The organism is Micromonospora sp. HM5-17 (genome assembly GCF_003762835.1).
Lineage (GTDB): Bacteria > Actinomycetota > Actinomycetes > Mycobacteriales > Micromonosporaceae > Plantactinospora.
Genome location: NZ_RJWA01000004.1, coordinates 287,625 through 402,967, shown reverse-complemented (window position 1 = coordinate 402,967; position 115,343 = coordinate 287,625). Strand labels below are relative to the sequence as shown.

Annotated in this window: 83 protein-coding genes and 1 pseudogene (2 of these 84 cut by a window edge); 37 read left to right on the top strand and 47 right to left on the bottom strand. The window is 72.7% G+C overall.

Going from position 1 to position 115,343, the window contains the following annotated elements; genetic code table 11:
• The 3 genes from EF879_RS15170 to EF879_RS15160 all read right to left on the bottom strand — a co-directional run.
• A protein-coding gene (locus EF879_RS15170; RefSeq protein WP_123559045.1) for a PLP-dependent cysteine synthase family protein crosses the window boundary here: on the bottom strand, positions 1–723 show its 5' portion. The gene continues 243 nt to the left of window position 1, outside the view; 723 of the gene's 966 nt are visible here — the first part of the coding sequence; it begins with the start codon at positions 721–723; its stop codon lies beyond the left edge, outside the window.
• Between the two features lie 10 nt (positions 724–733).
• Positions 734–1,078 (bottom strand): MoaD family protein, encoded by a 345-nt coding sequence (locus tag EF879_RS15165; protein ID WP_123559043.1) that lies wholly within the window; start codon positions 1,076–1,078, stop codon positions 734–736.
• 85 nt (positions 1,079–1,163) lie between these two features.
• Positions 1,164–1,652: a Mov34/MPN/PAD-1 family protein gene (locus EF879_RS15160; protein WP_123559041.1), complete on the bottom strand. Its 489-nt coding sequence runs from the start codon at positions 1,650–1,652 to the stop codon at positions 1,164–1,166.
• A gap of 224 nt (positions 1,653–1,876) precedes the next feature.
• Between EF879_RS15160 and EF879_RS15155 the strand changes: the two genes are divergently transcribed.
• The gene (locus EF879_RS15155) at positions 1,877–2,743 is read left to right on the top strand and encodes an aldo/keto reductase (RefSeq protein WP_123559039.1); all 867 of its coding nucleotides are present in this window, start codon (positions 1,877–1,879) and stop codon (positions 2,741–2,743) included.
• 66 nt (positions 2,744–2,809) lie between these two features.
• Here EF879_RS15155 and EF879_RS15150 read toward each other — a convergent pair whose 3' ends face one another.
• The 3 genes from EF879_RS15150 to EF879_RS15140 form a co-directional block, all read right to left on the bottom strand.
• A complete protein-coding gene (locus EF879_RS15150) occupies positions 2,810–3,340 on the bottom strand; it encodes a DUF2017 domain-containing protein (RefSeq protein ID WP_199736450.1) in 531 nt (176 codons plus the stop codon).
• Positions 3,316–3,606, bottom strand: a complete 291-nt coding sequence (clpS, locus tag EF879_RS15145; RefSeq protein ID WP_123559034.1) for an ATP-dependent Clp protease adapter ClpS — start codon at positions 3,604–3,606, stop codon at positions 3,316–3,318. Before clpS ends, EF879_RS15150 begins: the two co-directional genes overlap by 25 nt.
• Before the next feature lie 99 nt (positions 3,607–3,705).
• Entirely contained in the window at positions 3,706–5,181 is a 1,476-nt protein-coding gene (locus tag EF879_RS15140; protein WP_123559032.1) for a hypothetical protein, read from the bottom strand.
• Between the two features lie 196 nt (positions 5,182–5,377).
• Here EF879_RS15140 and EF879_RS15135 point away from each other — a divergent pair, with 196 nt between their 5' ends.
• From EF879_RS15135 to EF879_RS15095, 9 genes are all read left to right on the top strand, one after another.
• The gene (locus EF879_RS15135; RefSeq protein ID WP_123559030.1) at positions 5,378–6,790 is read left to right on the top strand and encodes a LuxR C-terminal-related transcriptional regulator; all 1,413 of its coding nucleotides are present in this window, start codon (positions 5,378–5,380) and stop codon (positions 6,788–6,790) included.
• Between the two features lie 204 nt (positions 6,791–6,994).
• Complete coding sequence (locus EF879_RS15130; protein WP_123559028.1) at positions 6,995–8,275, top strand: nicotinate phosphoribosyltransferase; 1,281 nt, start codon at positions 6,995–6,997, stop codon at positions 8,273–8,275.
• A gap of 64 nt (positions 8,276–8,339) precedes the next feature.
• Complete coding sequence (locus EF879_RS15125; RefSeq protein ID WP_123559026.1) at positions 8,340–8,927, top strand: isochorismatase family protein; 588 nt, start codon at positions 8,340–8,342, stop codon at positions 8,925–8,927.
• A 61-nt stretch (positions 8,928–8,988) separates the two neighbouring features.
• The gene (locus tag EF879_RS15120) at positions 8,989–10,233 is read left to right on the top strand and encodes an MFS transporter (RefSeq protein WP_123559024.1); all 1,245 of its coding nucleotides are present in this window, start codon (positions 8,989–8,991) and stop codon (positions 10,231–10,233) included.
• Positions 10,234–10,622: 389 nt separating this feature from the next.
• A complete protein-coding gene (locus EF879_RS15115) occupies positions 10,623–11,486 on the top strand; it encodes a DUF4132 domain-containing protein (RefSeq protein WP_123559022.1) in 864 nt (287 codons plus the stop codon).
• Positions 11,483–16,372, top strand: coding sequence for a hypothetical protein (locus EF879_RS15110; RefSeq protein ID WP_233604476.1), 4,890 nt, complete (start codon positions 11,483–11,485; stop codon positions 16,370–16,372). The genes EF879_RS15115 and EF879_RS15110 overlap by 4 nt, the downstream gene beginning before the upstream one ends.
• 314 nt (positions 16,373–16,686) lie before the next feature.
• Positions 16,687–17,895 carry an AAA family ATPase gene (locus EF879_RS15105; RefSeq protein ID WP_233604475.1) on the top strand — a complete coding sequence of 403 codons (1,209 nt, stop codon included), beginning with the start codon at positions 16,687–16,689 and terminating at the stop codon, positions 17,893–17,895.
• Positions 17,895–21,728: a DUF5682 family protein gene (locus tag EF879_RS15100; RefSeq protein WP_123559018.1), complete on the top strand. Its 3,834-nt coding sequence runs from the start codon at positions 17,895–17,897 to the stop codon at positions 21,726–21,728. The genes EF879_RS15105 and EF879_RS15100 overlap by 1 nt, the downstream gene beginning before the upstream one ends.
• Positions 21,729–21,814: 86 nt before the next feature.
• Complete coding sequence (locus EF879_RS15095; RefSeq protein WP_199736433.1) at positions 21,815–23,728, top strand: hypothetical protein; 1,914 nt, start codon at positions 21,815–21,817, stop codon at positions 23,726–23,728.
• Between the two features lie 156 nt (positions 23,729–23,884).
• Here EF879_RS15095 and ctaD read toward each other — a convergent pair whose 3' ends face one another.
• The 3 genes from ctaD to eda form a co-directional block, all read right to left on the bottom strand.
• Positions 23,885–25,645: a cytochrome c oxidase subunit I gene (gene ctaD / locus EF879_RS15090; RefSeq protein WP_123559014.1), complete on the bottom strand. Its 1,761-nt coding sequence runs from the start codon at positions 25,643–25,645 to the stop codon at positions 23,885–23,887.
• A gap of 601 nt (positions 25,646–26,246) precedes the next feature.
• Entirely contained in the window at positions 26,247–27,344 is a 1,098-nt protein-coding gene (locus tag EF879_RS15085; protein ID WP_233604474.1) for a sugar kinase, read from the bottom strand.
• Between the two features lie 11 nt (positions 27,345–27,355).
• Positions 27,356–28,000 (bottom strand): bifunctional 4-hydroxy-2-oxoglutarate aldolase/2-dehydro-3-deoxy-phosphogluconate aldolase, encoded by a 645-nt coding sequence (eda, locus tag EF879_RS15080; RefSeq protein WP_123559010.1) that lies wholly within the window; start codon positions 27,998–28,000, stop codon positions 27,356–27,358.
• Positions 28,001–28,080: 80 nt separating this feature from the next.
• Here eda and EF879_RS15075 point away from each other — a divergent pair, with 80 nt between their 5' ends.
• Both EF879_RS15075 and EF879_RS15070 read left to right on the top strand, forming a co-directional pair.
• Positions 28,081–28,950 (top strand): IclR family transcriptional regulator, encoded by an 870-nt coding sequence (locus EF879_RS15075; RefSeq protein ID WP_123559008.1) that lies wholly within the window; start codon positions 28,081–28,083, stop codon positions 28,948–28,950.
• A gap of 322 nt (positions 28,951–29,272) precedes the next feature.
• A complete protein-coding gene (locus EF879_RS15070) occupies positions 29,273–30,400 on the top strand; it encodes a cellulose binding domain-containing protein (RefSeq protein ID WP_123559006.1) in 1,128 nt (375 codons plus the stop codon).
• Positions 30,401–30,588: 188 nt separating this feature from the next.
• Here the strand turns inward: EF879_RS15070 and EF879_RS15065 are convergent, their stop codons facing one another.
• The 3 genes from EF879_RS15065 to EF879_RS27005 form a co-directional block, all read right to left on the bottom strand.
• Positions 30,589–31,599: a hypothetical protein gene (locus tag EF879_RS15065; protein WP_148086448.1), complete on the bottom strand. Its 1,011-nt coding sequence runs from the start codon at positions 31,597–31,599 to the stop codon at positions 30,589–30,591.
• A 191-nt stretch (positions 31,600–31,790) separates the two neighbouring features.
• Entirely contained in the window at positions 31,791–32,081 is a 291-nt protein-coding gene (locus EF879_RS15060) for a hypothetical protein (protein ID WP_123559002.1), read from the bottom strand.
• A gap of 339 nt (positions 32,082–32,420) precedes the next feature.
• Complete coding sequence (locus EF879_RS27005; protein WP_148086447.1) at positions 32,421–32,645, bottom strand: hypothetical protein; 225 nt, start codon at positions 32,643–32,645, stop codon at positions 32,421–32,423.
• 259 nt (positions 32,646–32,904) lie between these two features.
• Between EF879_RS27005 and EF879_RS15050 the strand changes: the two genes are divergently transcribed.
• The 3 genes from EF879_RS15050 to EF879_RS15040 all read left to right on the top strand — a co-directional run bounded on the left by EF879_RS15050 (position 32,905) and on the right by EF879_RS15040 (position 36,631).
• On the top strand, positions 32,905–33,603 hold the full coding sequence (locus EF879_RS15050; RefSeq protein ID WP_123558998.1) for an XRE family transcriptional regulator: 699 nt from the start codon (positions 32,905–32,907) through the stop codon (positions 33,601–33,603).
• Between the two features lie 324 nt (positions 33,604–33,927).
• Positions 33,928–35,130: a threonine synthase gene (locus EF879_RS15045; RefSeq protein WP_123558997.1), complete on the top strand. Its 1,203-nt coding sequence runs from the start codon at positions 33,928–33,930 to the stop codon at positions 35,128–35,130.
• 160 nt (positions 35,131–35,290) lie between these two features.
• A complete protein-coding gene (locus tag EF879_RS15040; protein ID WP_123559260.1) occupies positions 35,291–36,631 on the top strand; it encodes a hypothetical protein in 1,341 nt (446 codons plus the stop codon).
• Between the two features lie 93 nt (positions 36,632–36,724).
• On the opposite strand, the gene EF879_RS15035 is transcribed toward EF879_RS15040, so the two are convergent.
• The 4 genes from EF879_RS15035 to EF879_RS15020 form a co-directional block, all read right to left on the bottom strand.
• Positions 36,725–38,584: a glycoside hydrolase family 15 protein gene (locus EF879_RS15035; protein WP_123558995.1), complete on the bottom strand. Its 1,860-nt coding sequence runs from the start codon at positions 38,582–38,584 to the stop codon at positions 36,725–36,727.
• A 28-nt stretch (positions 38,585–38,612) separates the two neighbouring features.
• Positions 38,613–39,005: a cupin domain-containing protein gene (locus tag EF879_RS15030; protein WP_123558993.1), complete on the bottom strand. Its 393-nt coding sequence runs from the start codon at positions 39,003–39,005 to the stop codon at positions 38,613–38,615.
• A gap of 417 nt (positions 39,006–39,422) precedes the next feature.
• A complete protein-coding gene (locus EF879_RS15025; protein WP_158624180.1) occupies positions 39,423–40,478 on the bottom strand; it encodes a phosphatidylserine/phosphatidylglycerophosphate/cardiolipin synthase family protein in 1,056 nt (351 codons plus the stop codon).
• Positions 40,479–40,772: 294 nt separating this feature from the next.
• The gene (locus tag EF879_RS15020; RefSeq protein WP_123558989.1) at positions 40,773–41,045 is read right to left on the bottom strand and encodes a hypothetical protein; all 273 of its coding nucleotides are present in this window, start codon (positions 41,043–41,045) and stop codon (positions 40,773–40,775) included.
• A 467-nt stretch (positions 41,046–41,512) separates the two neighbouring features.
• Between EF879_RS15020 and EF879_RS15015 the strand changes: the two genes are divergently transcribed.
• The gene (locus EF879_RS15015; protein WP_199736432.1) at positions 41,513–42,382 is read left to right on the top strand and encodes an NAD-dependent protein deacetylase; all 870 of its coding nucleotides are present in this window, start codon (positions 41,513–41,515) and stop codon (positions 42,380–42,382) included.
• Between the two features lie 51 nt (positions 42,383–42,433).
• Here the strand turns inward: EF879_RS15015 and EF879_RS15010 are convergent, their stop codons facing one another.
• The 3 genes from EF879_RS15010 to EF879_RS15000 form a co-directional block, all read right to left on the bottom strand.
• On the bottom strand, positions 42,434–43,393 hold the full coding sequence (locus tag EF879_RS15010; protein ID WP_123558987.1) for a DMT family transporter: 960 nt from the start codon (positions 43,391–43,393) through the stop codon (positions 42,434–42,436).
• 381 nt (positions 43,394–43,774) lie between these two features.
• Positions 43,775–44,065, bottom strand: coding sequence for an adhesin (locus tag EF879_RS15005; protein WP_123558985.1), 291 nt, complete (start codon positions 44,063–44,065; stop codon positions 43,775–43,777).
• Between the two features lie 287 nt (positions 44,066–44,352).
• Positions 44,353–45,435, bottom strand: a complete 1,083-nt coding sequence (locus EF879_RS15000; RefSeq protein WP_123558983.1) for an NAD(P)-binding domain-containing protein — start codon at positions 45,433–45,435, stop codon at positions 44,353–44,355.
• A gap of 146 nt (positions 45,436–45,581) precedes the next feature.
• Between EF879_RS15000 and EF879_RS14995 the strand changes: the two genes are divergently transcribed.
• Complete coding sequence (locus tag EF879_RS14995) at positions 45,582–46,889, top strand: phospholipase D-like domain-containing protein (protein WP_123558981.1); 1,308 nt, start codon at positions 45,582–45,584, stop codon at positions 46,887–46,889.
• A 98-nt stretch (positions 46,890–46,987) separates the two neighbouring features.
• Here EF879_RS14995 and EF879_RS14990 read toward each other — a convergent pair whose 3' ends face one another.
• The gene (locus tag EF879_RS14990) at positions 46,988–48,259 is read right to left on the bottom strand and encodes an APC family permease (protein WP_123559256.1); all 1,272 of its coding nucleotides are present in this window, start codon (positions 48,257–48,259) and stop codon (positions 46,988–46,990) included.
• An 83-nt stretch (positions 48,260–48,342) separates the two neighbouring features.
• Here EF879_RS14990 and EF879_RS14985 point away from each other — a divergent pair, with 83 nt between their 5' ends.
• From EF879_RS14985 to EF879_RS14965, 5 genes are all read left to right on the top strand, one after another.
• Positions 48,343–49,311 carry a helix-turn-helix domain-containing protein gene (locus EF879_RS14985; protein ID WP_123558979.1) on the top strand — a complete coding sequence of 323 codons (969 nt, stop codon included), beginning with the start codon at positions 48,343–48,345 and terminating at the stop codon, positions 49,309–49,311.
• A 118-nt stretch (positions 49,312–49,429) separates the two neighbouring features.
• Positions 49,430–51,001, top strand: coding sequence for a malate synthase A (gene aceB / locus EF879_RS14980; protein WP_123558977.1), 1,572 nt, complete (start codon positions 49,430–49,432; stop codon positions 50,999–51,001).
• 81 nt (positions 51,002–51,082) lie between these two features.
• Positions 51,083–52,549, top strand: a complete 1,467-nt coding sequence (locus EF879_RS14975; RefSeq protein WP_123558975.1) for an FAD-linked oxidase C-terminal domain-containing protein — start codon at positions 51,083–51,085, stop codon at positions 52,547–52,549.
• A gap of 2 nt (positions 52,550–52,551) precedes the next feature.
• Complete coding sequence (locus EF879_RS14970; RefSeq protein ID WP_233604472.1) at positions 52,552–53,841, top strand: FAD-binding oxidoreductase; 1,290 nt, start codon at positions 52,552–52,554, stop codon at positions 53,839–53,841.
• On the top strand, positions 53,841–55,304 hold the full coding sequence (locus tag EF879_RS14965; RefSeq protein WP_123558973.1) for a (Fe-S)-binding protein: 1,464 nt from the start codon (positions 53,841–53,843) through the stop codon (positions 55,302–55,304). The genes EF879_RS14970 and EF879_RS14965 overlap by 1 nt, the downstream gene beginning before the upstream one ends.
• A 71-nt stretch (positions 55,305–55,375) precedes the next feature.
• Here EF879_RS14965 and EF879_RS14960 read toward each other — a convergent pair whose 3' ends face one another.
• Positions 55,376–56,293, bottom strand: coding sequence for an NADP-dependent oxidoreductase (locus EF879_RS14960; RefSeq protein WP_123558971.1), 918 nt, complete (start codon positions 56,291–56,293; stop codon positions 55,376–55,378).
• A gap of 123 nt (positions 56,294–56,416) precedes the next feature.
• Here EF879_RS14960 and EF879_RS14955 point away from each other — a divergent pair, with 123 nt between their 5' ends.
• Positions 56,417–56,860: a helix-turn-helix domain-containing protein gene (locus EF879_RS14955; RefSeq protein ID WP_123558969.1), complete on the top strand. Its 444-nt coding sequence runs from the start codon at positions 56,417–56,419 to the stop codon at positions 56,858–56,860.
• A 116-nt stretch (positions 56,861–56,976) separates the two neighbouring features.
• Here EF879_RS14955 and EF879_RS14950 read toward each other — a convergent pair whose 3' ends face one another.
• Positions 56,977–57,627, bottom strand: a complete 651-nt coding sequence (locus tag EF879_RS14950; protein ID WP_123558967.1) for a pyridoxamine 5'-phosphate oxidase family protein — start codon at positions 57,625–57,627, stop codon at positions 56,977–56,979.
• Between the two features lie 157 nt (positions 57,628–57,784).
• Positions 57,785–59,293: an Nramp family divalent metal transporter gene (locus EF879_RS14945; protein WP_123558965.1), complete on the bottom strand. Its 1,509-nt coding sequence runs from the start codon at positions 59,291–59,293 to the stop codon at positions 57,785–57,787.
• Between the two features lie 172 nt (positions 59,294–59,465).
• Between EF879_RS14945 and EF879_RS14940 the strand changes: the two genes are divergently transcribed.
• Together EF879_RS14940 and EF879_RS14935 are read left to right on the top strand one after the other, a co-directional pair.
• Positions 59,466–60,197, top strand: a complete 732-nt coding sequence (locus EF879_RS14940; protein ID WP_123558964.1) for an SDR family oxidoreductase — start codon at positions 59,466–59,468, stop codon at positions 60,195–60,197.
• Positions 60,198–60,458: 261 nt separating this feature from the next.
• Entirely contained in the window at positions 60,459–62,876 is a 2,418-nt protein-coding gene (locus tag EF879_RS14935) for a hypothetical protein (protein ID WP_123558962.1), read from the top strand.
• Between the two features lie 241 nt (positions 62,877–63,117).
• On the opposite strand, the gene EF879_RS14930 is transcribed toward EF879_RS14935, so the two are convergent.
• The 12 genes from EF879_RS14930 to EF879_RS14875 form a co-directional block, all read right to left on the bottom strand.
• Positions 63,118–64,614 (bottom strand): serine/threonine-protein kinase, encoded by a 1,497-nt coding sequence (locus EF879_RS14930; protein WP_148086446.1) that lies wholly within the window; start codon positions 64,612–64,614, stop codon positions 63,118–63,120.
• 34 nt (positions 64,615–64,648) lie between these two features.
• Positions 64,649–66,670, bottom strand: coding sequence for an N-6 DNA methylase (locus tag EF879_RS14925; protein WP_199736431.1), 2,022 nt, complete (start codon positions 66,668–66,670; stop codon positions 64,649–64,651).
• 10 nt (positions 66,671–66,680) lie between these two features.
• On the bottom strand, positions 66,681–67,454 hold the full coding sequence (drmC, locus tag EF879_RS14920; RefSeq protein WP_123558956.1) for a DISARM system phospholipase D-like protein DrmC: 774 nt from the start codon (positions 67,452–67,454) through the stop codon (positions 66,681–66,683).
• Positions 67,451–69,328, bottom strand: a complete 1,878-nt coding sequence (gene drmB / locus EF879_RS14915; RefSeq protein WP_123558954.1) for a DUF1998 domain-containing protein — start codon at positions 69,326–69,328, stop codon at positions 67,451–67,453. The genes drmC and drmB overlap by 4 nt, the downstream gene beginning before the upstream one ends.
• A complete protein-coding gene (gene drmA, locus EF879_RS14910; RefSeq protein ID WP_123558952.1) occupies positions 69,328–73,173 on the bottom strand; it encodes a DISARM system helicase DrmA in 3,846 nt (1,281 codons plus the stop codon). Before drmA ends, drmB begins: the two co-directional genes overlap by 1 nt.
• Complete coding sequence (locus EF879_RS14905) at positions 73,170–73,358, bottom strand: hypothetical protein (RefSeq protein ID WP_199736430.1); 189 nt, start codon at positions 73,356–73,358, stop codon at positions 73,170–73,172. Before EF879_RS14905 ends, drmA begins: the two co-directional genes overlap by 4 nt.
• Before the next feature lie 54 nt (positions 73,359–73,412).
• Positions 73,413–74,663, bottom strand: coding sequence for a type II toxin-antitoxin system HipA family toxin (locus EF879_RS14900; RefSeq protein WP_123558950.1), 1,251 nt, complete (start codon positions 74,661–74,663; stop codon positions 73,413–73,415).
• Positions 74,650–76,311, bottom strand: coding sequence for a DUF262 domain-containing protein (locus EF879_RS14895; RefSeq protein WP_123559252.1), 1,662 nt, complete (start codon positions 76,309–76,311; stop codon positions 74,650–74,652). The genes EF879_RS14900 and EF879_RS14895 overlap by 14 nt, the downstream gene beginning before the upstream one ends.
• 132 nt (positions 76,312–76,443) lie before the next feature.
• On the bottom strand, positions 76,444–78,063 hold the full coding sequence (locus EF879_RS14890; RefSeq protein ID WP_123558948.1) for a PolC-type DNA polymerase III: 1,620 nt from the start codon (positions 78,061–78,063) through the stop codon (positions 76,444–76,446).
• A 37-nt stretch (positions 78,064–78,100) separates the two neighbouring features.
• Positions 78,101–82,174, bottom strand: a complete 4,074-nt coding sequence (locus tag EF879_RS14885) for a DNA methyltransferase (RefSeq protein WP_123558946.1) — start codon at positions 82,172–82,174, stop codon at positions 78,101–78,103.
• The gene (drmD, locus tag EF879_RS14880; protein WP_123558944.1) at positions 82,171–85,299 is read right to left on the bottom strand and encodes a DISARM system SNF2-like helicase DrmD; all 3,129 of its coding nucleotides are present in this window, start codon (positions 85,297–85,299) and stop codon (positions 82,171–82,173) included. The genes EF879_RS14885 and drmD overlap by 4 nt, the downstream gene beginning before the upstream one ends.
• Before the next feature lie 282 nt (positions 85,300–85,581).
• Complete coding sequence (locus EF879_RS14875) at positions 85,582–86,091, bottom strand: hypothetical protein (RefSeq protein WP_123558942.1); 510 nt, start codon at positions 86,089–86,091, stop codon at positions 85,582–85,584.
• A 227-nt stretch (positions 86,092–86,318) separates the two neighbouring features.
• Between EF879_RS14875 and EF879_RS14870 the strand changes: the two genes are divergently transcribed.
• The 3 genes from EF879_RS14870 (at position 86,319) to EF879_RS14860 (ending at position 90,927) form a co-directional block, all read left to right on the top strand.
• Positions 86,319–86,546: a hypothetical protein gene (locus tag EF879_RS14870; protein ID WP_123558940.1), complete on the top strand. Its 228-nt coding sequence runs from the start codon at positions 86,319–86,321 to the stop codon at positions 86,544–86,546.
• Positions 86,547–86,600: 54 nt separating this feature from the next.
• A complete protein-coding gene (locus tag EF879_RS14865) occupies positions 86,601–87,449 on the top strand; it encodes a ribonuclease HI (protein ID WP_123558939.1) in 849 nt (282 codons plus the stop codon).
• A 412-nt stretch (positions 87,450–87,861) separates the two neighbouring features.
• Positions 87,862–90,927 (top strand): tetratricopeptide repeat protein, encoded by a 3,066-nt coding sequence (locus EF879_RS14860; RefSeq protein ID WP_123558938.1) that lies wholly within the window; start codon positions 87,862–87,864, stop codon positions 90,925–90,927.
• An 88-nt stretch (positions 90,928–91,015) separates the two neighbouring features.
• On the opposite strand, the gene EF879_RS14855 is transcribed toward EF879_RS14860, so the two are convergent.
• On the bottom strand, positions 91,016–91,750 hold the full coding sequence (locus tag EF879_RS14855; RefSeq protein WP_370375508.1) for a response regulator: 735 nt from the start codon (positions 91,748–91,750) through the stop codon (positions 91,016–91,018).
• Positions 91,729–93,222: a sensor histidine kinase gene (locus tag EF879_RS28155; RefSeq protein ID WP_123558937.1), complete on the bottom strand. Its 1,494-nt coding sequence runs from the start codon at positions 93,220–93,222 to the stop codon at positions 91,729–91,731. The genes EF879_RS14855 and EF879_RS28155 overlap by 22 nt, the downstream gene beginning before the upstream one ends.
• A 153-nt stretch (positions 93,223–93,375) precedes the next feature.
• Here EF879_RS28155 and EF879_RS14845 point away from each other — a divergent pair, with 153 nt between their 5' ends.
• The 4 genes from EF879_RS14845 (at position 93,376) to EF879_RS14830 (ending at position 97,273) form a co-directional block, all read left to right on the top strand.
• Complete coding sequence (locus EF879_RS14845) at positions 93,376–94,275, top strand: ABC transporter ATP-binding protein (RefSeq protein ID WP_123558936.1); 900 nt, start codon at positions 93,376–93,378, stop codon at positions 94,273–94,275.
• A gap of 92 nt (positions 94,276–94,367) precedes the next feature.
• Complete coding sequence (locus EF879_RS14840) at positions 94,368–95,105, top strand: ABC transporter permease (protein WP_233604494.1); 738 nt, start codon at positions 94,368–94,370, stop codon at positions 95,103–95,105.
• A gap of 1 nt (position 95,106) precedes the next feature.
• Positions 95,107–95,820, top strand: a complete 714-nt coding sequence (locus EF879_RS14835; RefSeq protein WP_233604471.1) for a hypothetical protein — start codon at positions 95,107–95,109, stop codon at positions 95,818–95,820.
• Positions 95,821–96,040: 220 nt separating this feature from the next.
• On the top strand, positions 96,041–97,273 hold the full coding sequence (locus EF879_RS14830; protein ID WP_123558934.1) for a serine hydrolase: 1,233 nt from the start codon (positions 96,041–96,043) through the stop codon (positions 97,271–97,273).
• Positions 97,274–97,340: 67 nt separating this feature from the next.
• On the opposite strand, the gene EF879_RS14825 is transcribed toward EF879_RS14830, so the two are convergent.
• A complete protein-coding gene (locus EF879_RS14825; protein ID WP_123558933.1) occupies positions 97,341–98,504 on the bottom strand; it encodes a hypothetical protein in 1,164 nt (387 codons plus the stop codon).
• Between the two features lie 176 nt (positions 98,505–98,680).
• Positions 98,681–99,802: an NAD(P)/FAD-dependent oxidoreductase gene (locus EF879_RS14820; protein WP_123558932.1), complete on the bottom strand. Its 1,122-nt coding sequence runs from the start codon at positions 99,800–99,802 to the stop codon at positions 98,681–98,683.
• A gap of 149 nt (positions 99,803–99,951) precedes the next feature.
• On the opposite strand from EF879_RS14820, the gene EF879_RS14815 reads away from it, so the two are divergent.
• Positions 99,952–100,803 carry a helix-turn-helix domain-containing protein gene (locus tag EF879_RS14815; RefSeq protein ID WP_123558931.1) on the top strand — a complete coding sequence of 284 codons (852 nt, stop codon included), beginning with the start codon at positions 99,952–99,954 and terminating at the stop codon, positions 100,801–100,803.
• Between the two features lie 131 nt (positions 100,804–100,934).
• Here EF879_RS14815 and EF879_RS28150 read toward each other — a convergent pair whose 3' ends face one another.
• Both EF879_RS28150 and EF879_RS28145 read right to left on the bottom strand, forming a co-directional pair.
• A complete protein-coding gene (locus EF879_RS28150; RefSeq protein ID WP_123558930.1) occupies positions 100,935–101,147 on the bottom strand; it encodes a hypothetical protein in 213 nt (70 codons plus the stop codon).
• 45 nt (positions 101,148–101,192) lie between these two features.
• Positions 101,193–101,663, bottom strand: coding sequence for a MazG-like family protein (locus tag EF879_RS28145; RefSeq protein ID WP_233604470.1), 471 nt, complete (start codon positions 101,661–101,663; stop codon positions 101,193–101,195).
• Positions 101,664–102,261: 598 nt separating this feature from the next.
• On the opposite strand from EF879_RS28145, the gene EF879_RS14800 reads away from it, so the two are divergent.
• Entirely contained in the window at positions 102,262–102,780 is a 519-nt protein-coding gene (locus EF879_RS14800) for a roadblock/LC7 domain-containing protein (protein ID WP_123558928.1), read from the top strand.
• A 192-nt stretch (positions 102,781–102,972) separates the two neighbouring features.
• On the opposite strand, the gene groEL is transcribed toward EF879_RS14800, so the two are convergent.
• The 3 genes from groEL to EF879_RS14785 all read right to left on the bottom strand — a co-directional run bounded on the left by groEL (position 102,973) and on the right by EF879_RS14785 (position 109,110).
• Positions 102,973–105,336 carry a chaperonin GroEL gene (gene groEL, locus EF879_RS14795; protein WP_123558926.1) on the bottom strand — a complete coding sequence of 788 codons (2,364 nt, stop codon included), beginning with the start codon at positions 105,334–105,336 and terminating at the stop codon, positions 102,973–102,975.
• The gene (locus tag EF879_RS14790) at positions 105,326–105,769 is read right to left on the bottom strand and encodes a hypothetical protein (protein ID WP_123558924.1); all 444 of its coding nucleotides are present in this window, start codon (positions 105,767–105,769) and stop codon (positions 105,326–105,328) included. Before EF879_RS14790 ends, groEL begins: the two co-directional genes overlap by 11 nt.
• A 212-nt stretch (positions 105,770–105,981) precedes the next feature.
• A complete protein-coding gene (locus EF879_RS14785) occupies positions 105,982–109,110 on the bottom strand; it encodes a S8 family serine peptidase (RefSeq protein ID WP_233604469.1) in 3,129 nt (1,042 codons plus the stop codon).
• A gap of 581 nt (positions 109,111–109,691) precedes the next feature.
• Here EF879_RS14785 and EF879_RS14780 point away from each other — a divergent pair.
• Positions 109,692–110,852 (top strand): AAA family ATPase, encoded by a 1,161-nt coding sequence (locus tag EF879_RS14780; protein ID WP_123558920.1) that lies wholly within the window; start codon positions 109,692–109,694, stop codon positions 110,850–110,852.
• A 60-nt stretch (positions 110,853–110,912) separates the two neighbouring features.
• Here the strand turns inward: EF879_RS14780 and EF879_RS14775 are convergent, their stop codons facing one another.
• Complete coding sequence (locus EF879_RS14775) at positions 110,913–111,116, bottom strand: hypothetical protein (protein WP_148086445.1); 204 nt, start codon at positions 111,114–111,116, stop codon at positions 110,913–110,915.
• 161 nt (positions 111,117–111,277) lie between these two features.
• On the opposite strand from EF879_RS14775, the pseudogene EF879_RS28140 reads away from it, so the two are divergent.
• Positions 111,278–111,391: pseudogene (locus EF879_RS28140) on the top strand (AraC family transcriptional regulator); the annotation flags it as partial.
• Between the two features lie 142 nt (positions 111,392–111,533).
• Here the strand turns inward: EF879_RS28140 and EF879_RS14765 are convergent.
• Positions 111,534–112,970 carry an MFS transporter gene (locus EF879_RS14765; RefSeq protein ID WP_199736429.1) on the bottom strand — a complete coding sequence of 479 codons (1,437 nt, stop codon included), beginning with the start codon at positions 112,968–112,970 and terminating at the stop codon, positions 111,534–111,536.
• A 53-nt stretch (positions 112,971–113,023) separates the two neighbouring features.
• Here EF879_RS14765 and EF879_RS14760 point away from each other — a divergent pair, with 53 nt between their 5' ends.
• Positions 113,024–114,121 (top strand): GlxA family transcriptional regulator, encoded by a 1,098-nt coding sequence (locus EF879_RS14760; RefSeq protein WP_370375500.1) that lies wholly within the window; start codon positions 113,024–113,026, stop codon positions 114,119–114,121.
• Positions 114,122–114,167: 46 nt separating this feature from the next.
• Here the strand turns inward: EF879_RS14760 and EF879_RS14755 are convergent, their stop codons facing one another.
• Positions 114,168–115,343 carry the 3' portion of a PQQ-dependent sugar dehydrogenase gene (locus EF879_RS14755; protein ID WP_158624178.1) on the bottom strand. Its footprint extends 459 nt past the window's final position, so the window shows 1,176 of its 1,635 coding nt (coding positions 460–1,635); its start codon lies off the right edge, out of view; the stop codon is at positions 114,168–114,170.

Sequence of the window (115,343 nt, the reverse complement as noted above, 5' to 3'; positions counted from 1 at the left end):
CCCGACCGAGAAGCGCCGGGTCAGCACGGTGCCGTCGTACAGCTCGGGGACGTAGCCCTCGTCGATGTTGCGCAGGCCGTAGACCAGTTCGCCGTACCGGGGCTCGGCGGCGACGATCTCGATGTCCTCGACCTTCTCCCGCAGGTAGCGACCGGTCCCCATCAGGGTGCCCGTGGTGCCGAGCCCAGCCACGAAGTGCGTGATGGTGGGCAGGTCGCGCAGCAGCTCCGGGCCGGTCGTCTCGTAGTGCGCCCGCACGTTGGCCTGGTTGCCGTACTGGTAGAGCATCACCCAGTCGGGATGCTCGGCGGCGATCTGCTTCGCGGTCGCCACCGCCTGGTTCGAGCCGCCAGCGGCCGGCGAGAAGATGATCTCCGCGCCGTACATCCGGAGCAGTTGCACCCGCTCGGCCGAGACGTTCTCCGGCATGACGCAGACCAGCCGGTAGCCGCGCAGCTTCGCCACCATGGCCAGCGAGATGCCGGTGTTGCCGCTGGTCGGCTCCAGGATGGTGTCGCCCTGGCGGAGCCGCCCGGTCCGCTCGGCCTCGCGGACCATGAACAGCGCCGCCCGGTCCTTGACGCTGCCGGTGGGGTTCCGGTCCTCCAGCTTCGCCCAGAGCCGCACCGGCGGTGCCCCCTCGGGCACCGCCGGCGACAGGCGGGGCAGCCCCACCAGCGGAGTACCGCCGCACGCGTCGAGCAGGCTCTCGTACCGCGTCATGGCGGTCCGCTCAGCGCGCCGGGGCAGAGCCGGCGGTGCCGTGGTGACCGAGGATCGCGGCGGCCGCGGCGAAGCCGAACGCGCCCCCGGCGACGGCCGGCAGGATGGTGACGGTGTCCCCGTCGGAGAGCTTCGCGTCCAGCGAGCCGAGGAACCGGACGTCCTCGTCGTTCACGTAGACGTTGACGAACCGGTGCAGCGCGCCCTCGTCGGTGACCAGCCGGGCGCGCAGTCCGGAATAGCGGGCGTCGAGGTCGGACAGGAGGTCGTTGAGCGACTCACCGGATCCCTCGACGACCTTCGCGCCGCCGGTGTAGCTGCGCAGGATGGTGGGGATACGAACTTCGATGGCCATGATGGCGTGCTCCTTGTGACGAACGGAGTCTGGTGACGACGGAGGTCGGGAAAGACGGACTACGGACGCGGCAGGCTCGGAGGAGTCAGCGGCCGGAACACTCGTAGTCGACCGTCGTCGGGCTCTGCCCGAACATGTACGACTGGACCGCGTTCGGGTCCACCGTGGCATCGACGACCCGGACCGGCTCCTCGGTCACCACCCCGTCCACGATCCGGAACGACCGGATCTCCTCGGTCTCCGGATCGCGCGTGGAGACGAGCAGGTAGTGAGCCCCCGGCTCACCCGCGAAGGAGATGTCGGTGCGCGAGGGGTACGCCTCGGTCGCGGTGTGGGAGTGGTAGATGACCACCGGCTCCTCGCCGCGATCGTCCATCTCCCGCCACACCCGCAGCTGCTCCATCGAGTCGAACTCGTAGAACGTCATCGACCGCGCGGCGTTGGTCATCGGAATGTGCCGGGTCGGGGTGTCGGAGCCCACCGGACCGGCGACCACGCCGCACGCCTCGTCCGGGTGGTCCCGGCGGGCGTGCGCGACGATCGCGTCGATGATCGACCGGTCGATGCTCAGCACGTGACCCAGCCTACCGTCTGTCGGTGCCCCCGTGACCGGCCCGTCTCGGCTCCCGGGAGTGGCCGACCTCACCCGACGCCTCCCGGCGAACCGTGCCCGGCTGTGGCAGAAAGGGGAACAGTGGCGTCCGGACCCCGACCGCCGGCCCCGTGTCGCGGCCGGGGTGCCGACGCCGGGGCGAGGGAGCCCGAGGCGGTCAGGCCCGAGGCGAAGGAGGCTACGCGATGAGACAACGCCGCATCGGTACCACGGAGGTGAGCGCGATCGGGCTCGGCGCGATGCCGATGTCGATCGAGGGACGGCCGGACGAGGAGCGATCGATCCGCACCATCCACGCGGCGCTCGACGCCGGGGTCACCCTGATCGACACCGCGGACGCCTACCACCTGTACGCGGACGAGGTGGGACACAACGAGTCGCTGATCGCCCGGGCCCTGGCCAGCTACGGCGGGGACACCTCGGCGGTGCTGGTCGCCACCAAGGGCGGGCACCTGCGTCCGGGCGACGGAAGCTGGACGATCAACGGCTCACCGGAGCACATCAAGGCCGCCTGCGAGGCGTCGCTGAAGCGGCTCGGGGTGGAGGCGATCGGGCTGTACCAGCACCACCGGCCCGACCCGACGGTGCCGTACGCCGACTCGATCGGCGCGATCCGGGACCTGGTCGACGCCGGCAAGGTACGGATGGCCGGGATCTCCAACGCCAACCCGGACCAGATCCGCGAGGCCCGGGAGATCCTCGGTGACCGGCTGGTCTCGGTGCAGAACCAGTTCTCCCCCGCGTTCCGCTCCTCCGAGCCGGAGCTGGCGCTCTGCGACGAACTGGGACTGGCCTTCCTGCCCTGGTCGCCGTTGGGCGGCATCGGCCGGGCCGGCGAGTTGGGCAGCCGCTTCGCCCCGTTCGCCGAGGTCGCCGCCGCCCGGGGCGTCAGCCCGCAGCAGGTCTGCCTGGCCTGGATGCTGGCCAAGTCTCCGGTGGTGATCCCCATCCCCGGGTCGAGCCGGCCGGAGACCATCCGCGACTCGGTGGCCGCCGTCGACCTGACCCTGACCGAGGCCGAGCTGGCCCGGCTGGACCAGACCGGCGCCTGACCGCGGGACACCGCGGCCGGCCGGCCCTTCCCACCGACCGTCGGGGAAGGGCCGGTCGGGCCGGGGTCAGTGCGCGTCCCCGATCAGCGCACGGAGCAGGGACTCCTGGAGATAGCCGAGGTAGGCGTAGACGGAGAGCTGGAAGACCCGGGGCGAGGTCGGGTCGTGCAGCACCGCGTCGTCGAGTTCGGCACCGAGGTCGGTGTCGGCGGAGATGTTCAGGCGTACGCCCATCGCCAGCCGGGCGTCGTTGATCGCCCGCAGCCACGCCTCGGCCGCCTCGCTGTCGAGCCGCACCTCCCCGCCGCTGGCCGGCGGGAGCGCCGCCAGCACGGCGCCCGCCTGGTCGATCTTGCTGGTCTTCAGGTCACCCTCGGTGTAGCGGCGGAACTCGGCCGAGTCCTCCGGGCTCTCCGGATAGGTGTCCGGGAAGAGCCGCGCGACCACGGGATCGGAGTGGTCGAAGCCGTCGGTGAGGAGCCCCACCACCTCAGACGCGACCTTGCGGAGCACCCGTACCTCGTCCGCCGCGAAGGTGGCGACGCAGTGCTCGCCCTGCCGCCGAAACGTACTCACGCCCGGTCCACCGTCGCCCAGAGGCCGTACGCGTGCAGCCGGGACGCGTCGTGCTCCATCCGCTCCCGGGCGCCGCTGGAGACCACCGCCTTGCCCTTGTGGTGCACATCGAGCATCAGCTTCTCGGCCTTCTCGTGGCTGTAACCGAAGAGCTTCTGGAACACCCAGGTCACGTATGACATCAGATTGACGGGGTCGTCCCAGACGATCGTCACCCATGCCCCGTCCGCGACCGGCACCTCGTCGGTGTCCGGTGTCTCAACCGGTGCAACCTGTGGAGCCGCCATGCCCCCATCGTGCCACCATCCGGGCGGAACCGGAGAATCGCCGGCCGGCCGGACGGGACGCGTGGGCGCGGCGGCGGGCGTACCGCCCCGGTCACCCGCTCAACCGCGGAGCCGACCGTGCTGGATCGCGTCGGCGAGCACGCTGCTCAGCGCGCGTCCGACCGCCGCCATGCGCCGTGACACCTCGCGGGAGAGCTCCAGCTCGATCTCCCGCAGGGCCCGCTGGAGCCAGGAGCGGGCCGATCCGGGATCGGCGTGCTCCGGCGACCGCCAGTGGGCGAAGCACCCGGCGTCCAGCGCGACCCCGAGCGGCGGCAGGATCGTGGTGGCGGTGGCCCAGGGATAGCTCGGGAGGGAGGCGACCGCCGCCGGCCCGTCGAGCGGGACGACCTCGCCGGTCCGGCGTAGCAGCAGCGCCCGGTGGAGCGGACCGGCGCCGGGGTGACCGGCGGCGGCGACCGCGGCGGCGACCCGCAGCCGTACGCCGTCGTCCGGCGCCTCGCCGAAGACCAGGCCGAGCGACTCGTCGAGGATCCGGTCCAGCTCGGCGTCGCAGGCGGCCGTCACGTCCAGCGACAGCGCCTCGGCCTCGCGGTCCAGGAAGCTCGGCAGCCCACGACTGCCGGCGCCCGAGACGATCTCCTGCACGCCGCGCAGGTGGATGGCCGCCGTCTCCAGGGCGATCTCCCGCCGGAGCTGGTGGGCGCAGTCGCGGACCTGACGGTCCAGCCGCTCCGCCCAGCCGCTGGTGGCCGCCGCCGGCGCCACCGGGACGGTACCGCCGAACCCCGGGACGACCGGCGGGGTGCGACTCGCCCGGCGCAGTCCTTCCGTACTGGCCCAGTCGATCAGGGCCCGCCGCAGGTAGGCGGTGTCGGCGGCGGCCGGGTCCAGGTCGAGCCAGGGCAGCCCGGCGAGCGCCGGTACCTGATCGACCAGCGCGCCCCGCCGGGCCTCGGCCGCAGGCGGCCAGGTGCCGTCCGCGCCGGGTACACCGACCAGGAAGACCGCGGCCTCGCCCGCCAACTCGGCCAGAAGCGTGACCTCGGCGGCGGTGACCGGACGGTCGGCGGGGAGGACGAAGACCCGTGCCCCGCCGCGCCGCACGGCGTCCCGGACCACCCGGACCCCGGCGACCCCGAGGGTGCCGGTGTCGGGCGTGTCGACGAGAAGGAAGTGGCGCAGCAGCGGCTCGGGTCCGCTCAGCTCGACCCGCCGGGGCGGCCGGAACGTCCCGGTCCGGTCGGGTGGTCGGGCCGCGACGCCGGCTCGGGCCGCCGCGCCCCCGGTACGTCCGGGCACGTGGACGGCAACGCCGGCGGTTGCGGCGGGCCGGAGCACCAGGAAGCTCTCCGGCGGCACCCGCAGGTACGCCGGGGCCACCCCGAGCAGACCGGCGAGCAGCGCCCGACGGTCGGTACCGGACGGGCCGGCGACGACCACCGCGAGCGGCTCGTCGGAGGCCGGGTGGGCGGCCGGGTACCCCCGCAGCGCCGCCCGACCGGCGGGTCGTGCACGCAACGCTCCCGGCACTCCGGCGAATCGCCCCAGGTCGACGGCGGGCAGCGGCTCCATCGGCGCCCTCACCTCCCGAACGCCCGTACCGACCGGGGCCGGACGGACGGCGCAACTTCCATCGGTTGCCGGAACGCTATGTGTCGATGTCCGCGGGTGGCGAGGAGCGGCGTTACTCATGCGCGGTCGAGCAACTACTCAACTTCCCTCGGCCACGACACAGGCATGAATGGCATTCGGTCTATATGCTGCCCCGATGGGGCGGTGGAAGTTCGTGGGCAGGACGGATGAGCTCAGCCGGCTGGTGAACGCCGCCACCAGCCCGGACGGCCGCGGGCTCTTTCTCAGCGGCACCGCCGGGGTCGGCAAGAGCCGACTGCTCGCCCAGAGTCTGGCGCAGCTCCCCGCGCTGGACTGCGCGGTCTGGTCTGCCTCGGCCAACATCGCCACTGCCGGCATTCCCTTCGGCGGGCTGGCGCAGGTGCTCCCGGCCGACCAGCCGGCCGGGCTGACCCCAGCCGGGATCATGCGCTGGGCCGTCGAGGCGCTGCACCAGCAGGCGGCGGGGCGGCGGATCGTCATCGGCATCGACGACGCCCACCTGCTCGACCCCTCCTCGGCCGCACTGGTCTACCTGCTCGCCCGTTCGGAGAACACCACCGTGCTCGGCACACTGCGCAGCGGCGAGCCGGTGCCGCTGCCGATCCGGGCGCTCTGGGCCGACGACCTGGTCGACCACGCCGAACTCGGCCCGATGACCCCGGCGGAGACCGGCGAACTGCTGACCGCGATGCTCGGCGGCCCGGTCGACGCGCCGTCGGCCGATCGGTTGCACCGGCTCTCGGCCGACAACGCGCTGCTGCTGCGGGAGCTGGTCATCGCCGCGCATGCCAGCAACGAGCTGAGCCAGGCGTACGGGGTGTGGCGCTGGACCGGGCGCGGTCACCTGCCGCCCAGCCTCGACGACCTGGTGGACGCCCGAATCGGCCAGCTCGACCAGGGGGTACGGGCGGTGGTCGAGCTGGTGGCGATGGGCGAGCCGATCGGGCTGACCCTGCTCAACCGGGCCACCGACACCACCGCGGTGGAGGTCGCCGAGGAGCGCGGGCTGATCCGGGTCGTCACCCACGACCGCCGCTCCGACGTCCGCCTGGCGCACCCGCGGCAGAGCGTCGCCCAGCGACTGAGCGAGCTGGGCGAGAGCGTCGACGGTCCACTGCCGGCGCTGATGGCCCGCCACGCCCGGGCCGAGTACGCCCACTCCGGCGACCAGTTGCTCGCCGTCGCGAACGACTTCGCCGAGCTGGAGCTCACCGTCTTCGCCGCCGAGGCGACGAGCCGGGCCATCTCCCGGCTGCGCGCGGCCCGGTCGTCCCGGTCACACGAGGCGAATCTCCGGCTCGCCGCGCTGCTTCGCCGCTGCGACGTGCTGCGGACCCCCGCGCTGACCATCCGGCAGCCGGCGCTGACCGACCGGGAACGGCAGATCGCCCGGCTGGCCGCCCGCGGCCTGGCCAGCCGCAACATCGCCGAACAGCTCTACATCTCGACCCGGACCGTGGAGAACCACCTGCAACGGGTCTACAACAAGCTCGGGGTCGCCGACCGCAGCGAGCTGTGGCCGGCACTGCGCGCCATGTCCGACCCGGAGGCCGAGCCCGAGGGGTGAGCACGACGCCCCCGCGTCGCCCGGCTCCGCGAAGCCGGACGTGACCGTCACCCGGGGCACCCCGGGTGCGCCCGGTCCGAGCCGAACGGTGGACGCCGCCCCGCCCCACCGGGGCGAGCGGGTCCGCGCCGACGGGTAACCGTCACCCGGGCCCCGGGAGTGCGGGCCGTCCAGCCCGGGAGCCAACGGGCTTAGGCTGATCTCGTGCACGAGTTCCGCCCCGCCTTGCTGACCGATCACTACGAGCTGACCATGGTCAGCGCCGCCCTCCGGGACGGCACCGCCGACCGGCGGTGCGTCTTCGAGGTCTTCACCCGCCGGCTGCCGGCCGGCCGGCGGTACGGCGTCGTCGCCGGCACCGCCCGCCTGGTCGAGCTGCTGCGCGACTTCCGGTTCGACGAGGCGGAGGTGGCGTACCTGCGCGAGACCGGTGTGATCGACGAGCCGACCGCGCGGTGGCTGCGCAACTACCGCTTCACCGGCGACATCGACGGGTACGCCGAGGGGGAGCTGTTCTTCCCCAACTCGCCGATCCTGACCGTCTCCGGCACCTTCGCCGAGTGCGTACTCCTGGAGACCCTGACCCTCTCGGTGCTCAACCACGACTCGGCGGTCGCCGCGGCGGCGGCCCGGATGGTGACCGCGGCCCGCGGCCGTACCCTGATCGAGATGGGCTCCCGGCGGGCCCAGGAGTCGGCCGCGGTGGCCGCGGCCCGCGCCGCCTACCTGGCCGGCTTCGCCTACACCTCCAACCTCGCCGCCGGCCGGCGGTACGGGATCCCGACCGCCGGCACCGCCGCGCACGCCTTCACCCTGCTGCACGACGACGAGCCGGCCGCCTTCGCCTCCCAGGTCGCCGCACTCGGCCCGGACACCACCCTGCTGGTCGACACGTACGACATCGCGCAGGGAATCCGGAACGCCATCGCGGTCGCCGGCCCCAAGCTGCGGGCGATCCGGATCGACTCCGGCGACCTGTCGGTGCTGGCGCAGCACTGCCGGGAGCTGCTCGACTCGCTCGGGGCGACCGAGACAAAGATCATCGTCTCGGGCGACCTGGACGAGTACGCCATCGCCGCGCTCGCCGCCGAGCCGGTCGACATGTACGGCGCCGGTACGGCGGTGGTGACCGGCTCCGGCGCCCCGACCGCCGGGCTCATCTACAAGCTGGTCGAGGTGGAGGGGCGCCCGGTGGTCAAGCGTTCCGAGCACAAGGCCACGGTCGGCGGGCGCAAGACCGCGGTACGCAGGCACAGGCCGAGCGGAACCGCCACCGAGGAGATCGTCGTCCCACAGGGCGTCCCCGAGCGCCGGCCGCACGACCGCCCGCTCCAGCGCCCGTACGTCCGCAACGGCGAGCCGGTCGACCTCCCGAGTTTGGCCGAGTCCCGCGAGCACCTGCGGCAGTGCCTGATCTCGATCCCGTGGGAGGGGCTCAAACTCTCCGCCGGCGACCCCACCATCCCGGTCATCGTACAAGCGTAAGGAAGGGCCCCTTCTTAGCGCTTTTGGTAGATGAAGGGCCCCTTCCTAACAGAAAAGAGGAGACGTGAGCCGGGCACTGATCATCGTTGACGTGCAGAACGACTTTTGCGAGGGCGGCTCGCTCGCCGTCCCCGGAGGCGCCGCGGTGGCGGCCGGGATCTCCCGACTGCTCGCCACGGAACCGGAGCGGTGGGACCACGTGGTGGCGACCAAGGACCACCACATCGACCCCGGTACGCACTTCAGTGACCAGCCGGACTTCATCGACTCCTGGCCCCGGCACTGTGTCGTCGGCACCGAAGGCGCGCAGTTCCACCCGAACCTGCCGACCGACCGGATCGAGGCGGTCTTTCACAAGGGCGAGTGGCGGGCCGCGTACTCGGGCTTCGAGGGGGCGGCGGAGGGGGGCGAGAAGCTCGCCGACTGGCTGCGCCGGCACGGGGTGACGAGTGTCGAGCTGGTCGGCATCGCCACCGACCACTGCGTCCGGGCCACCGCCCTGGACGCGGCCCGGGAGGGCTTCGCCACCACCGTGCTGCTCGACCTGACCGCCGGGGTGAGCCGCGACACCACCCAGGTCGCCCTCGACACGATGCGCGAGGCCGGGGTTACCCTGCGCGGTACGCCCGTCATCGGCGCTCCAGGGGCGTAATCCGGTTGCGAGTCCGCCCTTGTCGAGGGGCAGGATGACCAGCCGGAGGTAAGCCAGTCTGATGAACTTAGCCCCTTACCGAGCGGCCCTGGCGCTCCCGGGAGTCCGGTCCCTGGTGCTGGTCGCCCTGGTGGCCCGCATCCCGGCCACGATGACCACCATCACACTCACCCTGTACGTCGTCCTCGGCCTCGACCGGGGGTACGGCGCGGCCGGGCTGGCCGCCGCCGTGATGACGATCGGGTCCGCGCTCGGGGCCCCGCTGCTCGGCCGGCTCGTCGACCGGCGCGGGCTGCGGACGGTGCTCGTCCTCGCCACGGTCGGCACCGGCCTGTTCTGGGCGAGCGCGCCGGCGCTGCCGTACCCGGTGCTGCTCGGCACCGCCCTGCTGGGCGGGTTGGTCTCCCTACCGGTGTTCGGGGTGGTCCGGCAGTCGCTGGCGGCGCTCGTGCCGGAGCAGCATCGCCGGCCGGCGTACGCGCTCGACTCGATGGCGGTCGAGCTGTCGTACATGGCGGGGCCGGCGCTGGCGGTGCTGCTCGCCACCTCCGGATCGCCTCGGCTCGCGCTGCTCGCCGTCGGCGCCGGCCTGGTTCTCTCCGGGGTCGCCCTTTTCCTGCTCAACCCGCCGGTCCGGGCCGAGAACGAACCGACCCCCGCGGAGCGCCCGGTGGCGCGCCGGGAGTGGCTGACCCCCCACCTGTTCGGGCTGCTGGCGATCACCGCCGCCACCACGCTGGTGCTCGGCGGCACGGACGTCGCGGTGGTGGCGGTGCTCCGCGCGGCCGACCAGGTCGCCTGGACCGGCCTGGTGGTGGCCCTGTGGGGCGCCTACTCCCTGCTCGGCGGGTTCGCGTACGGCGCGGTGCGGCGGCCACCGCCGCCGGTCCTGCTGGTGCTGCTGCTCGGCCTCTGCACCATCCCGGTGGGGCTCGGCGGCGGCCAGTGGTGGTGGCTCGCCCTGGCCCTGGTGCCGGCCGGGCTGCTCTGCGCCCCGTCCCTCACCTCCACCGTCGACGCGGTCAGCCGGCTCGTCCCCAGCACGGTTCGGGGTGAGGCGATGGGTCTGCACAATTCCGCGCTGACCACGGGGCTCGCGCTCGGGTCCCCGCTGGCCGGCGCGGTCATCGACGCCACCGGGCCCGGCTGGGGTCTCGCCGCGACCGGACTGGCCGGCGCCCTGGTCGCGCTGGCGCTGCTCCCGGCCCTGCGGGGCCACCAGGAGGCCGTCGGCGACACCACGACGCCCGAGCCGGTCGAGGTCGCTCCGGCCGGTGGGGTGGACGGCGGCCGGACGGCGGGATAGCCGTCAGCCCTGCCCCGGCCCTTCCGCCCGACCCCGGGCCGGCTCCCCTGCCCCGACCCCGGGCCGCGGCGCTGCACCTCGGCTGACCGTCGGTCGTGTCCGGGCTCGCCGCCACCGGCTACCTCGGTGTCTCGTACCCTGCCCGGGGCGGGGGCGCGAAATCCTGTCGGTGCCGCCGGTTAGCGTTCCGCGTGTTCCCGGTCGCGCCGGAGATCCCGCGCGATCCCGCAGATTCCGCACGGCCCGGAATCATCCGGGACGGCGGACCCGCCGTGCCGGAGCGTTCGCCCCGCCAGCCTGAGCCCGGGGCCGGACCCGGCCGGCGGCGCGGCGCCAGGCGGGGACGGGCCGGCGCGGGGCGTTCCTCGGTAGCGGAGAAGGGTGAAGGCGTGGGCTGGCTGTCGGCCGGTGAGGCGTACGAGGTCTCTCTGATGGACGGCAAGGTGGTCGCCCGGTCGGTCGGCCGACGGGGGTCTGGCCGTCCACTCAAGACACTGCCGAAGACAGTACGGGACCATCCCGAGGTGGACCGGCTGCGTCAGCTCGTCGAGTGGCTCGACCGGCACGCCGCCGCCTGCCTGGCCCAGGTCACCGCCTGGATGGTCTCGTCCCTCCCGGTGTCCACCACGCTGCTCGCCCGGGTCTGGCCGGACCCGGCCTGGCGGGACCTGCTCCGCCACCTGGTCGTGGTCGGCGACGACCCGGCCGTGCCACTGTTCCTCGGCGAGGTGACCGACACCGGCGAGCTGCGGGTCTTCGACCTCGACGGGGAGACCCGCCGGCTCCCCGCCGGGACGGTGACCCTGCCGCACCCGGTCCTGCTGCCCGCCCGGGACGACCTCCGGGAGTTCGCCACCGAGCTGGGCATCACCCAGCGGGTCGAACAGCTCCACCGCTCCACCTGGGCGAAGCCAGCGCGGCTCAGCGAACACGCCACCGAGGTCACCGACTTCGACGGGGCGACGCTCGCCAACCACGCCGCCGTCGTCGCCCGGGCCACCGCGCTGGGCTGCCGCGTCTCCGGGTCGACGGTCACCTGCCGCGTGCACGAGGCTGGCCGGATCGTCGAGGCGGTTGCGTGGCTCAACGGCGACTACTGGTCACGCTGGACGATGGGCGCTCTCTCCTGGCGGCTGCGGGACGGCCGGCACCTACGGCTGGCGGAGGTGGGGCCGGTGGCCTGGTCGGAAGGGATGCGGATGGCGGCGGCACTGGCCGGTGGCCGGCCCGACGCGCCAGGGAAGGACGCGTGAGGACGATGACGAGCGAGGCCGAGGAGCTGCTGGCGGCCGGCGCGATCCTGCCGCTGGAGACCGACGGGGCGGCCGAGCACGCCGTACCGCTGACCGCCCGGACCTATCGGCACCCGGTGTTGGACGACCGGCCGGTGGTCCGGCTGGTCGCCGCCGAGCTGGGCGCCGCGGAGGACGCGACGGCGGGCTTCCTCGGGCTGACCCGGGTCGACGAACCGGTCCCGGTCGGGCTGGGCCAGCGCCAGGTGCTGGGCTTCCCCGAGTGGGTGCTGGTGCACCACCCCGAGGACGGCCGACACGCCCTGGCGGTCCTCCCGGAGCTGCGGCGGATCGCCGAGCAGGCCCGGTCCAAGGCCAGGCTCGCCGTCGAGGCGTACCACGCTCTCGCCGGGCGGCTGGCCCGCTCGGTGCCGCACTTCCTGCCGACCTTCTACGAGCAGGCCGGCCGGGTCTTCCTCGCCCTGGAGGAGCAGGCGTACGCGGGGCAGATGTTCACCCGGGCCCGCCGGGCCGAGGCCGAACACGGCCTGCCCGTCGATCCGGACCGCCTCGACGCGGTCTACCTGGAGTTCGCCCTGGCCGGGGCGCTCTCGGCGGCCACGCTCGCCGGATACGCCAAGGACCTGGCCGCCCGGCTCCCCGCCGCCGAGGCGCTGGACCGGTTCTGCCGGCTCGGCGTCCGCAGCGTCGCGGCCGGGCTGGTGCCGTCGGCGCAGACCGCGACCGCGGTACGCCGGCTGGTCCGGGCCGCGAAGAAGGCCGGCGACCCGGCCGGGGCGGAGGCACGCGAGCGCGCGTACCTGGCGGAGCTGATCCGCCTGCCGGCGACGACCAACGCCATGGCCTGGTGGCGGGCGCACCTGCCGGAGCTGGTCGGGTTGGCCGCGGCGGATCGCACGGTCCGGGGCGTCCTGCTGGACCTGATGCCCCGAGACGACCACGACGGCACGGTGCTGCCACAGTGGCTGGAGGTGCTGACCCGCACCGGCGCCGTCGAGGGGCTGGTCGACGGCACGCTCCCCGCCGCGGAGCGCCCGGCCGACGGGTCGGTGGGCTGGCTGCGGCGCCTTCTCGACTCCCGGCACCGGGGCCGCCGGCGACCGCCCCGGCTGCCCGAGCTGTACGCGCTCGTCAGCCGGATGGCCGACCAACTCCGGCGGGAACTCGCCGAGACGGGCGACACGATCGAGTTCGTCCCCGATCTCGATCTGGTCGACCTGCTGCTCTCGCTGGGCCTGCCCGTGGACGATCCGGGTGACCGGCCGCTCCACCTGGACGTCTGGGCCAGCGGCGACGGGCAGCGCGACCTGTCGGGGATCGCCGCCGACCCCCGGTACCGGGCGGCGCTGCGCCGGACGATCGCCGACCCGCGCGACGCCGGCGACTCGGTGATCCGGCTGCTGGCCCGGCTCGCCGGCGGGCGTACCGTGCTCGCCGAGCAGGTCCGCGCGTGGGCTCGGGAGTGCGACACGGCGGCGCTGCCGGGGCTGTACGACGCCACCGAACGCCTGGCCGCACTGCCTCGCGAGGCGCTGGCGCTGGCTCCGGACGAGGTCTCCGCCGCGAGCCGCACCGATCTGGCCGAGACGGTCGCCCGTACCCTCCGGGGCGGGATCGTCGCCGAGCTGGGCTGGCCGGCCTGGGAGGAGGCGCTCGCCGAGGTGGTCGGCGCCGACCCGTACAAGCGGCGGATCGTCGCGGACGCCTGGCCGTACCTGGTGGTCGCCGGGCCGACCCGGGCGCGGGTGATCGACGCGGACGGCATCGTGCTCCGCCACGACCTGCGGATCCCCCCGGGCGACTCCCCCTGGCGCCCACCCAGCTTCCACTACGTCGACGGGACGCTGCTGGTGTGCTGGTCCTCACTCGCCCACGACTACACCGTGGTGGGCTACTGGCACTCCTCGGCGGGCGAACCGCAGCCGATCGCGGGCCGCACCTCCCGGGACGGCGGCACCCCGACGCTGCCACTGGCCGGTGGCGGCCGTACCACGGGGGCCGGCGTGCTGCACGTCGGGGACACGGTGGTGCCCAAGGAGCGGCGGATCATCAGCGACGGGAGGTCGTACTGGGTGTACCGCCAGGGCGACCAGGGCCTCGGGTGGTACGAGTACGACCCGACCGGCGGGGATTACGGCCGGCGGGGGCTGCCCGCCTTCCTCGCCAAGGCGCTGGCCGGCGCTCCGGCCGGCAGCACCCTCGACGAGCCCGCCAGTTGGGTGTTGCCCGCCCCGACGGACCGGGTCACCCCGCTCGGCGTACCGGTCGGCGGGCTGCTCGGCTGGCGGGTGGTACGGCTGCCGGACGGGTCGGCGCGTGGCGAGGACCTGGCCGGTCGTACCGTCACCGTGGCCGACGGCCGGACCCCGGTCGGCGCGCTGACCCTGCCCGGCGACGACCGCCCCCGGGCGGTGCTCGACGACGGCAGCCTGGTCGGCCCGGACGGTCTCGTCACGGCGGTGCTCGGGCCGGACGGCCGGGAGTACGACCCCGTGGCGGTGCCGCTGCCACCCCGGCCGTACTGGACCCAGCTACGGGCCCGCGACCCGGAGGGTTCCGCCGCGCTCCGCCGAATCGACCGGGAGACCGTCGCCGCCCTGCTCAAGGCCGCGTTGGCGCAGCAGGCCACGCACCGGGCCAGGGCGGCCAACGGGGTCCAGACCGACGCCGACCGGACGGCGGAGCTGGCCGCCCTGGTCCGCGCCGCGATCCCGCAGCTCGGTCACGACGCGCTGGTGGCCGGGGTGGTCGGCGTGCTGCGCTTCGCCGTGGACCGGCAGGCCGTGCTGGACCGGCTGGCGGAACGGCTCCGTCGGGAGCCGGCCGCGACGCCGCCGGAGGAGCCGATCAGCGGGCCGACCGACGCGGGTTTGCTCAGCGCGCTGGACGGGCTCGGGGGCATGCGGCGCCTCTCGGCATCCGATCCTCAGGCGACGCTCCGTCAGCTACGGCTGCTCAGCCGGGCCGTCGCCGCGCCGGCACCGGACCCGCGTCCGCGCCTGCACCTCGACGGCCCGGAGCTGCCGTGGTCCGAGATGATCACGCCGGAGCGGCTCGCCCAGCCCGCGGCGATCGCCTACCGGGCGGTTGCCGCGCCCACACCGGAGCCGGCCCGCGCGGCGCTCCGCGTCCTGCTCGCGCGACTGGACGGGCTGGGCCTGGCCACGGCGGGTGAGCCGCCCCGCTGGCGGTGGTTCACCCTGCACCTCGACGACAGCCACCTGACGCTGCCGGACGGCACCCGCCGGTTCGGCCACCGGCGGGGCATCCTGCTGCTGGGCGGGGGCGCCTTCATCGCCGTCTACGACTGCCAGCCGGCGACGCCGTCCGGCTCCACCTTCTTCGCGCTCTACCACGACCCCACGGGCACCTTCGCCATACCAGCCCCGTACGTCGCGCGCTCCTCGGAGCCGCTCGGCGCCGAGCGGCCCGCCGGCTGGCTCGCGTCCTTCCTCGCCGAGTGGGACGCCCGCGGCCCGCTGCCGTGGCGTGCCGAGGCCGCCGAGCGCTTCTCGGACCTCACCGGGGTCACCCCGACGACGGCCAAGCTGGTGCTGGCCGGCATGCCCCACGTCGACACCGGGACCGCACTCCCCGCCGACACCCGCACGCTGCTCGGGGTGAAGTCGATTGAGGTCGCGTACGCCCACCGGCAGCTCGGTCGGGTCAAGGACGAGGTCCGCCGGGCCATCCTCGCGGCGCTGCTCCCCGCCGAACCGGCCCGGCTCTGGACCGATGGGCCGGACGTGGCCGCCGCAGCGAAGGTGTGGAACGCGGCGGTGGGCCGGCGTCCGGCCGTCCCCGAACAGCTCCTCGCGGACGCGGTCAAGGAGGTGCGGGTCGGCTGGGGACCCGACATGGCGCTGCCGGCACTGCTCGACCCGGACGGCACGCCGGAGCTGAGCACCGACCTCGTCTGGACCGTGCGGGGCGACCGGGTCGCCCCGGTGGACGGCAGCGGCCGCGGCTTCGACGCCGAGACCCTGGTCGGCGTGATCGCCACCGCCGCCTGGGTGGCCCACCACACCCCGGCGGGCGACCCGGTCCGGGCCGCGCTGCCCGCCGGCCTCGCCGCCCTGCGGGACCGGCTCGCCAACCCCGAGCTGCTGCTCGGCCTGGGCCGGTACGTCTCGCTCAGCGCCTTCCGCCGGATCGCCGGCGCCCCGACCGAGATTGGGGACGGCTGGGAACGGTACGGCGCCGTCGTGCTGGCCACCCATGACCACCAGCCGGATCCGGGCATCCGGGTGGCGCTGCTCGACGAGACCGGCAGCGACCCGTTCCTGCCGGCGCTACGCGACGAGTCCCAGCAGATGTACCCGGTCGAGGTGGCGCTGCGGCTGGCCCGCGATCCGGGCTTCGCCGCACTGCTGGCCGATCCGGGTGACCCCGTCGCCGGCGAGCGGGACCGCGACGGCACCTGGTGGCCGCAGGATCCGGGCCGCTCGGTGCCGGAGCTGGTCGCCGAGGTCGCCGCCGTGCACGGGCTCGGCGCGGACGCCGCCGCGCTGTACCTGATGCTGCTGGCCATGCCCGACCCGACGGACCGCAACGTGGCCCGCTGGACCGGGTGGAAGCCGGCCCGGCTCAAGGCCGCCCGCGCCGAACTCGCCAGCACGGAGCTGGTCGTGTCGGCCACCCGGAGCCGGGCCGGACGCTCGCTCTTCCTGCCCGGTGCCTGGCAGGAGCACCCGGCGCCGCGGCTCCCCTCGGAGCAGTGGAAGACCCCGCTGTTCACCATCCCGGGGCAGCCGGTGCCGCCGTTCAGCACGGACCTTCCGCTGGAGCCGGTGCCGGACCTCTACCGGCGGGCCTGGCAACGGATCCGCGACGGCGACGTTCCTCGGCTCGAGGAACTCCGGACGCCGACCCGGGGCCGCCGCTGACCCGTCCGCGCCCACCGCGCCGGTCCCGGACCGCCGCCGGAACCGGTATCAGCCGCACCCGCTCCTGGTGGGCGGCCCGACCTCCGGGCCGCGCCGCCCCCCGGTCGGCGACCCGACGTCGCGGCGCCACAGCGGCGCGGCGGGCAGGCAGACCCGACGCAGGCCCGACGCAGGCCTGACGCAGACCCGACCGACACCGCCGGGTCCGCGACCGACACCGCCGGGTCCGCCTCCCGCAGACCGGGGTTCGACAGACACCCCACACCCGTACCGGCTCGGCAGAGCCACGACAGAGAAGAGATCAGGGACCTCCGGTGAGCACGACACACGAGACCAGCACCGATTTGACCCCCGCCAACCCGGCGACGGGCGACTCCGCCTGGCAGATCCTTCCCGCCGAACGGCGGTACGCCACCGAGCTGGCCTTCCTTGCGGCGTACGACGACGGACCCCGGCCGCCGGGTTGGGCGCTGACCCCGCGGGCCGTGGTCACCTTCGTCCGGGGCAGCGACGGGGAGGAGCTCCGCCTGCCGGCGGGGCGGCGTACCGCCCCCGACGGCACCAAACTGCCGGCCAGCCTGGTCATCTCCGCAAAGTTCGTCGGCGAACGCGCCCTCGTCGAGCGCTGTGTGGTCACCCTGGCCGGCGAGCGGGGCCTGCTGCTGGTCGGCGAGCCCGGCACGGCGAAGTCGATGCTCTCGGAGCTGCTGGCCGCCGCGGTCTGCGGCACCAGCGCGCTGACCGTGCAGGGCACCGCCGGCACCACCGAGGACGCCTTCCGGTACGGCTGGAACTACGCCATGCTGCTCGCTCAGGGGCCGACCCGGCAGGCGCTGGTCGAGTCCCCGGTGCTGACCGCGATGCGTACCGGCCGGGTGGCCCGGGTCGAGGAGATCACCCGCTGCCTACCGGAGGTGCAGGACGCGCTGGTGTCGATCCTCTCCGACCGGCGGATCACCGTGCCCGAGCTCGCCGACACCCCCGGTGGGGTGATCCCGGCGGCGCCCGGCTTCACCGTGATCGCCACCGCCAACCTGCGCGACCGGGGCGTGTCGGAGATGTCGGCCGCGCTCAAGCGCCGGTTCAACTTCGAGACGATCCACCCGATCGCCGACGCCGCGACCGAGATGGCGCTGGTCCGCCGACAGGCTACCGCCGCGGTCGAGCGGGCCGGCGCGGCGTACACGGTGGACGACGCCGTGCTGGATGCCCTGGTCACGGTCTTCCGGGACCTGCGGAGCGGCCGCTGTGCCGAGGGCTGGGACGTGGAACGGCCGGGGACGGTGATGTCCACCGCCGAGGCGGTGCAGGTCGCGACGTCGCTCGGGCTGGCCACGGCGTACCTGTCCCCGGCGGACGCGCTCGACCTGCTCCCCGGGCACCTGCTCGGCGTGGTCCGCAAGGACGACGAGGCCGACCACGGCCGGCTGATCGGCTACTGGGACGGGCCGGTACGGCGCCGCGCCGAGGACGGGTCACCGCTGTGGCGGCGGCTCTGGGACCTGCGGGAGACGCTCCGGTGATGACCGCCGTGTCGACCGATCCGCGGGCGGTGCTCGACCGCCTCGCCGATTCGGTCGAGCCATACCTGATCGGGGTACGCCACCACAGTCCGGCGGTGGCCGCTGTCGTTCCGGCGCTGCTGGACGCCGCCGCGCCCAACCTGGTCTGCGTCGAGCTGCCGACCGACTTCCAGCGGTGGCTGCCGTACCTGGCCGATCCGGCCACCCGCGCGCCGGTGGCGCTGGCCGGGACGCACGACGACGGGCGGCTGGGCTTCTACCCGTTCGCCGACTTCTCCCCGGAACTGGCCGCGATCCGGTGGGCCCGGGACCACGGGGTCGAGGTGGTCTGCTGCGACCTGCCGCTGGCCGACCCGGGCTGGTCCGGGGCCGACCCGGTCCCGGCCGCGCCGGGGCCGGCCGACGACTCCACTCCGCCCGGCGAGCCGGCGACCGCCCGGGGCGGGACCGACGGCACCCCGGACACGCCGGTGCCCCGTCCGGGCTTCGCCGCCGTCCTCGCCGCTGGCGGAACCGGCCGGGACGGCGACGACCTGTGGGACCGGGCGGTGGAGGTACGCGCTCCGGGTTGTCCGCCCGAGGCGGTACGCCGCGCGGCCCTCGCGGTCGGCTGGGCGATGCGCCAGGATGCCGTGGCCGGGGCCGGCGTACCGGCCCGGGATCTGGCCCGCGAGGCGCACATGCGGCGGATCGTCGCGCGGGGAGTCGCGGCGGGTCGGCGGGTCGCCGCCGTGGTGGGCGCCTTCCACGCCGCCGCCCTCACCGACCTCTCCGATGCCCTCACCGAGCCCGCCGACGCCGCCGCCCCGGAGCCGGTCGACGCTCCGGGCGACCCGTCCGGTGTCGTGGAGCGCGCCGTCGACACCGCGGACGCCCGGCACGTCGTCGCGGCGAGCGGAGGGGTCGCGACCTCGCTGGTGCCATACACGTTCGACCTGCTCGACTCCCGCTCCGGCTACGCGGCGGGCATCCGCGACCCCCGCTGGCAGCAGGCCGTCTTCCTTGCCGGTGGCGACCCGGAGCGGATCCACGAGGCCGCCGCCCGGACCATCACCGAGCTGTGCCGGGCGCTGCGGGCGGCCGGACACACCGCCGGGACGGGCGAGGCCGGCGAGACCCTGCGGGTGGCCGAGGACCTGGCCCGGCTCCGCGCGCTGCCCGCGCCGGGCCGGGGTGAGCTGCTGGAGGCGGTGACCACGGTGCTCGGCCAGGGGGAGCCGCTCGGTCGCGGTCGCGCGCTGGCCCGGGCCCTGGAGAGTGTCATGGTCGGCGCCGACCGGGGCCGGGTCGCCCCGGGAACGCCCCGCTCCGGGCTGGGGCCAGCGGTGGAGGCCGAACTCGCCGCGCTGCGGCTGCCCAACCCGGACGATCCCGCTCCCCGGGAACTCCGCCTCGATCCGCTCCGCTCGGAACTCGACGGACGCCGGGAGATCCTGCTGCGCCGGCTCCTGATCTGCGGCATCGACTACGGCCAGCCGATCGAGGTCTCCGGCGTCGGTGACGGCACGGCGCTCAGCACCCGGTGGCAGGTTTCCTGGAAGCCGGCCGTCGCGGCCATGCTGGACCTGGCCGGCGTACGCGGGGTGACGGCCGCCCTCGCCGCCGCCGGCACCCTGCGGGACCGGTTCCGGCGGGAGGCCGCCGACGGGGGACCGACCTGTGCCCAGCTCCTCGCCGGCCTGACCGACGCGGCCCGGTGCGACCTGCCCGATCTGGTGGCCGAGCGGCTCGACCTGGCCGCCACGGTCCTGCCGGCGGCCGGCACCCTCGCCGAGTTGGTCGCCGCCCTCGACCTGCTGGAGACGATGCGCCGACAGCATCTGCCCGGCACCACGGCCGCCAGCCGGGAGCGGGCAGGCAGTCTCGCCGTCGTCCTGCTGGACGCCGCGCTCCGCGGGCTGCCCGGGCTCGCCGGCAGCGACGACGTGGCGGATGCCGCCGCACTGGTCGCGCTCGCCGTCCGCGCCGGCGAGCACCGCACCGGCCTGCTGCTCGACGAGGCCCTCGATCGACTCTGCCGTACCGGCTCCCCGCTCATCCAGGGCGCCGCGCTCGCCGCCCGGGTCCTGCTCGACCTGGACCCCCCCGACGTTCTCGGTGCCCGCGCCGCGGGCTGGGTCGACGCCGGCACCCACGCGGACGGGCGGCGCCGGCTGCACCGCCTGCTACGCGGGCTGCTCAGCGCCGCCGGCCCGTTGCTGCAGTCGACCCCGGCCGCGCTCGGCCCCCTGCTGGACCGGATCGAACACCTGACCGACCAGGACTTCCTCGACCGGCTGCCGGCGTTGCGGGGCGGTTTCGACATCCTCTCCCCCGCCGCCCGGGACCGACTGCTGCAGACGGTCACCGATCGGCTGGGGGACCGGCTCGACCTGGCTCTCTCGGCGCCACCGGATCTGCTGGCCCGCTGGGCGGCGGCCGACGCGGCGGGCGGGGCGGCGCTCTCCGCGCTGCGCCTTCCGATGCCGCTGCCGGGGATCCCGGCCGGTCAGCCCGGATCCACCGCGCCCGACCGCCGTTCCGGTACAGCCGACGCGGCCACCCTCCAATCCGGGCCGGGCGGCGCGGCGGCCCTCCGTTCCGGGACGGCCGACACGCCCGACCTCCGATCCGGGACGGGCGGCGTCACCCCGGAAGCGCGTACCGCCGTGGCGGCGCTCCCCGCCCCCACCGCCGCCGTCGGCCTCCGCCACGCCGTCTCCGCATCCGCCGGACGACGGTTCAGCCCGGCCGACCGGTGGCGGCTGCTGCTCGGCCGACAGCCCGAGCGACTTCCCGCCGAGGCGCGGCGGCACGCGCACGCACTGGACGAGCTGTACGGCACGGGACGCGGCGAGGGTGCCGCCGAGATCGGGCGGGGCGGCTCCGGCGGTGGCCAGGAGTCCTCCTTCCCGACCGCCCGGGAGTGGGCGGACGAGCTGACGGCACTCTTCGGTCCGGGTGTCCGGGAGGAGGTCCTGGCCCAGGCTGCCGAGACCGGACGCGCCGATGTGCTCGCCAAGCTCGACCCCGCCGCCGTACGCCCCTCGGTGGCGCTGCTGGCCTCGGTGCTCTCGCTTGCCGGCGGCCTGCCCGAAGCGCAGCTCGCCCGGTTGCGGCCCCTCGTCCGGCGCCTCGTCGACGAACTCACCCGGCAGCTCGCCACCCGGCTCCAGCCCGCCCTGACCGGGTTGAGCACGCCCCGGCCGACCCGCCGCCCCGGCGGTCGGCTCAACCTCGACCGCACCCTGCGGGCCAACCTGGCGCACACCCGACGGCTCGACGACGGCCGGTTGGTGGTGATCCCGGAACGACCGGTCTTCCACACCCTCGTCCGACGCGAGGCGGACTGGCGCCTGGTGCTCGTGGTCGACGTCTCCGGGTCGATGGAGGCGTCGGTGGTCTGGTCGGCGCTGACCGCCGCCGTACTCGGCGGGGTCCCGACGCTGTCGACCCACTTCCTCGCCTTCTCGACCGAGGTGATCGACCTGACCGAGCGGGTCAGCGATCCGCTCTCCCTGCTGCTCGAGGTACGGGTCGGAGGCGGGACACACATCGCCGCCGGGTTGGCCCACGCCCGCTCGCTGGTGACGGTGCCGAGTCGGACGCTCGTCGTGGTCGTCAGCGACTTCGAGGAAGGGTACCCGCTGGCCGGACTGCTCGGCGAGGTCCGGGCGTTGGCCACCTCCGGCGTACACCTGCTCGGCTGTGCCGCCCTGGACGACAAGGGCGTGCCGCGCTACTCGGTACCGATCGCCCAACAGCTCGTCGCGGCCGGCATGCCGGTCGCCGCACTCAGTCCGCTCGAACTCGCCCGCTGGGTGGGCGACCGGCTCCGCGGAGGATCACGATGACGAGGCAATCGGTGTCGGCCGAGGCCCGCCCTGCTCAGCACGGGGACGACGCCCGGCCGGAGAGCGCCGGAGCCACGCCACGGCCGGTGACCACACAGCCAGTGACCACGCGGCCGGTCGCGCTGCCGCCGGTGGCGCCGAGGCTGCTCGCCGTCGCCACGGCGGAGCTGGCTCCCCGGCTGCGCCAGCGGCTCGACGCGGCGATCGAGCGGCTCCGCACCGCGCCGCGAGCCGCGATCGCCGGCGGGGTCCGGGTCGACTGTGGCCCCGAGGCGCCGGTCACCCTGGTCACCGGACCCTCCGGTGTCCTCACCGACGCTGACCAGGTGCGGTGTGGATGTCTGCTGGCCCCCCGCTGCCTGCACCGGGTCGCCGTCCTGAGCAGTTGCCCGGTGGCGGACCCGGACCTGCTCCCGGCGCCGCCCACCTCCGACGACGCCGCGACCGATCCCGGCGACGCCGGTGACGGGCCACCATCGGCTGCTTCCGCCGTCCCGGACTCCACCGGCGCCGCCCCCCGGGGCGGGCAGCCGGGCCGGGCCCACCGGAGCCGCGGGCCCTCCGCCGCCCAGCGCGCCGCCGCCGAGGGACTGTGGAACGCCGCGGCGGCGGTGCTGGCCGCCGGGGTGCCGGGCGCCGGCGCCGTACTCCAGGCGGAGCTGCTCCGGGCCACGCACAGCGCCCGACTCGCCGGGCTGCCCCGCGCGGAGAACGCCGCCCTGCGGGTGGTCCGCGGCCTGAGGGCCGCCCGGGCCCGGGACGACAACCACCGGCTGGCCGACCTGGTCCACGCGCTGCGCGAACTGCTGCTCACCGCTGGCCGGATCGCCGCCGGGGACGCCGACCCGGCGCTGGTCGGGGTCGCCCGACGCAGCTACCGGGCTGGCGGCAACCTGCGGGTGTACGGGGTCTGCCGCGAGCCGGTGATCAGCGCCACCGGCTATGCCGGCGTGGTGACCCACCTCCTGGGCGACGAGGACAGCTGGTTCTCTGTCGCCGACGTCCAGCCGGGCGCGCCGGCGCGGGCGACCGCGGTCGCCGCGGAGCTCGTCGACCTGGGTGCCGCCGGGCTCACCCATGCCCGGCTGGCCCGTGCCGGCCTGGTCATCACCGGTACGACCGTCTCGCCCGACGGCCGGCTCGGCTCCGGTCGAGGCGTCCGGGCCAACCCGTTCAGCAGCCCCGACTGGTCGGCAGAACCCCTGGCCCGGCTCTTCGCCCGGCCTCTCGCCGAGGCGGTGCGCGCCCAGCTGGCGGCGGACGACCCCGGGCAGGCGGACCCGAGCACCGCCCCGGCTGCGCTCGTCGGCGCCGATCTCGTGGTCGTCGGCGCCGCCGGCACCCACCTGCTCGCCCGCGAGCTGGCGACGACCACGGGGCCGCTGATCCGGCTGGCGCCGGCCAACGTCCACCCCAGCCTGGCGCACCTGACCAACCTGCGCCGCCTGGCGACCCGGCCGGGGCTGCGGATCCGGGTGGTGGCCCGGCTCGATCCCGAGCGGGCGACCACCCTGTACCCGCTCGCGGTCGGTCCGGTTCCAGGAGCCGAGCGGACGCTGCGCCTCCCGGACGACTGGCAGGGGCACGCGGACCTCGGGTACGACCTGCTCCAGGGCGCTCATCTCCCGCCGCCCGACGGGGCCGAGCCGCCGGCCGGCGAGCCCGGACCCGACCCGGTCGCCACCGCGCCGCTCTGGCGCGTCCGCCGGCTCGTCGAGCTGGCCGTCGCCGGCGGGCGGCGCGCCATCGCCGACTCGGTCCAGGGCGGCGACTCCGGGTTGGGCGTCCCGCTCCGCCAGGCCGGTTTCCGGACGGCCGCCGACCTCGGTGCCGCGCTCGTCGCCGAGTCGGGGCGGCGGGGTCGGGACGCCTTCGGCCGGCTCACCGATCCGGCGCCCGACCGGTACGCCTGGGCCTGGGTGGCGACCGCGACCCACCTGGCGGCGACCGAGCGGGCCCTGGTCCGGGCGTCGTGGGGCGACGACCTGTCGCTCGCGTAACCGGGATGGTCGGCCCGCAGGCCGCCAGCGGCAGGGGTTGGAGCCGGTCGGTGGCCCGCCGGGTCGACGGTCCCTGCGGGGTCCGGTGCGGCGGACGAGGCGGAAACCGACGCGTGGCCGGTCCCGGATCGGGACCGGCCACGCGGGTGACCAGGGTTACCGCTGGTCGATGTTGCTGGCGGTGTCTTCGGTGTAGCTGGCGCCGTGGTCGGACTCGCTGGTCAGCGGCTTGGCGCCGCCCTCGGGCGGACCGGCCAGCGACTGCCCACCGGCGGCCAGCTCGGGGAACTTGGCGTCGAAGGCGGGCCGCTCGGAGCGGATTCGCGGCATCCGGTCGAAGTTCCGCAGCGGCGGCGGACAGCTGGTGGCCCACTCCAGCGAGTTGCCGTGGCCCCACGGGTCGTCGACCTCGACCACCGGGCCGGTCTTGTACGACTTCCAGACGTTGTAGAGGAACGGCAGGGTCGAGAGACCGGTGATGATCGAACCGATGGTGGAGATCGAGTTCAGCGTGGTGAAGCCGTCGGTCGGCAGGTAGTCCGCGTACCGCCGGGGCATGCCCTCGGTGCCCAGCCAGTGCTGCACCAGGAACGTGGTGTGGAAGCCGATGAAGGTCAGCCAGAAGTGCACCCGGCTCAGCCGCTCGTCGAGCATCCGACCGAACATCTTCGGGAACCAGAAGTAGATCCCGGCGTAGACCGCGAAGACGATGGTGCCGAAGAGCACGTAGTGGAAGTGCGCCACCACGAAGTACGAGTCGGAGACGTGGAAGTCGAGCGGCGGGCTGGCGAGCAGCACACCGGTCAGGCCGCCGAGGAGGAAGGTGACCAGGAAGCCGATCGACCAGAGCATCGGGGACTCGAAGCTGATCTGGCCCCGCCACATGGTGCCGATCCAGTTGAAGAACTTCATGCCGGTCGGCACGGCGATCAGGAAGCTCAAGAAGGAGAAGAACGGCAGCAGCACCTGGCCGGTGGCGAACATGTGGTGCGCCCAGACGCTCATCGACAGCGCGGCGATGGTGATGGTCGCGCCGACGAGGCCCTTGTAACCGAAGATCGGCTTCCGGGAGAAGACCGGGATGACCTCGCTGATGATGCCGAAGAACGGCAGGGCGATGATGTAGACCTCGGGGTGGCCGAAGAACCAGAAGAGGTGCTGCCACAGCAGCGGACCGCCGGTCTCCGGGGCGAAGACGTGCGCGCCGAGGAGCCGGTCCGCGGCCAGGGCGAAGAGCGCCGCCGCGAGCAGCGGGAAGACCATGATCACCAGAAGGCTGGTGACCAGGATGTTCCAGGTGAAGATCGGCATCCGGAACATCGTCATGCCGGGGGCCCGCAGGGTCAGGATCGTGGTGATCATGTTGACGGCACCGAGGATCGTGCCCAGACCCGAGATGGTCAGGCCCATGATCCACAGGTTCGCACCGACGCCCGGCGAGTGTTCGATGTCGCTCAGCGGGGTGTACGCGAACCAGCCGAAGTCGGCCGCGCCACCCGGCGTGAGGAAGCCGCCCAGCGTCATCGTCCCGCCGAACACGTAGAGCCAGTAGGCGAAGCTGTTCAGCCGGGGGAACGACACGTCCGGCGCGCCGATCTGGAGCGGCACGACGTAGTTCGCGAACGCGAAGACGATCGGCGTCGCGAAGAACAGCAGCATGATCGTGCCGTGCATGGTGAAGAGCTGGTTGAACTGCTCCGGTGACAGGAACTGCTGTCCCGGCCGGGCCAGCTCTATGCGCATCAGCACGGCCATCAGGCCACCGATCAGGAAGAACGCGAACGCCGTGACCATGTACATGATCCCGATCTGCTTCGCGTCCGTCGTACGCAGCAGCCGCGCGAGTGCCGAGCCCTTGACCGGCTTGTGGACCGGCCAGGGCCGAGTCACGATCGGCTTGGGTGCGACGGTGGTCACGAGTGGCCTCCGGTTCTCGTTAGTCCCACTCGGCACGCGCTGTTGATCTGCGGGCCGTACCTCGGAGGCAGAATAGTCCCCGCCAGCAGTGGGTCCCGCGTCGGGTATGGCCTGACCCGCTCGTGTCGGCCGTTGCCGGCGACGACGGCGTACGTGACGTCCGGCAGACGGGTCTGCCGGCACGCCCCCGTCGGGCGGGCGGCACGCCCACTCCCGGCGGTTGGCACGCCCCCGTCGGGCGCCCGGCGCGGCCATTGGGGGCGGCCGGCACGGCTGGCTCTCCGAGCCGGGCGGCCGGCACGGCTGGCTCTCCGAGCCGGCCGCCGGGCACACTGAGGCCGGGCCGACCGGCCGCCGGTCGTGCCGCCGAACGATCCGCCCACCGGTACCAGAAGGTGTCCGCCCAGCTCACGGCCGGTTCCGGGGCATTCGCCAGGAGGCGGGAAGTGACATACGCCAGGAGACATACGCCAGGAGGCGGACGGTGACATCGGAGCGGCCGGGCGGGCCGGTGCCGAACCGGTCGCGCGGCCGGCAGCCGAAGCGACCGGGCAACCGGCAGCCGGCGCGGCGGACCCGGCCCCGGCCGCCCGGCCCACGCTCACCGCTGTACGCGGGCGCCGGCGCCGCGGACGAGCGCCTCGACCTCCTTCAGACTGACCATCGAGGTGTCGCCGGGGGTCGTCATGGCCAGCGCGCCGTGTGCCGCGCCGTACTCCACCGCGGTCGCCAGGTCACCGCCGATCAGCAACTGGTAGATCAGCCCGGAGGCGAAGCTGTCGCCGCCGCCGACCCGGTCCAGGATCTCCAGGTTGGGCCGGTGCGTCGCCTGGACGAAGCCGCTCGACGCGGACCAGGCGATCGCCCCCCAGTCGTTGATGGTCGCGGTCCGGACCGTCCGTAGCGTCGTGGCCACGACGCGGAAGTTGTCGTACTCCTTGGTGACCGCCTCGATCATCCGCTGGAAGTTGGCGACCTCCAGCTCGGTGAGGGACTCGTCGGTGTCGGGCACCTCGAAGCCGAGCGCGGCGGTGAAGTCCTCCTCGTTGCCGATCATGACGTCGACGTACCGGGCGAGACGCCGGTTGACCTCCTGTGCCCGGGCCTGTCCGCCGACCGCCTTCCAGAGGCTGGGCCGGTAGTTCAGGTCGTACGAGATGACCGTGCCGTGCCGGCGCGCCGCGGACATGGCCGCTTCGATCGTCTCCGGTGTGGTCTCGGAGAGGGCGGCGTAGATCCCGCCGGTGTGCAGCCACCGGACGCCGAGGGTGCCGAAGAGGTGGTCCCAGTCCACGTCGTCCGGGCGGAGCTGGCTGGCCGCGGTGTGGCCGCGGTCGGAGGTGCCGACGGCACCGCGGACCCCGAACCCACGCTCGGTGAAGTTGAGTCCGTTGCGGACGCGGCGGCCGATCCCGTCGTAGGGCACCCACCTCACGAAGCTGGTGTCCACGCCGCCCGTGAGGATCAGGTCCTCCAGCAGCCGCCCCACCTCGTTGTCGGCGAAGGCGGTGACCAGCGCGGTACGCATGCCGAAGCAGCGCCGCAGGCCGCGGGCGACGTTGTACTCGCCACCCCCTTCCCAGACCCGGAACGTCCGGGCGGTCCGGACCCGGCCCTCGCCGGGATCCAGGCGGAGCATGACCTCACCGAGCGAGACCAGGTCGAAACGGCAGTCCTCGGCGGGACGGATGGTCAGCATGCGCATCCCTTTCACACGGTGGAGCGGGTGTCGGAGCGGGCGGCCGCGACGGTGGCGGCGGTGAGCCGGGTGACCTCGTCCCACCGCCCGGCGGCGAGCAGGGCGGGGGCGACCATCCAGGTGCCGCCGACCGCGAGGACGGCGGGGAGGGCGAGGTAGTCGGCGAGGTTGTCGGTGTTGACCCCGCCGGTGGGAATGAACCGGACCGACCGGAACGGCGCGGCGAGAGCCTTGATCATCCCGACCCCGCCGAGCTGCTCGGCGGGGAAGAACTTCACCGTCTCCAGGCCCGCGTCCACCGCCATCTGGATCTCGGTGGCCGTGGCGGCGCCGGGGAAGACCGGCAGTCCCCGCTCCTGGCAGCGCCGGACGACGGCCGGGGAGAAACCGGGGCTGACCACGAACCGCGCCCCGGCGTCGGCAGCCTGGTCGACCTGGGCGGGGGTCAACACCGTACCGGCACCGACGAGGAAGTCCGGGCGCTCGGCCATCGCCGCGATGGTGTCGGCGGCGGCGGCGGTCCGGAACGTCACCTCGGCGGCCCGGAGCCCGCCCGCGGTGAGCGCGGCGGCGAGATCCGGTGCGGCGCCGGCGTCCTCGAGCACCACGACCGGGAGGATCCGGGTGGCGGCGATGGTCTCCAGCACACCCCTCATCTGTTCATCATCTTGAACGGTGGTCACATATGTGACCCTACTGTCGTCCCCCCGGCTGTCAAGCCGACTAGAGTGGCGGCATGACGACGGGGACGACCAGGGGAGCAGGGACCACCGAGATCTCCCCTCCGGCGCCGGCCGCGTCCCCGGAGGCCCCTCCGACGAGGACCGCGGCGCGGCGGGCCGAGGCGTTCCAACCGGTGAAGTCCGCGAGCCGGACCCTCGACGTCCTGGAGGCGCTCGCCGAGACGCGGCAACGACGGTCCCTGGTCGAGCTGGCCCGGGCCCTGGGGATCCCGAAGAGCAGCCTGCACGGCATCCTCCGGACGATGATCCAGCGCGGCTGGGTGGAGGCGGACGCCACCGGCACCCGGTTCGGGCTCGGCCTACGGGCGCTCCAGGTCGGCGCCGCCTACCTGGAGGCGGACGACGCGACCGGCCTGCTGGCCAGCGTCCTGGACGACCTGGCCAACCAGTTCGGCGAGACCGTCCACCTCGGCCGCCTGGACGGCGCGCACGTGGTCTACCTGGCCAAACGGGAGTCGGTGCATCCGCTGCGGCTGTACAGCGCGATCGGCCGGCAGCTGCCGGCGCACGCCACCGCGCTCGGCAAGGCGCTGCTCGCCGAACGACCGGACGAGGTGGTGGACCGGTTGTTGAGCTGGCCGCTGCCCGCGCTGACCCGGCACACCATCACCGACCCCGCGGCGCTGCACGCCGAACTGGCCGCCACCCGGGCCCGGGGCTACGCGGTGGACCGCGAGGAGAACACCGAGGGCATGATCTGCTTCGCCATGGCGGTGCCACTGCACTCGCCCCCGGTGGACGCGATCAGTCTCTCCGTCCCGGCGGCCCGGCTCGGCCCGGAGAGCGAGGAACGGATCGCCGCGGCGCTCCGCGCCGCGGTCGGCCAGGTCCGCGCCGCCCGCACCCTGCTCGCCGGCGCCTGACCGTCGCCGTCCCGCGCGGCCACTCCCCCGGCCCGTCCGCGGTCTCCCCGACCCGCACCCCGCGGCCCGGTCGGCCGGACCCGTCCGCGCGGCGCCCGCCGGCGCTCCACCCGCGGTACGCCGTTCAGCATGTCGAACGGTCGACGATGGCGCCGCCGTACCGGCGGACCGACCTTGTACGAGCCGGCGGTTGCACTCCAATTCGAGACATGTAAATGTGTCTCCAGCTGTCGTGGGAGCGCTCCCCACACAGCGCCGCCGCACGTCCACGCACCACGCGACACGGCCCGTCGCCACGGACACCACCACCTCGAGGAGCATCATGAGACGCCCCGCCCCCGTCTTCGCGGCGCTCGCCGGCCTGCTCGCGGCCGGTACGATCGCCGTACTCACCTCCGCCGGCCCCGCCCAGGCCGACGTGCAGATCTGCGAGCAGTACGGCTCGACCACCATCCAGGGCCGGTACGTTGTCCAGAACAACCGCTGGGGCACCACCGCCCAACAGTGCATCAACGTCACCGACACCGGCTTCCAGATCACCCGGCAGGATGGCCAGGGCAACACCAGCGGCGCACCGGTGTCGTACCCGTCGATCTTCATCGGCTGCCACTACACCAACTGCTCCCCCGGCACCAACCTGCCGATGCAGGTGAGCCAGATCAGCAGCGCGACCAGCAGCATCAGCTACACCTACGTCAGCGGCGCCACCTACAACGCCTCGTACGACATCTGGCTCGACCCGACGCCCAAGCGGGACGGCGTCAACCAGATGGAGATCATGATCTGGTTCAACCGGCAGGGCCCGATCCAGCCGATCGGTTCGTCGGTCGGCACCGCCACCGTCGGAGGCCGGACCTGGGACGTCTGGCGGGGCAGCAACGGCTCCAACAACGTCATCTCGTACCTGGCGTCGTCCCCCATCACGAGCTGGAACTTCAGCGTGCTGGACTTCATCAACGACGTCCGCAACCGGGGTGCGATCACCAACTCCTGGTACCTGACCAGCATCCAGGCCGGCTTCGAGCCGTGGCAGGGCGGCGTCGGCCTCGGGGTGAACTCGTTCTCGGCGTCGGTGAACGGCGGCGGCAACCCGCCGACGACCCCGCCCACCACGCCGCCGAACCAGGGAACCGGCAGCTGCCGCGTCGCCTACACTGCGAACTCCTGGGACACCGGCTTCACCGCCTCGGTCACCATCACCAACACCGGGTCGAGCCCGATCAACGGCTGGACGCTGACCTACACGCTGCCGGCAGGGCAGCAGATCACCAACTCGTGGAACGCCACGGTCACGCAGAGCGGATCCTCGGTGACCGCTCGCAACATCAGCTGGAACGGCACGATCGCGCCCGGCGGCACCGCCTCGTTCGGATACCAGGGCACGCTGAGCGGCAGCTACGCGTCGCCCACCTCGTTCACCCTGAACGGCACGGCCTGCACCGTCGCCTGACCGCGTACGGCCGGCGGTTCTCCCCGGGGCCGCCGGCGCCCCCCGTCGGGCGCAGTCGGCGGTGCGCCCGGCCCCCGGCCCCGGCCCGCCCGGCCGGGGCCGGACCCTGTCCGGGGCCTCGGAACCGTCGGCCCATCGGACCCCGTCCGGGATCAGAACCCGTGCCACGGTCGACCGCGCGGGCGGGATCAGTTCAGGACCGGCCCGGTCACCGTCGGCTGCCCGGCGCCGGGGCCGAGCTCGAGGTACCGGTCGCCGCCGGCGTCCCGCGGGTCGGCGAGGACGACCCGGCTCAGGTCGTGCCCGCCGGAGTCGCCGGCCAGTACGCCGGGGACCGCCGACAGCAGCGCCGACCCGACCGGCGGCACGGCCGGCGGCAGGCTGGGGCGGCCGGGCGGAAGCACCGGGGCGAGCGCCCGGAACACCGCCCGGACCCGGTCCCCGTGGTAGTCGGCGGGGTCGTCCGTGGCGCGCAGCAGCACACCGCCGTGACGCAGCGGATACACCTCGGCGAAGGCGCCCGAGGCGCGGAGCCGCGCCGGCCCGCCCAACCGGTCGGCGAGTTCGCGCGGGCAGACGGTCACCCACTCGTAGCCGCGCAGCCGGACCCGGCTCGACGCGGCCGAGGACTCCGGGTCGCGCCCGAGCGCCGCGTCCAGCATGGTGGCCGGAGCGAGGACACGGGCGTTGACCACGATCTCGCCGTACGTCGGATCCGCCGCGTCGGCGCTGGCCCGGGCGAGTTCGACGAGGGCCGGGACGACCAGGGGCAGCCGGCCGGGCCGGCCCTCGAAGCCGACGGAGACCTGCAACCGGACGTGCCGCGAATCCGGGAACCGGTCAAGGAAGACGTCCAGCTCCGAGACGGTCGCGCCCGGGTCGACGTCGAACCAGCGGGCCGAGAGCTGGCGGCACCCGGCGGTGAGGCCGTCCGCCCACTGCGCCGGGCGACGACGCCGCCCCCGCCCGCTCGCGTCCTGCTCGAACGCGGTCAGCGAGACCGCCGCGCGGGCCGCGCCGACCGGTTCGACGTACGGCAGCAGCGTCCGGCACGTCTCGGCGTACCACCACCGGGCCAGCGCGTCGAATCGGGCCGGGTCGTCCGCGCAGTCGAGATAGAGCAGCCAGGTGACGAAGTCGGGCTCCGCCCCGCCCTGACCCGACCGCCACGCGTTGCCATCGAAGAACTGATCCGCCACCACGTCCCCCCTTGCCCCACCGTCCAGGTGCCGCCGCCAGGCGGCCGGTACGGCGGCGCGGTACGGCAGGCCCGAAGCGGCGGATTCGGCCAGGGTAGCCGGCGATGCTGATCATGAATACGGCGAGGTCCGGCCGGCCGAGCCCCGATGTGAGCGGCAGGACGAGCCGTTGGCCCCGGTCCGGCCGTCCGCTAACCATCGGCTTCGCTCGGCGGTTGCCGCAATGCACTGGCGCGGACGATCAGCGGGTACGGCTGCTGATCCGGCCGCCCCGGGTCGGCGGCGAGGATCCGGACCCATTCGATGGTCGGTATCCGGTCAGGCGGGGGCTGCTCATCGGTGACCGTCACCCACAACGCCCACTCGGCGGCCGGGCACCACCCGTCCTGGCACGACGCACAATCGAGCCCTTGGGCATGGGAGACGATCAGCCGCTGGGCCATAACGACCGCTGGACCGCGCGGTCCGTCCACCATGCTCACTGGCTTACCTCTCGGGCAAGCACGTCGACCCGGACCATCAACTGCCGGCATGGCGGGTGAGGCTCGACGTGGTCCCAGCTGCAGGCCGGATGTTCGTGGGCGGCGATCCACACCCACCGTCCGGCTCCGTCATGCCGAGTCACATTCCGGTGAATCCGGGCGACTGTGACGGCGAGCTGGCTGTCCACCGGCACCGCCTGGCAGTGCGACCACTCGCCAGGGGCCAGCCTCAGCACCGCACCTTCCGGCACCTCCGGAATTACCGGCTCGGTGACGTGCGGGACACGTTCGCTCATCGCCCGGACCGTCCGGTCCGGTACCGCCGCGCCTGCCCGTACGTCAACAGCGGCAACCCGTCGCTCCGAGTCGGTCCATCCCAGCCGGCTTCATCCATCCGACCACCGTCACGATCCCGCCGATGTACGCGGCCCTTCTCCACGCCCGCGCGATCGCGAGTCCGGCGTCCATGGCGTCGTCCAGGCCCGCTGCCGCGAAGACCTCCACCGCGTGCCGTCGAAGCAGCTCACCGGTCCGGCGCCTTCTCCACCATGACCACACGCCCATGCTTCTCTCCCTTCCCGAGTACTGCCCTTCCTGCCGGCTGCTCTACTCGGCGCAAGAATCCGCAGCCACCCACCTGGCCGCAACAGATCACCGCGTACACCGGCAACACGCACGGTAGGGAGACGATTGCGACAGAAGAACCGCATGCCCCGGACGAAACGGACGATCAGCGGTACGATGCAGCAAACGTCCGAGGCGTCCTGTCGAGGTGACTGCTGTGCCGAACGACGCTCTTCGCGCGGCTCTGATTGATGCGAAGATGACGGAAGCTGATCTGGCGTCTGCGGTGGGAGTGGACGAGAAGACGGTGTCACGATGGGTGGCGAACCCTGCCCGCACACCCCATCCCCGGCATCGGTACGCGGTCGCTGCGGCACTGGAGGTTGACGTGGACGTGCTCTGGCCCGAGGCAGTCCGAACAGCTGTCAAGACCGGCTATGACCGGGAGATCGTTAGCACGTACCCGCATCGCAGCCTGGTCCCCCGGGTACTGTGGCAGGACCTGATCGGTGGCGCCCAACGGGAGATCATCTTCGCCGGCTACACGAACTACTTCCTCTGGCTGGACCTGCCCAACCTGCGTACGGTGCTGGCCCGACAGGCCGAGGCCGGCGTGGCGATCCGGTTTCTGGTCGGCGACCCCGACTCGCCGACAACGGTCGAACGAGAACGGATCGAGGCCGTTCCGTTGACGGTCAGTACTCGGATCCGGGTCACCCTGGACGAGTTCGCCAAGCTCCGCGCAGCCGCGCCAAGCGTGGCGGGCCGCCATTCCGACCACCACATCGCGATGAGTCTGTTCCGGTTCGACTCGGACATGCTGGTGTGCACTCACCTGGCCGACAAGCTGGGTCACGACTCCCCGACGCTGCACCTGCGCAGACGACAGGATGGTGGGCTGTTCGACCGGTACAGCGCACACCTCGAGTACCTCTGGGAACAGGCGCGGGAGTTCTGACCCGCTCGCCGCCGCATTCAGTCCGTCGACCGGTGCTCCCGCCACCATGGCCGCACCCCCACAGACGTACGCCGGAGAGCAGGTGGTGATGTCTACCCACACCATGCATCCCGGAGACCGGATCGAGCTGGATTACTCGAGTGGCCTTACCCCTATCGGCCCACCGTGAGCTCACGGCCGAAGGTTGGCGTCCCAATCGATGTCCGGGCGGCGAGCTTCACTCGTTAAGGCCGGTTCAAAAAGACTGGAGTCGGGGGCGTTATCGGTCGCGGCGGAAACCGAGCCAGGGATCATGAGAGGACCCGACGGACTGGAGGCCAGCCGGTGTACCTCACCCACCTGGAATGCCCGCGCTGCGGCGCCACCCACGACGCCGACCGCCCGCAGAACCTCTGCGCCTGCGGCTCCCCGCTGCTCGCCCGCTACGACCTGGCCGCGGTTCGGCGGTCGGTACGGCCGGAGGACCTGGCGCGCCGCCCGGCCGACCTGTGGCGGTACCGGGAGCTGCTGCCGGTCGCCGACGAACGGCACGTGACGACGTTCGGCGAGGGGTGGACGCCGCTGCTGCCCGCCGCGCGGTACGGGGAGTCGATCGGCCTCCCCCACCTGATGATCAAGGACGAGGGGCTCGTCCCGACCGGCTCGTTCAAGGCCCGGGGTGCGGCCGTCGGCGTCTCGCGCGCCCGGGAACTGGGGATCCGGCACGTCGGGATGCCGACCAACGGCAACGCCGGGGCGGCCTGGGCCACGTACGCCGCCCGGGCCGGGCTCCGGGCGACCATCGCGATGCCGCTCGGAGCACCGACCATCACCCGCCGGGAGTGCGTCGCCGCCGGTGCCGAGCTGCACCTGGTCGACGGGCTGATCAGCGACGCCGGCCGGTACGTCGGAACCCTGATCGCCGCCTCCGCCGGCACGCCGGACGAGATCTTCGACGTCAGCACCCTCAGGGAGCCGTACCGGCTGGAGGGCAAGAAGACCATGGGGTACGAGATCGTCGAGCAGCTCGGCTGGCGGGTTCCGGACGTGATCCTCTATCCGACCGGCGGTGGGGTGGGCCTGATCGGCATCCACAAGGCGCTGCGGGAACTGCGGGAACTGGGCTGGATCGGCGCGGAGCTGCCCCGGCTGGTCGCCGTGCAGTCGAGCGGTTGTGCGCCGATCGTGCGGGCCTTCGGGGCCGGGGCGTCCCGGGCCGAGCCCTGGACCGACGCCTGGACCCTCGCCTTCGGCATCAACGTGCCGGCTCCGCTCGGCGACGAGTTGATGCTCACGGCCCTCCGGGAGACCGCGGGCACCGCGATCGCGGTCGACGACGAGGAGATCCTGGCCGACCTGCACGACTTCGGCGCCCGGGAGGGTCTGCTGCTCTGTCCGGAGGGTGCGGCCTGTCTGACCGCTGCCCGCCGGCTACGGGCGGGTGGCTGGATCCGACCGGACGAGCGGGTGGTGGTGCTCAACACCGGTGCCGGGCTGAAGTATCCGGAGACGGTCGACGTGGACAGTCTGCCGGTCGTCGCCCCGTAAGACCGGGTCGGCGTACGTCGCCCCGTCGAGGGCGGGGCCGGGCATCCGGCGGAGATCCGACCCGCCGGCGGAAATCCGACAATGACGGTCCCCGGGAGATCGGAGTTGAGTGGTTATGTTTCACCTGGCCAAGCACGCCCGAGCGGACGGACCGACCGGCGTGTCGGACCCGCTCGGAGGACCGGACGAGACGCTGTGGCGAGAGGCCGCCGCGATCCTCGACGCCAACTGGACCGGCACCCACACGGTCCCGTCCCGAACCCTCTACCCGCACCAGTGGAGCTGGGACGCCGCGTTCATCAGCATCGGGCTGGCCCACGTCGCACCGGACCGGGCCTGGCGTGACCTGCGCAGCCTCTTCACGGCGCAGTGGCCCGACGGCCGGGTTCCGCACATCGTCTTCGATCCGGACGTCACCGAGCGGGACTACTTTCCGGGTCCGACGTTCTGGCGCGCGGGCGGCGACGCCGAGGCCGGCGCGGCGCGGCCACCCCGGCTGAGCAGCGGGATCGTGCAGCCCCCGGTGCACGCCCTGGCCGCCTGGCTGACCTACCAGCGGGCACCAGACGAGACCGCCGCCGCCGAACTGCGGTGGCTCTATCCGCGGCTCGTCGCGCAACAGGAGTACCTCGCGACCGCCCGGGACGTGGGCGGCGCCGGGCTGAGCGCGCTGGTGCACCCGTGGGAGTCCGGTCTGGACAACAGCCCCGCCTGGGACGAGGCGCTGGCGGCCGTACCGGTCGACCTCGCCGTGCTGCGCCGCTACTCCCGGCGCGACACCCAGGTGGTCGCCTCGGCCCACCGGCCGACCGACGAGGACTACGCCCGCTACCTGACCATCGCGTCCGCGTACCGCGACGGGGGCTACCGAGACGCGGACCTGGCCGACCGGCACCCGTTCCTGGTCGAGTGTCCCGGATTCAACGCGCTGCGCGGCGCGGCGGAGCTGGCGCTGGCGCGGATCGCCGAGGTGGTGGGGGCCAACCCGGCGCCGCACCGGGCCCGGGCCGCGGCGGTCACCGCCGCGCTCCTCGACCGGCTCCTCGACCCGGATTCCGGCATGTTCCACGTCCGGGACCTGCGTACGGGGCGACGCAACCCGGCCCGGTGCGTCAACGGGTTGCTCCCGCTGGTCCTGCCCGACCTACCCGTCACCCGCGTGGAGAGCCTGGTCGCCGCGCTGACCTCGCCCCGGTTCGGGATCGGGGACCGGATGCCGGTGCCGAGCTACGACCGCTCCGCCGGCGACTTCGACCCGTTCCGGTATTGGCGCGGACCCGTCTGGTTCAACATCAACTGGCTGCTCTGGCGCGGGCTGCGGACCCACCGCCACCAGGCCCTGGCCGAGCGGCTGCGCGGCGCCCTGCTCGACCTGGTTCGCCGCTCCGGATGCTACGAGTACTTCCACCCGCAGACGGGGGCCGGTATCGGCTCACCGGCGTTCAGTTGGACGGCCGCCCTGACCCTGGACCTGCTCGCCACGCCGGACGCGGTCGGGTGAACCGTCCGGCGCCGGTGCCCGGGCCACCCGCGACCCGGTCGGGACCGCGGGCCGGTCCCGGACGGCACGCCGGTCGCGGACCGCGGGCCGGGGTCAGGAGGTGTCCTCGTCCGGGTCGGGCAACAGGTCGGAGGTGTCCTGCTTGGTCAGCCGCCAGGCGGCGTTGATCAGGCCGATGTGGGACAGCGCCTGTGGGAAATTCCCGAGCTGGACCCCGGTCTCCAGATCGAGCTGTTCGGCGAAGAGCCCGACGTCGTTGGCGCGGGCGACCGTCCGCTCGAACAGCTCCGTGGCCCGCTCCGGCTCCCCGACCAGGACGAGACACTCGACCAGCCAGAAGCTGCAGAGCACGAACCCCGCCGGGTCGGTGGACCAGCGACGGACGAGTCCGTCGCAGCCGAGCCGGTCGTGAACCGCCTCGATGGTGGCGCGCATCCGCGGATCGGTCGCCGGCAGGAAGCCGACGATCGGCATCACCAGCACCGAGGCGTCCAGCTCGGTCGACCCGAAGGCGCCGGTGTACGCCCCGACCTCCGGACGCCAGCCCTGGTCGAGCACGGTCGCCCGGATCTCGTCCCGGGCCGCCGCCCAGCGGGCCGGGTCCGCCCGGTCCCCGAGCCGTGGGGCGAGCCGGACCGCCCGGTCCAACGCCGCCCAGCACATCACCTTCGACGACAGGTAGTCCCGGACCTCGCCGCGTACCTCCCACATGCCGGCGTCCGGCTCCCGCCAGGTCTCGGCGGCCTTGTCGGCGATCCCGACCAACGTCTCCCGCAGCTCGTCGTCCGGCTCCCCGAGCTGTTTCCGGAGCCGGTGCGCGGCAACCATGATCTCGCCGAGTACGTCGAGCTGCCGCTGCCGCCAGGCGTCGTTGCCGACCCGGACCGGCCGGCTGCCCCGGTAGCCGGCCAGGTGGTCCAGGACCTGCTCGGGCAGCCACCGCTCGCCCTCGATGCCGTACATGATCGGCAGCGGTGGGCGGTTGATCCGGCCGGTGGACCGGGCCAGCCAGCCGAAGAGCCGGTTGGCCTCGTCCGGGCAGGCGCCGACCCAGAGGGCGTTCATGGTGAAGGCGAAGTCCCGCAGCCAGCCGTACCGGTAGTCGTAGTTGCGAGTTCCGCCGATCCGCTCCGGCAGCGACGTGGTGGGGGCGGCGACCACCGCGCCGCTCTTCTGGTAGGTCAGCCCCTGGAGCACGAGCGCGCTGTGCCGGACCAGCTCCGGGTAGCGCCCCTGGTAACGGTGAACCTCCTGGATCGAGCGCCACGCCGCGACGGTGTCCGCGACCGCGGCCAGCCGGTCGAGCTCGGCCGGCGGCTCTTCCCCGTACGAGGGGGCGTAGGCGCAGTCGAAGCCGACCGTCTCCCCGGCGGAGACCTCGAACTCTGCCACCGCCGTACTGTCGGGAATCGCGGTCAGCGGCGCGTCACCGCGCAGGGCCAGGGTCACCGGCCCGCAGACGGCGACGATCCGGTCCGCCTCCCCGTGCACGTACGGCATGAGCAGTCCGTACTCGGGTCGGGGCACGAACTCCAGCCGCATCCGTACGGTGCCGCCGAGGCCGCGCACCACCCGCACCAGTACCGCCGGCGACCGCTGCCCCAGCCGGTGTTCCCGAACTCCGGGTGCGGTGGCGAGCACGTCGGTGACCTCGACGCTGCCGTCTTCGGTGTGGTGCTCGGTCCGCAGCACCAGCGTCCCCGGCAGGTACGCCCGCTCGATCCGGTCCCGCCGGTTCGCGCCGCCGGCGACCGATCCGAGCGGGCGCACCCGATCCGGCGTCACCGGGGCGAGAAGCCAGTATCCGGCGTCCGGATCGAGCAGCCGGCCGAAGACCGACGAGGCGTCGAACCGGTCCGGGCACCACCAGTCGACCGAGCCAGCCCGACTCACCAGCGCACCAGACCGGCAGTCGGAGAGGAACGCGTAGTCGCTGATCGGAAGGTCGGTCACCGCGCGCGGATACCCGCCTGGTCGGCCTTCACCCGGTCGGCGGTTCGTCCCGGCCCGCCGCCTCGAGGGCCTCCGCCTCCTCCCTGGTGTGGTGCACCGCCCGGTCGGCGTGCTCGGGCGGCCCGTAGATGGTGTAGAGCACCAGCGGGTTCGGACCGGTGTTGAGGAAGTTGTGCCGCGTCCCGGCCGGTACGACCACCAGGTCGCCCTGGGTGACCTTCCGCCGCTCGCCGGCGACCCGCGCCTCCCCGGTCCCGCTGACGAAGGTGAGGATCTGGTCGATCCCCTCGTGGACCTCCTCGCCGATCTCACCACCCGGCGGGATCGTCATGATGACCAACTGTGTGTGCCGACCGGTCCACAGCACCCGTCGGAAGTCCGGACTCTCCTCGGCGACCGTGGCGATGGTGAAGTGCTCCATGCCCGGTTCCTTACCCCGTGCGGGGACGGATAATGCGGGTCGCTGGGGCGGTTGGTGACCAGTGAGACGGGCGGGACGGGTCGCCGGCCGCCCGACGCGGTGCCGGACCACGCCGGCCCGAGGCTGTCACCGAGGCCCGCCACCGTTCCCCCTTAGCAGGTTCCGGTGCGGTGCCAGGTTTGCTTGCGCCGAGGGTGGGAAACCCCACACCGAGCCGGAACGGCCGCGAGCCGACCGGCGAGCCAGGTCCCCGCCGGCGTACCGCCGATGGGCTGCGTAGGCGGGAGACGGCCAGAGCGCGGCGACGCCTGGACGCGATCGGGCGGCGCCGCGCGCTCCTGCCGGCCCCGGTGGAGCCGGCCCCTGTCGCGCGGCGCCGCCCTGGAAACAGTTACCGCGGGACGGTCCGCCGTCGGATCAGTTCTGCGGGACGGCCGCGGCCCGCAGCGCCCAGAAGTTCGACCGGTACTGGTCGTGGATGGCCGCCGACTGGATCCGCAGCATCGCCTCGTCGTTCTCGCGCAGCGCCGCGTTGGTCCAGTTGTGGCTGCCGGTCACCACCCACTTGGTGTTCCGCTGGCCGGCGTAGGTCCCCTCGATGAGCAGGTACTTCGAGTGCACGATGTAGTCACCCGTGATCCGGTAGAGCTTGATCCGGGGGTGCCCGTCGAGGATGCTGCGCACGTCCGCGTCCATCGTGGTGTAGACGATGTCGACCCAGCACTTCTGGTCGGCCAGTTCACGCAGCTTCTGGGCGATGCCGTTGCGGCTGAAGTACCACATGCCGATCCGGAGGATCGTCCGCCCGGTCTCCGTGCCGACCGTGGTGTTGCCCTCGCAGGTGACGTTCTCGTCGAGCATGTTGTAGATCGTGTCCGTGCTGGAGTTCGTTCCGGCGCGGGGGAAGAAGTACGCCTTGGCGTTGCCGCTCGACGTGGTCCGGTAGTAGTCGTTGTTCTTCACCTGGGCGGCCAGGTCGTTGAAGTAGTTGACGTACGCGTTGTAGACAGCGGTGTTCCCGACCAGGGTCACCGCGTTGTTCCAGTATCGCTCGGCATTGTCGTTGGTCAGGTTGGCCGAGCTCTGCACCAACACGTTCGTCGCGCCGGAGGTGTTCGAGAAGAGGAAGAACTTGTTGTGCATGATCGGCGTGTTCAGGTTGCCGATGCAGGCCCGACCCGTCGTGCAGATCGTGACCCAGGACCGCTTGGTCCGATCGGTACCGAGCGTGGCAACGAGGTCCCGCACCGCCGGGTAGTCCCGCGACTGGCTGTCGAGCACGAGCCGGACGTTGACCCCGCGCTCGTGCGCCGCGATCAGGTCGTTGGACATCCGGGTCAGCGTGAAGTGGTACATCGCGATCCGGATGGTCGAGCCGGAGGCGGCATTCTGGATCAGCCCGCGCAGGTGGTCCACGATGGCGTACTGCTGCGCGGCGACGGTGGGATTGTTGAACACGGCGCCACTGGTCACGGCGGCAGTGGCGGGTGACGTGGGGCTCAGGCACGCGGTGGCGACAATGGCACCGGTGAGAGCCGCCCCAAGAATACGACGCATTACTCGATAGTAGTTTGCCGAGATCGATACGCGACCCCCCGGTCCCCGCGAAACCGATCCATACTGCGGAGACCGAGGTCGGGTGGATGAACCCGGCCGGGTGGCGTCGGGCCGGTACCGCACCGGCCCGACGCCGGGGACGTTCTGGCGTCGATCCGCGCCAATGGCCGGTGGACACAGGTGGACGGGCGGTGGCGAGAGCCGGACGGGTCAGGACGAGACGTGCAGGTGGAAGGAGCGGTCGTCGGGGACGCCCGCGCTGGTGAACGTCTGGACGAAGACCCCGTTGGGGTTGCCGGCACGGCCGACGACGGCGATCTCGCCGGGCGGGGAGACACCCGCGCTGCCGGTCAGACCGATGGTGGCGAGGTAGGCCGACCGGGTGACGTTCTGGATGAAGATCACCTGGTACTGGCCGACGGCGAGCCGGGAGCTGGAGATGACCCCGAATCCCCGGGCCAGGGTCCCGTTGGCGTTGACCACCGCGAAGTGGCCCTGGGCGGTCGCCGGCAGCCCGGCGGCGGTGGCGGGTACGGCCGTCAGGTCGACCTCGTCGGACTCGGTCCCGGCGTCGACCGCGGGCGGCTGCTCGGCGGCGGCGTACGTGGCGGCGTCGGGATCGGCGTACTCGGTGGCGTCGGCGGAGGCCGGGGCGGCCTTGGTGGCGTCGGCGGAGGCCGGGGCGGCTCCTTGGGTGGTCGGGCCGAACGGCGGCCCGGAGCAGGGAGTGGAGCGGAGGTACGGCGAGCGGTCGCCAGCACCTCCAGGGCTAACGCTACGCTCAGTTACTAGTCATGCACACTTAGTACGCATGTCCGATCACGGACAGCCGGTCGCGCGCGACCACGAACCGTCGTACCCGACGCCCATCGACGAGCGCGATGTGATCGCCGGGGGCTGGCTGACCACCCGCGCTGCCTCACCGTCTGGCGACGAGGCAGCATGGACGGGTGGACACGCGCGCACGGTACGCCCCGTTGGCGGAACTCCTGGCCGGCGGCGACGTGGTGGTGCTCAGCGGCGCCGGCCTGTCGACGGAGTCGGGGATCCCGGACTACCGCGGGCCGAACGGGGCACTGCGTCGGCACACCCCGATGACCTACCAGACGTTCGTCGGGGATCCCGCGGCCCGGCGCCGCTACTGGGCCCGCAGCCACCTCGGCTGGCGCACCATCGCCCGGGCCGCCCCGAACGCCGGGCACCGCGCCGTCGCCGACCTGGACCGGCGCGGCCTGCTGGCCGGCGTGGTGACCCAGAACGTGGACGGGCTGCACCAGGCGGCCGGAACCCGTTCCGTCATCGAACTGCACGGCAACCTGGCCCGGGTGGTCTGCCTGAACTGCGGCGACCTGACCGACCGGGCGACCCTCGACCGCCGGCTACGCGCGGCCAACCCCGACTTCGTCGCCGCGTACGACACCGTCAACCCGGACGGGGACGTGGACCTCCCGGACGCCGCGGTGGCGGGCTTTCGGACGGTGGACTGCCAGGCATGCTCGGGCGGGATCCTGAAGCCGGACGTCGTCTTCTTCGGCGAGTCCGTCCCGCCGGACCGGGTCCGGGCCTGTTTCGACCTGGTCGAGCGGGCCCAGCTGCTGCTGGTCCTCGGCTCCTCCCTGACCGTGATGTCGGGTCGCCGGTTCGTGATCCGGGCCGCGAAGCGGGACATCCCTGTCGTGATCATCAACCAGGGGCCGACCCGGGGCGACGCCTACGCCTCACTCACCGTCGACGCGCCCCTGGGTCAGGTCCTCCCCGAACTGGTCCGGCTCGTCGACCTACGCCCTACCGGCCCCGCACCCGCCGCCGTGGTCGGCTGAGCCCGCCACCGCGCGCCGGCGCGGCGGGTGGGCGATCGGCGGAGGCTGGGGCTACGGCACGGTGCCGACCACCGGCTCGGCCGGCCGGGCGCGACCGGTCGGCGGCGTCGTCGCGGCCAGCAGCACCGCCACCCCGAGCAGCACCGCGCCGGCCAGGCCCGCGGGACCGAGTCGGTCACCCAGCACCAGTGCGGCGAGCACCGCGCCGACGAGCGGCTCCAGCAGGGCCAGCAGCGCGGCGACGCCAGGACGGACCGTCCGCAGCCCGCGGAAGTAGAGCAGGTACGCCACCGCGGTCGGTCCGATCCCCAGGGCGAGCAGCAGCCCGACCGCGCCGGGATCGGGGCTGAACCCGAGCCCGACGGTGCTCCCGGCCACGACCGCCACCAGCAACCCGCCGGCGGAGAAGCCGAGCCCGGTGCCGGCGAGGTCGTCAAGCCCGGGCACGGGTCGGGCGCCGACCAGGGTGATCGCGGCGAACCCGGCGGCCGAGACCAGGGCGAGGGCGGTGCTGGCCAGCACCGCCAGCGTGCCGAACCCGCCGGAGGGCAGGCCCACCAGCAGCCCGAGTCCGGCGAGGGCGAGGAGACTGATCCCGGCGGCCCGCCGGTCGAGCCGGCGCCGGCCGCCGACCGCCTCGGCGACCAGGACCAGCACCGGGGCGGCGCCGATGGTGACCAGCGTGGCCAGGCTGACCGAGGTGAGCGTCAGCGAGGCGAAGTAGCAGACCTGGTAGGTGGCGGCCAGGACGCCGAGGACGGCGACCCGGACCCAGGCCGCCCGCCCGTTCGGCAGTCGCCGCCCGGTGAGGAGGAGGAAGGCGACGATCAGGCCGCCGCCGACGCAGAGCCGGTAGCCGGCCACGGCGACCGGGGAGAGTGCGGCGACGCGGCTCAGGAGGCTCCCGGTCAGGCCCCCGGTGCCCCAGAGGATGCCAGAAATGATCAGAAAGGCGAGGCCGGCGCCGGGCCGGTGACGCCCGGCGGGCAGCGGCGCGTGCGGGGTGTGCATGGATGTTCGCGCTCCTGCGACGAGTAGGGACTTCAGTCGCGGAAGCGGGGCGTGCTCGGATCACCATCCACAGGGGATCAGCGCAATCCACAGAGGATCAGCGCACCGGCCCTGGTGGCGCGGCACGCTGCGGTCATCGCCCCGCTCAGGAGCGGGGCGGCGGGGTGATCGGAAAGCACCGGTGCACGGGCGACACTCTACCGACCGGGGCCGCCGGCAGGTGGACCCCGGTCACCTGCCGGCGGCGCGCTGTTCCGATGACACTCGGCATGCCGGCGCGGCGGCGGGTGACCGGGACCGCGCCTGGCGCCGGCGGCCCGGAGCCGGTCGAGGGCGGCCCGGGCGCCACCGCACCGGGGCCGCCGACGCCGGCGGCGCGGCTCAGCCGAGCGGCCGCTGCTCGGAGAAGCCGAACTGCACGGTCCCCTCGGCGTCCACCGCCGCGTCGAGGGACTTGTCGTCGAGGATCTGGGCAGCGTGCGGGTCGAGGAAGACCCGGGCGCCGTCGCTGTCCACCACCTGGTCGCCCTGGGCTGGGTGCGCAACCAGTTCCAGGGTGAGCGAGCCTGCGGCGAGGTCGCTGGCGATACGGATCCCGGCTCCGGCCGGGGCATCCGGCCGGCTGGTGAGGTCGCGGATCACGAGTACGGCGTTCTGGGTCATGGTGAGCATGGAAACTCCTTGTGGATTCTCGTGGAAGTCGGCCGGCGATCCGCACTCTCGGTGCTCGGGAGCCGTGACGGACCACGTCCTCGCTGGTCGACGGCGGGCGCGGACAGCCCTGGGACATGTCGTCAGCCCCTCGGCGGCGCCGCGTACGCGGGCCGGGCTGACGCCTGGACGTACGGCGAGGTGGTGTCTTCCCTCGAACTCGCGGCTATGGCAACACGCCGTACGTGCCCCACGTTGCCGCCTCCAGCCAGATTCGTCAACTCCGGCGAGTCGACCCGCGCGCTGTGCTATGCCCGCCCGACGGCGTCCCGGTCCGCCGCCAGCAGGCGCCGGATGTCGCGGACGGCGGCCCGTCCGGCCCGGTTCGCACCGATCGTGCTCGCCGACAATCCGTACCCGACCAGGTGCACGCGTTCGTCGACCACCACCCGGGTGCCATCCATCGCGATCCCACCGCCCGGCCCGCGCAGCCGCAGCGGCGCGAGGTGGTCCAGGACCGGCCGGAAGCCGGTGCACCAGAGGATCACGTCGGCCGCGAAGACGCTGCCGTCGCTCCAGACGACCCCGTCCGGGACGATCCGGTCGAACATCGGGTAGCGCCGCAGCAGCCCCGCGGCGCGCATCCGGCGCAACCGCGGCGTCCAGGGCAGCCCGGTCGCCGCGACGACGCTGCCCGGTGGCAGGCCCGCGCCGACCCGCGCCGCGACCCGGGCCACCGCGGCCCGGCGCTGCTCCAGGCCGAACTCCTCGACGAAGACCGGTGGCCGCCGGGTGACCCAGCGGGTCGCGGCGGCGACCTCGGCGACCTCGTCCAGCACCTGCACGGCGGAGGTGCCGCCGCCGACCACCACCACCCGGCGGCCGGCGAACTCGTCCGGTCCTCGGTAGTCGGCGGTGTGCAGCTGCCGCCCGGCGAACGACGCCCGCCCCGGGTAGTACGGCCAGAACGGCCGGCGCCACGTCCCGGTGGCGTTGACGAGGGCCCGGGCCCGCCACTCTCCGGCGTCGGTCCGTACCGCCAGCCACCGGTCCGGACGGTCGTACACCCCGGTCACGGTGACCGGTCGGTACACCGGCAGCTCGAACTCCCGCTCGTACGCGGCGAAGTACTCCGCCATCACCTCGGCGGCCGGACGGTCCGGATCGGCCCCGTCGAACCGCAGGCCGGGGAGGTCGGAGATCCCGTGCACGTCGGAGAGGCGCAGGGTGGGCCACCGCTCCCGCCAGGCGCCGCCCGGCCCGGCACCGGCGTCCAGCAGCACGTACCCGGTCTCGGGAGCGAACCCGGCCCGGCGCAGGAAGTAGCCGGCGGAGAGGCCGGCCTGACCGGCACCGACCACCACCACGTCGACACGTCGTACGTCGTCCACACCTGGGTAACCGCTCCCGGCCGACGACCCGTACCCGGGAGGTGTGGTTTCGTCGCTCACACCCGGCGGCACCGCATCGGGCGCGGCGTCGTCACCGACGCGGGACGGCACTGGTGTTCGACGCCCGGCAGTGGAATCATCCAGGCATGCGGATTGGTAGATTATTTACATCGAAGACGGCCCGAGTGGCACTCGTCTTCACGATCGCCGCCGCCGGCCTCGGCGCACCCACCGCGGCCGCCAGCCCAGCCGCCGCTGAGCCGGACCCGGTACTGAACAAGGCCGTCTTCAACCGGCCGACCGGCTCGACCACGGAGCAGAACGCCATCCTCATCCAGCTGGCCCGCATCATCGACCGCGTGCCGGCCGGCGGAGAAATCCAGATGTCCTGGTACCACTTCACCGTCTCGGACGTGACGGACTCGGCCAGCACCCCGGACCTGCCGGGCCGGCTCATCGCCGCGTACCGCCGGGGCGTACGCGTCAAGATCATCGTGGACCAGTCCTCGGCGACCGCGCGCCCGTTCCAGCGGCTGCAACCCGTCCTCGGCTCGACCGACACCGCCGACTCCTACATCGTGCACTGCGCGGACAGCTTCCCCAGCCAACAGCGCGGCTGCATCGGCACCCGCACCATCAACTACTCCACCTCGTCGGTCACCGCCTACAACCACAACAAGTTCCTCACCGCGTCCAGCCTGGTGCTCAACAACGGGACGACGGTCTCCAACGTGGTCTTCCAGGCGTCGTCGAACCTGACCTGGTGGGACACCACCGAGGCGTACAACAACGCGGTGACGTTCAGCGACGCGACGGTGTACCAGGCGTACCGGACGTACTTCGCGGACCTGCGTGCGTACCGGCACAGCGCGACCGGGAACAACAACTACTACTGGCTGACGCCCACCGGCAGCACGTACAAGGTGCACTTCTTCCCCCGGCGGGAGCGCTCCGGGCAGTCGATCCACGACCCCGCGACCGACACCGTGGTCAGCATCCTGAACGCGGTCACATCGTGCTACTACGACGACGCGGGAACGCGCCGCCAGACCGACATCCGGGTCAACATGTACTCCTTCACCCGGCCCGAGGTGGCGAAGCGGCTCACCGCGCTCCGCAACGCCGGCTGCTGGGTCGACGTCGTCTACACCGAGATGAACGACGCGGTCCGTAACGCGCTGGGCAGCACGATCCAGCTCACCCAGTGCAACTACAACGTGGGGCCGGGGCTGGACATCCGGACCCACAACAAGTACATGCTGATCGACGGCGCGTACGACGACGACATCGTGCCCCGGGTCTTCACCGGCAGCCACAACTACGCCATCTCGGCGCTGCGCCAGGCCGACGAGACCCTGCTGCGCATCATGGGACGCGGCATGCACGACGACTACCTGCGCGACTTCTGGCACGTCCGGGACACCTGCCGGGCCAACGGCGGCGCGATCCGCTGAGCGGCGTCCCTCCGACGGGGCGTGATACCGGCGGGGCCGAGGCCGGGCGGCACGTCCGGCGCGGGTCCGGCCGGCCGTGAGGTTCCGAGACCGGGGCCTCACGGCCGTTCGGCCGGCCGCAGCTTCAGGTAGAGCAGGGCGCCGGCGGCGAGCAGCAGCGGCCAGAGCAGGTACCAGCCGGCCGCCACCAGCAGCCCGGTCACGGCCACCAGCGAGAAGCGGGCGTACCAGTGTGCCCGGCTCCGCCGGGGAAGCAGGCGCAGCGCGGCGGCCATGCCCAGCACGTACACCAGGACGAAGCTGCCGGTCGTGAGCATCACCAACGGCGTCGGGCCGGTCCCCGCCGCCAGCACGCCGGTCAGGACGAGAACGCAGAGGCCAGCGACGAGCGCGAGGCTGCGCCGCGGCACCTCGCCGGCGCTGCCGCCGCGGGCCAGCCAGCCCGGCAGGCTGCCGTGGCGGCCGAGCGCGGCGCCGAGCTTGGCGGCCCCGGCGACGTACGCGTTCATCGCCCCGAACGTGAGCAGCACGGCGGCGACGGCCGCGAACAGGGGCACGGACCCGCCGAGGCCGAGGCCGAGCAGGTGCGCCAGCGGCGCCTCGGTGGAGCCGGCCGCCGGGCCGAGGACCAGCACGGTCGCGCCGGCGACCGCGAGGTAGAGCGCGCCGACCAGGACCACCGCGACGGCCGCGGCACGGGGTAGGTCGCGGGCGGGTCGCTGGAAGTCGGCCGCCAGGTGGGTGATCGCCTCCCAGCCGGCGAAGCTCCACACCAGCAGCAACGCCGCCGGGACGATCGCGGTCCAGCCATGCGGCGCGAACGGCCGCAGGTGCTCCCACCGGACGTGCGGCAGCGAGGCGATCACCGCGGTGGCGAGCAGGCTCACCAGCAGCCCGGCGAGGACCAACTGGAGCCGTCCGGAGATCTTCACGCCGAACGCGTTCGCCACCGTCACCGCCGCGACCAGGGCGACCGCGGTGACCGCCACGGTGCCACGCCCACCGCCCAGCGCCTGCGCCACGTAGGCGCCGGCGAAGAGCGCCGCGGCCGGCGCACCGGCCGGGACCGCGAAGTAGAAGCACCAGCCCACGACGGTCGCGGCCCGCGGCCCGAAGGCCTCGCGGACGTACGTGGAGACCCCACCGGCGTCGGGGTGGCGGGCGCCGAGCGCGGCGAACGTCGCCGCCAGCGGCATGGACAGCACCACCAGGCCGAGCCAGGCGAGCAGCGACGCCGGGCCAGCCACGGCCGCGGCGAGCGCGGGCAGCGCGATCACCCCGGTACCGAGCACCGCGCCGAGGTAGAGCGCCGTGCCGGTCGCCACGGTCAGTCGGCCGCCCGCCCGCACCGGCGGCCGGGTCTCTCGCACCGTTTCGGTCACCCGGCCACGATCGCGGAGACGACGGTACGGGCGACAGTGGCCGGAATGCCATTCTCCGATAGATTCCTGCCATGACGCCGCGACACGTCGTGGCGATCGCGGTGACCGACGCGATCCCCGTCTTCGAATTCGCCGTGCCCTGCGAGGTCTTCGGCATCGACCGCTCCGACCTGGTCGACCCCTGGTACGAGCTGCGGCTCTGCGCCGCCGAGCCGGGACCGTTGCGGACCAGTGGCGGCCTGCGGATCGAGACCCCGTACGGGCTGGACGACCTGCTCGCCGCGGACACGGTGCTCGTCCCCGCCTGTCGCCGCGCCATCCAGCGGGAGTCACCCCCGGCGCTGCTCGACGTGCTGCGCCGGGCCCACGCCCGGGGTGCGCGGATGGTCTCGATCTGCAGCGGCGCCTATCTCCTCGCCGCCGCGGGCCTGCTGGACGGCCGGCGAGCCACCACACACTGGATGAACGCCGCCGACTTCGCCCACCGGTTCCCGGCGGTGAAGGTCGACCCCACCGTGCTCTACGTCGACGAGGGGGACGTGCTCACCTCCGCCGGGACCGGCTCGGCGATCGACCTCTGTCTGCACCTGGTCCGGCTCGACCACGGCGCCGCGGTCGCCAACGAGGTGGCCCGCCGGATGGTGGTGCCGCCACACCGCGACGGCGGCCAGGCCCAGTTCGCCCGACCGCTGGCCCGGGGCGAGGCGCACGACGATCTCGCTCCGCTGCTGGAGTGGGCACGGGAGCGCCTGGACCAGCCGCTGACCGTGGCGCGGTTGGCCGAGCAGGCACGGATGAGCCCGCGGACCCTTGCCCGGCGGTTCCGGGACACGCTCGGCACCAGCCCCCTGCGGTGGTTGCTGGAGCAGCGGGTCCGATTGGCCCAGGAACTGCTCGAGACGACCGACGAGCCCGTCGAGCTGATCGCCCGGCGGACCGGGTTCGGCACCGCGGTGAGCCTGCGCCAGCACTTCCGCCGAGTCACCAGCGTCTCCCCGCAGACCTACCGGCACGTCTTCCGCCGGGCCCGCCAGCCCTGACCCCACCGTCCCTGATCGGTCTGGCCACGCTGGCGCGGCCACCGCGCCGAATTCGCCGGGACCGCGCCCGCCGTTTCGGGGCGATAATGGAAAGCCCCCTACTCCCTCAGGAGGGCGCATGGTCGAGGTGGCCGGCCCGATGGGCGAGCGGTACGCGGAGATCCTGACCCCGGAGGCGCTGGAGTTCCTCGCGGAGCTGCACCGGGAGTTCGAGGGGCTGCGGCGTGAGCTGTTGCGACGCCGGGCGGAGCGGGAGGCGGCGCTGGCCGCGGGCGGGACCCTGAGCTTCCTGCCAGAGACGGCGGCGATCCGGGACGACCCGACGTGGCGGGTGGCCGAGCCGGCGCCGGGACTGGTCGACCGGCGGGTCGAGATCACCGGGCCGACGGACGCGAAGATGACGATCAACGCGCTCAACTCCGGCGCGAAGGTCTGGCTCGCCGATCTGGAGGACGCCAACACCCCGCTCTGGTCCAACGTGGTCGAGGGGCAGCTCAACCTGCGGGACGCCGTCGCCGGCACGCTGGAGTTCACCTCGCCGGAGGGCCGGACGTACCGGCTGCGGGAGGACGTCCCGCGGGCCACCATCGTGGTCCGGCCGCGCGGCTGGCACCTGACCGAGAAGCACCTCCTGGTCGACGGCGAGCGAATCGCGGGCGCCCTCGTCGACTTCGGGCTCTACGTCTTCCACTGCGCCCGGGCCCAGCTCGCGGCCGGCTCCGGGCCGTACCTCTACCTGCCCAAGCTGGAGAGCCACCAGGAGGCGCGGCTCTGGAACGACGTCTTCCTCCTCGCCCAGGACCGGCTCGGCATCCCGCGCGGCACCATCCGGGCCACCGTGCTGATCGAGACGCTCCCGGCCGCGTTCGAGATGGAGGAGATCCTCTACGAGCTGCGCGAGCACTCGGCGGGGCTGAACGCCGGACGCTGGGACTACATGTTCAGCGTGATCAAGAAGTTTCGGACCCGGGGCGCCGAGTTCCTCCTGCCGGACCGGGGCGCGGTGACGATGACGGCGCCCTTCCTCCGGGCGTACACCGAACTGCTGGTCCGGACCTGCCACCGCCGCGGCGCGCACGCGATCGGCGGGATGGCCGCGTTCATCCCCAGCCGGCGGGACCCGGCGGTCAACGAGGTTGCGCTGGCGAGGGTTCGGGAGGACAAGACCCGGGAGGCGAACGACGGCTTCGACGGCTCCTGGGTCGCCCACCCCGACCTGGTACCGGTGTGCCGCGAGGTCTTCGACGCGGTCCTCGGCGACCGGCCGCACCAGCTCGACCGGACCCGCGACGACGTACGGGTCGAGGCGGCGCACCTGCTCGACGTCGCCGCCACCCCGGGCCGGCCCACCGAGGCTGGCCTGCGCAACAACGTCAGCGTCGGGATCCAGTACCTGGCGAGCTGGCTGCGCGGCACCGGCGCCGTCGCGATCTTCAACCTGATGGAGGACGCCGCCACCGCCGAGATCTCCCGGTCCCAGGTCTGGCAGTGGCTGCACAACGACGTCGTCCTCGACACCGGCGAGCGGGTCACCCGGGAGCTGGTGGAGCGGATCGCCGACGAGGAGATCGGGAAGCTCGGCGCCGCGCCGGATCGGTACGCCGAGGCACGGGCGCTGTTCCTGGAGGTCGCGGTCGCCGACGAATTCGTGGACTTCCTCACGCTGCCCGCGTACGAGAGGATGCCGTGAACGAGCTGCCCTGAGCACCGGGTCGCGGGAGTCGCCGCGCCGGCCGGCGGACCCGCGCAGCGGTGGGAGCGGAGGTCGCCGATGACCGCGACGAGAATCGGGAGACTCGCCGCCGAGCTGCGGGATCGGCTCGGCCCCGACCAGGTGATCGACGACCGACCCCGGCTGCGGACGTACGAGTGCGACGGGCTGGCCGCGTACCGGGTCGTCCCGGCCCTGGTGGTGCTGCCGCACACCGCCGCGGAGTGCGCGCTCGTGGTCCGGGCCTGCGTCGCCGCGGGCGTGCCGTTCGTCGCCCGGGGGTCCGGGACCGGGCTCTCCGGCGGCGCCCTGCCACACCCGGACGGGGTGCTGATCGTCACCTCCCGGCTGCGGGAGATCCGGCTGGTCTCCGCGGCCGACGAGCGGGCGGTGGTCGAGCCGGGCGTCGTCAACCTGGCGGTCAGCCGGGCCGCCGCCCCGTACGGCTACTACTACGCCCCTGACCCGTCCAGCCAGCAGATCTGCTCGATCGGGGGCAACGTGGCGGAGAACTCCGGCGGCGCACACTGCCTCAAGTACGGCTTCACTTCCAACCACGTGCTCGGCCTGCAGGTGGTGACCCCGGAGGGCGAACTGGTCCGGCTGGGCGGGATGGCGCCGGACAGTCCCGGGTACGACCTGGTCGGCGCCTTCGTCGGGTCGGAGGGGACCCTCGGCATCACCACCGAGGTCACGCTCCGGCTGCTCCGGGTGCCGGAGTCGGTGCGTACCCTCCTCGCCGCCTTCACCGGCACGGACGCCGCCGGGGCCGCGACGTCGGCGATCATCGCCGCCGGGGTCGTCCCGGCGGCGGTGGAGATGATGGACGCGCTCGCCATCGAGGCCGCCGAGGCCGCCGTCCGGTGTGGATACCCGGACGGCGCGGGGGCGGTGCTGATCGTCGAACTGGACGGGCCGGCGGCCGAGGTGGACGCCCAGTTCGCCGAGGTGGTGGCGCTGTGCCGGGCCAACGGCGCCACCGAGCTGCGGATCGCCGCCGACGAGCGGGAACGGGCACTGATCTGGCGGGGCCGGAAGTCCGCGTTCGCGGCGGTCGGCCGGATCAGCCCCGACTACATCGTCCAGGACGGGGTGATCCCCCGGACCGCGCTGCCCGAGGTGCTGCGCCGGATCGCCGAGCTCGCCGCCGAGCGGGGCATCCGGGTGGCGAACGTGTTCCACGCCGGGGACGGCAACCTGCACCCGCTGGTCCTCTTCGACGAGGCGGTCGAGGGGCAGACCGCCCGGGCCGAGGAGTTGTCCGGGGCGATCCTCGACCTCTGCGTGGCGTACGGCGGCTCGATCACCGGAGAGCACGGCGTCGGGGTGGACAAGGCGACGTACCTGCCCAGGATGTTCACCGACGACGACCTGGACACGATGCAGCTGCTCCGCTGCGCCTTCGACCCGCGCGGCCTGGCCAACCCCGGCAAGATCTTTCCGACGCCCCGGCTCTGCGGCGAGGTGCCGGGCCGACGCAAGGGTCCCCATCCCCTCCAGGCGGCGGGCCTGGCGGAGGTGTTCTGACCGTGTCCACACCGGACCTGCTCGACGCGCTGCGTACCGGGGGCGCCGCCGGGGACGGGGAGCTGCTCCGGGACCCCGACCTGTTCCGGCCGGCGGGACCGGCCGACGTGATCGGCGGCGTACCGGCCCGGGCCGTCGCCGCGCCGACCTCCGCCGCGCAGGCGGCGGCCGTGCTGCGGGCCGCCGCCGGGCTGGGGCTGCGCGTGGTCGCCCGGGGCGCCGGCACCACCGTGGACTGGGGCAACCCGCCGGCCGCCCTCGACCTGATCGTCGAGACCCGCCGGCTCACCGGCGTGGTCGAGCACGCCGCCGGGGACCTCATCGTGGTCGTCCGGGCCGGGACCCGCCTGGCCGAGCTGCGCGCCGCGCTCGCCCCGGCCGGGCAGCAGTTGGCGCTGGACGACCCCGTCGGTGGCGCCACCGTCGGTGGGGCGGTCGCGGTGAACATCAGCGGCCCGCGCCGGATGGGGTACGGCACCCTCCGCGACCTGCTGATCGGGATCACCCTGGTCCGGGTCGACGGGGTGGTCGCGCGTGCCGGGGGCAGGGTGGTGAAGAACGTCGCCGGCTACGACCTGGGCAAGCTGATGATCGGCGCGTACGGCACCCTCGGGCTGGTCACCGAGTGCGTGTTCCGGCTGCATCCGGTGCCGGCCGCCGAGGCGTACGTCCGGTGCCGGGTACCGGTCGCCGACGGGTTCACCCGGTTCGGCCGGCTCGCCTCCGCCGTCCGGGGCGCGCAGTTCGCCCCGGTCGCGCTGGAGGTCGACGCCCCGGCGGGTGGTCCGGCCGAGCTGGTCGTGCTGCTGGAGGGAACCGCCGCCGGAGTCGCCGCCCGGGCCGAGGCGACCCGGCGGCTCCTCGGCGCCGGGGCGGCCGTTGACAGCCGGCCGCCGCCCTGGTGGTCGAGGTACCCGTGGACCGCCGGGGAGACCGGGCTGAAGCTGACCGGGGTGCTGACCGGCGTACCCGACCTGCTCGCCGCGACCCGGGCGGTCGCCGACCGGCACCACGTGCCGATCCGGGTCCGCGGCTCGGCCGGCACCGGGGTCCTCTACGCCGGACTGCCGGCGAGCGCCGACCCGGAGGAGGTGGCCCGGGTCCTCGACGAGCTGCGCGGCGCGACCGGCGAGGTCGGCGGACACGCCGTGGTGCTCACCGCCCCGGACCGGGTACGCGACCGGGTCGACCTGTGGGGTCCGGTCGACGGGCTGGAGCTGATGCGCCGGGTCAAGGCCCGGTTCGATCCGGAGGCCCGGCTGGCGCCGGGACGTTTCGTGGGAGGACTCTGATGACGTCGCCCGACCCGCCCCCGCCCCGGGACGTGCTCGGCTCACTCGGCTCCGGCGGCTCCGGGTCGGCCGGGGTGGGGCCGGGCCACCCGCTCGGGGCGGTCGGGCGTGACCCCGTCGCGGGTCATTCGGCCCCGCGCCGGGGCACCGAGCCGGCCTTCGACGGGCACCGGCCGCCACCGGCCGAGGTGGTCTCCGACTGCGTCCACTGCGGATTTTGCCTGCCGACCTGTCCCACGTACCTACTCTGGGGCGAGGAGATGGACTCGCCGCGCGGCCGGATCCACCTCATCAAACAGGGGCTGGAGGGCGAGCCGCTCTCCGCGGCGCTGGTCGAGCACGTGGACCGGTGCCTGGGCTGCCTGGCCTGCGTCAGCGCCTGCCCCTCCGGGGTCCGCTACGACACCCTGGTCGAGCGGACCCGGCAGCAGATCGAGCGGCGGTACGACCGACCGGTGCGCGACCGGATGCTCCGGGCGGCCATCTTCGCGCTCTTCCCGTACCCGCGGCGGCTGCGGCTGCTGCGCGGGCCGCTGCGGGCGTACCAGGCGAGCGGCCTGCGCCGGCTGGTCGGCCGGACCGACCTGCTCCGCCGGCTCTCCCCGACGCTGGCCACCCTGGAGTCGCTGGCACCCCGGGTGACCCGGGCGCCCCGACCTCCCGAGCGGGTCCCGGCGTACGGCCGGCGCCGCGCGGTGGTCGGGATGCTCACCGGCTGCGTGCAGCGCGCGTTCTTCCCCGGCGTGAACGCGGCGACGGCCCGGGTGCTGGCCGCCGAGGGGTGCGAGGCGGTGATCAACCCGGCCCGGCAGGGCTGTTGCGGGGCGCTGAGCGTCCACAACGGACGAGAGGCGGAGGCGCGCCGGTTCGCCCGACGGCTGATCGACGCGTTCGCCGACGCCGGCGTCGACTACGTCGTGGTCGACGCGGCCGGCTGCGGCTCGACCATGAAGGAGTACGGTGACCTGCTCGCCGACGACCCGGCGTACGCCGACCGGGCCGCGGCCTTCGCGGCCCGGGTCCGCGACCTCTCGGAGCTGCTGGTGGAGCTGGGTCCGGTCGCCCGGCGCCATCCGCTGCCGGTGAGCGTGGCGTACCACGACGCCTGCCACCTGGCCCACGGCCAGGGCATCCGGGACCAGCCCCGGGAGCTGCTGCGGGCCATTCCCGAGCTGGAGCTGCGGGAGATCGCCGACCCGGAGATCTGCTGCGGCTCGGCCGGGGTGTGGAACCTCCTCAACCCGGAACCGGCGGCGAGGCTCGGCGAGCGCAAGGCCCGGGACGTGCGGGCGACCGGCGCCCGGTTGCTGGTCACCGCCAACCCGGGCTGTCTGCTACAGATCGCCGCCGCGCTGCCCCGGGTCTCCGGCGCCGTTCCGGAGCGCGGCCTCGCCCTGGCCCATACCGCGCAGGTCCTCGACGCCTCGATCCGGCGGCGGCCCGTCACCGAGCTGCTGCGCTGACCGGTCCGGCGGGTGCCGGCGGTCGCGGCGGTGCACCGGTGACGGGCGCGCCCCGGCGATGGACGCCCCGGTCAGGGCGTGAGCACGTAGCGGCCGCGTACCCCGCCCTTGGCCACGGCCCGGTGGGCGTCGGCGACCTGATCCAGCGGCACGACCGCGTGGACCCGGGCCGGCAGCTCGCCGGACGCGGCGCGGGCGAGCAGGTCGCCCAGGCGAGGACCATCGGGGTGCGCCACCACGGCGACGACGGTGACGCCGCGCTCCGCGGCCGGCTCGGCGCTCGGCTGGACGCCGACGTAGGTCCCGCCGTCACGGACCAGGGCGACTCCCTGAGCCCCCAGCACCGCACAGTCGGCGACCGCGTCCCAGCCCGGCTCGGCGTCCGTGGTGAAGCCGGCGCCGAGGCCGCGGACGAACTCCTCGTCCGTGGCTCTGGCCAGACCGGTCACCCGCCAGCCGCGGTCCGGTGCGAGTGCGGCGACGTAGCCCCCGACGGCGCCGGCCGCTCCGGTCACCAGCAGCCAGTTGCCCTCGGCGGGCGCGTCGCCGAGCAGGTCGACGATCTGGGCGGCGGTCAGCCCGTTGAGCGGCACCGTCGACGCCGCGACCAGGTCCAGCCCGTCGGGTACGACCGCGACGTCGGCGGCGGACACGACGAGTTGCTCGGCGTAGGTGCCGTAGTCGCGGTCGAAGCCGGCCACCATGCCGGCGACCCGGGTGCCGACGGGCAGGTCCACGCCGGGCCCGGCGGCAGCGACGACGCCGGCGAAGTCCCAGCCCAGGCCGGTACGGTCGGGCTGGTCGACCACCCCCATGGCGTGGAAGACGCCGGCCGCGACCGCGAGGTCGACGGGGTTGACCGGCGCGGCGGCGATCTCGACCCGGACCTCGCCGGGCCCGGGCTCGACGACGGGTACGTCGATGATCTCGATCGAGTCGGGTCCGCCCGGGGTGCGGACGACGGCGGTACGGAAGGTGGCGACCCCCATGGTTCCACTCCTCGTTGGCTTGTTTCCGACGGCTGTCCTGCACCACTATCAGGGGGTAACTGTCCAACGGGAAGTACGCACTTCATAGTGCGTAAGTCACCCCTCGGTGCGAAGGAGTGGTCGATGCCAACGCTGACGGCGGCCCAGAAGCGGGCACAGGCGCGGGCGGACTATGACGCGTTCCTGGAGAACTGTCCCAGCCGCCAGTTGCTCGACCGGATCTCCGACAAGTGGGTCGCGCTGATCCTCGCCGCGCTCGGCAGCGGCGGGCCGCACCAGCCCGGGGCCGACTGCGTCGGCGAGCCACGGGCGATGCGCTACTCCGAGTTGTCCCGCCGGCTGGCCGGGGTCAGTCAGAAGATGCTCACCCAGACGCTGCGCTCCCTCGAACGCGACGGTCTGATCACCCGTACCGTGACGGCGACGGTGCCGGTCACGGTCACGTACGAGCTGACCGACCTCGGGCTCTCGCTCCACCACCTCATGCGCGGCATCAAGGAGTGGGCCGAGGCGCACATGGACGAGGTACGCGCCAACCGCGAGAGGTACGACCGCCGCGTCGACTGACCGCCGACCATTCGCGGTGGCGGACGACGACCGAGGCGCGGGCCGGCGCGGCGAGACCAGGCGGGTGCGGCGGGACCAGGCGGGTGCGGCGGGACCAGGCCGGCGCGGCGCGCGGATCAGCTCCGGTAGAGCTGCTCGGCGTACTGGGCGCCGTAGTAGCGCTCCAACTCCTCCAGGGTCTCCTCGGTCTGCTGCACCCGCTTGACGATCTGGGCGTGCGAGGGCAGCACCTCGGGATGCCAGGTCTCCGGCTTCCAGAGCTCGGAGCGGAGGAACGCCTTGGCACAGTGGAAGAAGATCTGCTCGATGTCGACGACCAGCGCCAGGACCGGGCGGTGTCCCCTGACCACCATCCGGTCGAAGAACGGCGCGTCCCGGACCACCCGCGCCCGGCCGTTGATCCGCAGCGTCTCACCCCGGCCGGGGACGAAGTAGATCAACCCCACGTGCGGGTTGGCCAGGATGTTCAGGAAACCGTCGGCCCGTCGGTTGCCGGGCCGCTCCGGTATGGCGATCGTGGTGTCGTCGAGCACCAGGGTGAAGCCGGGCGGATCGCCCTTCGGCGAGACGTCGCAGCTCCCGTCGGCGCCGGAGGTCGCGACCAGGCAGAACGGTGAGTTGGCCAGCCACTCGCGGTCGATCTCGTGCAGCCGTACCCGCTCCTTGGTCACCGCCCGGGGCTTCGGCTCGCCGAGCAACGCCCGCAGCTCGGCTGCGGAGGTGATCTCGGTCAGCCCCGTCCCGGGGGCGGTCGCCACCTCGGTCATGCCGCTCCTCCCCGTCGTCGGCCTGCCGGCAGCCACCCTACGCCCCGCGGCGCCGGCGGTCACGAGGTCTGTCCCCGGCGGAGAGGCGACACCTCGACGGCGCCGGTGACGGGCCGGCCCGGCCACCGCCGCACGACGGCCGGGCCGGCCGCGATCCTCAGAAGGTGATCAGCGGGTCGCCGACGAAGTCGGCGATGAAGTTGACGAAGAAGAACCCGAAGAAGAAAACGTTGGCGACGAGCAGGACGTGGTGCCAGGGCCGGGGACGGGCCGGCCGGGGCAGTCGGCTGTTCAGATAGATGAGCAGGAACGGGTAGACCAGGGCGCCGAGGTTGGACATGTTCGCCGACCACTGCACCAGGTTCACCGGCAGCGCCAGATGGAGCACCACCGCGATGATCACCAGCAGGACCAGCATGAACGGGTAGTAGAAGCGGCGGGGGTCGCCCTCGACCAGGCGGCGCAGCCGGGGGCTGGTCCCGTGCGCCGCGTCGGTGCTGACCCGGACCATCCCCTCGAAGATGCCGAGCTGGGTGCTGAACAGCACCAGTACGCCGATCAGCAGCATGCCGTAGAACATCAGCGGCCCGTGATCGGGTTTGAGGGCGGTGGCGACGAAGGTCGGCACGTCGGCGGTGGTCGGTGTCGTGCCGGACACCTCGACGGCGTGCGCCATCAGGATCGTCGGGAGCAGCATGCCGAGCATCGCACCGACGAAGAAGATGCCCCACATGTCGGTGAGGAGCAGCCGGTACCACCGCCGCCACCGGGCCGCGTTGGCCGGGGTGTCCGGGAAGGTGACGCCGACGTCGCGGAGGTCCCGACGCTCGCCCCGGAGCCCGGCGATGAAGCCGGTACGGTAGCCCATGCCGTAGCCCTTGTCCCGGTAGTGGCCCATCGCGTACCAGTTCAGTCCGGAGACGAGCGCGGTGAAGCCGGCGAGCCCGCCGAGCTGGGTGGCGATGATCCCGTCCGGCGGTGCGGCCGGGGTGACGAAACCCCGGATCCCCTCCCACCAGAGGTCGAAGGGGACGACGACGAGGGCGACGAGCAGGAGGACGACCAGGATGGTGCCGATCATCACCCAGTTGGCGAGCTCGAGGGCCCGGCTGACCCGTTTCGCCGCGGCGGCGATGACGAAGACCAGCGCCAGCAGCGCGATCGCCCAGAGCCGGGGTTCTTCGGCGCCGGACGGCGCGACCTCGCCGTGGATCAGCGCGTACACGCCCTCGCCGGCCGAGGCCGCCCAGCCGCCGGCGATGAACGCGAAGATGACCAGGAAGACCGAGAGCGGCACCCAGAGCAGGACGCCGGGCGGCACCCGCCCCCAGCCGACCACCGGGGCCTCGCCGGTCGCGATCACGTACCGGGCGCACTCGATGTCGTAGAACGTCTGCAGCACCGCCGAGACGAGGATGACCCAGCCGACGCCGACGAAGCCGAACTGCCCCACCGCCTGTGGACCGAGGAGCCACTCGCCGCTGCCGATCGAGATGCCGAGGGCGATCAGGCTGGGACCGAGGGCGTACATGACGAGCTCGCGCGGTCCGATGCGGCGGACCCTGAAGACCTCCTCGGGTTCGGGGAGGTCGGCGACGGCGAGCGCGGGCCGGCCGGGGCCGAGTGGGTGGGAGTGGACATCCGGAGCCTGGGTTGCGTCCGACATGAGATGGCTCCTTGTGGGAGATCCCCCCGGACATCAATCGTCATCCATGCACAACCGCGAAGCAACAATCGATGCGGTACGGCTCCGTCGGACGGCGGCAGCAGTAAGATCGTTCACCGGTGGTGGCGAGATCACCACTCACCGGGGATGACGACCGGAGCCGGGAGGTGGCGTGGGGGTACTGGACGGCAAGGGGGCGATCGTCACCGGCGGGTCGCGGGGGATCGGCCGGGCGATCGTGCAGCGGTTGGTGGCCGACGGCGCCCGGGTGGTCTTCAGCTACCGGGAGGACGAGGCGGCGGCCAAACTGGTCGCCGAGCACTGCGCCGGGCGGGCCACCCCGGTCCGCGCCGACGTCGGCGTCGACGCCGACGTGGACGCGCTCTTCGCCGCGGCCGACGACCTGCTCGACGGGCTCGACATCCTGGTCAACAACGCCGCCGTGGTCCATACGGCGCCGATCGCCGAGGTCTCGGCCGAGGACTACGACCGGGTGATGGCGGTCAACACCCGGGGCGTCTTCCGGGCGCTGCAACACGCCGCCCGGCGGATGCGCGACGGCGGTCGAATCGTCACCATCTCCACCGCCAACACCGTTCTGGCCGTCCCGGGGGTCGCGGTCTACGCCGCGAGCAAGGCGGCGGTCGAACAGTTCACCAGGGTGGCGGCGCGGGAACTCGGCGGGCGGGGGATCACCGTGAACACCGTCTCGCCCGGCGCCACCGACACCGACCTGCTGCGCAGCGCCAACTCCGCCGACTCGCTCGAGCGGATCCGCGCGCTGAGTCCGCTGGGCCGACTCGGCGAACCGGCGGACGTCGCCGACGTGGTGGCCTTTCTGGTCGGCCCGGACGGCCGCTGGATGACCGGGCAGAACCTCCGCGCGGCCGGCGGCATCATCTGATCCGACCCGCCCGCGTACCCCGGTCCGTGCCACCCCACCGCCGGATCGACGCCGGCGCGGTCACCCGATGGGGCGAAACCGCCGGTCACGCGGTCCCGGAGGTGGTCTCCTGTCGGCGTTGCGACAGCGTTCCGGCGTGGCGCCGGGCAGCGTGGGGACGACCAGCCCGACCCGTTCGGGTGTTCCCGGGTGCCCGCCGACCGACCCGCCGGGCGCACGGGGCACCGGCTGCCGCGGACCCGACGATCCAGGTGGTACGTCATGCCGCTGCAGCGCCACGACACGTCGCCGGTGCCCCGCCCGTCCGGGCTGATCCCGCCGGTCGCCGACCTCGGCGGCGTCACCGAACTCCGGCTGCACGGGGTCGGCGGCACCACACCGGAGGACCTGCTCGGTGACGCGGCACCGCAGCACGTCGCCGGGGACCGCATCGCCGGCTTCTACCGAACCGCGGACGTGGCCGGCCGACACGTCGAGGCGTACTCGTGGGGCGGACTGACCTCGCGCAGCGGGTCGCGGGTGCTGTGGTTGCTGCTCTTCCCGTTCGCGCTGGCGAACGTGGCGGGCTGGATGTGCACGCCCCGAACCCACGCCGGCCGGGTCCGGTTCTGGCTGCACCGGGCGACGGTACGCTGGGCCGCCCTCGGCCTCACCCTGAACCTGCTGCTGATCGCCGCGCTGGCCGGGATGGAACTGCTCGGCTACCAGTGCGGCGGCCAGCCCGCCTGCGCCGACGACACCTGGCCGCTCGCGCTGCTGCACGCCGCACCGCTCACCGGGCATCCCGGACGGCGGATCCTGGCCGGCGCGCTGCTGCCACTCGCCCTGCTCGCCCTGCTGGCCGTCCTGGCACTGCGCAGTATCAGCCGGTACGAGGCGACCACACCCACCCCGACGCCCGACGCCACGGCGCCGGCCGGGCGGACCGAGACCGCGACCCGCCGCGGGGTGGGCCTCGCCGACCCGTGCTTCTGGGACGGCCAGCGCAGCGCCCTCGACCTCGGCTATCTGCACCTCGCGGCCGGGTTGGCCTTCGTGGCGGTGGCGCTGGCCCACACCGTCCTGGAGAGCGGGCAACAGGTCGGGGTCGGCGCCGCCACGCTCGCCGGGTGCCTCGCGCTGGCCCTCGGCGGGCTGGTCCTGCTCGGCGCGCTCGTCTTCGTCGCCGTCGAGCACCGGCCGGCGGCCGTACCGCTGACGCTGCTCGGACTCGGTGGCGCCGCCGTCGGCCTCGCCGGATGGTTCGCGGCGGTCCAGCCGGCGTACGCCCAACCGTTCGGCTACCTACCCGGGATGCAGACCGTGGCGGACGTCGTCCTCTGCGGCGTCTTCCTCGCCCTGCTGCTGGTGCTGGCCGTCACGATCACCGGCGGCTGGGTACGCGGCACCTTCCTCGCCTTCGGCCCGTTCGTGGCGCTCACCCTCGGCGTCCTGGCGCTCGACGTCGTCCTGGTCAGCGTGATGACGCGGGTCGCGGCGCTGACCGCCGAGGTCTCGACCCGGGCACACCTCCCGGCCGTGCCCAACGGCCAGGTCGAGCTGTACGTCTACCCGATCGTCGGCAAGCTCGTGCCCTACCTGACCCTGGTGCCGCTGGCCCTGGTCCTGCTCTTCGTCGCGTACGAGCTGGTCGGCTACGTGCGGGCCGGGATCGACCCGGTGGCGCTGGCCCGGGTCCGGGCCTGGTACCGCGGGCAGCGGCCCCGGCCGGAGAGCGAGCCGGGCTGGCAGCGGGACGCCCTCGACGACGACCCGCCTGTCCGGCGAACCCGGGGATGGGCGGCCCGACTGCGCCTCGACCACGGCTGGGCGGCCCGGATCGCCCGGGCCCGCCGGGTCGCCCGGATACCCCGCGACCTCGACACGCTGTGCACCGCGATCGCGGCGACCGGGGCGGTGCTGCTCGCCGTCCTCCTGGTCCGCTACCAGCTCCACGGCAAGCAGCCCTGGGGTACGCAGTGGGCGACGACGCTCGGCAGCTACCTGGCGGCCGGCGTCCCGGCCGTGGTGATCCTGGTGCTCCGGCGCGGCTGGCGGGACCTGCACAGCCGGCGTCGCATCGCCGTACTCTGGGACGTCCTGACCTTCTGGCCGCGCGCGTACCATCCGCTGGCCCCACCGTCGTACGCCGAGCGGGCCGTCCCCGAACTCCAGCGACGACTGTGGCGGCTGCGCGACAGCGGCGGCCGGGTGGTCATCGCCGCGCACAGCCAGGGCACGGTGCTGGCCGCGGCCGCCCTGCTGCAACGCGAGCACCGGCCGCCGGACGCCTCGGTGGCCCTGGTCACCTTCGGATCGCCGCTGACCACCCTGTACGGCTGGGCGTTCCCCGCGTACTTCGGCGAGTCCGTGCTGCGTCGGCTCGCCCCGACCGGCGACGACGCCGAGGCCGGGCTGTACGCCTGGCGCAACTTCCACTACCAGACCGACTACATCGGCGGCCCGGTCTTCCCGTCCGGGCACCCGGCCCGGGTCGACGTCGAACTCCCCGACCCGGCGACGAACTGGTACGTCCACGGTCAGCCCCTGCCCGCCCCGCGCCGGCACTCCGGCTACTGGGTGGACCCGGCCGTCTGGCGTACCGTCGACGACCTCGCCGAACGCCTCGCCGCGCCGGCCGACGACGCCGCGCGGGTCGCCCCGGCACCCGACGACGCCGGATCGTCCGAGAGCCCGTAGCCGTCGCCTGCGCGCCGCCCCGCCTCTCACGACCCGAACGTCTTCTTCGCGAGTTGGCGCCAGCCGGGATCGTCGGTCCGTGCCGGTCGTCCGTGCCGAGGAGCGTGCCCGCGTGCCCACCGCCCTCTTCCGGCGGAAGTACCCCATTGCAGGCGTACCAGGCCTTCTTCGCCGCCGACATGGCGTCGTGCCGGGGATCACCACGCATGCCGAGATGCTCCCGGCGCACGGTCGCGGCGGGTCACCGGTTTTCGGCGCTCGGTCGGAGCAGCCCGATCTGTCGGCGGAGTTCCACGACCCGCTCGTGGTCGTCGCCGAACTGCCCGCGTTCGTCACGCAGCAGTTCCTCCAGCTGGCGCAGCGCGAGACTGGTCTGTCCGATCAGGGCGTGGCAGGCGGCCGCCTGGCGACGGCAGTCGAAGGCCCGCTCCGGCGGAATTCCGGGCCGCTTGCCGAGGTCGGCGGCGAGGCGCTGGTAGGCGGGAGCGGCCCGCCGGTAGTCGCCACCGTTGAAAAGCACGTCGGCGAACTGCATTCGGAGACTGATCACGTCGTCGTCGAGCGGACCGAGGCTTCGGATGGCCGGCTCGATGACGTTGCCGAGGACGTCGGCCGCCTGCCGGTGCCGCGACTGCGCGACGAGTCGTCTGGCTTCGCGCCTGACCAGGTCGAGGTCGTTCCGGCTGAGCGGCATGCTGGAGTCTCGGACCACCCCACGCTCCTTCGCGCCCGAACCCTCCATCTCGGGTTCTCCGCCGGCGTCCCCTCCAGCCGGCACGACAGGTGGTGGGCCAGGGCGCGGAGGCGTCGATGCCGGCATGAGAATCCGGCTGACCACATCGGCGTACATCCGGAGCGGGCTGGGTCGGGCCGACGTCTCGACCACGCCCGGCAGCGGTCCGAGATCGGTCGCGAAGGGCAGGAGACGTTCGTAGACGGCGTCGGCGTCCGCCGGCCGCTCCTCCGGCTTCCGTCGCAGCAGGTCGCGCAACAGTTCCTCGAGCGCGGCGGGAATCTCCGCGCGGGCCGCCCGGAATGGCCGGGTCCAGCCGTCGAGTTGCTTGCGCATCACCACGTACGGGGTGGCGCCGGCAAAGAGTTGCTCGCCGGTCAGCATCTCGTAGAGGGTGCAGCCCAGGGCGTAGAGGTCGGTCCGAGCGTCGCTCTGGGCGGCCTCGATCTGTTCTGGCGCCATGTACGGCAGGGTCCCGAAACTCTCACCGGTCTGCGTGATGCGGGAGAAGTCGGGCAGGTCCAGCGCGGCCGCGAGTCCGAAGTCGAGTACCTTGACCCCACCATCGGGTTCGAGCATCAGGTTGCTCGGCTTGAGATCCCGGTGGACCAGCGACGCCCGGTGCGCGACCGAGAGCACCGCACAGGTCTGGGCCGCGATGGCGGCGGCCCAGCCGAGCGGAAGCGAGCCCTGTTCGGCGATGACGTCGGCGACACTCACGCCTCGGATTCGCTGCATGACCAGGTACGGCCGTCCCTCATGGACTCCGAAGTCATGCACCGCGGGTACGCCGGGATGGACGAGCCGGGCGGTCACCCGGGCCTCGCGGTCGAAACGCCGGATGAGATCCTCGCCCCGGACGTCGTCCCGCGGGCGGATGAACTTGACGGCCACCTCCCGGTCGAGCACGGTGTCACGGCCACCCCACACCTCGCCCATCCCGCCCTTGCCAATGGGAAACGCATCGAGCTCGTAACGATTGTTGATCACCGTTCGTCCGGACACGGCTCCTCCAGCACGCCGTCGGGCAGTCGCACGGCTAGTCGGCGGTGGATGACGGCTGGATGCTCCCGTCAGCCAAACCGTTGAAGCTCAGGCAGATCAGTGTCTCCGCGAGGGACGCCGCCGACCGGATGGTATCCGCGAACGCGACGAGTCGCCGGAAAGCCTCGCCGTACCTCCGCTGTTCCGCCAACGACAGCCGGGGAACCGGGGTGCGGCGAATGTCCGTCCTGGCCAGCAGGGACGCGCTCCGGACGCCAGCCGCCTGGTGCTGGAAAGCCCGGAAGAGTCCGGCGAGAAAATGCGGGTCCATCCGCTCCTGGTCCACGCGGAACAGCAGGAGCTGGGGCCCGAGAACGCTTCCCCCTTCGGTGACCACCCGGGCCACCGGCTCCCGCAGCGCGACCGGCACGACGACGTCTCCCGCCTCGACCGTCACCATTCCTGGGACGTTCGTGGTCCGTCCGGACGGCGGACGACCGACGAGTACGTCCTGCGCGGTGAGGAGGGGAAGCTCTCCCTCGTCGACGGTCGTCCTCAGGGGAGCCTGATGCACGGCGACGACCCCGGCCCTGACCAGCTCGCCAACCGTCGTCGAGGTGGACATCTCCGCCCGGCCGCGGACGGCCAGCTCCGGCAGCATCCCCGGCAGCGCGGCCAGGGACGAGAGCAGCTCCAGCCGTATCGGCTCGAGTTCCCCCGTCCGCGGGTCCGTGCCGACGGTGTGCAGCTGGCGGGCCGGGCTGAGGTCCACCTCGTCGTCGAGCAGGTCGATCACCCGCACCGCCCGGCTCGATGGCGCCAGCTTCCCGCCCCTGCCGTCACCGTTGGGACCGGTCGCGAGGAAGGACCGCCACGCCTCGCCGGCCACCGACAGGTCCGCAGTCGCGTCGACCAGGAGGATCCGGGACGGCGGGACGTCGGTACTTTCCGGTCGACGCAGTATCCACAGGTCCGGAGGCACCGTACCGGTGGTTCCGCCGGGCAGGCTGATCACGGCCCGGAGCGCACCGGTCCGGAGCAGGTTGCCCCGGATCCGCCGCCCGGCACGTCGATTCGCCACGCTCGCCGGCATCATCAGCAGCACCCACCCACCGGGTCTGACCCGGGCCAGGCAGTGCTGCGCCCAGGCCAGCTCCGGTTCGCCGCGCGGCGGCAGGCCGTGGGTCCAGCGGGGGTCGCTGACCAGTTCGTCGTAGCCCCAGCTGCGGTCGTTGAACGGCGGATCGCAGAGCACGACGTCGGCCAGCTCCCCGGCGAAGGCGTCGGCGCGCAGCGAGTCGCCGGCGACCACGCGTACGACGGTGTCGTGCAGCAACGTCCGGGCGGCGGCGAGTTGGGCGGAGACGAGGTCGAGTTCCTGCCCGCCGAGCCGGGCGGCCCCGGCGGCGTGCGCCGCCATCAGCAGGGTGCCGATCCCGCAGGCCGGGTCGAGCACCACCGCCCCGCGTACGTCGGCCAGCTCGACCATCAGCCCGGCGAGTGGGGCGGGGGTCACGGCGGCGTACCGCCGCGAGTGCACCTGAAGGTAGCGGTCGCACAGGAACTCGAAGAGTTCCCGGTCGCCCTGCTCCTCGGCGGCCTCGGCGACCCGCCGGACGATCCCGATCCACCGTTCGTCGAGGCGGATGGTCGACGCCCCGGGGAGATCCGGCAGGACGGGTGCCATCAGCTCGGGCAGCCGCTCGGCGACGACCTCGTCGGGTTCACCGGCCAGCCGCTTCCAGCCGTCGGGCTCGCGGCGCAGGAAGACCAGGAACGCCCCGATGGCGCCCACCAGGTTGCCGAGCGTGAGGTCGTCGACCGCGCCGCGGACCTGCTGCCAGACCCGGTCCCCGGGGAGCAGGGTGAACGGCTTACCGTGCCGGGTCAACCACGCTTCGACTTCGGCCAGGGAGTAGAGCGGGCTGGCGGAGCTGCCCCCGACCGGCTCGGGAAAGTCAGGGAACCGGCGACGCCAGTTGCTGACCGCCGCCCGGCCGACGTTGGCGAGACGGGCGATGTCGTGTGCGGCGACGGTTGCTCCGGTGTCGCCGTCCATCGTCGTCCTGCTGCGCATGGTGCTCTCCCTACCGTCCGATCCGCAGCGGGGCCAGTACGCCTCTCGCCGTCAACTCGGCGACGTGCTCGGCCGCCCGGCGCGGCGCGCTACCGCCCCGGACCAGCAGCCCGGCCTCGACGTTCCTCGCGGCCCCGGACTGGGTGAGGTTCGCGCTGGAGACCAGCAGCGTCCGCCGATCCGCCACCGCGATCTTGGCGTGCATCTTCGCGCCCGGCTCGGGCCGCTGCGCCACCGGCCAGTGCCAGAGCCGGATTCCCGGGACGGCGGCGAAGGCCGCGGCTGGCTCTGTCCCGCCCAGTGCGCTCCCCGCGCCGGCCAACGTCTCCACCACGACGGTGACCGTGACGCCCCGCTCGACCGCCGCCGCCAACGCGGTCAGCAGCGGCGGATACGGCTTCGCCGAGTACGTCATCAACAGCAGCTCGCGGACGGCCTCACCGACCAGATCGACCAGCACCTGGGCGGTGGCGCGAACCGGCACCGGATGGGTGCTCGGGCCGCTCCACACCGACTCGACCCGGACGGCGGCCGACCGCTGGGCGTGCCCGGCGGCGAGGCCGCGCAGGTAGGCGGCGGCTTCCCCTGCGGGTACGCCGTCGGCCCGCCGCGCGGCCAGCACCGGCCCGGCCACCTCGGCAAACTCCGGCACCGGCACGGCGTGCCGGACCGCCTCCTCGGGCCAGCCGCCGCCGAGCCGGTCGGCGAGTGCCCGCAGATGTTCGGGGCCGAGCCGTTCGGCGGCGGCCTCGGCCGCCGCCTGGAACGCCGGGTACCAGCTCATGGAAGCTCGGGGAAGAGCGCCAGCTCCGGATCGTCGATCGGCACCACGAAGCGCCGGTCGAGGAAGCGATTGCCCCGCTCGCAGGTGGTTTCGGAGACGAAGAGGCAGACGTGGCAGGCGGCGCCGTGCAGGAAGTCCGCCGGCTCCTGCGGCAGCCGTTCGGCGCAGAGCGGGTCGGAGGAGCAGTGCAGGGCGTCGCCGAGCGCCCGCCGGGTGATCCGGATCAGCGGCTCCTCCTCGGCCAGCGACACCAGCCCGCCGAGTGTTCCCTCGGCGTCGGGCACCGCGGTGTAGATGAGGATTCCCGCCCGGGACTCCGGGCCGTCCTTGGCGTAGATCCGTTCCGACAGACTCGCCGAACTGTAACCGCACTCCAGTGAGATGGCGCGGATCAGCAGGTGCGACAGGGTGTGCAGGGCGATGTACCGTTCCCCCGGCCAGTTCCGCATGGGGTCGAACGGGCCGGCGATCCGGTTGGAGTAGCGGTTACGCCGGAACCGTCCGTACGCCTCGCGATGCTCGATCATCGCGCTGCTCCGCTCGACCCGGCGGATCCAGCCGGTCAGCAGCTCCTCGGAAAACCGCAGGAAGATGCCCTCGCCGCGGACCTCGGTGGCCGGCACCCATTCCGGGGCCGACCGGGTCAGCGGCGCCGACTTGACCAGGTCGGGGTCGTTGGGATCGGGGGCGTCGAGCCGGGTGAAGCCGACCAGCGCCCGCACCTCGCGCAGCCGCTCGGCCTGGACCACGTCGGCGTAGATGTCCTTGAGCCGGCCCGGAACACCGTTCGGGTCGCGGCGCAGCGCCAGATCGCCGGTGGGTTCGGGAAGCTGCCCGGCGGAGAAGATCTCCCACTCCCGCTTCCGCAGGTCCGACTCCTCGTCGTCGTCCTTGATGCCGGCCCGGTGGCGTTGGATCGCCGCCCAGATCTCCGCGTCCGACCACTGCTCGAACTCCCGCATGATCGGCACCACCTTGCGGGCGAACGAGATCACGGACTCCTCGAACTGCTCCAGCGAGTCCCAGTGCCGCTCCACCCTCGCCGCCAGCTCACTGGCCCCGCTGGGCGGCACGGCCAGTGCGGAGAGGGTCTGCGCGAACCACTGGTTGGAGGCGCCGACGACCAGCACCCGCAGGTCCGCACCGCAGGGTTCGGACTCGAAGTCGCCGAGGTGCGCCCGCCGCCCCCGGCAGCGGGGCAGCTTCTCGATCCCCCGGTCCCCGAACACCTCGCGCAGGTTGCGGTTGGCCCTGCAGTTCAGGCAGAGGATCCGGACGTTGGCGCCGAGGTTGCCGCCCCGGTCTTCCATCCGCAGCCGGGGATGGCTCGCCTTGGGGCACGCGCCGCCGAGGTGCACGAACTGCGGGTACGGGAAGTCGTCCAGGTGCCCGGCGGTGCAGGCCAGGACGAACCGGGCCGCGACCGCCAGCGGCTTGCGCCGGGTCCTGGGGCACGCGGCGTGGAAGAAGCGGGCCTCGTGCGGCTTGCGGGGTTTGGCGTTCTCGAAGCCGAAGATTCTGGACTCGATCGGCGCCAGCTCGTCGCAGGCGGTACACCGCAGCCAGGACGGGAAGGGCACCACCGGCACGCCGACCCGGGCCGCCGGCCCGGTCGGGTCCTGGTCGGTGCCGCTCAGCCAGGGCGCCGGGCGCAACTGCTCGACCGATCTTCCGATGGTCCTACGGACCTTCTCCAGCAGCCGGGGTTCCTTGATCTCCTCCCGCTCCGGGATGGCGCTGTAGTCCCAGTCGTCGAGACCGCGAACCAGCACGGAGAGGTTGGGCAAATCGACCAGGGAGCCGACCCCCGCGGTGAACATCAGGTGGCTGGGCCGGACGGCGCCGACCCGTCGGAAGTGCCTGGCAGGCGGCATCAGTTCTCCCCTCCGGTCTCGACAACCTCGGCGGCGCCGTCGTCGGTTCGCTCCGCGCCGTCGGCGCGCTCCCCGTCGTCGTCCGCGGCGCCGTACGACCACGGGGGCGCGCCGTAGAGTGGCTGGAACAGCTCGGTGACGCCGGGCACCAGCAGGTTGATCTCGTTCTCGGTCTCCCGCATGGACTGGCCGACGGTGAGATCGCCCCAGGGCTGTCCCTCCGCCCGCTCCAGGAGCCCGACCAGCCGCTGCTGCCGGAACATCCCCTCGTCGTAGCCGAGCCGGGTGTTGCCGGTCTTGGCCAGGTTCCACCTGTCCTTGAGCCGGCTGAGCCGCTCGTGCAGGTAGTCCCGGCCACGCTCGCCGCCGATCACCTCGGCCCGCGCCAGCATCCGGTCGATGATCCGGCGTACCTCGGGGCCGTCCAGCGGCACGTCGTGCGCGTCGGTGTTGCGGGAGAACGCCTCCTCCGCGTTGCGCACGGCCGCGACGAACGTCGCGGTCGTGCCACGGTCCAGCGCGCGGCGGGTGTACGGGGTGACCGACAGCGCCTCCACCTGGCGGTAGAAGGTGGCGTGGTAGTACTCGAAGTCCTCGAAGTGGGCCAGGTCGCGGGGCCGGGTCCAGTTGTAGAGGGTCACCACCAGGCCGGGGCGGCGCGGGTCCCGGCCGACCCGGGACGAGGCCTGGATGTACTCGGCGGTGTTCTTCGGCTGGCCGGTGACGACCATCAGGCCGAACCGGGAGACGTCGACTCCGACCTGGAGCATCGAGGTGGCCAGCACCGCGTCCACCGGCAGCCGCCCGTCGTCGCCCCGCTTGTGGAACCGCTGCACCAGCGGGTGGTAGCTGGGCTTGGCGGTGCTACCGGACTTGGCGCGGTGCGCCTCCCGGATGTTCTCGTGGATCGCACGCCGTCGGGCGGTGGTGTCGAACTCCGGGTCGAACGGGATCTCCAGCCGCTTCAGCACGTCGCTGATGTCGGCCGACGAGATCCGGGAGGTCAGTTCCTGGATGGCCAGCATCCCGGTGGGGGTCACGATCCGGTCGGAGAGTTCGGGGCGCCGGCCGGTTCCGCGTACCCGGTTGGTGACCTGGTCGTCGAGGTAGCGGCGCATCCCGGCGAGTTCCCGGGTGGCGTTGAAGTAGCCGACCAGCGTCAGGTACGGGTCGGCCGGCTCGCCGTACCGGTCGAAGAGGGTCTGGCCGGCGACCAGCAGGATCTCGGCCAGCCGGATCTCGGCGGACTTCAGGCGTACGCCGTGGGCGCAGATGCCGAGGTAGCGCCGGCCGGGGTTGTCGGCGGTCACCGGCACCTGGGTGCTGAAGAAGGTGTCGGTGATGTCGATGACCGGGGGCGGGAACACCGCCAGTTGCCGGCCGAAGACGCCGAGCACCTGCTCCCGGGCGCGTTTGGTGGTCGCCGTCGAGGCGACGATCTTCGGCCCGGTCTCGCCGCCGGCCGGCGTCGGCCAGGTGCAGAGTTCGGCGACGGCCGCCTCGAAGAGCCCGACCGTGGTGCCGAGCGCGCCGGAGATCAGGTGCAGCTCGTCCTGGATGATCAGGTCCGGTGGGCGGAGCCGGAGCACCGGCTCGCTGCGTACCGCCGGCAGTCTGCCCTTCGCGTTGTGGGCGCCGGCGCAGCCGGTCTTGACGTCCAGGTCGTCGTGCCGGTAGCCGTGCCGGGGACAGCGCTGCCGCACCCGGCCGAAGAGGATGCCCGCGTACCCCTTCCACGGGAGCTGGGCGAGCTTGTCGACGGTGGCGATGACCAGGCTGGGGGCGTACCGGTAGATCTCCTCGTCGACGGTGAGGATCGGCAGCCCCTCGGCGGACCGGGTCTTGGCGAACGGGCAGGCGTCGGCGCCCTCGGCGCGGGGGCAGAAGAGCCGAATCCGCCGCTCGTCCTCAGCCGGTTCGAGGTGTTCGTGGCCGTGCAGCGCGGTCCCGCACCACGGGCAGCTCAGGGTCTGGAGCACGTTGGTGTGCTTGCTGTCGCCGCTCTCCCGGGCGGCGGCGATCTGCTCCGCGGCCTCGTCGTACCAGTTCGGCGAGACACCGCCACCGACCCAGAGACCGATCCGGAACGGCTCGCTCCCCCAGGTCGCCTCGTCGGCGCGGCGCAGCACCTCGGCCGCGCAGACCAGCGCGGCGGCCCGCTGGAACTGCTGCGCGGTGAGCAGCCGGAGCGTGTAGCGCATCAGCACCGCGACCCCGGCCGCACCGCTTCGGGCCCGCTCCCCGTCCCCGACGATGCCCTGGAGGCGGCGGATCGCGAAGGTGAAGGCGGTGAGCCCGAGGTACGCCTCGGTCTTGCCGCCACCGGTCGGGAAGAACAGCAGGTCGACGGTGGCGCCGGCGTCTGCCGCCCGTTCCGGGTGCGTCGGGTCGGTCAGCGGCGGCAGGTTCAGCAACACGAAGGCGAGCTGGAACGGCCGCCAGGACGCCGCCGCGGGGCCGCGCGCCTCCACCCTCGCCTCCGCCTCGGCGTACGACAGGTCGTGCTCCTCGCGGAGCCGGGCGATCTCGGTGTGCCGGCGCTGCAACGCCATCGCCCGGTTGGCGAAGCGGAACGCGGCGAGCGCGTCGACGTGCCCCGGCACGGCCGGGTCGGTGAGCAGGGCGATCCCGGCCCGAATCCGCTCCGCCACCCGCCGGGCGGTGTGTACCGCGTTTTCGGCGGCCGGGCGCAGCGGCTCGGGCAGCTCCGCGATCCGGTCCGCCTGCCGGTCGAGCCAGCCGGCGTACCCGTCGGCGAGCGGCGCCAGACCGGCCCGGAGCTGGTCGGGGTCGGCGGTGGCCAGGGCGTCCATGCCAAGCTCGACCCGGGCCAGCGGGCTGTCCGGGTCGACGGAGGCGACGGTGGCCGGCACGTCGTAGCGGGGCAGCCAGGTGGTGGTGAGCCGGTGCGCGCAGCGTTCGCCGTCGCGGACCTCCGGGTGGACGGCGACGTTGCGGCCGGAGGCGTACCGGCGCTGGGCCCGGTAGAGCAGCCGCAGGTGCGCCTCCTCCAGGTCGTCGTGCAACCGGCGTACGTCGTCCAGCGGGTCGTCGATCGGCAGGAAGACCGCGCGGTGGCCGTCGAGCGCGGTCACGGTCAGCCCGCACTGGAACAGCCAGGCGGTCTCGGCGTTGTTCTGCGGCTCGGCCTTGGTGTTGACCAACACCACCTGGACGACCCGGCGGTCGTCCCGGGGCCGGACGTCGACGGCCAGGTGCACCCCGGGCGCATCCGGGTCGGTCACGGTCAGCGGAATCCGGTACGACGGCTCGCGGTCGAGCCGCACCTCCCGGTCGTACGAGACCGGCTCGCGCGCCCAGACACGGTGCTTCTTCTCATGCTCGTCCGTGACCTCGACCGGCCGGTACTGCCCCCAGGCGGCGGTGACGGTCAGTACGTCGACGTCGGCCGGCACCGCGAAGGAGAGCCCCATGGACGAGGCCCACATCTTGCCGAGCATCTGCGGGGTGAGCACCTCCGGCGGCTCGCCGTCGCCGCCGTCGCCCTGGACCGTCTCGTCCACATCGGTCGTCTGCTCGGCCGGGCCCCGATTGCTACCCAGTCGTGGCTTCGGGCCGATCATCCCGATCAGGTAGCGCTCGCGCGGCCCCATCGAGCTGGGCGGGAACACCTCCCGCTCGCCGGCCCACGGGCCGAGCAGGTCCCGGCGGATCAGCTCCTGCAACTCGTCCCGGACCTGGTGCGAGGTGGCCGGTTCGAAGACCTGTGGCAGGTCGAGCGGGTGGGCAGACTCCGGGGTGGGGGCGTCGGCGGCGGACGGCGCCAACGCCTGCTGCTCGCCACGCGGGTGGGGAAAGAGACCGTCCTGCCCCTGCAACGTCACTGGTGTCTCCTGGGTTGAGGGATGTGTTCGGTGAGAATCACCGACGATCCGTCATCGGCACGGGCGAACGCGATCAGCTCCTCGGGCTTGAGCCGATCCGTCAGCACGGCCGAGTGGGTAGTGATCAGGAACTGGGTACGCTCGCTCGCCTCGCGCAGCCGTTCGACGATGAGCTGCTTCGCCACGTCACACCTCCATTCCCCACTCATCCGTCCGGCGTCCGCCGGCCCTGGGTGCGGCTACGTGCGCAGCAACGTGCGGTACCGGTCAGCGACGACTTGACCGATGGCGTCCCGCAGTGCCGGATTCGCCTCCAGTAGCTCGGCGGTCGCCGGCCAACTTGCCCGTACGCGGTCAGCCACCTCTACAACGCACTCCTGAAGGCAGCCGTCCTCGACGCCGAGGAGACGCTCGAGGCGGCTGAAGGTCGCCAAACTCACCCGGTCGAACCGCCGCGTCTTGCCGAACTTGAGGCCCAGGTCCTCTTGGCCTTCGATCCGGTAAACGCCGGTCGAGACGAGGTCGTACGCGGGTGCCAACGTGGGCACCCGCCGGTCACGGTAGATGAGCGACCAGTTCTTCAAATGGGCATCGCCGTTGTTGATGAGGATGTTGAATGCCATTCGGCGAGCGAACTCGCGCAACGACGGCAGATCCTTTCCACGGCGATAGATCAGGCTGGCCAGCGTTTCAAAGTTGCCACGATACTTCTCGTTCGGATAGAAGTTGCGCACCTGAGCGAAGTCCTCGATGTGCACACGTCGGCGGCCGCTGTCACGGTCGAACCGCGCCACCGCGTAAGCGAACTCCTCGTGGTTGGGCCAGACGTTGGGTGGAAGGTTCTCGAGCTGGTCACGGTGGACAAGCAAGCGCTCTGGCACCTCGATACCCACCTCGGCGGCCAGCGTCATCATGGCGAACTCGTTGCGCGGCACGTCCGCGTGGAGGCGGTCGGGCAGCTTCACGATCCAGTCGCCGCCCTCGCCATACGCGGGCAACGTCAAGCGATCATCCTTGCGCAGCATGGAGAACTTGAGCCCTACCCCAGCGAGCGAGAAACGCCAGCCGGCGGCAGGGTGGTCATCTCGGAGCATGCCTGTGTCGCCGTACGGGTCGGCCGTCGCTCGCCCCGGATGCCAGCCGTCATCCGGCGGCAGGTCCTCTCGCAGCACGCGAACCGCGCCGGGCAGGTCATGGCCGACCTGGGCCAGCAACTCCATTTCACGCTCAACGGACACGCCTCGGTCGGCGGCGATCCATTGCCTCAGTCGCCCCTCGGGCAGGAGGTTGGAAAACCATGGCGGCAGACGAAGGGCGCTCGCATGCTCCGCGGTCAGGTCATGCTCAAATACCAGTCCCAGCACCGAACGACGTGGATCGTTGAGGTACTCGTCGCTAAAAGCAAACCAGGTGTAGTCACCCCGATGGTTCAGAGTGCCGACACGCTCGTCATCGAGCCAGACACCGTATCGACTCTCAGTAGTCGGCATCGTCGCCCTCGTCTTCGTCCTCTATGAGGAGATCAAACAGGGGTGGAGTGTCTTCGAACCGCCACTCGCACATTCGCTCGAGGAAACTGTCGAGACTGGTAGCTAGCAGGTGTTGGCGCATCGTCAGCGCCTCGCCGACTTCTCCCTTGCGTAGATGCGCGACGATGTCGCCCGTCAGGGCATGCGACCGCAGCATGGCCGGCCACCACGTCATGTCCTCGGTCGGCTGACGTAGGAGCAGCCCACCGACCTCCTCCGAGTCGACGCTCAGCGCCGGCATGAGCACACGGTTGGCGGCCTCCGGCCGGTACCGCTTGGGCACCTGCCGGCTTGGGATGAGGTATCGAACCGCGTCGCGGGCAGTCGCCTGGTCACGGAGTACGTCTGCCAGGTCAGCGATTTGATACGGCTCGCCGGTTTCCGGGCTGCGAGGCTCCGCGGCCCACCACGAGCACAGGACGATTTTGGTGGCAGCCTGGTTGGTCGCGAAGCCCTGTAGCCGCGGAAGCGACGGGTTCTTCTGCTCCACCAGGTCCAGCAGCCCTTGAATCGACGCGGACAGGTCATCGGTCCGCACCTTCGTGCACAGCAGTCTGGCCGCGTCACCCGTGCCGGCCTTGAACTGCTGTGGCCCCGCAACCGCCGCCCGCCAGTACCAGCGCCGCAGCAGCCGACGATTCCGGGCGTCAAGGTCAGGGTAGTGCGCGAAAAGCCGGGCCAACGGCACGAGAAGATACCGGTAGGCCAGCATGGTGAAGTGGGGCACCGAGCATTCTTGCTGGAGGAACGTCACGGCCCGCCGTAGGGCTTCCTCGCCTGCCGCGAAAGCGGCATCCCCACCCTCGTCGTCCGGTGCGGCGAACTCATGGCGGATGTCACGCTTCACATCAGTGCCGCGGCGAGCAAGGACAGCCTGGAGGACCGTGTTGCCGTCGATAGCACCGAACCCGAGGTCGCGGTCGATATTCTCGGCTATCCGATCGATCGTGAGCTTGCCATCCTCTTCCTGCGCATTGAGCGCGCTGAAGATCTCTGCCCGGGACAGCCGTTTGCCGTAGTTGTTCATACGGTCGAAGATGTCCTGGAGCACCGTCGGATCGTCTTGGCTGACCTCGTACGCGGGCACCTGGAACTGCCGAAGTCTCCGGGTGATGGCACTGGCCTTGTCCACGTACTCCGAAATACCAGGATTTGCACTGAACCACTTCAGCAGCTCTTGGAGATTGAAGAGCACTGGCAACGGAATGACCAAAGGATCTTTGCCGGCTGGAGTGCGGACGAACGTCTCAGTACGAAGATCATAGGCAAGGGCGAACCTTCTGTCTTTTCGCCCCTCTGGATGCAACGCATTGGCCAGGCTGGTGATGCGCTGTTGACCATCGACGACCCAGAAGGCAGCGCTGTCGGCCGGTGCGTCGATCCTGAGTTCACCAAGCTGCAACCGTTGAGCCGGGGCGCTGCGGGTCCACAGCAGCAGGCTGCCGATCGGGTAGCCTTGGACGATGCTGTCGAAAAGTCGGCGCACGTCCTCCCAGCTCCACCGGAACGACCGCTGAAACCGGGGAACCCGGATCTTTCCTGCCCAGGCCATGTTGACCAGGCCCTCCACATCAAGGGTCGTGGCCCTGGACTGAGAGTCGACCGCCATCTGCTCATCCTCCGTTCCGCGACGCCGACTACCCGCCAGCACACGTGAACAAATCGGTCTGTGCCGCCAAGGGTCTCGGAGACGACGCCTTGCGACCAGGAATTTTCCCCGCGATTGCCAACGTAGCGTGAGTCATGTCAACGCCCGCTGGGCAAGCTCGGCCACGCCGGCGGCGAGTCCCCCGAAGAGGACCACCGCAGAGAGGCAGCCGCCCTTCTTCGCCACGGCGGGTGTCGGAGCGGGTGTCGTCGGTCGCGCGGCGCTGGGCACGCTGATCCGGATCTCGTGGTAGGTGTCGTCGTCGGAGTCGTCGTCCCAGTCGTCCCAGTGGTCGTCCCGGCGCTGGACGAACCTCGCGTGGTATTCGGCGGGGGTCAGCTCGTGTGGCCGCCAGTACTCGTGCCACTCGGGACGGGCGGGCCGGGTGGCGGCGGCCTGCTCGGCGGCGAGCCGGTTGGCGACGCTCTCGCCGTGGGGGTTGGCGAACAGCCCAGCGCTCCGCCGCTCGACCTCGTTCTCCAGGAGCTTCCGGGCCTGGTCCGGCGCCAGCACCTCGACCCCGGCGGCGTACGCCTTGGCGAGCTGGGGGTGGCCCTCCGCGACGCCGTCGGCGACGACGAGCCGGACGGTCTTGGTGAGGTTCACCGCGACCTTGGCCCCGTGCTCGACCGCGTAGTCGATGACCTCGGTGATACGGCCGGACTCGCCGACCGGCAGGATGCGCCAGCCCTTGAGCGGGCCGGTGTTGCGGGCCCGGTTCGCGGCGGCGGCCTCCGCCAGGTCGCTGATCAGGTGGGACGCGGCCAGCTCCTTCGCCGCGCGTTGCAGCTCGCGCAGCTCCGTCGAGGTCACCACGCCGTCGGCCTCCGCCCGGTTCCGGGCTTCGACCAGAAACTCCTCGTGTACCTGTCGGGCGGTGGTCTGGGTCAGCCCGGCGCGGGCGGCGAGCAACGCGAGCTGTGCCGCCTCGTCGCCGACGATCCGGCCGTCGGCGAGTGCGTGCGCCAGCAACGCCCGGTAGTCGCGCACCCCGTCGGGCCGGGGCGCGGGCGGGTACGCCATCCGGGGCAGCCGCGCGGTCAGGGTGGCGAGCCAGCCGTCGGTGCCCTTGCGCAGCGCGACCGCCCGGGGCGCGATGATCCCGGTACGCGGCAGGCTGGGCAGCGGTGCCGGCGGTGGCCCCAGCCAGGACAGCGGCTGTGGTGCCGTGCTGATCAGCTTCGCCAGCGTCGCGGCGAGCGCTCGGGCGTCCCCGAGCGCCGAGTGCAGCGCGACCGGCCACTCCCCGGTGATCAGGTTGGCGACGTTGTCCAGCTTGTAGCCCCACCGGTCGAGCTGGATCCGGGCGGTGACCAGGGTGCAGAGCCCGGGGACGCGCTGCGGTGCCACGCCGAGGCGACCGAACTCCGCGACCAGGAACTTCTCTTCGAAGTCCAGGTTGTGGCCCACCACGATGGCGTCGCTGAGGTAGGCCAGCACGTCGCCCGCGATCTGCCGGAAGGTCGGGGCGTACCGGACCTCGGCGTTGGTGATCCCGTGCAGCTCGTCGTTGGTGATCCGCAGCTCCGGGTTGACCAACGTCGAATACTCGTCCAGAACGGTGCCGTCGCCGCGCATCCGGACGATCCCCACCTCGCAGACCCGGGAACCCTGCCCGGGGTGGAGGCCGGTGGTCTCCAGGTCGATGACGGCAAAGATCAGGCCACGCGGGTCGACCGCCGGCTGACGGGTGAGGTGGCCACGGACGAACACGGACGATGCCTCCGGGGGCGAGGTCGGGAGTGGGGGTTCAGAAGAGGCTGCTCTGCTCGGCCCTGGCCTTGCGGCTGGACTTCTTCTTGTCGTGCAGGCCCTTCGCTTTTTCCTCGGCGTAGCGCTGGTGGTTGAGTTCGAGTAGCCGATCCAGGACCTCGCGCTGCACCGCCGGGCCGATGGTGTAGCGGGTGTAGGCGCCGGCCTTGTGGAAACCGTGGTCGAGGCCCTGCCGCAGCAGGTCGTCCCAGCCGTAGGCCCGGCAGACCGCCTCGTCGATGTCCCGGTGGATCCGCCGCAGCTCCACGATGTCGTCGTCCGTGCAGGCCGGGTCGAACACCAGGTTGTAGGTCGCGGTCAGCCCGGCCTGCCGCCCCAGCATGACCCGCCGCCGGTACGTGTCCAGCCGATCCCCCAGCTCCCGCAACTCCTGGGTCAACTCCGGCAACGCGAACGTTTCGAACACGTCGGACGGTGAATAGTTGAGATCTGCCTTCATTGTCGAACTGCGGCTGGCCGCCCACCAGTAGTGCACCGAACTCGACAGGAGCCCCAACGTCGCCATGTCATCTGTCGCAAACACAGCCAACTTATGCGCGAAGACCTGACCGTTGGGCACCATCACCGGCATCACCGTCTTGCTCACCAGCGTGATCACAACGACCCGCTCCAGCCCCGCAATCGCCGCCAACATTGCCGGACGGCTATTCCAATATTTCCACCACTCGTACACCATGCGCGGATATTTCCGCCCATCCTTTGTTACGCGCTCAGGCTTCACCAACTTCTCAACCTGTTGCCAAAGTTCTGGCCAGGTACGAGCTTCAGCCTCAGATCGCTCACCAAAGTCGATGATCCAACGACTCGCCGATGTGTCGGGGCGGGAGTTGAGATCTTGGCCGTTGAGATAAGGGAAGAGGACATCACGGTTGCGCTCATCCTTAGCGATAAGGGCCGCTGCATCCTCCGGCGCCATGGTGAAGCCAAGCCCCAGGACATAAGAACCGATAAACGAGATGCCAGCGCTGCTACTTAGACGATGCGGGTTACCAGAGACCCGTGATTCGGCATCGAGAGAGGGGGTGATACCGGCGACTACCACCCCGTCGGCGCGCCGCTCCGCCATGGGGCCAAGCTCAGCTCGGCTGGTCCAAACGGCGCAGAACTCCAGCACCGCAGATCGCGACGGCCAAGGGCTGCTCTTGATTGCGCGGCGGATTTCCACTCCATCAGCAACAATCTGATCGAGTCCCACCTCTCGGGTATCGCCTTGAGCAAGCGTGTTGGTGGCAATAAGACCAGTTTGCCCAGTCTTGTTCAGCAACACATGGGCCTGAAGCTCGAAATAGGCGATTAAGTCAGCATTTCCCTTCACACCTCTGCCAACTACTTCGACCAGATATTCCCGATAAGCCGATCCACTAGCACCGCTAATCTTCTTGCCGCCAAGGAAGGGCGGATTGCCAATGACTGCATCGAAGCCGCCGCGTTCAAAGACCTCGGGGAAGGTCAGGGGCCAGTGCAGCGGGTGACGGTCGAATGATCCGTCTACATGGTCGGTAGCGAGCCACCGTCGCGCCTGCTCGCGGGCTGATTCCTCGTCGGTCTCACCCTTGACGACATCGTTGGCGATCTTGGCTGCCGCGACGGAGCCGGCGTCCAAACCGCGCTCGCCCTTGCTGACGTGCGCGAGGGCAGCCCCGACGGCCAGATCGGCGAAGAGTCTCAACTGTTGAGTCTTCCAGTCGGCCTCGGCGAGCAGTTCACGCTTGCGCCGCAGTGCAGCGAGCGGATCATCGCCGGGTTCGACATCAGCAATTTGGCGGCGGATGTCCGCCACCTCGCCGACCAGCGACCGTACGCCCGAGGTCCAGTCGAAGATGGTGTCCTCGTGCACCTTCCGGCCCTGCTTCGGGTCGAGGTGCATGTACTCCAACTGCTCAAGCGAGGTGATGCCGAGCAGGGAGTCGCCGGCGACCAGGCGGTCGTCGAGGAAGGTGAAGGGGCGCTGCGGGTCCATCGAGACCAGCCAGAGCGAGAGCTTCGCCATCTCGACGGCCATCGGGTTGATGTCCACGCCGTAGAGACAGCGTTCGATGACCTGGCGGCGGGCCTCGATGACCACCGGGTCCTGGTCGACGTCGGTCGGGTGGTCGGGTGCGTTCTCCAGATACGCCCGTGCCCGTTCGTCACCCTCCCGCTTCCACGCCTCGATCAGATGATTCGCGAGGTAGCGGGCCGCCGCGACCAGGAAGGCTGCCGAGCCCATCGCGATGTCGGCGACCTTGAGCGACAGAATCTCCTGGCTCGTCCTCGGCTTCCACTGCGTCTTGTCGGCGGTCTGCAACGGGCCGGGCTCGTAGACCAGCGGCTCCAGGGCGCCCTCGACCACCTGCTCGGCCAGGTCACGCGGCGTGTAGTGGGTGCCGGTGTTCTTCCGCAGCGCCGACTCGGTGACGAAGAGCGCCCCGGGCAGGATCACCACCGGCAGCCCGCGCAGATCCTCCCGAATGATCCCGGCGTACGGCAGCAGCCGCTCGGCCAGCGGATAGTCGCCGCCGGTGACCGCGAGCAGCTTCTTGCGGGCTTCTTCCCGCTCGGTCGCCTCCAGCGGGGTGAGCTTCTTGGCCAGCGCCGCCGCCGAGCCGATTGTCGAGTCCTTGTACGTCTCGGCGAGCAGCCTGGCCAGCGCCGACACGTCACCGCCGGCCCGCGCGGCGAGCGCCTCCAGGTCGGTGAGCAGGACCTCCTCTTCCAGCCCTTCCTTGCCGATCAGCCCGACCGTGACGTCCTGCGCCCGGAAGCCCTCGAACGACAGCAGGCCCTCGTAGACGTACCCGATCTGTTCGACGTCGAGGGTGCGGAAGCTGAGCCGGCGACGTTCGCGGGACCGACCGGTGCCGATCTCGACGTACTGCACGGCGCGGAGCATGTGCAGCACGGTCCGGTCGTCGATGGTCAGCGGCAGCCAGGGGTACGCCTCCGGGTCGAAGAGCGAGCCGTCGTGGCCGTGCAGGGTGAGCCGGGGATGCTCGATGCCCCGGTGCACCGCGGTGAAGAGGGCGAGCAGCCGGTGCCAGGCGGCGGTGCTGTGCTCCAGGTCCTCCTCGGTCCCCTCCACGGCCCGCTGCTCCAGCTCGGCGCAGAGCTGACCGGCGGAGTACGCCGTCGCATACAGCTCGTTGTCGGCGGGCAGCAGTTTGCGCTCCTCGGCGAAGAGCAGGAAGACGATCCGCATCATCACCGAGACGGCGCCCCGGTACACGTCGTGCGCGTCGACCTCCTGGAGGCCCGTGCCGCCCCGCTCCCGGTCCCGCACGTCGGCCCGGCCGAACGCGGCGACCAGCAGCTCGACCGCCTTGCGGACCTGGACGCCGAGCGCCTCGGTGATCTCCTCCTGCCTGTCCCTGCTGGCCCGCAGCAGCGGCACCAGCCGTTCCGCCTCCGGCACGGCGAAGAACCGGCGACGGTGCAGCAGCGAGACGAAGGCGCGGACCACGACCCGCTCGGCCGCCTCCGGCCAGGAGATCGCGTCGAAGACCGCGGTGGTGGTGTGGCCGCGCGGCGCCCAGACCAGCACCCACCAGCGCCCGTCGGTGACCAGGCCCAGCTCGACGCCGTGGTGCCGGCACAGGTGGGCGAGCCGGTCCACCGGGGTGGCGGCCCAGGCCGACCCGGGCACCCGGGCGGTCGGCTGGCTGCCGGGCGGGCAGATCAGCCCGAGCAGCCGTACGCTGTCGGGCTTGACCTCCTCCCCCGGCTCGACCAGGGCGAACGACGGGCGGATCTCGGTGTCGTGCTCGGCGACCTCGACGGTGAGCGCGTCCAGGCCGGTCTCGTGCAGGGCGTCGCCCCAGCCGAGCAGCTCGGTCAGGACGTACCCGATCCAGGGGCGCTGGCCGGCGGCGGCGTCGGCCTGCCAGGTGGCGTGCGCGACCCGCAGCCGCTCGCGGGTCTTCCTGTCGAGCGCGTCGAGGGTGGGCCAGGTGGCCCGCAGCACCGGCAGGCTCAGGAACGGGCCGCTGGTCTCGACCAGGCTGAGCCAGTCGCGGTGCTGCTGGACGCCGTCGGGCGCGGGGGGCCGGTTCCGGAGGGTGCGCGGACGGCTCATCGGGTCGCCTCCCGCTGCGGCACGACGAACACCACGGCGACCGGGAAGCGGTGCGACTGCGGATCGCGGTAGCGCTCGGCCACCGCCTCCAGTTCACGCTCCCGCTCGGCGTCCAGTCCCTTCACCCGTTCCTCCCACGACCTGCGGTCCCTGCGGTACTGCTCAAGTTCGTCCTTGCTGCGCGCCTCGATCCGGCTGATCAGGGCGTCCTGTTCGTCGCCCTCGTCGAGCTTGCGCCGCAGCGTGGCGGCGAACTGCGCGAAGTTGTCGACGATCCGCCGCTGTTCGGCCTCCTGGCGTTGCGCCAGCTTGCGCTCCAGCGACTCGCGGCGGGTGGCGGTGCGCCAGTCGATCGCGGCGAGCAGGCCGTCGGCGATCCGGGGCCAGCGGGCGGCGAGCCGGGCCTGCACCGGCCCGGAGGCCGGGATGCCGCTGGTGAGCGCCCGGTCGAGGATCGCCCGGAGGGTGCCGAGGTTCTCCAGCCGGCGGAACCGCCCCTGCTCCGGCGCCCAGCCGCCGGCGTAGAGGACCTCCTCGTGCAGGCGTACGCCGTCGGCGCCGACCAGCACGAACCGGGAGTACGCCCCGACCAGCACGTCCTCCAACGCCGGGTCGTTCGAGACGACCGCGGTGACCCGGTGCAGCCCGATCTCCGGGTTGGAGACGGCGGCCCGGAGCAGCCGGGTCGACATCGCGACCAGCGGGTGGTTGAGGTGGGCCAGCACGACGTGCCCGTCGTTGTCCTTCGCCGCCGCCGGGTCGAAGGTGATCGGGAGCTGCCGCGGCGGTTCGCCCTCGCGGTGCAGCTTCTCGGTGAGGCCGACCGTCGCCCGCTGCCACGACCCGGTCAGCGGCGGTACGTCGTAGAGGCCGTCGCTGAGGATCTTGTCGTCGACGCGCCGGCGCAGCGGCTGCTGGCGGGCCAGCTCCAGCGCGGTGTCGACGACCCGCTTGACCGCGTCCGGGGTGATGCCCAGCTCCCGCACGGTGTCGTCGATGGTGCCGCGGAGCCGGACCACCTGCTCGCGGACGTTCGACTCGGTCGGCAGGGCGGCGGCCGGCGCCTTTTCGGTGGCGGCGTCGACGTCGACCTGCTCGCCGAGCATCCGGCGCTGCACGGCGTCGGAGAGGACGGCGTTGACCGAGCCGAGGTCGGCCTCCATCCGGGCGACCTTGGTGGCGACCCGGGACAGGAACTCCAGGTCCGCCTCGTACGAGTCGACGGCGTGCCCCCAGCCGGTGCCGACGAAGTGCCGCACCTCCGGGGTGACGGTCTGGCCGTACCGGTCGATCCGGCCGATCCGCTGCTCCAGCTTGTTGGGGTTGAACGGGATGTCGTAGTTCACCAGCCGATGGCAGTGGTCCTGGAGGTCGATCCCCTCGCTGGCCGCATCGGTGGCGAGCAGGATCCGCACCGGGTGTTCGGTCGGGTCGGCCTGGAAGGCGAGCCGGATCTGCTCTCGCTCGTCCTGCGGGGTGGCGCCGTGCAGCAGCTCCAGGCCGTCGCCGCCGAGGCCGTGCTGCCGCAGCAGGTTGGCCAGCCAGAGCTGGGTGTCGCGGTATTCGGTGAAGACCACGACCCGCTCGTTCGTCCAGTGCCGGCCGTCCGGCTTGCAGACCGCCGTCAGGTAGTTGATCAGCTCGGTGGCCTTGGCATCCGGCTGCGCCTCGTGGGCCAGCGCCCACTGCTCCATCCGTTCCAGCAGCGTGACCTCGTCGTCCGTCGCGTCCGGCTGCATCGGCCGGGTCCGGCCGAGCGCGTCGTCCTCGGCCTCGGCGAGCTGCTCGTCGTCGTACGTCGCGACGTCGTCGAAGAAGTCCGCCAGCCAATCCGGTACGTCGTCGCCGGCTGGCGGGGTGGCCGGGGTGCTGCGGCTGCGCAGCGTCTCCAGGTAGACCGCTACGGTGTGCGCGAAGGCGGCCGGGCTGGAGAAGAGCCGCTTCTTGAGCAGCAGCGTCACCAGGTCGGTGGCCTTGCGCCCCCGCTGGGTGGTGAGCCGCTTGCGGCGCAGCGCGGCGAACTGCTTGAGCAGGCCGTGGATTTCCCGCTCGCTCTCCGGGTAGCTCACCGGCATGGCAATCGCGCGCCGTTGCGGGAACTTCGGTCGGCCGGACTCGTCCACGACGTCGCGCTTGAGCCGACGGACGAGGATGTCCTTCACCGCGGCCTCGTCGGGCTGGACGCCCCGGAGGAATCGCTGGTTGTCGAGGGTCTCCAGCAGGGCGGTGAACGACTCGGGGTAGCCGTTGTGCGGGGTCGCCGAGAGGAACAGCCGGTGGGTGAAGTGTCGGGCCAGCCGCCGGATCAGCTTGGTCTGCTGGGAGTCGACCGCGTAGACCTGCTTCGGCGCGGCCGGGGCGACGTGGTGCGCCTCGTCCAGGATCAGCAGGTCGAACTCGCGCTGGATGCCCGGCCCGTCCGGCGGCAGCACCTCGTCGAGCAGGCGCTGCGCCTTCTGTCCGCGCAGCCAGGGAAGGCTGACGATACACAGTGGATAGACCCGGAACGGGTTCGCCGCCGAGCCGTGGGTACGCCGGACGATCGCGCACCGCTCGGTGTCGATGACGGTGAAGTCCAGCCCGAACTTCTCGGCCATCTCGTCGCGCCACTTGATGGTCAGGCCCGCCGGGCAGACGATCATGATCCGTCGGGCACGGTGCCGGAGCAGCAGCTCCTGGGCGACCAGGCCGGCCTCGATCGTCTTGCCGAGGCCGACGTCGTCGGCGAGCAGCAGGTTGACCCGGGGCGCGTCGACCGCGCGGGCGACGGGTTCCAACTGGTAGTCCTCGATCGCCACGCCCGACCGGAACGGTGCCTGGAGCGTCTTCACGTCGGCCGAGGTGACCGCCGACCAGCGCACCGCGTCGAGGAAGGCGGCCAGCCGCTGCGGCGGGTCGAACCCGCCCTCGGTCACCTGCGGCAGCGAGCCACTCGGCAGCACCTGCCGACCGGCCTCGACCTCCCAGATGACGTCGAGGGTGTGGCCGTAGCGACCGTCCTCGACGGACTGCAGGCTGACCAGGTTGTTATGCTCACCGGGCTGGATGTCGCTGACTACCCACCGTTGACCGCGCACCGCGACCAACGCCCCGATTCGCAGCTCATCCTTGGTTGCGCTCGGCACCGGGCTCCCCTCATCGGCCGGAATGACTCGAAGGTGCGGCAGCACACTACGCCGACCAGTGACGTAAGTCGAGTCCCCGAAAGTATCTGTGTGCCGGATTCACAGCCAGTCGTGTCGACACGATCGGCGGCGCTTCCGACTCCTGGTCCGCCATCCCTGACCGAATGGCCATGACGCTCCGGAGAACCAGTACGGTTCGGGGACTCCGCCGGCGACGCGGAGCTGGAGCGGTTGCAGGGACCCGGAGACGAAGCCGGCAGGGCAACCGGCCGGTCGGCCGAGCTATCGGGAAGCTGCCGCCGTGGACGGCGCCGGGTACGTCGACAGGGCCACGGACCGGTCGGTGAGCAGCGGACGGAGGTCCCCCGCCAGCAGCGCGTAGTCGTCGTCGGTCAGCCGCAGCAGTGGCCGCCGCAGGTAGATGCTCCAGGCGTGCGGCTTCGGAAACGCCGCCAGCCGGGGCACCAACGGCTGCAACTCCAGCCCGCCCGGGTACGGAACGACGCCGGTGATCTCCAGGTCGCAGCCGGAGTGGAAGTCGCGGCCGGCGATCTCGACCGGCGGGTCGAGCCTCCGCACCGCGCTGGCCACGCGGGCCGTCGCGATCACCCGCCCCCGGTCGCGCGTCGGGTTGTGCCAGGCCCCCCGGGTCGCGTAGAGCAGGAGCTGATCGCCGGACGCGAGCGCCGCGACCTCGGCCCGGGGCGTGGCGGGGAAGGCCATCCGCTGCTCCTCCAGCACCCACCGGATGGCGGCGCGATCGCCGAGCACGACCAGGTATGCGGCACCCACGGCAGCACCTTACTCAACCGGACGTGACCGGCGGTAGCTCACCCAGCCAGGGGTCCGGACGCTCGCCGACCTCGACATCCCATGTGGCGGACACCACAGACATCCGGAGCCGCCCACGTTGACCTGCGACTTCATCTGCCATGAAATCACCAACTACCGACATATGGTCTGTCTACAGCGATCCCTGGCCGTTTCTTCGTTGCCTCGGTTCACAGTGCCTGGTTCCCTTGACCTTGGTATCAGACCTGGGAGGAACCAGCCATGCGGCAGATCGGCGTTCTCGGCCCGCTCGGCTCCACGCCGACAAGGACGCCGAGCTCTTCTTCACGGAGATCGGCCCGGGCAGCGCCATCACCGGCGTACTCGTTCACGACATCCCCACGAAGGCCACGCTCGCCGAGCTCGAACTGCCCGACTCGCTCCTCTCCGGCGGCGTCACCGTCCAGCTCCGGTGAGCGACCACCATCCTCACCCTCCCCCTCCCCGCTCTCCTTCCGGTAGGAGTCGCCGTGCGCCCCGACCAGCTCACCAAGGCTCTGCCCCTGCTCCCGCCAGCCCTGGCCGACCGTGCCCAGGCACTGCGTCGCCACCTCAGCAGCCGGCGCTGCGAAAACTGTCGGCAGGTCGCCGACGCACTCCAACTCGCGGTCATCGCCGCCCGCTACGACGACCTCGCCGCGGCGGCCCGGTTGGTCGAGACCGCCCAGCAGCTCGCCGCGCAACACCCCTCCCCCCGGCCGGAGGTGTGCGCGCTGCCGTCGACCTGGCCGGCCACCTCCGGGGTACGCGGCCAGGTCACCCGCTGGCTCCACAACGGTGGCCCGCTGGTCGCGGCGACCGACGCGAGCTGGAAGAACCGGGCCGCCGGCATCGCGTACGTCGCCAGCGACGGTCGCTTCGGGCTGCGCGGCCGGGTCGCCGACCGGCTCGACCCGACCGGCCCGGCCCGTGTCCTGATCAACGAACTCCGGGCCGTCGAGTTCCTGCTCTCCGACCCCAACCTCGGCACCGACCCGATGACGGTGCTGGTCGACAGCACCGGCGCGCTCTCCTACCTGCGGCTGTGGCGCACCGGCGACACCGACAGCCTGCCGCCGGGCTACAGCCTCCGGCCCCGGGCCCGGGGTACCCGACCCACCCTGGTCCGGCTCGCCGAACGGGTGGCCACCCTGCGGCACGTGTCGTACCAGCACGTCCGCGGCCACACCGGCCACCTGCTCAACGAGGCCGCCGACGCGCTCTCCGCGATGGCCCGCCGACGGCTCCGGGAGCCTTTCGACCACCGCGCCCGGGCCCGCGATCTGGTCGACGCCTTCCTGGCCGAGTGGCACACCGCCGGCTCACCGTCACCCAGCTGACCCGGCCTCCTCACAGCCGGACGGCAGCTGTCGGAAACCGGGCAGCTACCTCCATCGGTCCGGAAGTTCGAGATCCTCTCGAACCCGCACCTGGACGACGCCGGGAGGCGCAAAGAGGCCGACCGGATCGCGGTCGCGCTGCGGCAAAGGGCGCAGGAAACCGCCGAGTTGCAGGAGTCTCGGGCGTACCTGTCCGGCCTCGACAACCTGGGCGTGGAAGGGTCCACTGATACCGGCCCCAGCAACGGGCGGTTCATCGGCCCGGCCGAGATCCAGCGGATGCTCGACGAACTCTTCCGTCGGTACGGCGGGCGACGCCGTCGCCCCGACCGGAACGGCGTCTTGTCAGATCGTCGAGTCGGCCCAACTCACACCCACGCCGGGTGGGGTTCCTGATGCCCGCGAACTTTTTGTGAGGCAGCGGTGCGGACAGGTTTTCGCGTTCCGGGGACCGGACCGATACCACGATCATAGGCTTGACCTGCGGCTTTCCCACATTCCGGCGGGTGCCGAGCCGACCGATCGGTGGTCGAGATGCCACATCGCGCCAGACGAACGTCGCACGGGATCCAGCGGTCCGCGCAGTGGGAGCAGCCCACTCCCCGGCGGATCGGCCGGGAATCCCGGGCCGCCCCCGCCGTGCTGCCGCTCCCCCGACCGACCGGACTCCTGGCTGCTCACCCCGCTCGACGGACTCGCGATCGCGGTCGGCGGCGACGGGCCGCATCCGGCCCGGCAACGGCTCGGGCTGCTGCTCCTGGCGCTGGCCAGCTTCGCCGCCTGGCGGCACCACCGCCAGGTACTACTCGCCTACCGACCCGGGCCGGTCGACGTCCACGAGTTCACCGACGCGACCGCGGACCACAGCGCCCCGGTCGACGACCTGAAGAGCCAGTTCTGCCAACGACTCTCCGCGACGCACATCTACCCCCCGTACGCCGGGCCAGCCGACCCGCCGCCGGAGAGCTTCCTCGACGTGGCCGGCGGCATCGACCCGAAGACCACCAACCCGTTGGCCATGCTGCTGCAGATGCTTCCCCGGCTCTGGCCGAAGGTCGGCTACCGGGTCACCGGAGTGCTGCACAAGCGCGCCCAGGAGCCTCGCTACGGCGTCTCCGTCACGGTCACCTCCTTCCTGGGGGGCGGGCGGAGCGCGATGACGACACAGTGGGGCAGCACCTGGGAGGAGGCGACCCGGCGGACGGCGTACTGGGTGCTGGCGACGATCCTGCCGGTGACCCGGCTCGGCCGGGCGGCGCCGTGGCGAAACTGGTGCGGCCGGGAGATGCCGGCGGAGCTGTTCGCCGCCTACGACAAGGGCAAGGAACTCCAGGACCGCCGGCAGTTCGACGAGGCACTCCGGTACTACGCCGAGGCACTGAAGCTGGACCCGTTCAACGCCGACCTGCGGGTGATGGTGGCGAGCGCGCAGGAGGAGATGGGGCTCTTCCTCGACGCGCTCGACACGTACCAGTCGGCCCTGGTCCTGCGCGAACAGGGCGGTTGGTACGACGACCACGTCTGGACCACCCGTACGGACCGGCTCCGCCACCCGGTCCGGCACATCCTCGGCACGCTCCGCTACCTGCGCCGCCGGCCCGACTCCATCCGGCTCCGCTACCAGTACGCCTGCACCCTCGCCTACAGCGAACGAACGGTGCACCAGTGGTTCAAGTCCGACGGGGTCGGCGACCGGGAGAGGGTACGCCGGCAGATGCGGCAGCGGCTGGAGAAGGCGTTCGTCGACCGGTACTGGCCGGTGGCGGTGACCTTCGCCGACGCGCCCGGTGAGGCGGCGGCGAAGGAGTGGCTGCGCCGGGTGCTGCGGGAGTTCCCGGAGGCGACCACCGTGGTCTTCCAGACCGCCGCCGCCCAGGAGCTGTACCGGCTCCGCGAGGACAGCGTGCTCGCCTGGTTCGTCCGGGCCACCCGCTCCGAGGTGACCCACTCGGCGCTGCTGCTGCTCCGCGACGTCTGGGCACCGCTGCGACTGGCGAAGGCCTGGCACGACTGGGCGGCGGTCGGCTGGCGCCCGGCCCGTCGCCCGGCGGCCACGGCCGCGGGGCACGCCGGGCGGGCCGCGGACCACCGAGGGGCCGAGACCGCCGCGGGCGCCGGAGGAGCCGGTGGCACCAGATCCGACGGACGCGTCGACACGGACGGGCCGCCCGCACCGTTCGACGACGGCGGCTGCCTGGCCGGCTGGTGGCGGCGCGGCCCGCGGCGGCGGGCCGGGATGCTGATGCGGGAATGGCCGTGCGGCGGTGCGCTGCTGGACCGGGCGATCCGGCAGGCCCAGCGCGGATGGCCGGCCCGCACCCTCCGGTCGTTCGACTTCTACAACGCGGCCTGCACCTACGGGTTCGCGCTCAAGGGCTACTTCCCGGACCCGGACCGGGCACCACCACCGCCCCTCTCGGCCGCCGGCCGGGCACTCGGGCTGGGGCGCCGGCTGATCTCCGACGCCCTGCCGCTGGCGCATCCGGCCCGCTGGCCACGTCGGCCGGCAACCCGGTCGAGCCGGGGAGACACCCCGGACGGCGGCATCGACCCACACGGGCGCGGCGGCCCGGACGGCCACGGCCCGACCCGGCCGGGGCGGGCGACCGGGACGACCGCCCGCCGGGACCCGCACCCGCTGCCCCCGCCGGTGGCACCGCTGGTCGCGAGGGCGGTCGAACACCTCCGCGCCGCGGTGGCCTGCACCGAGAGCGGCGTCGCCGCCGACCGGTTGCGCCGCTGGATCCTCAGCAGCGAGCCGGACCTGGCGCCACTGCGCCGGCTCCAGGACTTCGGCTACTTCGAGGAGGAGGTCTATCCGAGCCTGCGGGTGGTCTTTCCCCGCCCGGACAAGCCGATCAACACCCGGATGTCCGCGTACGCGAAACAGCTGGTCTGCCAGGGCGCGATGCTGCTCGAACGAACCTGGCACGACCGGGCGCTGTCGCCGCCGACCGCGGACCCGCACCAGCTCATCCACTGGCTCGACCTGGACGCGGAGACCTGGGAGGTCCTCTGTCGGATCGCCCTGGACCACGCCCGCTACTGGCGGGACCGGGCCGAGTTCATCCGGCTGGTCCGGGAGGCGGCCGACCCGATCCGGGTCGCCGAGGCCCGGTTTCCCCCGAACATCCCGCGCTTCGACGACCTGATGCTCTCCGGCGCCGACCGGCTGGTCGGAGACGGCACCCACCCCGAGGAGAGCATCGAGCAGCTGGCGCGACGCAACATCGCGCTGGTCGACCGCCGGCTCGACCTGATCTACCAGGCGATCGCCGAGCACGCCGGGGACGGCAGCCTCCAGGCCCGCCGCCGGCTCGCCGAGATGGACTACCGGGGCGAGCCGCTGCGCGGGGACGAGGCGCAGAGCATCTGCACGCGCCAGGCCGGGCGGTGGCACCAGGTCGCCGAACGGATGCGCCAGACCGGGCCGATGGTGGACACCGGCGGCCTCGACGTCGTCCACCCGCGCGACTGAACCGTCGTCCACCCCCACGCTGAGCCGACGGCCGAAACGCCGAGGACCGGACGGCACCCGGCGACGGCCGGAAGCGGCCACCCCGGATTCAGACCAGTTCCGCGTCGTGGACGAGCAGCGCCACCTGGACCCGGTTGTTCAGGTCCAGCTTCGTGAGCAGGCGTGAGACGTACGCCTTGACGGTGGCGACGCTCATGAACAACTCGGCGGCGATCTCGGCGTTCGACCAGCCCCGGCCGATCGCGACCGCCACCTCGCGCTCCCGCTCGCTGAGCGTGGCGAGCCGCTGTACCGCCCGGTCCCGCCGGAGGTCGGCGTCCCGCCGGCCGGCCGAGCCGGTCACGTGGGCGATCAGCCGCCGGGTGACCGTCGGGGAGAGCGTCGCCTCGCCGGCGGCGACCCGGCGGACCGCCTGGACGATCTCGGCCGGCGGGGTGTCCTTGAGCAGGAACCCGCTGGCGCCGGCCCGCAGCGCCCGCAGCACGTACTCGTCGGCGTCGAAGGTCGTCAGCACCAGCACCTCGGGCGGATCCGGGAGGCGCCGTACCGCCTCGGTGGCGGCGAGCCCGTCCATCCGGGGCATCCGGATGTCCATCAGCACCACGTCGGGCCGGTACGCGGCGACCGCGGCGGGCACCTCGGCGCCGTCGGCGGCCTCCCCCACCACCCGTACCTCCGGGGCGCCGCCGAGGATCATCGACAGGCCGGCCCGAACCAGCGCGTCGTCGTCCACGATCAGCACCCGTACCGGGGATGACGTGCCGGCGGCCCCCGGCGTCGACCCGGTCCCGACGTTCCCCGTCACGACGGCCACGGTAGCCAGGCCGCCAGGCGGAAGTCACCCGTCTCGGTTCGGCCGTGCTCCAGCCAGCCGCCGAGCAGCGCGGTTCGTTCGGCGAGCCCGACCAGGCCGGTCCCGGTCCCGGGAAGATTCGGCTCGGCCGGCCGGCCCACCGGCCACCGGTTCCGCACCTCGACGGTGAGGCCGAGCCCGGCCCGGCCGCGCGCGCTCACCGTGACGACCGTTCCCGGCGCGTGCTTCCGGGCGTTGGTCAGACCCTCCTGCACGATCCGGTACGCCCCGCGCCCCATCCCGGCCGGCGCGTTCTCCACCCCGACCAGCTCGGTACGCAGCTCCACCCGCATCCCCGCCGCCCGGCACTCCTCCACCAGCTCCGGCAGGTCGGCCAGGGTGGGCTGCGGGCGTGCCGGCTCCGCCACCGGCCGGTCGAGCACCCCGGCCGCCACCACCTGCTCCGGCACCCTCGCGCCGGCCGCCACCGACCGCTCCGGCTCGCCGGCCGGGGCACCCGACCCGGCCACCGCCGGCTCGCCCCCGCTCGGCTGCCCGGGCACGGGCGGGTACGGCGGGTCCGGTTCGTACGTCCGCCGCAGCGCGGTCGCCCGGTCGGCGTGCGGCCCACCCGACACCCCCCGGTCCGGTTCCGGAGACGCCTCGGGCGGGTCCTCCCGCAGCACGTTGATCACCTCACGGAGTTCCTCCAGCGCCTGGCGGGCACTGGTCCGGATCACCCCGGCGGCCCGGCTGATCTCCTCGGGTGGCGCGTCCGGCCGGAACTCCAACGCACCGGCGTGCAGGCTCAGCAGCGAGATCCGGTGCGCGAGGACGTCGTGCATCTCCCGGGCGATCCGGGTCCGCTCCATCCGGCGGGCCGCCTCGACCCGCAGCCGCTGCTCGGCCTCGGCCCGGATCGCCCGGTCCCGCCAGGAGAGTACGAGCTGGCGCCGGGCCCGGACGAACATGCCCCAGGCCAGCACCGACCCGGTGAGCAGTACGGTGATCACCAGACCGACGACCGGGCCGTCGACCGGGTCCGGGTGGCGGAACTCGTAGACCACGCCGGCCACGAAGTGCGCCAGGACCAGGGGACCGGCCACCGCGAGCCGCCGGTGCACCACCACGGTCAACAGAATGATCAGGATGGCGATCCCGGACGGGGTGGAGAAGAACGCCACCGGCAGCGCGGCCACGGCGAGCCCGACCGGCCAGCGGCGGCGTACCCAGAGGCTGAGGCAGAGCGCCGTGGTGAGCACCATGTCGATCACGACCGCCAGCTCCGAGTCGGCCCGCTCCGGCACCATGGTCGGCCGGGGGCTCAGCACGTCCCAGAACGCGACCACGGCGTAGCCGCTGGCGACCAGGAAAAAGAGCGCGTCGACGACCCAGTCCCGGGTCGACCGGCGGGGGTGCGGCGCGGTGCTGGTCGGATCCGCCGTCAGGCTGGCCGGCAGCAGCCAGGGATGCTCGGGCTGTGCCGGGACGACGCTGCTCACCCCGCCATGCTAGAAACCGCCTCCGGCCTCCGGACACCTACCAAAGTCGAGGCCCGCCGGTAGCCGAAGGTCGACGGAAGAGCCGCCCGACGGCGATCCGGGGTCAACCGCCGGCCGCTGCGCCCCAGCCGCTCACGCGGGCACGCTGCGCACGTGATTACCGTCGAACACCTGAGCAAACGGTACGGCGCGCGGACCGTCGTCAACGACGTCTCCTTCACCTGTACGCCGGGCACCGTCACCGGCTTCCTCGGCCCGAACGGGGCCGGCAAGTCCACCACGATGCGGATGATCTGCGGCGTCACCCCGCCGTCCGGCGGCACCGCCAGGGTGCACGGCGTCGACTACCGCCGGTTGCCGAATCCGGGTCGCGAGGTGGGGCTGCTGCTCGACGCCGGAGCGCAGCATCCCGGTCGTACCGGCCGGGAGACGCTGCTGCTGTCGGCGGCGATCATGGGTCTGCCAAGGCGCCGTGTCGACGAGTGCCTGGACCGGGTCGGGTTGTCACCCGCGGTGGCGAAGCGCCGGATTCGGGGGTACTCGCTGGGGATGCGCCAGCGGCTCGGCCTGGCCCAGGCCCTGCTGGGCGATCCCCGCGTGCTGATCCTGGACGAGCCGGCGAACGGGCTCGACCCGGAGGGCATCCTCTGGATGCGCGGCCTGCTGCGCGACTTCGCCGACCGGGGCGGGACGGTGTTGCTCTCCTCGCACCTGCTCCGCGAGGTGGAGGCGGTCGCCGACCAGCTCGTGGTGATCGGCTCCGGTCGGATCGTCGCGCAGGGCAGCAAGGACGACCTCCTGGCCGGCGCCGGTGCCCTCGTCCGGGCTCAGGACCCGCGGGCGCTCCGGGCCGCCCTCAAGCGCGCCGGGCTGCCGATCCGGGCCAGCACCGATGGCGGGCTGCTGGTCGGGGCCGAGCCCGGGGTCGTCGGGCAGGCCGCCGCCGACGCCGGGGTGGCGCTGCGGGAACTGCGGCCGGCGGAGAGCGCCGGACTGGAACAGGTCTTCCTCGCCCTGACCGCCGGCGACGGCGCCCGGGAGGTGGGACGGTGACCGCGTACCCCGCGTCCTCGCCCCACGCCGCCGCCGACCCGGCGCCCACCGCACCGGGCGGCGTCGACCCGTCGGTCCACGGGCGTCCGTCGCTGCTCCGGCTGACCGGCGTCGAGCTGCGCAAGCTCACCGACACCCGGTCCGGTTTCTGGCTTCTGGTCGTCATCGCCCTGCTCTCGGCCGGCATCGTCGCCGTGGTGGTGTTCGTCAGCCCGGACACCGACCAGCGGTTCGACAACCTCTTCGCGCTGGCCCAGTTCCCGGTCGGAATCCTGCTGCCGATCCTCGGCATCCTGCTGGTCACCAGCGAGTTCTCCCAGCGCACCGCGCTGACCACCTTCGCCCTGGTGCCCCGGCGGCACAGGGTGGTGGTCGCGAAGCTGGCGGCGGGAACGCTGGCAGCCCTGGCGGCGGTGGTGGTCAGCCTGGTTACGACGGCCGCCGGCACCCTGCTCGCCACCCTCGACGGCGGCACGCCGGACGCCTGGTCCGCCAGCCTGCCGGCGGTACTCGGATCGGCGGTGTTCCAGATCGTCAGCGTGCTGATGGGCATCGCCTTCGGCCTACTCGTGCAGAACACGCCGCTGGCCATCGTCCTCTCCCTGGTACTGCCGATCGCCTGGTCCACGCTCGGCGAGCTGGTGGCGCGGCTGCGTACCGCCGCCGGGTGGCTGGACACCGGGCTGACCACCGCCCCGCTGGTCGAGCCGCCGACGGCCGGCGAGCTCACCGCCGGGCAGTGGGCCCGGCTCGCGGTGTCGGTCCTGGTCTGGGTCGGAATCCCGCTGGTCGCGGGGCTGGTCCGGACGGTACGACGCGAGGTCTCCTGAGATGCCCCCGACGGACGGTACGCGCGGCGGGCGGCGAACCGTGGTGGCCGAGCCGCGGGCCATGGTGGTGCTGAGCTGGCTCCTCCTCCCGCTCCTCGGTGCGGCCATCTGCTGGCTGGTGCAGTGGTCGGCCGGGTGGGTGGCCTCGCTGCGCCACGTACCGTGGCGGTGGTTCTTCCGGATGATCGATTCGGTCGACGAGCCCTGGGCCGGCCTCGGCGCACTGCTCCTCGGTGCGCTGGCCGGGCTGCTGCTCGCCGGCATCGCCGCCGACGCGCGACTGACGGTCACCGTCGACGACGACCGGGTGGTGCTGGTCCGGGGCAACACCACGCAGGAGTTTCGCCGCGAACGGGTCGCCGGCGTCTTCCGGGCCGGCAAACAGCTCGTGCTGCTCGACACCGAGGGCGGCGAACTGGCCCGGGAGACCTCCGACCTGCCCGCCGACCGGCTGCGGGCGGCGTTCGCGGCGCACGGCTATCCCTGGCACGTCGACGGCGACCCGTACCGGGACGAGTGGCGGCGCTGGGTGGAGGACGCGGCCGGCCTGCCGGCCGGGGCCGGCCCACTGCTGCGGGCCCGGCAGCGGGCCGTGGAGAAGGGCGACCGCCGGGACATGGCCGAGCTGCGAACCGAGCTGGCCCGGCTCGGCGTGGTCGTCCGGGACGAGCGGAAACGCCAGTACTGGCGACCGACTCGCCCCACCGGCGGCTGATCCCGGAACTCTCCTGCCCGCCGGTCCGGCACCCCGGGCCATCCCGGCGGCGGCCAGGCAGCCGGTGAGCCGGGAATGGGGTGGAAAGGTCCGCGGGGTCGCCCGGTCCGACGCCCGGACCATACCGGCCTGCCCGGGCCGGCGCAGCCGGCGGGGGTGTGCCGATCATGACAGGCGGAGTCGTTGCCGCGGTTTCCGACCCGGCAGTACGTTTGCGGCCATGAGCCTGCACCGCACCGTTGACCCCGACCAGGTCGGGTTCGATCCGGCGAGGCTGTCCCGGATCGACACGCACTTCGCCCGGTACGTCGACGACGGTCGGCTGGCCGGGTGGCAGATCGTGGTGAGCCGGCGCGGCGAGGTCGCACACGCGTCAACCTACGGTCAGCGGGACATCGAGGGCGGCCAACCCGTCGAGCCCGACACGCTGTGGCGGATCTACTCGATGACCAAGCCGATCACCTCGGTCGCCGCCATGATCCTCTGGGAGGAGGGGCGGTTCCAGCTCACCGACGAGATCAGCCGCTGGCTCCCCGAGTTCGCCGACGCCCGGGTCTACGACCGGGGGTCGGCGCTGAAGCCGTACACGGTGCCGGCGGTCGAGCCGATCCGGATCTGGCACCTGCTCACCCACACCGCCGGCCTGACGTACGGCTTCCTGCAGACCTCGGTGGTCGACGGGCTCTACCGGGCCGCCGGATTCGACCTCTACCCGCCGGCCGGGATCGACCTGGCAACCGCGACCGCCAACCTGGCCCGGCTGCCGCTGCTCTTCCAACCCGGCACGGCCTGGGGCTACTCGGTCGCCACCGACGTGCTCGGCCGGCTCATCGAGGTCGTCTCCGGCCAGTCGCTGGACACCTTCCTCGCCGAACGGGTCCTCGAACCGCTCGGGATGACCGACACCCGCTGGTGGGCCGAGGGCGCCGACGCGGACCGGCTCGCCGCCTGCTATATGCCGCACCCGGTCACCGGCCAGGCGGTCCGGTACGACGAATTCGGCCGGTTCGCGCTCCAGAAGCCGGACCTGCTCTCCGGCGGCGCCGGGCTGATCTCGACGGCGGCCGACTACCACCGGTTCACCCAGTTCCTGCTCCGCGGTGGCGAGCTCGACGGGGTACGACTGCTCGCTCCCCGGACCGTACGCTTCATGACCCGCAACCACCTGCCCGGCGGGCGGGACCTGGGACAACTGTCCACCGGCGGCTTCGCCGAGACGACCTTAGACGGGATGGGCTTCGGGCTCGGGTTCGCCGTGGTCCTGGATCCGGTGCCGAGTCGGGTCCCGAGCAGTGTCGGCGAGTACTACTGGGGTGGCGTGGCGAGTACGGCGTTCTGGGTCGATCCGGTTGAGGAGATCACGGCGCTGCTCTTCACCCAGCTTGTCCCCTCCAGCACCTACCCGTTGCGGGCCGAGCTACGGCAGCTCGTCTACGCGGCCCTGGTCGACTGAGTCCCGCCCGCCCGGGCGCCAGCCGGCGCCCGCCGCGCCGGCGAGCGGTTAGGAAGGGCCCCTTCTTCTACCGAAAGCGATAAGAGGGGGCCCTTCCTTTCACAAAATCGGGGCGGCGGGGCGCCGGGATGGTGAGCCGGGACAGCGTCGGCATGCTGATCGCCTCCTGCCAGTGGGTCAGCATCGGCAGCCGTTCCCAGCCCACCTCGCGCAGCCGTGACGCGGCGGTGGCGCAGCGGGCCCGCCAGCTCCACTGGTTGAGTTGGACGGAGGGCCCGGACACCTCCGCGCGCAGCGCGAGCAGGACGTCGACCGAGTGTCGGAAGGCGAGACGGCCGCGTACGCCGTCCGGCTGGTTGACCAGCCAGGTCAGATCGCGCCCGGCGCAGGTCGAGCAGCCGCACCCCCACATGCCGTTGTCCGGGTGGCGGCGCAGGGCGGCCTCGACACTCGGCAACGACTGGTACGACAGGCACTGGCGGATCAGGACAGCCGGCTGCGCGGGCTGCGGTGCCGGCCAGGGCTGGCCCGGGCGGCACGGCTCCAGGCCGCGCAACGCGGGCTCGGTCCCGACCGCCGCGGCGACCGCACCCGAGCCGAGCGCGCCGAGCGCGGAGAGATCCGCACGGAGCACCAGCACCGGTACGGCGCAGCCGAGCAGCTGCAGCAGACCCCGGATCGTCTCGACCGGGTCGACCGGGGGGACCGGGCGTTCGATGATGACCGCGACCGGCACGCCGACGACCTCGACGTACCGGACGAGGTTCCGCCGGGCGGACGGGTCGGCGAGCCACCAGGCGTGCATCGGCAGCAGGGCGACGGCGTCGCCGAGCCGGGCGGCGCGTTCGAGGATGCCGAGGCAACCGGCGGTGTCCCCGGCGGCCAGGTAGCCGGAGTCGGTGAGCACCGGCAGCCCCAGGTCCCGCTGCCGCTGGATCCACCCGTCGTCGAACGGGGCCGACGCGGGCATCCGGGCCGGGCCGGCGTACCGAGCCGCGTCGAGCAGGACCGGCTGTCGGTACTGGTCCACCTCCCGTAGGTGGCGGGCCCGGTCGAGACAGGCCCGCAGGTTGCCGCGCTCGACGGTGACGACCAACCCGCTGCCCGTCCGGTCCGCCGCCTGGACCGCCTGGGTCACCTGGCTGGTCCGGCACTGGAGCAGCAGGTTCCGGTCGAGATCACCGATCCGCCACGCCGCGCCGGTCGACTGCCCGTTCCCGTACCGCGCCACGAGCCTCACCCCGCCGACCAGTCACAATATTTATAACCATGAGTGCCTGGATCGTAACGGGATGCAACGCCGAGGATAACAGCCGGCGACCGCCTTTGGCAGATGACGGAAAGGCTTCCTCATCGTCCCCGTGGCGGACCGGCCGCCAACCCGACCGCGAACTCGTGATCCGGAGCTCAGCCGGCCTCCGGGACGGTCGCTCCGGCGGCGGTGGGACCGAACAGTTCGACGAAGTGACCGGTCAACAGGTCGGTGCCCTTGTACTCGGCGACGGTCGCGGCCGGAAGGACGACCGGGCCGTCGGGGGTGGACATCTGGCCAACCCCGCCCCGCGGGCCGAGCGGAAGAAGGATCATCGGATGTGCTTGGGGCTGGTAGGTGGCGGTGGGCCGCTCGCCGTTCAGCTGGGCGCGGATGTTCGCCGCGACGACCTCCGCGTGCTCCGTGGCGAATGCGGCCCGCTTGTCCTCGGCGACGTCGGTGAGGTCGCCGATCGCGTAGACGTGGTCGTGCCCGCGAACATGGAGGGTCTCGGTGACCGGGACCTGTCCCCGCGCGGTGAGCGTGGTGAGCCGACCGTCGGCGAGGTAGGCGCTGTTGGCCCGTACGCCAAAGGCGCGGAAGAGGATGTCGGCGGTGATCCGGTCACCACCGGTCGTGGTGACCGTGAAGGTCTCGGCCCGACCCACCCCGGTCGCCGGCAGCGCGGTGAGGCTGGTGCCCAACCGCAGTCGGATGTCCAGCTCCTCGAGCTGGCGGTACAGGTCGTCGCGCAGCTCCGGCTGGTAGTCGGGCAGCAGCCGCTCGGCCGGGTCGACGATGGTCACCTGCTTGTGCGGCCAGACCGCCGTGATCTCCCCGGCGAGTTCCAGGCCGACCGGCCCGGCGCCGAGGATCAGGACGCGTTCGGCGCCGGCCAACTCCTTGTGGGTCCGGCGCAGGCCGTCCAGGGCTGCGTCGATCGACTCGGCCTCGGGCTTGGCCGGGTAGGGATAGCTGGATCCGGTGGCCAAGACCAGGTAGTCCGCCTCGACCCGCTGCCCCGAGGCGAGGGTGACGCCGCCGGGATCCACCGACACCGCCCGGTCGCGGAGCATCGTGCCGCGGCTGAGCAGGGTCTCGAAGGGGAAGAACATGTTCCCCGCCCAGTCGGGCTGGACCAGCGCCCGCAGCGATGCCACCGCGTTGACGAACGCGTCCCGGGGGTCGATGAGCACGACGTCGGCCTCGGATTCCAGCGCCTTGGCGACCGTCGCCCCGCCGTAACCTCCACCGACGATCACGACCCTACGACTCATGAATCTCGCTCCTCCCACAGGTACGCCAGCTCGACCTCGTCGAGCGCCTGCCCCGACTCTCGTCGGCCGCCGAGTTGGCAGGGAGTCCGCGTCGAGGGTGGTACTGCCGGGGACACCCTCACCGTCGCCGGCGCTGCTACGGTCACCTGGTGAGCGACAACGAACTCGGGCTGTTCCTGCGTACGCGCCGGGAAGCAATCACCCCGGCCGAGGTCGGACTGCCCACCGGGCCCCGCCGCCGCACCCCCGGGCTGCGCCGCTCGGAGGTCGCCGCCCTCGCCGGTGTCAGCGTCGAGTACGTGATTCGCCTCGAGCAGGGACGTGACCGGCGACCGTCCCCACAGGTGCTCTCGGCCCTCGCCGACGCGCTGCGGCTCACCGCCGCCGAACGCGTCCACCTCTACCGCCTCACCAAGATGGCCGACGCCGGCTTCACCTGCCGGGGAGACGCCCTCCCGGCGCGCACCGTACGCCCGACCGTGCGGGCGCTGCTCGACCGGCTCGAGCCCACACCGGCCGTGCTGCTCAACCGGCTCACCGACGTCCTCGCCCACACCGCCGGGTACGAACGGCTGATGGGACCGACCGGGCTGCTGGACGCCACCCCACCCAACCTCGCCCGGTACGTCCTCACCGACAGCCGGGCCCGCACCGCCTACCCCGACTGGGATCACGTCGCCGACGAGCAGGTCGCCGCGCTCAAGCACCCTCCGTTCCGGAGGGATCCGCACGTGGCAGCCCTGATGGACGAGTTGACGGTCACCGCGGGCGACGCCTTCACGCGGCGGGTGAACAGCGTCCCCGGGTTACCGAGCTCCACCGGCGTCCTCCGGCTGGTTCACCCCGACGTGGGGCCGCTCCGGCTCGCGTACGAGACGCTCGACCTGCCGGTCGACGACGATCAGCGCGTGATCGTCCACCTGCCGGCCGACACGGCGACGGCCGCCGCGCTCGACCGCCTGAACGGCCACCGGCCGCCGCTCCGCCTGGTGGCCGGATAGACGTTCACCGACCGATCCGTGTTAGGAAGGGCCCCTTGTACAACAAAAAGCGATAGTAAGGGGCCCTTCCTTGCACTCCGCCGCTCGGCTCTCCCCCGGCGGGACGGCACCCGGGGCGGGCTGGAGGACCGTCAGCTACGGGGGAAGGTGACGGTCACGGGTGCGGGCACCCGCCCCGGGGCCTCTTTTCGCCGGCCGACCGCCGCGACGGTGCGGCGGGTCGGCATCCGCCGGTCCGCCGCCGCACCGGGGGGCAGGTCCACCGGTTCGGGGTCGGGGCGGCGCACCGACACCCGAAGCATGCCGTCGCCGCCCACCGTCGTGTCGGACAATCCGTCCGACATCCCGTCGTCGTCCCGGCACCGCCGGCCGGAGACGTGGCCGCCGGCTCACCGCCGGCGCGCGTCGCGAGGTCGTGTCGCCTCCGTGACGTCGACCGCGGCGGTCGCGTACGCCCCGCCATCGGCAGCCACCCCGCCCTCGCCATCCTCCACAATCCCGCCGGCGGCCGCGGTCCCGGCGGCCGGTACGCCTCGGCTCCAGTCCGGACGCGCCGCGAGCCGGGCACGGACCCGGTCAGCCCGGGCCGCCAGCACCCCGTGCGCGTCGAGGCCCAGGCTCTCGATGGCGACCAGCGCGGTGAGCGCGACGTCGGCCAGTTCGCCTGCCACGTCGTCCAGGTCGTGCGTGACACCCTTGCGCGGGTTCTGTCCGGTGAGGCCGATCCATGCCCCGGCCGCCTCGCCGGCTTCCTCGGTCACCTTGAGGATCCGGCAGGTCAACTCGTGCCGATCGGCGCCGTTGGCCTGGTCGAGCCAGGCGCGCGTGGCCCGGACCGTGGCCCAGATGACGTCGCCCACCGGGACACCGTACCGCCGAACCGCCCTGGTCCGGCCGACATCCCGGGGCGCCGTTCCGGCCGCTCGGGCCCTCCCCGGGCTGGCTGCCGGCGCGGTCCCGCCGCTACCGCCGGGTCCCCGACCGGGATCGCCGGCCGGGCCGCCCCGACACTCCGGGCGGATCCACTCAGGCCGATTAGTTACCCTCCGCTATTGTTACTGTGCGCAGTGGCGAACTGTGTGGAACACCGACAGATGCGGTGCAACATCGGTCGTATCGCCCTGTTCCCTCTCGGACGGGTCAACAGTAAGTTAGCTGCACAGGCAAATACCCTGTCTTGCGAGATGCAACTTGCACTCCGGCGTGCCACCCCCGCCGCAGGAGCACTCGCGGGGCAGACCGGCCACCGCCCGGCACGCCGTCGGCGCGGCCGGCGGCACTACGGGCAGTGAGGTTCATACCGAGAATGGAGGCGCTGTCAGTGGCGAACCACCATCCGATCCGGCTGCTGTGCTCCCGCGTGGATCAACCCTCCCGCGGTCGCACGCCGACGCTCCGTCCCGTCGGTTCCGCGGCCGTCGCCCACCCGCTGCACGGGGTCAGGGGATGACGACCCCCATGACCCAGTTCCGACGGCCCGCACCGGGCCTGACCGTCGACCCGCTGCCTCGGCGCAGCCCCGGTGCCCGCCTCGACAGCGGCGGCGAAGAGAACATCCCCGAGGAGGCCCTCGCCGCGCAGTCGAGCGTGCCGGCGGAGGGCCAGTCCGCCGTCCAGGCCGAACTCTCCTCGCTGCGGGACCGGGTGCCCGGCGTCCGCGGCGGGGTCCTGGCCGACGTGGACGGCCGTCTGATCAGCCACGACATCGCCTACGGGCCCGAACCCCGGGACCTCGCCGTGCTCGCCGCGACAACGTACGGGCTCGGTCGGCAGTGCGGGCTGACCCTTCAACAGGGGCCCATCCGCGAACTCACGGTCCACAGTGAGCAGGGGTACTTCGTCGTGTACGGCGTCACGGATGCGATCCTGCTCGCCGTCCTCGGCGACGACCAGCTCAACGCCTCCTGGCTGCACCTGGAGGCGGGACCGGTCGCGGCGCGCCTCGCTGACCTGCTGCACGTCGGCGGCACCACGTAGCAGCACGGGCTGGTGGCCGGTGTCGGGCGCGTCCCGATGCCGGCCACCCGCCGGCCCGCCACCATGGGCCGGCCTGCCCGGCCAGCCGCCCCTCCAGCCAGCCGCCCTGCCCGGCCAGCCGGCCTCCAACCAGCCAAACCCCGACCAGCCGGCCAACCCGCGCGCGGCCAAGCCCGACCGGGTGGCCGGTGCTCAGCCGAGCATCAGGTACCGGGTCGCGACTCCGGCCGCCGCGGTGACCGCCTGCCGCAGCGTGGCGACCGCGTCGACGATCCCCGCGTCCAGCGCGGTGACGTACGTCCCGGAGACCACGTCGAAGGTGACCTCGGGGCCACGACGGCGCAGGTCGGCCGGCCCGGCCAGCGGGTCGCGTCCCGCGTTGCGCATCAGCTCCTCGTACGGCGCGACCAGCGCGTCGACCACCACCGCGTACCCGAGCGCCTCGTCACCGCCCCGTGGGGCCCGGCCACCGATCCGGCCGGCCACGGTGATCAACGCGGCGCCACCGCCGGGCACCACGCCCCACTCGACCGCCGCCTTCACGTTCCGCACCGCGTCGTCGATCTGGCGCCGGCGCCGCTTGAGCTGTCCCCCGGGCGACTCGCCCACCCGAATCACCGCCACTCCGCCGGCGAGCCGGGCCAGCCGTTCCCGCAGCGCCTCCCGCTCCGGGCCGGGCTGCTGGCGCTCCACCTCCTCCCGGAGCCGCCGGACCCGCTGGCGGATCAGCTCCGGATCGCCGGCCCCGTCGACCAGGGTGGTGTCCCGGCGGGTCGTGATCACCCTCCGGGCCCCGCCGAGCACCGTGGCCCCGGCGGCGTCGAGGCCGCCGTCCGTCGCCCCCACCACGGTCGCCCCGGTGAGCAGCGCCAGGTCCGCCATCAGGGCCTGCCACCGCGGATCCGGCCCCGGCAGCCGGACCGCGACCGAGGCACGGGCGTCCCGCCTCCGGCCCCCGATCAGCGCGGTCAGCGCGGCATCCCGGACGTCCTGCGCGAAGACGGCCAGCGGACGCCCCTGCTGCCCGGCCACGTCGAGGAAGGGCTGCACCTCCGCGCCGAGCGCCAGGCGCCGGTCGACGACGAGGACCGCCGGATCGTCGAGCACCGCCTCGGCGCCGTCGGGATCGGTCACGAAGTACGGCGAGACGTATCCGGCCGGCACCCGCATCCCCTGGGTGAGCTCGAGTTCGAGCCCGAAGAGGTTGCTCTCCTCGACGATCACCACTCCGTCCTTGCCGACCCGTTCCATCGCACTGGCGAGCAGGTCGCCGACCACCTCGTCACCGGAGGCGATGGTCGCGACCATCCGGAGCTGCTCCTTGGTCTCGACCGGAACCGCGAGGTCGGCCAGTTCGGTGAGGACGGCGTGGGCGGCGGCCTCGATCCCCCGGCAGAGCGCGACGGGATTGGCCCCGGCCCGTAGCGCCGCCGAGGCGCCGTCCATCATGGCCTGGGCCAGGACGACGGTGGTGGTGGCCCCGTCGCCGACCTGGTGCCGTACCCCCTGCACCAGCTCGCGGACGTAGCCGGCGCCGATCGCGTCCCGCGTGTCGTACGCGGTGAAGTGCCGGACGACGCTGCTGGCGTCCCCCAGTTCGTGGTACGTCCCGGCGGCGTCCTCCACCAGCACCCGCCGCCCGAGCGGACCGAAGGTCCGGCGTACCAGGTCGGCACCGGCCCGGAACCCGCGGGCGACGATCGCCTGGTGCCGGTTGTACGTCGTGGGCCGGGGCGCGGCGCCGGCCGCGGCCTTGGTCGCCCGGTCCGGGCCAGCGCCACCGGAGCCGGCGACGGCGGCCACGGTCACCGGAACGGTGGCGAGGTAGATGTGTGGCTCCGCGTTGTAGGCGCTCCACTTCGGCTTCTGGTCCGGCCGGCGCCGCACCACGCCGTCGTGGACGTACCGGAACAGCTCGTCGACGCCGATCCGGCCGTCGCCGTCCAGGTCGGCGCCGCCGGTGGCCAGCCCCTCGAGCAGGACGTCGGTGAAGATGGAGCCGCGGGGCGCCGACTCGACCAGGCCGTCGGACTCGAAGGCGTACTCGTAGCTGTCGCAGGCACTCATCACCACGTACCCGCGGCCGATCTGACCGTCGAGCGCGCCCTGTCCGTTGCCCTTGAAACCCTCGGCGAACGCCCCGGCGAAGCAGCAGTCCAGGACCAGGACCTTGGCGGCGGCCCGGCACGCCTCGAGCTGCTCGTTGACGAAGGAGCGGGAGATGGCGGTGCTGGCCGGTCGGGTCCGGACCGTGTTGCTGGCCGCGAAGTAGAGCCGGTGGAACGGGTCCACGATGCCGTGGCAGGAGAAGTAGAGCAGCACCAGGTCGTCGTTGACGCGGTCGGCGAGCAGGTCCTCGATCTCCCATCTCACCTCGTGGTCGGGCGCGTCGGAGAGGGTACGGACGGTGAAGTTGCCGACCGCCGGATCCTCCAGCACCGCCGCCAGCCGTTCCACGTCCTGTTCCGGTGCCCGGAGCTGGTCCAACGACGGGTCGTCGTACGCGCCGACGGCGACGAGCAGCGCGTAGCGGCCGGCGGGCGGGCTAATCCGCACCGGACCCGACGCCGTTCCGAATCGGCGGTACGCCCAGCCACTCCACCACCATTCGCTCGGTCTCCTCGTCGGGGTCGCTGATGGTCAGGGTGCGGCCACCGTCCCGCAGCGTGATGCGGCGAGCCGCCCCACGCTGAACGAAGGCGACGATGACCTGCGCCAACGCGGTGACGGTGGTGGCGGAGAAGAGGCCGGTGACCACCAGTTCGGCCAATGGCCCGAGCGCGAGTCCCTTACGGCCGGCCGACCCGCCGGAACCCGGCAGCCCGGCGCTCCCCTCCACCCCGCGGTGGTCGTCGGCACCGGGCCGGTCGACGTTCAGGATCGTCCGGGCGTGCAACTCCGTGAGCAGCGCCATCGCGGCCTCCGCGTCGCCGCGTTCGCTGCCGGGGACCGGCCCGGTGATCACCAGGGTGAGGGCGCCGCTATTCATAGAGTAATTGTGAAGTTACGGCGAGTAATCGGCTGTCGGGTTTCCGTCACCGTGTCCCAGCCGGTCGACAGGACAGAGGCGGACCCGGCAGGCCGGTGGCCAGGACGGCGGGCAAAGTCGTCCGTCCCGGCCCACGCCGCCACCGCGAAGGGTGGGACCGGCGCGGGGCGCGCCGGTCCCACCGAACCACGGGGCCGCTCGGCGCTACGGCGTCACGGCGCGATCGCGTACGCCCGGAGGACCGTCTGCCGGACGGTGTTGCCCGACCGGTCCGTGGCGGTGGCCCGGAGCGAGACGAAGCCGGCCTGTTCCGGGTGGCGCAGCAGCACCTGTCCGGTCCCACCGGACGCCACCACCCTGGCCCTGTGCCAGGTACGGCCGTCGTCATACGAGACGTCGACGGCGACTGATCGAATACCGGCGGCGTCGGATCCGGGCTGGCTCAGCACGGAGAACGGGATGCTGAACCACCGACCGGCCGGAGCGGTGTTGGTCTGGTCCAGCGGTGGGCTGAACCGGACCGTGGACAGCGGCAGCCGGTGCGGCGTCTCGCCCGGCACATGCCCGGAGCGGAACGTCCAGGCCGCCTCCACCCTGGTGGAGAGGGAGAACGGGGCGCCCCGGGTCGCGGTCGCCTCGATCCGGTAGTCCGCCGCCTCGGCCGGGACCTCGAAGTCCCCCTCGAGATCGTCAAACTCGCCGATCTTGACGCCGTTACGGTACAGCGTCAACGACGCCGACTCGATCGCCGACCAACCGGAACGGCCGGCGCCGTCGCCGAACATCCACAACCCGACCGAGATCTCGTCGCCGAGCCGGGTGGCCCACTCCAGGGGATTCCGGCGTTCGGCGAACGTGGGACCGAAGACCCCCTGGTTCCACTGGACCTGGGTCACCACCCCGGGCCGGTGCTGCACCCCGTCGGCGCGGTAGCTCGAGATCAGCGGATCCATGTCGTCGTCGGGGACCCATTCGTTGAAGCGATGGTTCCACCGGATGCCGCCGTCGGTGTTGTAGTACTCGGTGCGCTCGAGCGGCGGGGTGAACGGCAGCAGGATGTACCAGCCGACGCGGCTGCCGTCAGCCTGAGTCGCCCAGGCGCCGGCCTCGGCTGTGACGCCCGGGCCGGCGGCGTTCTGGGCGTACCGGGCCGTGACAACGGCCAGTTCGGAGTCGCGTACGGTGCGGGTGAAGCCGGTGAACAGACTGCCCGTACGGAACCAGGCCAGGTGATGGCTGAACGGGCTGTCGACCTCGGCGTCGGCCTTCGCCCAGATGCTGGCCACCCAGCTGTCGAAGCCGTCCACCGGCCCGGCATCGCCGAGTTGACCGGAGTACATCCGGTCGCCCTCCCCGCCAAACTGGGTGTAGAGGAACACGTCGTCGTCGCGGCCCACCTCCACCGAGACCTCGTCCACGACCCGCGCGGCGTCGGGGCGGGAGACGGTGATGGAGACCGGCGCGGCCCTGCGGGCGTCGACCGTCAGGCGCGTGGGGCCGGTCACGTCCACGACGGGTTGGGCCAGCACGCTCAGCTCGTTCGGTGCCGGGTTCCCGGAATCGTCGTCCTGTCGCTGCTCGTAAACGGTGCTCAACAGGATGTAGCGTCCCCTGGGCACCCGGAGGGTCACCGTCGCGTCCGGTCCGGGGATGAAGTACGGGGTGAGATCCTCGTCCCGAAGGAGGTCGGTGAAGTACCACGCCGTCTCGGCTCCGGTGCGGTCCAGGTGGGTCAGGGTGACGTCGTAGCTCTCGACCTCGCGCTCCACCGCGAACGGCGTCTGCACCACCGGCGTGCCGTCGACGCTGGCGACCAGCCGGCCGGTGTAGCGGCCGTCCGGAGCCGCCACCCGGGTGTCCGCGGTGACAGTCACCGTGGCGGTACCTCCGGCCGGCACGGTGACCGTGGACGCGCTCACCGTGAACATCCCGGCCGGCGCCGCCACCCCCTCCGGCCCGGTCGCCGGCACCGACAGCTCCACCGTCACCGGCGCGCTTCCGCTGTTCGTGTACGTGACGGTCTTCGTCACCGGTGTGTCGTCGTCATGCGGCCAGAGCTGCCGTCCAAAGCCGATGCTGGCCGGGTCGGCCGCGACGCTCTGCTGGATCGCCCGGGCCACGTCGACCCGACCGGCGCCCTGCGCGAACACCCCCAACTCCGGGTTCGGCACCGCCGACGCCATCAGGGTCGCCTTCAACGCCGCCGCCCGCCACCGCGGATGCCGCTGAGCCAGAATCGCCGCCGCACCCGTCACATGCGGAGTCGCCATGGAAGTGCCGCTCATCGCCAGGTACGGGTCCGGATCACCCGGATACGCATCCCCGCTACGGGCCGCGCGGATATCCACCCCCGGCGCGGTGATGTCGGGCTTCAGCCCACCGTCACCGATCCGGGGCCCCCGGCTGGAGAAGTCGGCGAGGTTGCCGTCCCGGTCCAGCGCGCCCACCGTGAGCGCCGCCTCCGCGCTGCCCGGAGAGTTGATCGTGCCCTCCGCCTCGTCATTGCCGGCGGCGATGACGAACAGCGTGCCGTACTCGTCGGTGAGAGCCTGTACCGCCTCCTCCAGAGGATCCACCTCCGGGGTGTCCGACCCGCCGAGACTCATGTTGACCACCGTCGCGCCCTGCTCGGCGGCCCACTGCATCCCCGCCAGGATCGACGACTCCGCGCAGCCGGTTCCGGAATCGCAGACCTTGCCGCTCAACAGCTTCGCCCCCGGTGCCACGCCCCGATTCCGCCCACCCGAGGCGGCACCGGTACCGGCGATCGTCGAGGCGACGTGCGTACCATGCCCGTGCAGATCGCGGCCGTCCTCCTCGGTGAAGTTGGCCTGACCGACCACCTGGCCGGCGAGGTCCGGATGGTCGGCGTCGACCCCGGTGTCCAGCACCGCGACCGTGACGCCGGTGCCGTCGTACCCGTCCTGCCAGGCGGCGGGGGCACCGATCTGCGGCACGCTGTGCTCCAGGGTCAGCGTCCGCACACCGTCCAACCAGACCCGGGACACCCCGCCCCGCAGACTGCTGGCTCCCACCCCACCGGTCACATCCCGCCACAGGTCGGCCAACCCCGCCTTGGCTGCCCGGACCGCGACTCCGTCCACCGCCGGCAACTCCCGGACCACCTCGGCACCGGCCTGCCGGGCCAGCGTCCGGCCACGAGCCGCACCACCGGCATCCGCCGTAAAGATCAACGGAAGGTCGCCTCGGCGGTCGTCGTAGCCGAACTCGAGCAGGCCGGTCACGTCGAACAGCCGCGGGTCCAGCCGACCCGCCCGCAGCAACGGCGCCGCATCCGCCGGCACCACGCGCAGGCGCCCACCCTCGCGACGTACGTGCATGGACACGCCGGTACGGCCGGGGCCGGGCCGCACCGACGCCTCGCCATCCGGGCTCACCGTGACCCGGTCACCAGTAATCAACGTGACCGAACGGGACGGCTGACCCGTCACCCGCGACACCGACTCGACGCCGACCCGATCGAGCCCGCCGGCCGTGCCCGGCGACCCACCCACCGGACCAGGTGCCCCGCTCGCCGGGCCGGCCACCCCGCCGGCGGCAACGGCAAGGACGGCGATCACCAGACCGCCGCACCATCGTGTCGATCTTCCCTTCATGAGTCCTCCATACCGGTCTGGCATGCAGCCCGAACGCATAGAGGACTCCCGCTACGTCGATATGGTTGAGTCACCGCCGCCGGCCGGCGCGGGGGCGGTGCGTCAGGTGATCGTCGACGGCGTGGGTGAACGCCCCACCGCCCGTCGAGGAAGCTCCGCACGATGTGCGCCCAGGCCTTCGGCTGGTCGAATCGGCGCAGGGACAGGCCGTCGAACGCGATCGCCGAGACGGTGCCACATGCCCTTCGGCCACCACGGGCCAATATCGCTCGACCCGTGGGCCCCGATCCCGAAGACTGGCCGCCGTGACTGCGGTGCCGGTGTTGTGGGTGTACGGAGCGTCGGGAGTCGGGAAGACCACGGTCACGTGGGAGCTGTTCGTCCAGCTCGTCCGGGAGGGCGTACCCGCCGGCTACGTCGACATCGACCAGATCGGCATGTGCTACGCCCCGCCGACGCCCCACCACTGGGCGCCCGAGCCGGTCGCCGACCCGGGCCGCCACAGGCTCAAGACTCGGGCGCTCGACGCGGTGCTGGCCAACTTCCGGGACGCCGGTGCCCGGTGTGTGCTCGTTTCCGGCGTCACCGACCCGGTTCGCGGAGTGGAGGCGTCGCACGTACCCCATGCGGCGCTGACCACCTGCCGGCTACGCGCCGAACCGGCGGAGCTGCGCCGACGGCTGGCGGCCCGCGCCGGCGCGACCTCGGACTTCGCCGCGGAACTCGCGTACGCCGACGCCCTCGACCGCGCCGGCACGACCGACCTGTGCCTCGACACCACCGGGCTCACCATCGCCGAGGTCGTCGCCGAGGTGCGGGCGCGCACCGGCTGGCCTGATCCGGCGGTATCCGTCGAGGCACCGAGCCCGACGTTTCCGGCGCCGGATCCCACGCCCGGACGGATTCTCTGGCTGTGCGGGCCGGCCGCCGTCGGCAAGTCGACCGTCGGCTGGCAGGTGTACCAGCGGCTCCGGGTGGCCGGCGTCAACGCCGCGTTCGTGGACCTCGACCAGGTCGGCTTCTTCCGCCCGGTCCCGGCCGGCGACCCGGGCAACCACCGGCTCAAGGCGGCCAACCTCGCCGCGGTCTGGCGGGTGTTCCGGTCCAGCGGGGCGGAATGCCTGGTCACGGTCGGCCCGCTCGACCGGGCGGAGGAGGTGCCGACGTACCACGCCGCGCTGCCCGCCGCCAGGATCACGCTGTGCCGGCTGCACGCCAGCCCGCGGGTACTGGCCGACCGGGTCGCGCGTCGCGGCCGGGGTCTCACCCCGACGCGGGGCCTCGCCGGCGACGAGCTGATCGGGCAATCACGGGAGCGGCTGCACGAGGTTGCGGCTCGGTCCGCGCGGGTTCTCGACGCCCTGGCCGGGGTCGGCGATCTGTGGGTGGAGACGGACGATCGGCCCGCGGACGAGATCGCCGCCGAGATCCTGCGCCGCACCGGCTGGCCGTCGCGGCCCCGGTGAGTCCACGCCGCGGCCGATGCCCGGTGTGCCGCGCGTCCCGGCCGGCCGCGGGGAACCGCGCTACTGCTGCCAACCCGCCTTCCCGAGCGACATCAAGACGACCTGCGACGTCGTGAAGAACAGCCAGAGAAGCGCCCAGTACCGCATCGGGATCGACATGAAGGTGTGCGTGTTGTGGTAGCGCTGCGGGTTGTCGGGATCTCGGTTGATCCGGCGCCCGACGTACCACGTCACGACGCCCGCCACGAGGAAGCCGCAGGGCACGCCGGGATAGCCGAACACCTGGTAGCCCGCGGCGACCGTGGCAGCGGGAAAAACGAGCGCCAGGATGCCGGCGCCGGTCCACCAATTGTCCCCATCTCCCCGCTCCAGCGGAACCGTTCGATACTCTAGCCAGCCGGGGCAAGGGAGCCGTCGCAGACGAGTCGGTCGACGTCGTCGTCGGGCGGGGATACGTCGACGAGCCACACCTGGCCCGGGCTCGACGCCGCTACCTCGGACGTACGGCACGGCAGCTTCGCCTGGGGACCAGCGACCCACGAACAGCGGCCCAGAACCCCGCACCCGCCCCGGAGTTCGTCGCCGTCCTCGTTACGACGGACCCCGGGGCGGGCACAGCCGACCTGCGCTGGGAGGAGCCGGTGGGGCAGGCGGCGCAACCGGCTGCACCGGGACGAAGAGTCAGCGAAGGTTGTCGCCGGCGCGCCCCGCACCGTCGACCATGGAGTTGTCGCCGGTTCCGGCACGGACGCCGGCGACAACGCCGTGATCGACCGGCCCCTCGGGTGAGCCCGCGGGCGCGGAGGATGTGGGCGGCGACGGGATCCGGGAGGCGCCCCGGCGGAGCAGCACCGAGAACAGCGCCGCACCGAAGCAGAGCGCCCCGGCGGCGTACCACGCCACGGTGTACTCACCGAGTCGGTCGCGGACCAGGCCCGCGCCGGTGGCGGCGATCGCCGCACCGACCTGGTGGGAGGCGAAGACCCAGCCGAAGACCACCGCGCCGTCTGTCCCGAAGTACTCCCGGCAGAGCGCCACCGTCGGCGGCACCGTCGCCACCCAGTCCAGCCCGTAGAAGACGATGAAGACCAGCAGACTCGGCCCGGCCGTCTCGGCGAAGAGGCCCGGCAGCACCAGCAGGGACGCCCCGCGTAGGGCGTAGTAGGTGCCGAGCAACAGGCGGCTGTCGAGCCGGTCGGTCAGCCAGCCGGAGGCGACGGTGCCGGCGATGTCGAAGATGCCGATCAACGCGAGTAGGCCGGCGGCGGTGGTCTCGGCCATCCCGTGATCGTGGGCGGCCGGGATGAAGTGGGTGCCGACCAGTCCGTTCGTCGACAGACCGCAGATCGCGAAGCCGCCGACCAGCAGCCAGAACGCCGGGGTCCGGGCCGCGTCACGCAACACGCGCAGCGCGCGGGCCGCCGCCCCGCCCTGCGGCGCCGGCGCCGGCACCACCTCGGTCGCCCCGTACGGCGGCAGCCCGAGTTCCGCCGGGTGGTCGCGGAGCAGCCACACCACCAGGGGTACGACCGCCAGCGCCGCCCCCGCGACGACCAGTGCGGCCGTGCGCCAGGTGTACGTCTCGACGAGGTTGGCCAGCAGCGGCAGGAAGACAAGCTGTCCGGCGGCACCGGCGGCGGTGAGTACCCCGGTGACCAGGCCCCGGCGCCGGACGAACCAGCGTCCGGTGATGGTCGCCACGAAGGCGAGTGCCATCGAGCCGGTGCCGAGCCCGACCAGGACGCCCCAGCAGAGGATCAGCTCGACGCTCGTCCGCATGAAGACCGTCAGGCCGCTGCCCGCCGCCACCATGGTCAGCGCGACCGCGACCACCCGCCGAATCCCGAACCGGTCCATCAGCGCGGCGGCGAACGGCGCGGTGAGACCAAAGAGCAGCAGGTTGACCGAGACGGCGGCGGAGATGGTGGCCAGCGGCCAGCCGAACTCGGCGTGCAGCGGGTGCAGCAACACGGTCGGGGTGGCCCGGAAACTGGCGGCGCCGACCAGCGCCACGAACGCAACAGCGGCGACCACCCAGGCGGGATGCAGACTGCGGATACGGATCACGGGAGCAGTGTGCGGCGCGCGGCCGGACTCGACGAGTGGCCGGAAAGCCATGATGCGCAAGAATTGGGCCAACATCGCCGGAGCGCGTCGGAGGAGGGGTCGACATGGTCGAAAGCGGGGTCGGCATGATCGGCGGTGGGGTCGCCACCGAGGTCCCGAAGCGGGCCGCGGCCGGATGGGACGACGTACCCGTGCCGGGCGCGCACCGGATCGCGGTGCTCGCGATGGACGGGGTCGTCGGGCTCGACCTCGGCACCCCGGCGCAGGTCTTCGGCAGCGCCCGGAACGCCGACCGGCGGCGGCTCTACGCGGTCGACGTCTGCACGGTGGGTCGGCGCCCGGTGCGCAGCAGCGCGGGCTTCCAGATGTTGCCCGATCACGGCCTGGAGCTGGTCGAGCAGGCGGAAACCGTGATCGTCCCCGGAGTAAAGACCGGATCACCGCTGGACGACGGAACCCTCAACCCCGAGGCCGGGCAGGCGCTGCGCCGGGCGCACGAGCGCGGGGCGCGGATCATGTCCATCTGCACCGGGGCGTTCGTCCTCGCCGCCGCCGGCCTGCTCGACGGCCGCGCCGCGACCACCCACTGGGCGTACGCCGAACGCTTCCGCCAGCTTCACCCCCGGGTCCGGCTCGACCCGGACGTCCTCTTCGTGGACGACGGTGACATCCTCACCTCCGCCGGGGTCGCCGCCGGGATCGACCTCTGCCTACACGTGATCCGGGCCGACCACGGCAGCGAGGTCGCCAACCGGGCCGCCCGCCATTGTGTCGTCCCGCCCTGGCGGGAGGGGGGCCAGGCCCAGTACATCGAACGGCCGCTGCCGGTCCGCGGCGACAGCGGCACCGCCCGGACCCGCGAGTGGGTCCAGCGGCGGCTGCATGAGCCGATCACCCTGGCGCAGATGGCCGCGCACGCCGGGATGAGCGTCCGGACCTTCACCCGGCGGTTCCGTGAGGAGACCGGGCTCAGCCCGGCCCAGTGGCTGCTGCAGCAGCGCACCGACCACGCCCGGCTGCTCCTGGAGACGACCGACCTCGGGATCGACCAGGTGGCCCACCGGTCCGGGTTCGGTACGGCCGCCGCGCTGCGCCAGCAACTGCGTCAGCGGCTCGGAGTGGCGCCCAGCGCCTACCGCCGAGCTTTCCGGCACGTCGCCGCCAACGGCGCCGGGCCGAGGACCGATCAATCCTCGGTGTGAGGAAGGGCCCCCTTTACAACAAAAACCGATAACAAGGGGCCCTTCCTTACACCCCAGTGCAGGGGGTGTCGTTCAGGGTGAAGCGGGTCGGTGTCGGGTTCGGGCCGGTGTTCGAGGCGAGGAAGCCGAACTGGACGGTGTCCCCGGGCGGGATCGCAGCGTTCCAGGCGACGTTCCGGACGGTCACCTCCGCGCCCTGCTGGCTGCCGCTGGCGTTCCAGAAGGTGCCGACCTGTTGCGCGGCGGTGAAGGTCCACCCCACCGTCCAGCCGTCGACCGGCGCGGTTCCGGTGTTGGTGACGGTCACCGTCGCGATGAAGCCGGTTCCCCACTGCTGGTCGACGCGGTAGCTGACGGTGCAGCCAACCGGCGGGGCGGTGGTGCCGAACGCGATCCGGTGCAGCTGGCCGGGGAGGTCGTTGACCAGGTACAGCTCGCCGTTGGCGTCCTGGCCGAGGCTGGTCGGCTGGATGGTCAGCTCGGTCAGCGCCCGGGTCTGGTACGCGCCGCCGGGGGTGGCCGGCGGCCGGACCACGAACGCGGTGCCGGAGCAGTAGTCGGTGGCGAGGTAGGTTCCGGCGGCGATGTCGGCGTACTCCCGACCCCGGTAGACGTACCCGCCGATGACGGCGCAGCCGTCGGTCGAGGTGCGGTACGAGTAGACCGGTTCGACATACTCGGCGTCGTCGGAGCACCGGTCGGGGTTGAAGACCTGTGGACCCTCCCGGCAGGACCAGCCGAGGTTGGCGCCGCCCTGGTCGCCCGGCAGGTGGTCGATCTCCTCGAAGGTGCCCTGTCCGACGTCGGCGATCCAGAGTGAGCCGTCGCCGCCGAGGTCGTGCGAGAACTTCCACGGGTTGCGTAGCCCGTACGCCCAGATCTCCGGCCGCGCTCCGGCGGTGTCGACGAACGGGTTGTCGGCGGGTACGCAGTAGTTCCGTCCGTCGCAGGAACGATTGACGTCGATCCGCACGATCTTGCCGAGCAGGGTGCCGAGGTTCTGTCCCGAGTTCAGGGCGTCGTTCGCGCCGCCGCCGTCGCCGATGCTCCAGTAGAGGTAGCCGTCCGGGCCGAAGGCGATGTGCCCACCGTTGTGGTTGGAGAACTCGGCGTGGGGCTGGGTCAACACCACCTCCTCCCGGTCGACGGGGATCGGTGCCTGGTCGGAACTGTCCAGGGTGAACCGGGCGAGCGTGACCGCGCCGTCGGGCAGTGCGGTGTA

Coding starts and splice junctions, on each gene's coding strand:
- EF879_RS15165 (WP_123559043.1), bottom strand. CDS start 1,078: ATGGCCATCGAAGTTCGTATCCCCACCATCCTGCGCAGCTACACCGGC.
- EF879_RS15155 (WP_123559039.1), top strand. CDS start 1,877: ATGAGACAACGCCGCATCGGTACCACGGAGGTGAGCGCGATCGGGCTC.
- clpS (WP_123559034.1), bottom strand. CDS start 3,606: ATGGCGGCTCCACAGGTTGCACCGGTTGAGACACCGGACACCGACGAG.
- EF879_RS15140 (WP_123559032.1), bottom strand. CDS start 5,181: ATGGAGCCGCTGCCCGCCGTCGACCTGGGGCGATTCGCCGGAGTGCCG.
- EF879_RS15135 (WP_123559030.1), top strand. CDS start 5,378: ATGGGGCGGTGGAAGTTCGTGGGCAGGACGGATGAGCTCAGCCGGCTG.
- EF879_RS15120 (WP_123559024.1), top strand. CDS start 8,989: ATGAACTTAGCCCCTTACCGAGCGGCCCTGGCGCTCCCGGGAGTCCGG.
- EF879_RS15100 (WP_123559018.1), top strand. CDS start 17,895: ATGACCGCCGTGTCGACCGATCCGCGGGCGGTGCTCGACCGCCTCGCC.
- EF879_RS15085 (WP_233604474.1), bottom strand. CDS start 27,344: ATGCTGACCATCCGTCCCGCCGAGGACTGCCGTTTCGACCTGGTCTCG.
- eda (WP_123559010.1), bottom strand. CDS start 28,000: ATGAGGGGTGTGCTGGAGACCATCGCCGCCACCCGGATCCTCCCGGTC.
- EF879_RS15075 (WP_123559008.1), top strand. CDS start 28,081: ATGACGACGGGGACGACCAGGGGAGCAGGGACCACCGAGATCTCCCCT.
- EF879_RS15070 (WP_123559006.1), top strand. CDS start 29,273: ATGAGACGCCCCGCCCCCGTCTTCGCGGCGCTCGCCGGCCTGCTCGCG.
- EF879_RS27005 (WP_148086447.1), bottom strand. CDS start 32,645: ATGGGCGTGTGGTCATGGTGGAGAAGGCGCCGGACCGGTGAGCTGCTT.
- EF879_RS15050 (WP_123558998.1), top strand. CDS start 32,905: ATGACGGAAGCTGATCTGGCGTCTGCGGTGGGAGTGGACGAGAAGACG.
- EF879_RS15030 (WP_123558993.1), bottom strand. CDS start 39,005: ATGGAGCACTTCACCATCGCCACGGTCGCCGAGGAGAGTCCGGACTTC.
- EF879_RS15010 (WP_123558987.1), bottom strand. CDS start 43,393: ATGCACACCCCGCACGCGCCGCTGCCCGCCGGGCGTCACCGGCCCGGC.
- EF879_RS15005 (WP_123558985.1), bottom strand. CDS start 44,065: ATGCTCACCATGACCCAGAACGCCGTACTCGTGATCCGCGACCTCACC.
- EF879_RS14995 (WP_123558981.1), top strand. CDS start 45,582: ATGCGGATTGGTAGATTATTTACATCGAAGACGGCCCGAGTGGCACTC.
- EF879_RS14985 (WP_123558979.1), top strand. CDS start 48,343: ATGACGCCGCGACACGTCGTGGCGATCGCGGTGACCGACGCGATCCCC.
- aceB (WP_123558977.1), top strand. CDS start 49,430: ATGGTCGAGGTGGCCGGCCCGATGGGCGAGCGGTACGCGGAGATCCTG.
- EF879_RS14975 (WP_123558975.1), top strand. CDS start 51,083: ATGACCGCGACGAGAATCGGGAGACTCGCCGCCGAGCTGCGGGATCGG.
- EF879_RS14965 (WP_123558973.1), top strand. CDS start 53,841: ATGACGTCGCCCGACCCGCCCCCGCCCCGGGACGTGCTCGGCTCACTC.
- EF879_RS14960 (WP_123558971.1), bottom strand. CDS start 56,293: ATGGGGGTCGCCACCTTCCGTACCGCCGTCGTCCGCACCCCGGGCGGA.
- EF879_RS14955 (WP_123558969.1), top strand. CDS start 56,417: ATGCCAACGCTGACGGCGGCCCAGAAGCGGGCACAGGCGCGGGCGGAC.
- EF879_RS14950 (WP_123558967.1), bottom strand. CDS start 57,627: ATGACCGAGGTGGCGACCGCCCCCGGGACGGGGCTGACCGAGATCACC.
- EF879_RS14945 (WP_123558965.1), bottom strand. CDS start 59,293: ATGTCGGACGCAACCCAGGCTCCGGATGTCCACTCCCACCCACTCGGC.
- EF879_RS14935 (WP_123558962.1), top strand. CDS start 60,459: ATGCCGCTGCAGCGCCACGACACGTCGCCGGTGCCCCGCCCGTCCGGG.
- EF879_RS14925 (WP_199736431.1), bottom strand. CDS start 66,670: ATGCGCAGCAGGACGACGATGGACGGCGACACCGGAGCAACCGTCGCC.
- drmC (WP_123558956.1), bottom strand. CDS start 67,454: ATGAGCTGGTACCCGGCGTTCCAGGCGGCGGCCGAGGCCGCCGCCGAA.
- drmB (WP_123558954.1), bottom strand. CDS start 69,328: ATGCCGCCTGCCAGGCACTTCCGACGGGTCGGCGCCGTCCGGCCCAGC.
- EF879_RS14900 (WP_123558950.1), bottom strand. CDS start 74,663: ATGCCGACTACTGAGAGTCGATACGGTGTCTGGCTCGATGACGAGCGT.
- EF879_RS14895 (WP_123559252.1), bottom strand. CDS start 76,311: ATGGCGGTCGACTCTCAGTCCAGGGCCACGACCCTTGATGTGGAGGGC.
- EF879_RS14885 (WP_123558946.1), bottom strand. CDS start 82,174: ATGAGCCGTCCGCGCACCCTCCGGAACCGGCCCCCCGCGCCCGACGGC.
- EF879_RS14835 (WP_233604471.1), top strand. CDS start 95,107: ATGCCCCCGACGGACGGTACGCGCGGCGGGCGGCGAACCGTGGTGGCC.
- EF879_RS14830 (WP_123558934.1), top strand. CDS start 96,041: ATGAGCCTGCACCGCACCGTTGACCCCGACCAGGTCGGGTTCGATCCG.
- EF879_RS14820 (WP_123558932.1), bottom strand. CDS start 99,802: ATGAGTCGTAGGGTCGTGATCGTCGGTGGAGGTTACGGCGGGGCGACG.
- EF879_RS28150 (WP_123558930.1), bottom strand. CDS start 101,147: ATGTCGGACGGATTGTCCGACACGACGGTGGGCGGCGACGGCATGCTT.
- EF879_RS14800 (WP_123558928.1), top strand. CDS start 102,262: ATGACCCAGTTCCGACGGCCCGCACCGGGCCTGACCGTCGACCCGCTG.
- EF879_RS14790 (WP_123558924.1), bottom strand. CDS start 105,769: ATGAATAGCGGCGCCCTCACCCTGGTGATCACCGGGCCGGTCCCCGGC.
- EF879_RS14785 (WP_233604469.1), bottom strand. CDS start 109,110: ATGCACGTACGTCGCGAGGGTGGGCGCCTGCGCGTGGTGCCGGCGGAT.
- EF879_RS14765 (WP_199736429.1), bottom strand. CDS start 112,970: ATGGCTTTCCGGCCACTCGTCGAGTCCGGCCGCGCGCCGCACACTGCT.
- EF879_RS14760 (WP_370375500.1), top strand. CDS start 113,024: ATGGTCGAAAGCGGGGTCGGCATGATCGGCGGTGGGGTCGCCACCGAG.